The sequence below is a fragment of the Streptomyces durhamensis genome, assembly GCF_000725475.1.
In the GTDB taxonomy this organism is placed as follows: Bacteria; Actinomycetota; Actinomycetes; order Streptomycetales; family Streptomycetaceae; genus Streptomyces; species Streptomyces filipinensis.
In genome coordinates, this window is record NZ_JNXR01000018.1 from 1 (window position 1) to 112,791 (window position 112,791).

Genomic DNA, 112,791 nt, shown 5'->3' on the forward strand with positions numbered 1-112,791 from the left:
AGCGGCGGGCCGAGCTGCGCAGCCTCGGGGTGGCCCGGCTGCCGCTCGCCGACGCCGTCGACCGGCTCGCCGGACTGGAGAAGGACCCCGGCTGGTGGTGGCGGCTCTACGACAGCCTCGCCGGCGTCGACCCCGACCGGCTGTCCGGGCTGCCGGTGCCGCTCGCCGGGGGCCCCTCGCAGGCCTTCGGCACGGCGCCGGGACGGACCACCATCGGGCCCCGGCAGGTACTGCTGCCCACCCCGGACGGCCCCCCGATCGACGCGGACGTCCTCGGCCGGCTCGGGCTGAAGATCGCCCACGAGGACGCCGCGCACCCGCTGCTGGAGAAGCTGGGCGCGCTGCCCGCCACCCCGCGCGCGGTCCTCACCACCCCGCAGGTCCGGGCCGCCGTCGCCGCCTCGCTGGACGAGGACGGCGGGATCGGGGGCTGGGAGGAGGACGCCCCGGACGCCGAGGAACTGGCCGACGCCGTGCTCTCGCTGGTCCGGGACGCGGGCCTGGAGCCCGGTGACGAGCCCTGGCTGGGCGCGCTGGCACTGCCCGACGAGGACGGGGAACTCGCCCCCGCAGGTGAACTCGTCCTCCCCGGCAGCCCCTTCGCCCAGGTGATCCGTGCGGGTGAACTGGCCGCCGTCGACCACGACCTGGCCGAGCGGTGGGGCGCACAGCCGCTCACCGCCTGCGGGGTGCTCGCGGACTTCGCGCTCGTCCGGGCCACCGACGTCGTCCTCGACCCGGACGAACTGGAGCCCCGCGAGGGCGACTTCGCCGAGCCCGACGACGCCGGGCTGCTGGACGCGGTCGACGTGTGGTGCGAGGACATCCTCGACCGCTTCCCGGACAGCCCGGTGCCCCCGGTCGCCACCGAGCTGGTCGCGGTACGCGATCTGGACCTGGTGGACGACGAGCACTGGCCCCAGGCCCTCGCGCTGCTCGCGCAGCCGCCGCTGCGCGACGCCCTCACCCAGCCGGTCCGCGTCCTGCTGCACGACGGCACCCACGAGGTCGTACGGCCGTACACCGCGTGGTGGCTGCGCGGGCACCCCGTGCTGGACGGCCGCCGCCCGGCCGGTCTCCTCGCCGCCGGCGGGGACCCCCTGCTGCGCGGGCTGTACGACGAGGCCGACGCCACCGGGTTCGAGGACGAGCAGGTGCTGCGAGCCCTGGGCGTGCGGACCTCCGTGGCGGCCCTGCTGGACGAGCCGGGCGGCGCCGCCGAGCTGCTCGACCGGCTCGCCGACCCGGATCGCTCGGTCACGTCGGCCCAACTGCACGGGCTGTACGGAGCGTTGGCCGAGCTGGACCCGGAGCAGGTGACCCTGCCGGACGAGCTGCGGGCCGTGGTCGACGGGCGGGTGGCGGTCGTGGACGCCGCCGAGGCCGTCGTGGTCGACTCGCCGGACCTGCTGCCCTTCACCTCCTCGGTGCCGCTGCTGCCGGTCCCGCCGGCCCGGGCCGCGGAGCTGGCGGAGCTGTTCCAGGTGCGGCGGCTGAGCGAGTCCGTCACCGGCGAGGTGCACTCCGAGGGCGCCGAGCACGACGTGCCGGAGCCGGTGCGGGTGCTGCTCGGGGGGCGTACGCCCCGGACGTACGTCGAGCACGAAGAGCTGGTCGTGGACGGCGTGGAGATCGACTGGCGGCTCACCGACGACGGGGTGCTGCACGCGGCCACGCTGGAGGGCGTCGCGGCGGGCCTGGCCTGGGCGGCGGGGCAGTGGCCGCGGCGCTTCGAGGTGGCGGCCCTGCTGGAGGACCCGTCCCGGACGGAGGAACTGGCCAGGGACCGCTGGTTCGACTAGCTCCACACATCTCTCACGACATTCTCGATCTCCTTACAACCGTTCCCCCGCGTGCCGAGTCTGACCCCCTGTGACAACAGGCTCACCGATCACCACGCACGCGGGGGAACACATGCGTATGCGCGTCTCTGTCACCGTCGACGCCGCCCCTGCGCGGACGTGCGGTAGCCCGCGGAACTTGTCGCGTCACCCGTACAACCACCTGGTCACCTCGCGGGTCTGATCCCCCGAGTCGACTGACTCCATGATCACTTGGACCTCGTGTCCACTTTCTCCACACAGGGGAACGCATGCGCATTCGTGCCACCGTGGCCGCCGTCTCCGGCGCCCTGGCCCTCTCCGCCTTCGTCGTGCCGGCCGCCCAGGCCGCCGACAGCGGTGCGTCTCACCGCATCGACTACGTGAAGTACTTCGCCCAGCACGCGTCTTCCGGCAAGACCGCGCTCGCCGCCGCCTCGGCGCCGGTCGGCGACCTCGATGCGTCCTTCTCCAACTTCAAGATCGCCAAGGCGATCAAGGTCGGCACCACCAACAAGGTGTCCACCACCGTCACCTACACGATGACCTACGGCGCCGACGTGGACATCGCCTCCGACAACTTCGTCACCATCCCGATGATCTACCACGGCTCCGAGGACACCCCGGACAGCGTCCAGGGCTCCGACCTGCCGGCGGTCTGCAAGGTGGTCTCGGCGGGCACCGCCAGCTGCAAGGGCAGCATCGACATCTACCCGAAGACCAGCGACGCGGACCTGAAGCTGCGCAACTCCTACGCCGGTACCTGGCACGGCGCGGCCATCGCCGTGGACTTCGACAGCGAGCACAGCTCCCTGCAGACGGGCTTCGCCGCCACCCTGGTCCAGCGCAACTCCACGCTGACGGTCAACGCCGCCCCGGAGCCGGTGAAGAAGGGCGCCACCGTCACGGTGACGGGCAAGCTCGCCCGCGCCAACTGGGAGGACCACCTGTACCACGGCTACACCGGCCAGTCGGTGCAGCTGCAGTTCCGCAAGAAGGACTCCAGCACCTACACCACGCTGAAGACCCTCAAGACGGACTCCACGGGCAACCTGAAGACGACGACCAAGGCCACGGTCGACGGCTACTACCGCTTCTCCTTCGCGGGCACCTCGACCACCCCGGCGGTCAACGCCGCGGGTGACTTCGTCGACGTGCAGTAGGACGTGACGTAGGCAGCAGGACCCGTCCGGCCCCGGAAGCGCATGCCGCCCCCGGGGCCGGAACGTTTCTTCTCACTTGTGCCACGACCTGGCAATGCGGTCCTCAAATCTGGCCGGAAACCGCTCCTGCCGTACAACCAGCCCCCGGGGCCACGGATCTGATCGCGTGAGTCAACCGACTCCACGATCACTCCTCCCTCAGGGGACCCACATGCGCATTCGTGCCACCGTGGCCGCCGTCTCCGGCGCCCTGGCCCTCACCGCCCTCGCAGTCCCGGCCGCGCAGGCCGTCACCGACTCGGGCACGCCCTACACGCTGAACGCGAGCTTCGCCGACCTCTCGATCGCCAAGGCGACCAAGGTCGGAACCACCAACGAGGTCAGCGTCGCGTACTCGTACACGCTGACGCACGGGGCCGACGTGGACATCGCCGCGAAGGACTTCGTCACGGACGCCTTCCTCTACCACGGCACCTACAGCGACTCGTCCCCCGAGCTGTACGGCGACGACCCGGCGACCTGCACCGCCACCTCGTCGACGACGGCCACCTGCAAGGGGAACGTCACCATCTACCCCGCCGACGGCGACCTGCAGAACGCCTGGGCCGGCAGCTGGAGCGTGGCCGCCGAGGCCATCGCCTTCAACGGCCAGGACCAGCAGAACCCCGACATGAGCAAGGTCGGCTACAAGGACCAGAGCGGCCTCGCCACCACCCTGGTGCAGCGCTACTCCAAGCTGACGGTGGACGCCGGCCCGGAGCCGGTCGCCAAGGGCAAGACCCTCACGGTCACGGGCAAGCTCTCCCGGGCCAACTGGGAGGACCACCAGTACCACGGCTACACCGGCCAGCCGGTCCAGCTGCAGTTCCGCAAGGCGGGCAGCAGCACGTACACCACCGTCAAGACGGTGACCACGGACGCGTACGGCAACCTGAAGACCACCACCACCGCCGCCTACGACGGCTACTGGCGCTTCAGCTTCGCCGGCACCTCCACCACCCCGGCGGTCAGCGCCACGGGTGACTACGTGGACGTGCAGTGAGGTAGCGCCCCCGCGGGGGCGGGGAACCGCGCGGCCCACGGCCTTGCGGTTCCCCACCGGCCTCAGCCGGGAAACCGCCGGGCCACCCCCTTCCACAGGAACTCCAGCGCGGCCGAGGCCACCACCGCGATGCCCACGGCGGTCCATGGCATCTCCACGCCGACCAGCTTCAGCGCGAAGAACGCCTGCAGCGACGGCACGACCAGGACCAGCAGGAAGGCCACACCCATCGCGGCCACCAGGGTCACCCGCCACCAGGTGTAGGGCCGGGCGACGATCGCCAGGATCCACATGGAGACGAGGAAGAGGGTCAGGGTGGCCGCGCTGGTCTCCGCGTCCAGCTGGCCGGGCCCGGTGTAGTGGTGCCGGGCGATCAGGTACGTCACGAAGGTCGCCGCTCCGGCCACCACGCCACCCGGGACCGAGTACCGCATCACCCGGCGCACGAAGTGCGGTTTCGCCCGCTCCTTGTTGGGCGCCAGCGCCAGGAAGAACGCCGGCACGCCGATCGTGAGGGTGGACAGCAGGGTCAGGTGCCGTGGCAGGAACGGGTACTCGACCCGCCAGCACACCACCAGGACCGCCAGCAGCACCGAGTACACGGTCTTCACCAGGAACAGCGTCGCCACCCGCGTGATGTTGCCGATCACCCGGCGGCCCTCGCCCACCACCGACGGCAGACTCGCGAAGCTGTTGTCCAGCAGCACGATCTGCGCCACCGCACGCGTCGCCTCCGAGCCGGAGCCCATGGCGACCCCGATGTCGGCGTCCTTCAGCGCGAGCACGTCGTTCACCCCGTCACCGGTCATCGCGACGGTGTGCCCGTGCGACTGCAGCGCCCCCACCATGTCCCGTTTCTGCTGCGGCGTGACCCGCCCGAAGACCGTCCCCCCGTCCAGCGCCCGAGCCATCCGGGGCCGGTCGCCCGGCAGGTGCCGCGCGTCCACCGCCGTGCCCTCCAGGCCCAGCTTGGCGGCGACCGCGCCGACCGACACCGCGTTGTCCCCGGAGATGACCTTGGCGCGGACGTCCTGGTCCGCGAAGTAGCGCAGGGTGTCGGCCGCGTCGGGGCGCAGCCGCTGCTCCAGGACGACCAGGGCGGTGGGGCGGGCGCCGTGGGCCGGCTCGGGGTCGTCCAGGTCGCGGCTCGCGCGGGCCAGCAGCAGCACCCGCAGCCCCTGCTCGTTCAGGCGCGCGGTGTCGGCCAGGGCCGGGTCGCCCTCGGCGAGCAGGACGTCCGGGGCGCCGAGCAGCCAGGTGCTGGTCTCGCCGTCGGCCTCGCTGAACGCGGCCCCGCTGTACTTGCGGGCCGAGGAGAAGGGCAGCGACTCCACGCAGCGCCAGTCCTCGCTGTCCGGGTAGGCGTCGATGATCGCCTGGAGGGAGGCGTTGGGGCGCGGGTCGGACTCGCCGAGCGCGCCGAGCACCCTGCGGACGTACCCCTCGTCGGCCCCGTCGAGCGGACGCAGCTCGGTGACGTCCATGCCGCCCTCGGTGAGCGTGCCGGTCTTGTCCAGGCAGACGGTGTCGACGCGGGCCAGGCCCTCGATCGCCGGCAGCTCCTGCACCAGGCACTGTTTGCGCCCGAGCCGGATGACACCGATCGCGAAGGCGACGGAGGTGAGCAGCACCAGCCCCTCGGGGACCATCGGGACGATGCCGCCGATCGTGCGGGCCACGGCGTCCTTGAAGCCGTAGCTCTTGACCACGAGCTGGGTGATCACCAGGCCGATCGCGGCCGGGACCATCATCCAGGTGACGTACTTGAGGATGGTGGAGATACCGGTGCGCAGCTCGGAGTGGACGAGGGTGAAGCGGGAGGCCTCCTCGGCGAGCTGGGCGGCGTAGGCCTCGCGGCCCACTTTGGCGGCCTTGAACGCCCCGCCGCCCGCGACGACGAAGCTGCCGGACAGGACGGCAGCGCCGGGGCGTTTGACGACGGGATCGGCCTCGCCGGTGAGCAGCGACTCGTCGATCTCCAGCCCGTCGGCCTCCGCGCAGACCCCGTCGACCACGATCTTGTCGCCCGGCCCGATCTCGATCAGGTCGTCCAGGACGATCTCGGCGGTGGCGACCTCGGTGGCTCTGCCCTCCCGGCGTACGGTCGGCCGGGCCTCCCCGATCACCGCGAGCGAGTCGAGGGTCTGCTTGGCCCGCCACTCCTGGACGATGCCGATGCCGGTGTTGGCGAGGATCACGAAGCCGAACAGGCTGTCCTGGATCGGCGCGACGAACAGCGTGATCAGCCACAGCAGGCCGATGATCGCGTTGAACCGGGTGAAGACGTTGGCCCGGACGATCTCCCCGAGCGACCGGCTGCTGCGCACGGGCACGTCGTTGACCAGGCCGCGCGCGACGCGCTCCGCCACTTCGGCGGCGCTCAGTCCGGTCACGGGGCTCTTCGGCAGGGCCACGGGGTGCACGGGGTCGAGTTCGGCGCCCGCGTCTATATGGCTCATGCATTCGACGGTACGGGGGGATGTGTCCACCCGCCCGCTTTCCGGCCGGCCGGGGCGGGAGCGCCCCGCGGTCAGGTCCGGCGGGCGGAACTATTCAGCCGACGCTTCCGGCAGCGCCGCGGCCCGCTTCAGCGCGGCGTCCCGCCTGCGCACGTACCAGACGCCGACCAGCCCCAGCCCGCCACCGGCCAGGCAGGTCCACAGCCACCACAGGTGCCCGTGGTCGTCGAACCAGCCGTAGAACGGCAGCTGGACCAGGAAGAGCACGAACCACACGATCGTGCCGCCGGTGATGGTGGCGACCACGGGCCCCTCCAGGGGCTCCGGCGCCTCGTGCTTGGGGGTCCACTTGGCCATGCGCACAGCTTAAGCGCCGTCCTCCGCCCGGCCCGGTCTACGCGCGGAGATAGCGATCTCGCACTCATACGTTCATACTGAAACCGTTTATCTTTGACCGCTTCTGATCGTATGAAACTCCAACAGGGCTCGGGGGAACCCCGTCGGAGATGAGGTCTCGCATGTCCACCTCGGCACCTGCCAAGGCGCCCACCCCCGAGAAGCCGGGCGGCGCGCCCGCCTTCGGCGCCCTCGACCGCTACTTCAGGATCTCCGAGCGCGGCAGCTCCGTCGCCCGTGAGATCCGCGGCGGCTTCGCCACCTTCTTCGCGATGGCGTACATCATCGTGCTGAACCCGATCATCCTCGGCAGCGCGAAGGACATGTACGGGCATCACCTGGACAACGGTCAGCTGGTGACGGCGACCGCGCTGACCGCCGCGTTCACCACGCTCCTCATGGGCGTCATCGGCAACGTGCCGATCGCGCTGGCCGCGGGCCTCGGCGTGAACTCGGTCGTCGCCCTCCAGCTGGCGCCGCGGATGTCCTGGCCGGACGCCATGGGCATGGTCGTCCTCGCGGGCATCGTGGTCATGCTGCTGGTCGCCACGGGCCTGCGCGAGCGCGTGATGAACGCCGTGCCGTTCGGCCTGCGCAAGGCGATCTCGATCGGTATCGGCCTGTTCATCATGCTGATCGGCCTGGTCGACTCCGGCTTCGTCACCCGTATGCCGGACGCCGCCCAGACCACCGTCCCGCTGCAGCTCGGCACGGGCGGCCATCTGCACGGCTGGCCGGTGCTGGTCTTCATCCTGGGCGCGCTGCTGACCTTCGCGCTGATCGTCCGCAAGACGCCGGGCGCGATCCTGATCTCCATCGTCGGCATGACCGTCCTCGCGGTGGTCCTCAACGCGGTCACCACGATCCCGTCCTGGGGGCTGACGGTCCCGAAGTGGCCGGGCAACCCGGTCTCCACCCCCGACTTCGGCCTGGTCGGTCAGGTCAGCCTGTTCGGCGGTTTCTCCAAGGTCGGCCTGCTGACCGGCATCCTGTTCGTCTTCACGGTCCTGCTGTCGTGCTTCTTCGACGCGATGGGCACGATCATGGGCGTCAGTGACGAGGCCAAGCTGACCGACGCCGAGGGCTATATGCCGGGCATCAACAAGGTCCTCTTCGTCGACGGCCTCGCGGTCGCGGCGGGCGGTGCCAGCTCCTCCTCGGCCACCACCGCGTTCGTGGAGTCCACGGCCGGGGTCGGCGAGGGCGCCCGTACGGGCTTCGCGAACGTCGTCACGGGCGGCCTGTTCGCCATCGCGCTGTTCCTCACCCCGATCGCCACGATGGTCCCGTCCCAGGCGGCCACCCCGGCGCTGGTCGCGGTCGGCTTCCTGATCCTGTCGAACTCCATCAAGGAGATCGACTGGGCGGACTACACCATCGCGATCCCGGCCTTCGTGACGATGCTGATGATGCCGTTCACCTACTCGATCACCAACGGCATCGGCATGGGCTTCATCACCTTCACCGTCCTGCGCCTGGCCGCCGGCCGGTTCCGGGAGGTCCCGGTGGCGATGTACGTCGTCTCGGCCGTGTTCGCCTTCTACTACCTGATGCCGGCCCTGGGCCTCACCTGAGCCCTGCCCCTGCGCGGCGCCTCGGCCCTCCACGGCCTCAGGTGACGCCGTAGAACCTCTCCGTCTCCTCGACGGCGGCCTGGAACCGCTCGTCGAAGTCGTCCCGGATGAGCGTGCGGACCACATAGTCCTGCACGCTCATTCCTCTTTTCGCGGCGTGCCGGCGGAGCCTTTCGAGCAGCTCCCCGTCTATCCGCACGCTGAGCACAGTGGTCCCCATGGGTACGAGGGTCGCCATATCCGGCCACCCCGCGCGTCACTTTCCGGAGCTGACTCACTCATATGGGTGATCGTCCGGTTCAGTGGCCAGGGTCACGGGCATCAGGGGTGTGTCGCGGTGGTCTTTAGCGAGAGTAATGAGTTACTCTAAAGAACATGCCGGACCTCACCCATGGCGACGACGCAGCCGCCGTGAACTCCCTCCGCTCCGCCGTGATGCGGTTGTCCCGTCGGCTCAAGCACCAGCGGGTCGACGAATCGCTGAGCCCCACCGAGATGTCGGTGCTCGGCACCCTGTTCCGCTGCGGCTCGGCCACGCCGGGCGAGCTGGCCCGCAAGGAGCACGTCCAGCCGCCGTCGATGACCCGCATCGTCGCGCTGCTCGAAGCCAAGGGGCTGGTCCGGCTGGAGCCGCACCCCGAGGACCGGCGCCAGAAGGTCGTCACCCAGACCGAGCAGGCCGAGGCGATGTTGGAGGAGAGCCGCCGCAAGCGCAACGCGTTCCTGGCCGGTCTGGCCGAGGGTCTCGACGAGGACGAGTGGGCCGCCCTGCGCGCCGCCGCCCCCGTGCTGGAAAAGCTCGCGCACCTGTAAGCAAGCCATCAGAGGAGGCGAACCCTTTTGAGTACGGGATCCGGAATACCTTCCGCCCCCGCACCGACCGCCACTACTATCCCCACCCCCCGCAAGTCCTCGATGTTCAGCTCGCTGAAGATCAGGAACTACCGCCTCTTCTTCATCGGCCAGGTCGTCTCCAACACCGGCACCTGGATGCAGCGCATCGCCCAGGACTGGCTCGTCCTCAGCCTCACCGGCTCCTCCGCGGCCGTGGGCATCACGACGGCCCTGCAGTTCCTGCCGATGCTCCTGTTCGGCCTCTACGGCGGCGTCCTGGTCGACCGCCTGCCCAAGCGCCCCACGCTGCTGGTCACCCAGGCCGCCATGGCCGTGACGGGCCTGGCGCTCGCCTTCCTCACCCTCTCCGGCCACGTCCAGGTCTGGCACGTCTACGTCGCCGCGTTCGCCGTCGGCCTCGCCACGGTCGTGGACAACCCGGCCCGGCAGTCCTTCGTCTCCGAGATGGTCGGCCCCGGGCAGCTGCAGAACGCGGTCAGCCTGAACTCCGCGAACTTCCAGTCCGCCCGCCTGGTCGGCCCCGCCGTCGCCGGCCTCCTGATCACCGGGGTGGGCACCGGCTGGGCGTTCCTCGCCAACGGCCTGTCGTTCGCCGCCCCCATCGCCGGCCTGCTGCTGATGCGCGCCCGCGACCTGCACGTGGTCGAGCGCGCGCCGAGGGGGAAGGGCCAGCTGCGCGAGGGCCTGCAGTACGTGGCCGGCCGGCCGGAGCTGATCTGGCCGATCGTCCTGGTCGGCTTCATCGGCACCTTCGGCTTCAACTTCCCGGTGTGGCTGTCGGCCTACGCGGACGACGTGTTCCACTCCGGCGCCGGCTCCTACAGCCTCTTCAACACGCTGATGGCCGTCGGCTCCCTGGGCGGCGCCCTGCTGGCCGCCCGGCGCGGCACGGCCCGGCTGCGCATCCTGATCGCCGCCGCGCTGGCCTTCGGCGCGCTGGAGACCGCGGCCGCGCTGGTCCCGTCGTACTGGCTGTTCGCGCTGCTCATGGTCCCGATCGGGGTCTTCGGCCTGACGGTCAACGTCACGGCCAACACCGCGGTCCAGATGGCCACCGACCCGGCCATGCGCGGCCGGGTGATGGCCCTGTTCATGATGGTGTTCATGGGCGGCACGCCGCTGGGCGCGCCCGTCGTCGGCTGGATCACCGACACCTACGGCGCAAGGGTCGGGTTCGCCCTGGGCGGCGTCATCTCCGCCGCCGCGGCCGGGGTGATCGGCCTGGTGCTGGCCCGCATCGGCGGACTGCGGCTCGCGGTGCGCTGGCACCACGGCCATCCGCGGGTCCGCTTCGTGCCGAGGGAGCGCGAGGAGCTGGCGACGGCGGCGTAGGCCCCCGGCCGGGGGCCGTCCCCGCACCCCTTCGGGGCGCTACAGGACCCGCCGGGCCAGCACCTGGCCCGGCCAGTCGTCCTCGCCGACCGTGAAGGGCTCGGTACGGGTGAAGCCGTTGTTCTCGTAGTACGCGACCAGCTTGCCGTCGTCGCCCGCGTAGCAGTCCACGCGCAGCAGCGAGATCCCGGCCCGCCGGGTCTCCTCGGCCGCGTGCGCGAGCAGCGCCGCACCGGCACCGAGGCCCCTGAAGCGGCTGTCGGTGGCGAAGAGGTGGATGTACCGCTCGGGCTCGTCGGCGGGCTCCAGGTACGAGCCGGGGGCCTTGCTGAGCGTGAGCGTGGCCGCCGGGGCGCCGTCCACCTCGGCTATGTACGGCGTTCCCGCGGCGGTGATCTGGTGCACCAGCTCCACGGCCCGCTCGTTCGTCGACCAGGGCTCGGTGCCCCACTGGCGGGTACGGCCCTGTGAGACCAGCCACTCCACAGCGCTGTCGAGCATGCCGAGGATCAGGGGGGCGTCGGCGGAGCCGCCTGTGCGCAGGGTGATCGTCATCGGCCCATCATGCCGACTGCCGTCTGCGAAGGTGAAGGAATGAGACTCTTCGCCGCGGTGCTCCCGCCGGAGCGCGTCATCCATGAACTCGCCGCCGAAGTGGCCCGGTTGAAGCGACTGCCCGGAGCGGATCGGCTGCGCTGGACCGGGCAGCCGGGCTGGCACTTCACCCTCGCCTTCTACGGCGAGGCCGCCGACGACCTCGTACCGGACCTGTCGGACCGGCTGGCCCGTGCGGCCCACCGCACGGCCCCCTTCACCCTGGCCCTGTCCGGCGGCGGCCAGTTCGGGCACGGCAAGGCCCTGTGGACGGGCGCCTCGGGCGAGGTGGAGGCGCTGCGGCTGCTGGCCGACCGGGCGGAGTCGGCGGCGCGCAAGGCGGGCGTGCCGATGGGGGAGCACCGGCGGTACAAGGCCCACCTGACGGTGGCACGCAGCCGGGACTCGGTGGACGTACGGCCGTACGTGGAGGTGCTGCGTGCCTTCGGCGGACGTCCCTGGACCGTGGACGAGCTGGTCCTGGTCCGCAGCCACCTGCCGCGGTCCGGGGTGGCGGGGGAGCAGCCGCGGTACGAGGCGGTTGCCCGCTGGGAGCTCGGCGGGGTTGGTTAGGCTCGGTGGCGTGGACCCGAAAACCCGGAACCGGATCATGGCCGGTGTGCTTGTGCTGATGTTCGTCGTGGTGGCCGTGGCGGCGGCCGTCAAGTAGCGGTGTGGCGATGGCGCGGCGGGGAACTGCGGCCGGTTCGCCGGGTGCGGCCCGTCGTGGCCGGTCCCGCAGTTCCCCGTGCCCCTCGGGGGCGGCGCCCTCACACGGCTGTGAACCGCGTCACCAGGCGAAGGCCTCCGGAGACGGGCCAGGGCCAGGGAAGACCTCGTCCAGGCCGGCCAGCAGCTCGTCGCCCAGCTCCAGCTCGACGGCCCTGAGCGCCGACTCCAGCTGCGCGGCGGTGCGCGGGCCGACGATCGGGCCGGTCACGCCGGGGCGGGTCAGCAGCCAGGCCAGGGCCACCTCGCCGGGCTCCAGGCCGTGCTTGCCGACCAGGTCCTCGTACGCCTGGACCTGGGCGCGGGCGGCGGGGTCCTTGAGGGTGTCGGCGGCCCGGCCGGAGGCGCGGCGACCGCCCTCGACCTCCTTCTTGATGATCCCGCCGAGCAGTCCGCCGTGCAGCGGCGACCAGGGGATGACCCCGAGGCCGTAGTCCTGCGCGGCCGGGACGACCTCCATCTCGGCGCGCCGCTCGGCGAGGTTGTAGAGGCACTGCTCGCTGACGAGACCGAGGGTGCCGCGGCGGGCGGCGGTCTCGTTCGCCTGGGCGATCTTGTAGCCGGGGAAGTTGGACGAACCGGCGTAGAGGATCTTGCCCTGCTGGACCAGGGTGTCGATCGCCTGCCAGATCTCCTCGAACGGCGTGTTCCGGTCGATGTGGTGGAACTGGTAGAGGTCGATGTGGTCGGTCTGCAGCCGCTTCAGGCTGGCGTCCACGGCCCGGCGGATGTTCAGCGCGGAGAGCCTGTCGTGGTTGGGCCAGGCCGGCTGACCGGGCTGGGCGTCGGTGGCCATGTTCCCGTAGACCTTGGTGGCGAGGACGACCTTGTCGCGGCGCTCGCCGCCCTTGGCGAACCAGTTGCCGATGATGGCCTCGGTCCGGCCCTTGTTCTCACCCCACCCGTACACGTTGGCGGTGTCGAAGAAGTTGATGCCCGCGTCCAGCGCCGCGTCCATGATGGCGTGGCTGTCGGCCTCGTCGGTCTGCGGCCCGAAGTTCATCGTCCCGAGAACGAGTCGGCTGACCTTGAGTCCCGTGCGTCCTAGCTGCGTGTACTCCATGGTCCTCTAGCCAACGGCTTGAAGTGCGCTCGAAGCAAGGGGCCCCAGCGGTCAGTCGCGGGGGAACTCGTCGGTCTTGAGGGTGAGGCCGAGGGGGGTCGTGGTCATGTCGACATCCGCTCCGAAGGCGACCGTCAGTTCGCTGACGTACTCGCCGTCCTTCGGCTGGCTGTAGAGGTGGCACTTGCCCTGGTAGGGATCGGCGACGAGGTAGACGGCCACCTCGGCGGTGGCGTAGGCCGTCTTCTTGGGGCCGTAGTCGTTGTGTCCCGTGCCCTTGGAGATGACCTCCGCGACGAACTCGACGTCCTTGCACTGCCACAGGCCGTTGGGTGTCTTCTCGGCACCATCGGTCACGAGCGTGACGTCGGAGCAGAAGCCGTTGAGGTGGCCCGGGTAGTCGATCCGGACGTCCGACTTGACGCGCCTGCGCGGGTACTTGGTGCGCAACTGGTCGTAGATGTTGGCGATGATCTCCCAGTGGGTGTCCCGCTGCGGCGACATGAAGATGGCCCCCTCGACGATGTCGACCTTGTATCCCTCGGGGGTGGTCCGCTCAAGCGACTCGAACAGGTCGTCCAGAGTCAGCTCGCCGCTCTCCTCGGCCATCTCGATCCTGTCTTCGAGGACGGTCATCGTGGCGCTCCTCCCCGGCTGCCCCACGCACGAGTGCAGCCGCGCGGTTCAACGATACGCACGGTGACCGGGGCATGCCGGAATCAGGTCAACCTGTTCCAGCCACGTACGCCCGTCCGACCCCCCACGCCTCCCACATCGCCCCCGCGAACGCCCCCGCGATCCGGTGCTCCCCGCTGGCGTTCGGATGCGTCCCGTCGTACGTGTCGGTGTGGATGTCGTACCCCTCCGGCCGCGAGGCCAGCAGGATCGGTGAGCGGGGTTCGTCCAGGTCGGCGACCGTCTTGGCGAGCAGGACGTTGAAGAGGTCCACCTGCTCGGCGAAGGCGGCGTCCGCCTCGGCCCGGATGTTCGGGATGACCGGGAGCAGGACCATGCGGATGCGCGGGGCGGCCTCGCGGGCGCCGGTGACGAAGGCGCGCACGTTCTGCGCCGTCTGTTCGGCGTTGGTGTAGAAGCCCAGGTCGATCAGGCCGAGGGAGACCAGCAGCACGTCCGCCCGGTGCCGTCGTACCGCGTCGCCGATCAGCGGTGCCATGTGCAGCCAGCCCTCGCCCCAGCCCGCCAGGTGGTGGCGTGGGAAGCCGGGATCGGCGTAGGCGTACGACGTGGGGGCGTCGGCCGACTTGTCGTACAGCTCCTCGCGGGGGCCGACGAAGGTGAACGGGCCGTCGTACGTGTCGCGCAGGTGCTGCCACAGTCGGTGACGCCATGTGTGCTCGCCGGCGCTCCCGATCGTCATGGAGTCACCTACGGGCATGAACCTGAGCATCCGCTCATGATGGACGATCACGCGGGGCGGTGGGGTGTGAGGCCCACCACGTCCGACGGGCGCGGAGCGCGCCGGGTGAACCCCCGGAGGGAATGGCAGGCTTGGGGCATGCGTCGATCGTCCGCCGTTCTCGCCGGGGTGCTGCTCACCGGTGCCTGCGCGCTGCCCGCCTCCGCCGCCGACGGGCCCGGCGACCAGGGGTTCACCCTCAAGGATCCGAGGATCACCGAGTCCAGCGGGCTCGCCGCCTCGCATCTCCACCCCGGCGTCTACTGGACGCACAACGACAGCAGCGACGGGCCGTACATCTACGCCGTGGACAGCCGGACCGGGAAGACCGTCGCCCGGATCACCCTGCGCGGCATCGGGTCCCCGCGGGACGTCGAGGCGATCTCGATCGGGCCCCACGACGAGATCTACGTCGGCGACATCGGCGACAACCTGGGCGGCAAGTGGCCGTACGTGTGGATCTACCGGTTGCCCGAGCCGAAGGAGCTGAGGGACCAGACGGTCACCGCCACGCAGTACGTCGTGAAGTACGCGAACGGGCCGCGGGACGCCGAGTCGCTGATCGTCCACCCGAAGACCGGGCGGGTCTACATCATCGACAAGAAGGAGGACGGCGGGCACCTGTACGAGGGCCCGGCCACCCTCTCCACCTCCGGCGCGAACGTCTTCCGGCCCGTCGCCCCGGTCGACCTGTGGGCCACCGACGCGGCCTTCTCGCCGGACGGACGGCAGCTCGCCGTGCGCGGGTACCTCGGCGGGATCCTCTACGACTGGGACGGCGGGAGGATCAGGCGCAAGGGTCAGCTGGACGTGCCGCTGCAGGGGCAGGGCGAGGGCGTCTCCTACTCCGCCGACGGGACCAGGCTGCTGTACAGCAGCGAGGGGGCGGACAGTGAGGTCGTGGCGAAGGACGCGCCGGACCGGCCTGCCGCCAACTCGCCCTCTTCCCGTGCCGGTTCGCAGAGCGGGAGCGGCTACGGCGGCAGCGGCGGCGACGGCCTGAAGATCGGTGCCGTCGTCGGCGCCGTCGCTCTGGCCGCCCTGTTCGGGTTGCGGCGGCTGCGGCGCGGGAGCTGAACCACGCGAAGGGGCGCCCGGTGTCCACCGGGCGCCCCTTGTCGTCTTGTGCGGGAGGTCGTCCTCCGCGGGAGGTCAGAGCCTCTCGATCACGTGGTCGACGCACTTCGTCAGCGCCTCGACGTCCGCCGGGTCGATCGCCGGGAACATGGCGATGCGCAGCTGGTTGCGGCCGAGCTTGCGGTACGGCTCGGTGTCCACGATGCCATTGGCGCGCAGCACCTTGGCGACCGCGGCCGCGTCGATCTCGTCCGAGAAGTCGATCGTGCCGATGACCTGCGAGCGCTTGGCCGGGTCGGTGACGAAGGGGGTGGCGTACTTGGACTCCTCCGCCCAGGAGTACAGGCGGGTCGAGGAGTCCTTGGTGCGGGCCGTGGACCAGGCGAGGCCGCCCTGGCCGTTGAGCCACTTCAGCTGCTCGTTGAGCAGGAACAGGGTGGCGAGCGCCGGGGTGTTGTACGTCTGGTTCTTGCGGGAGTTGTCGATCGCCGTGGGGAGGCTGAAGAACTCCGGGACGTGGCGGCCGGAGGCGTGGATCCGCTCGGCGCGCTCGATCGCGGCCGGGGAGAAGACGCCGATCCACAGGCCGCCGTCGGAGGCGAAGGACTTCTGCGGGGCGAAGTAGTAGACGTCGGTCTCGGCGACGTCGACCGGGAGGCCGCCCGCGCCGGAGGTGGCGTCCACCAGGACGAGCGCGCCCTCGTCGGCGCCGGCCACGCGCTTGATCGGCATGGCGACACCGGTGGAGGTCTCGTTGTGGGTGAAGGCGTACACGTCCACGCCCGCCTCGGCCCGGGCCTCGGGGTGGGTGCCGGGGTCGGCGGCGACGACGGTCGGCTCGGCCAGCCAGGGCGCCAGCTTGGCGGCCTTGGCGAACTTGGACGAGAACTCGCCGAAGCTCAGGTGCTGGGACTTGTTCTCGATCAGACCGTGGGTGGCGATGTCCCAGAAGGCGGTCGAGCCGCCGTTGCCGAGGATCACCTCGTAGCCCTCGGGGAGCGAGAACAGGGAGCCGATGCCTTCGCGGACCTCGCCCACCAGGTTCTTGACCGGGGCCTGGCGGTGGGAGGTGCCGAGCAGGGAGCTGCCGGTGGCGGCGAGCGCCTCAAGTGCCTCGGTACGCACCTTGGAGGGGCCCGCGCCGAAGCGTCCGTCGGCGGGCTTGATGTCAGCGGGAATCTGGATGTCGGCCACGGTTCGGAGGGTATCCCGCGGGGCGAAACCGGGCGTAGCCGTGTCCGTCGGATGAGACAAGATCGTCAAAGCCTGGACTTGTGAAGTAGTACGACGATATGGGCGGGGCTGTGGAAAACTTTCGGTGACTGTCCGTGAGCGGATGCATCCTGGACGCATGACGGATCGCTCGGGTCTGCAGGCGGAGCTGCGCGGGGTCGTCCGGGGCGAGGTCGGTTTCGACGTCACCTCCCGGGCGCTGGTCACCATGGACGCGTCCAACTACCGGCGGGTCCCGCTGGGCGTCGTGGCGCCGAGAGACGCCGACGACGTGGCCGCCGTGCTGGAGGTCTGCCGGGCGCGCGGGGTGCCGGTGGTGGCGCGCGGCGGCGGCACGTCCATCGCGGGGCAGGCGACCGGTGCGGGCGTGGTGCTCGACTTCACCCGGCACATGAACGGCCTGCTGGAGCTGGACCCGGTCACCCGTACGGCCGTCGTCCAGCCGGGGCTCGTCCTGGACCGCCTCCAGGAGGCCGCGGCCCCGCACGGCCTGCGCTTCGGCCCCGACCCGTCCACGCACAGCCGGTGCACGCTCGGCGGGATGATCGGCAACAACTCCTGCGGCGCGCACTCGGTCGCCTGGGGGACCACCGCGGACAGCGTGCGCGAGCTGTCCGTCCTCACCGCGCGCGGGCAGCGGCTGCGGCTCGGGCGGGACTGGGCCGGCGCGCCCGAGGGGCTGCGGGAGCTGGCGCAGGGCGAACTGGCCCGCCTGCGCACCGGCTTCCCGGACCTGCCCCGCCGCATCTCCGGGTACGCGCTGGACGCGCTGCTGCCCGAGAAGGGTGCCGATGTCGCCCGCTCCTTCTGCGGTTCGGAGGGCACCCTCGGGATCCTCACCGAAGCGGTCGTGCGGCTGGTGGCGGCCCCCCGCGCGCGTGCCCTCGCGGTGCTGGGGTACGGCGACGAGAGCGCCGCCGCCGAAGCCGCCGCCGGCCTGCTGCGGTACGGCCCGCTGACCGTGGAGGGCATGGCGGCCGACCTGGTGCGCGCGCCGGCCGGACTGCCCGAAGGGGGCGCCTGGCTGTTCGTGGAGACCGGCGGGGAGTCGGCGGCCGAGGCACGCGCGCGTGCGCGGGAGATCGTCCGCGCGGCCGACGTGTCCGACTCCTTGGTGGTGACGGAGCCCGCCGCCCAGCGTGCCTTGTGGCGCATCCGCGAGGACGCGAGCGGCACGGCCACCCGCATGCCGGACGGCAGCGAGGCCTGGCCCGGCTGGGAGGACTGCGCGGTGCCGCCCGCCCGGCTCGGCGGCTATCTGCGCGACTTCCGCGCCCTGCTCACCGCCCACGGCCTGCGCGGCACGCCGTACGGCCACTTCGGCGACGGCTGCATCCACGTCCGTATCGACTTCGACCTGCTCACCGAGGCCGGCATCGGCCGCTTCCGCCGCTTCTCCGAGGACCTGGCCGACCTGGTGGTGGAGCACGGCGGCTCGCTGTCCGGGGAGCACGGGGACGGACAGGCCCGCGCGGAGCTGCTGCCGCGCATGTACGGCGCCGAGACGGTGCGGCTGTTCGAACGGGCCAAGGCGGTCTGGGACCCCGACGACCTGCTCAACCCCGGCATGCTGGTCCGCCCCGCCCCGCTCGATGCGGGCCTGCGCTTCTCCGTGCTGCCGCGCGGGCCCGTCGACGTGGCCTTCGGCTACCCCGCCGACGACGGCGACTTCCGCGCCGCCGTCCGCCGCTGCGTCGGCGTCGCCAAGTGCCGTACGACCACGGCGGCCGGCCCCGCCGTGATGTGCCCGTCCTTCCGGGTGACCGGCGAGGAGGAGCACTCCACCCGCGGCCGGGCCCGGCTGCTGCACGAGATGCTGGCCGGCGAGCTGGTCACCGACGGCTGGCGGTCCACAGAGGTCCGCGACGCCCTGGACCTGTGCCTGTCCTGCAAGGGCTGCCGCTCCGACTGCCCGGTCGGCGTCGACATGGCCACCTACAAGGCCGAGTTCCTGCACCACCACTACGCCGGCCGTCGCCGGCCCGCCGCCCACCTCAGCATGGGCCGGCTGCCGCAGTGGCTGCGCTGGGTGGCCCGCACGCGCACGGCCCCGCTGCTCAACGCCCTTGCCGCGGTGGGGCCGTTGGCCGCTGCCGGCAAGCGCCTGGCCGGGATCGCCCCCGAGCGGCGGATTCCCCGGCTGGCGAGGCGGACCTTCACCGGCTGGTGGCGCACGAGGAAGCCGGCCCCGGGCCCCGGGGAGCCGGCATCGGGCGGCCCGGGCCCGGGCGACCTGGTCGTGCTGTGGCCGGACACCTTCACCGAGCATCTGTCCCCCTCCGTCGGCCGGGCCGCCGTCCGGGTGCTGGAGGCCGCCGGGCTGCGCGTCGCCCTGCCGCCGACGCTGCTGCCACGCGGGGGACGGATCGGCGGTGGCCGGGCCGGACCGGCCACCGCGCTGCTCGCCGCCCGCCGGGCCCGGGTCTGCTGCGGCCTCACCTACCTCTCCACCGGCCAGCTCGACCGCGCCCGCACGGTCCTGCGCCGCACGCTGGACCTGATGGAACCGGTGCTGCGGGCCGGAGCCCCGGTCGTCGTCCTGGAACCGAGCTGCGCGGCGGCCCTGCGCACCGACCTGCCAGAGCTGCTGCACGACGACCCGCGTGCCGCCCGGCTGGCCTCGGCCGTCACCACCTTCGCCGAGGCCCTGGAGCGGCACGCCCCGCACTGGACTCCGCCGGCCGTGGACCGCCCGGTCGCCGGCCAGACCCACTGCCACCAGCACGCGGTGCTCGGCGACACCCCCGACCGGCGGCTGCGCGAGGCCGCGGGCCTCACCGGCGAGCTGAGCGGCGGCTGCTGCGGCCTCGCCGGCAACTTCGGCTTCGAGAAAGGCCACTTCGAGGTGTCGAAGGCCTGCGCGGAGGAACAGCTCCTCCCCGCGGTCCGCGAAGCACCCGAGCGGACGGTGGTCCTGGCCGACGGCTTCTCCTGCCGCACCCAGCTGGAACAGCTGGCCGGGGTGCGGGGCAGGCATCTGGCGGAGGTGCTGGCGCAGGCGTTGGACGAGGCGGAGCGCGAGGAGGGGGAGGGGGAAGAGGGGGAGGGGGAAGAGGGGGAAGAGGGGAGTTGAGGGGAAATCGGATACGCACAAGGGCAGTTGACAGCGGATCCGTAGACTCGGAAGGGACCAGTCGTCTCGCATCTCGGAGGAACTCCCCATGACGAAGGCCCCGTTCGCTTCTCTCTCCGCCGCGATCGCGGCGCTCGGCACGGCTCTCGCATTCCTCGCGGTCCAGCTCCGCACGGACGGATACGAGCCGTACGTCGAATCCGTGGCCACCGCCAGCGTGGTCATGTTCGTCACCGCGGCGCTCGTGGTGGTGACGTGGGTCCGTGCCGGCCGACGGCACTCGAACTGAGCACCGCGGAACCGGCGGTGGAGCACGCCCGCCTGGCGGTCCTCTCCGACATCCACGGAGTACTGCCCGCCCTGGAGGCAGTCCTCGCCGAGCCGGAGGTGGCCGCCGCCGACCGCATCGTCGTCACCGGCGACATCGCGGCGGGGCCCCAGCCGGTGGAGGTACTGGACCTGCTGCGGGAGCAGGGCGACCGGGTGCTGTGGCTCGCGGGGAACGCCGACCGGGAGCTCGTGGAGTACCGGCGCGGGCAGCGCACGGAGATCCCCGACCCCATCGGCCCCTTCGCGGCCCAGGCGCTCCGTGACGACCAGGTCGGTTTCCTGGAGGCCCTCCCGAAGACCCTCACCTTGCGCGTCCGCGGTCTCGGCACGGTCCTGTTCTGCCATGCCACCCCGCGCGACGACGAGGAACTGGTCCTGGTGGACTCCCGGCCGGCCCGCTGGTCGGAGATCCTCGGCGGCCTGGCGTCCGGCATCGGCACGGTCGTCTGCGGCCACACCCACATGCCCTACGTCCGCCTGGCCCACGGCCGCCTGGTCGTCAACCCGGGCAGCGTCGGCATGCCCTACGGCCGCCCCGGCGCCCACTGGTGCCTCCTCGGCCCCGGCACCGACCTGCGTGTGACGTCGTACGACATCCCGGCGGCCGTCGCCCGGCTCACCGCCGCGTGCGCCTACCCGGACATCGCCGCGTGGGCGGACTACCACCTCCACGCCCGCGCGACGGACACGGAGGTGCTGGCCGCGTGGGGGCCGAAGGCGGGGAGCTCATAAGGCTGCTCCCAGGTTCGCAGGGGTTCGTAAGGGAATTCTCAGCTTCGAGCGGGTCTCTCAGGAACCGCAAAGGTATTCCAAGGTACTCACAGCCCCCCTTTGCCAATTTTGCCGTTCCGACTCCCAAGCGGTGTGTAAGTTCTTCGGTGTCGGGTTCCGGACGCGGAATTCAGCACCACACGTACAGTGCGAAGTTAGGAGTCGGAATGAGCCTCAGGAAGCTGGCCCCGCTGCCCCCGAAGTCGAAGAAGCAGCTCCCGCCGCCGCCCCCGCCGAAGTCCAAGAAGAAGCACGCGCCGAAGCCGCTGCCCAAGCCGCTGCCCGGCCAGGACCGCTGAACCGGCTGAACGCGCAGTGAATTAAAAGGGGGCCGATGGTGCACCGTCGGCCCTCTTTTCTTTTTCGTTCGGGATGGTGATTCGAAAGGGGAATCCGATGGGCGACGAGGATGACGAGTTCAAGTACGAGACCCCCACCATTCCCGCCCGGACGGCATTCCGCCGTTTCTGGCCGCTGACGAAGGGGCTCAGAAGATGGCTGCTCCTCGTCTGGCTGTGCACGGTGCTCGCCGCGCTCGCCGAGACCGAGGCCGTCCTGCTGTTCGGTGACCTCACCGACCACGCCCTGCAGAAGGGATCGCCGGCCGCGTTCTGGAGCCCGGCGGTGAAGTGGCTGGGCATCGCGGTGCTCGGCGCGCTCGTCGCGTACGCCGGCAACTCCCTCGCCGCCTGGGCGACCGAGCGGTTCGTGATGCGGCTGCGCGAGCACGTCTTCGACCACGTCCAGCAGCTGCCCCCGCACTTCTTCCAGCGCCACCGCCAGGGCGATCTGCTCTCCCGGCTGACCAGTGACGTGGAAGCGATCGAGGCGATGGTCGTGTCCGGCCTGGTGGGCGCCGCATCGGCGGCCTTCTCCGCCCTCTTCTACGCGGCCGCCGCGTCCTGGCTGCGCTGGGACCTGGCCGCCGCCACCTTCGTCCTCGCGCCCCTGTTCTGGCTGGCCGCCCGCCGCTTCTCCGGTTCCATCAAGGACGTCTCCCGCGAGGGCCGGGTCGCCGACGGCGCGATCACCTCCGTCGTGGAGGAGTCCCTCGGCACCATCGTGCTCACCCAGGCCTACGACCGCCGGGACGCCGAACGCCGCCGGCTGCACGAGGAGGCCACCGCCTGGTTCCGCGCCTCGGTCCGCTCCACCCGCCTGAACGAGGCCTACGAGCAGCTCGTCCAGGTCATCGAGACGGTGTGCGTGCTCACCGTGATCGGCATCGGCGCCTGGGAGATCTCCACCGGCCGGATGACCCTCGGTCAGCTCCTCGCCTTCGCCGCGTTCCTCGGCTACCTCTATCCGCCGCTGCGCGGCCTCGCCCAGCTGGGCCTCACCGTCACCGCCGCCACGGCGGGCGCCGAGCGGCTCATCGAGATCCTGGACGCCGGACCGTCGGTCACCGACCCCCGGCACCCGGCCGACACCGGCCGCCCGGACGGAACCGTCGAGGTCCGGGACGTGACCTTCCGCTACCCGGGCGCCGACGACACCGCCCTCGAAGGCCTGTCCTTCGCGGTGCGCCCCGGCGAGCTGGTGATCGTCACCGGCCCGAGCGGCGCCGGCAAGTCCACGGTGTCCAAGCTGCTGCTGCGCTTCTACGACCCGGACGCGGGCGACGTCCTGCTGGACGGCACACCGCTGCGGGACCTCCCGCTGGCCCGCCTGCGGGAGTACGTCACCCTGCTCCCCCAGGAGACCCTGGTGCTGCACGACACGGTGCGCGCCAACATCGCCTGCGGCCGGCCCGGCGCCAGCGACCAGGCCATCGAGGAGGCGGCGAGGGCGGCGGACGCCCACGACTTCATCGTCCGGTTGCCCGACGGCTACGACACGCCGGTGGACTCCCACTCGGCCCGCCTGTCCGGCGGTCAGCTCCAGCGTCTGGCCATCGCCCGCGCCATCCTCCGCGACGCCCCGGTCCTGGTCCTGGACGAGCCCACGACCGGCCTGGACGCGATGGCCGCCCGCCGCGTTGTCAAGCCCCTGCGCCGCCTGATGGCCGGCCGTACGACGATCATGATCACGCACGACCTCAACCTCGCCCCCGACGCCGACCGCATCCTCGTCGTCGACCGGGGCCGGGTCGTGGAGACCGGCCGTCATGACGAACTGCTCGCCCGGGGCGGGGCGTACGCGCGGCTGCACCGCTCGCAGAACAGCGCGGTGACGGACACCGGTGAACTGCGCATGCCGCTGTGGGAGGACCAGCAGGCAGGGCAGCCGGAGCCCGCCCCTGGGTACGGGCCGTCGGAGTCCGCCCCTGGGTACGGGCCATCGGAGCACGTTCCTCGGTACGGGCAGCCGGAGTCCGCCCCTGGGTACGGGCAGCCGGCCCCGACGTACCCGCACGGGCAGGCGGCCCCCGCGTCCCCGTACGGGCCGGGATACGAGGCGTACGCCCCCGCCGGGACCTGGGCCCAGCCCGGCTGCGAGCCGTACGGAAGCATGCCGGCGTGCCTGCCCGACGGCCGCCCCCTCTTCCGCGAGGAGCAGGCCTGGCCGGGCAGTTGACGGGGCGTCCGGACGCCGACGGGATCCCACCATCCGGGACAGTGCCGTGAAGGGTTCACGCTCCTGTCGAAGTCCACTACCCTGGACCTGGTAGTACATCGCGATGAACGAACTCGATCAAGCACCAGGACCGCCCGTGACCGCCACCTCCAGCACCGCCACGCAGACCCCGGTCGCCCCCGTCCAGGGGCCGCGCCGCCTCGGCTCGCTGGGCCCGGTGGGCCTCGTCCTGGCCGGCGGTGTCTCGGTCCAGTTCGGTGGCGCCCTCGCGGTGACGCTGATGCCCCGGGCCGGTGCGCCCGGCGTCGTCACCCTGCGCCTCCTCGCGGCGGCGCTGGTCCTCCTCCTGGTCTGCCGCCCCCGGCTGCGCGGCCACTCCCGCACCGACTGGGGCACGGTGGTCGCCTTCGGTATCGCCATGGGCGCGATGAACGGCCTCTTCTACGAGGCGGTCGCCCGTATCCCGCTGGGCCCGGCGGTCACCCTGGAGGTCCTCGGCCCGCTGGCCCTGTCCGTCCTGGCCTCCCGCCGCGCCATCAACGCCGTGTGGGCGGGCCTGGCCCTGCTCGGTGTGTTCCTGCTGGGCGGCGGAGGCTTCGACACCCTCGACCCCATAGGTGTCGCTTTTGCCCTGGGGGCCGGCGCCATGTGGGCGATCTATATCCTCTTCAGCGCCCGTACGGGCCGCCGCTTCCCGCAGGCGGACGGTCTGGCCCTCGCCATGGCCGTAGCGGCTGTTCTCTTCCTCCCGATCGGCGTGGCCTCGGCGGGCACCCGTCTGCTGAACCCCGTCACGATCGCCCTGGGCGCGGCCGTGGCCCTGCTGTCCTCGGTCCTGCCCTACACCCTGGAACTGCTCGCTCTGCGCCGCCTGCCCGCCTCCACGTTCGCCATCCTGATGAGTCTCGAACCGGCGATCGCGGCAACGGCCGGTTTCCTCATCCTCGGTCAGTCCCTGTCCCTGCGGGAGGCGGGCGCGATCGCCCTGGTCATCGCGGCAAGCATCGGCGCGGTACGCACCCAGGTCGGCCGGTCGAAGAGTCAGGCGGCGAGCGATGCGGAAGGCCGCGCGGAGAGCCACGCAGGGAGCCAGGCGAAGAGCCAGGCGGGGAGCCAGGCGGGGAGTCAGGCGGGGAACAGCGCGGAGAGTCGGGCGGCGAGTCCGGCAGAGAGCTCCGCTCGCGGGGCGTAGTCGCCGGGCGGGCGCAGTGGAGCCGGTCCTGCGGCCGGTGGCAAATTCATGCAAGCACGCTTGATTGTTTCTCGCGCCGCTGCCATGCTCCCCTCATGGCCGACCCGACGCCCGTCATCGACGACCTGCGCGCGGAGAGCGAGGAACTCGACCGGCTCATCGCCGAGTTGACCCCCGCCCGGTGGGCGCTCCCCACTCCCGCGCCCGGGTGGACCCTCGCCCACCAGATCGCCCACCTCGCCTGGACCGACCGCTCGGCGCTACTGGCCGTCACCGATGCGGAAGCCTTCCAGACGCTGGTCGAGAAGGCGCTCACCGCCCCCGACTCGTTCGTGGACCAGGGCGCGGAGGAAGGCGCCCGTCTGGCGCCCGCCGCGCTGCTGGCGGGATGGTGGGAAGGGCGTGACGCGCTCGACCGGGCGCTGCGTGCGGCCCCACCCGGCTCCCGTTTCCCCTGGTACGGCCCGCCCATGTCGGCCGCCTCGATGGCCACGGCCCGTCTTATGGAGACCTGGGCCCATGGGCTGGACATCGCCGAGGCGCTGGGCGTGGTCCGCCCACCCGGCGATCGGCTCAGGCATGTGGCCCGGCTCGGGGTGCGGACCCGCGACTTCGCCCACACCGTCCACGGGCTCACCCCGCCCGCCGACGAGTTCCGTGTGGAACTGACCGCGCCCTCCGGCGAGGTGTGGGCATACGGCCCCGAAGACGCCCCGCAACGCGTCACCGGCCCCGCCCTCGACTTCTGCCTCCTCGTCACCCAGCGCGCCCACCGCACCGACCTCGCCCTGACCGCCGTGGGCCCGGACGCCGACCGCTGGCTGGACATCGCGCAGGCCTTCGCGGGCCCGCCCGGCACCGGCCGTCCGCCGAAGGGGGCTCCGGAGTGACCGTGCTGCGCGTCGGCAACTTCTCCGGCTTCTACGGCGACCGCGCGGCCGCCCTGCGCGAGATGCTCACCGGCGGCGAGGTGGACGTCCTCACCGGCGACTACCTCGCCGAACTCACCATGCTGATCCTCGCCCGCGACCGGCTGAAGGACCCGTCCGCCGGATACGCCCGCACCTTCCTGCGCCAGCTGGAGGACTGCCTCGGCCTCGCCCGGGAGCGCGGGGTGAAGATCGTCGTCAACGCGGGCGGCCTCAACCCGGCCGGACTCGCCGAGGCGACCCGGGAGCTGGCCGGCCGGCTCGGCGTCCCGGCCGCCGTCGCGCACGTCGAGGGCGACGGCCTGACCGCCCGCCACCCCGGCGCCCTCGCCGCCCACGCCTACCTCGGCGGTTTCGGCATCGCCGAGTGCCTGCGGGCCGGCGCGGACATCGTCGTCACCGGGCGGGTGACCGACGCGGCCCTCGTCACCGGGCCCGCCGCCGCCCACTTCGGCTGGCGGCCGGGGGAGTACGACCGGCTCGCGGGCGCCGTCGCCGCCGGGCACGTGCTGGAGTGCGGGACGCAGGCCACCGGCGGAAACTACGCGTTCTTCCGGGAGGGGGACGTACGCCGGCCCGGCTTCCCGCTCGCCGAGATCCACGCCGACGGCAGCAGCGTCATCACCAAGCACCCCGGCACCGGCGGCCTGGTCGACGTCGGCACGGTCACCGCCCAGCTGCTGTACGAGACCGGGGGCGGCCGGTACGCCGGGCCCGATGTCACCGCCCGGCTGGACACCGCCCGGCTGAGCCAGGACGGCCCGGACCGGGTGCGGATCGAGGGCGTGCGCGGGGAGGCGCCGCCGCCGACGCTCAAGGCCGGGCTCAACCGGCTCGGCGGCTTCCGCAACGAGGTCACCTTCGTCCTCACCGGACTCGACATCGAGGCCAAGGCGGACCTGGTGCGCGAGCAGCTCACCGACGCGCTCGCCAAGTCCCCTCCGGCCGAGGCCCGTTGGGAGCTGGTCCGCACCGACCGGGCGGACGCCGGCACCGAGGAGACGGCGAGCGCCCTGCTGCGGCTCGTCGTACGGGATCCGGACGAGCGGGTCGTCGGGCGGGCGCTGACCGGGGCCGCCGTGGAGCTGGCGCTGGCCAGCTACCCCGGCTTCCATGTGCTGTCCCCACCCGAGAAGGGCACCCCGTATGGGGTCTTCGAGGATGTGGCCGTCGCCCACGGCGCCGTAGACCATACGGCCGTTCTCCCCGACGGACGCCGTGTTCCCGTGCCGCCGCCCCGGGACACCCGGCCGCTGAGCGACGTACCGACCCCACCCCTGCCCGCGCCGCTGCCGGCCGGTCCGACCCGGCGTGCGCCGCTCGGCCTGGTCGCCGGCGCCCGCAGCGGCGACAAGGGCGGGAACGCCAACGTCGGCGTCTGGGCCCGCACCGACGACGCCTGGCGGTGGCTCGCGCACGAGCTGACCGCCGAAAGGTTCCGGCAACTGATCCCCGAGAGCCGCGACCTGCCCGTCACCCGGCACGTGCTGCCGAACCTCCGCGCGGTCAACTTCGTCGTCGAGGGCATCCTCGGCGCGGGTGTCGCCGCCCGCCACCGCTTCGACCCGCAGGCCAAGGCCCTCGGCGAATGGCTGCGCTCCCGCCACCTGGACATCCCGGAGACCCTCCTGTGACGGTTCTCAAGACAGCCCTGGACCCCGCCGGCCCCGACCACCGGGCCCACCGCGAGGCCATGCTCGCCAAGCTCGCCGACCTCGACGCCGAGCACGCCAGGGCGCTCGCGGGCGGCGGCGAGAAGTACGTCGCCCGGCACCGGGGGCGCGGCAAGCTGCTCGCCCGCGAACGCATCGAACTGCTCCTCGACCCCGACACCCCGTTCCTGGAGCTGTCCCCGCTCGCCGCCTGGGGCAGCGACTACACCGTCGGCGCCTCCCTGGTCACCGGCATCGGGGTGGTGGAGGGCGTGGAGTGCCTGATCACCGCCAACGACCCGACCGTGCGCGGCGGCGCGAGCAACCCGTGGAGCCTGAAGAAGGCCCTGCGCGCCAACGACATCGCCCTCGCCAACCGGCTGCCCTGCATCAGCCTGGTGGAGTCGGGCGGTGCGGACCTGCCGTCGCAGAAGGAGATCTTCATTCCCGGCGGCGCGATCTTCCGCGACCTCACCCGGCTGTCGGCGGCCGGGATCCCCACGATCGCGGTCGTCTTCGGCAACTCCACGGCCGGGGGCGCCTACGTCCCCGGCATGTCCGACCACGTGATCATGGTCAAGGAGCGGGCGAAGGTCTTCCTCGGCGGGCCGCCGCTGGTGAAGATGGCCACCGGCGAGGAGAGCGACGACGAGTCCCTCGGCGGCGCCGAGATGCACGCGCGCGTGTCCGGCCTCGCCGACCACTTCGCCGTCGACGAGCCGGACGCGCTGCGCCGGGCCCGCCGGGTGGTCGCCCGCCTCAACCACCGCAAGGCGTACCCGGACCCCGGACCCGCGGAGCCGCCCCGGTACGACCCGGAGGAGCTGCTGGGCATCGTCCCCGGTGACCTCAGGACGCCCTTCGACCCGCGCGAGGTCATCGCCCGGATCGTGGACGCCTCCGACTTCGACGAGTTCAAGCCGCTGTACGGCACGAGCCTGGTGACCGGGTGGGCGAGCCTGCACGGCTACCCGGTCGGGATCCTGGCCAACGCCCAGGGTGTCCTGTTCAGCGCCGAGTCGCAGAAGGCCGCCCAGTTCATCCAGCTCGCCAACCAGCGCGACATCCCCCTGCTCTTCCTGCACAACACCACCGGCTACATGGTCGGCAAGGAGTACGAGCAGGGCGGGATCATCAAACACGGCGCGATGATGATCAACGCGGTGAGCAACAGCAAGGTCCCGCACCTGTCCGTGCTCATGGGGGCGTCGTACGGCGCGGGGCACTACGGCATGTGCGGACGGGCGTACGACCCCCGGTTCCTGTTCGCCTGGCCCAGCGCCAAGTCCGCCGTCATGGGCCCGCAGCAGCTCGCCGGCGTGCTGTCGATCGTCGCCCGCCAGTCGGCCGAGGCGAAGGGGCAGCCGTACGACGAGGACGCGGACGCCGCCCTGCGCGCCATGGTGGAGCAGCAGATCGAGTCCGAGTCGCTGCCGATGTTCCTGTCCGGGCGGCTGTACGACGACGGTGTCATCGACCCGCGCGACACCCGCACCGTCCTCGGCCTGTGCCTGTCCGCCGTGCACACCGCGCCCTACGAGGGCGCGCGCGGTGGCTTCGGCGTCTTCCGGATGTGAGGGACCACGTGATTTCGACTCTGCTCGTCGCCAACCGGGGCGAGATCGCCTGCCGGATCTTCCGCAGCTGCCGCGACATGGGCATCCGGACGGTCGCCGTGCACTCGGACGCCGACGCGCACGCACTGCACACGCGTGTGGCCGACACCGCCGTACGGCTGCCGGGCGCGGCGCCCGCCGAGACGTATCTGCGCGGCGACCTGATCGTGAAGGCGGCCCTGGCCGCCGGGGCCGACGCCGTGCACCCCGGCTACGGCTTCCTCTCCGAGAACGCCGGCTTCGCCCGCGCCGTCCTCGACGCCGGACTGACCTGGATCGGCCCCCCTCCGGAGGCGATCGAGGCGATGGCGTCCAAGACCCGCGCGAAGGAGCTGATGGGCATCGCCTCCCTCGCCGAAGCCGACATCGCCGAGACCGACCTGCCGGTGCTGGTCAAGGCGGCCGCCGGCGGCGGGGGACGCGGGATGCGGATCGTGCGCCGCCTGGACGAGCTGGGCGCCGCCCTGGAGGGCGCACGCGCCGAGGCCGCGAGCGCCTTCGGGGACGGCGAGGTCTTCGTGGAGCCGTACCTGGAGCACGGCCGCCACGTCGAGGTGCAGATCCTCGCCGACACCCACGGCACGGTCTGGCCGCTCGGCACCCGCGACTGCTCCCTCCAGCGCCGCCACCAGAAGGTCATCGAGGAGGCCCCGGCGCCCGGCCTCTCCGAGGCGCTCACCGAGGACCTGTACGCGCTGGCCGTGCAGGCCGCCTGCGCCGTCGCCTACGTCGGCGCCGGCACCGTCGAGTTCCTGGTCGCCGGCGGACGCGCCCACTTCCTGGAGATGAACACCCGCCTCCAGGTCGAACACCCGGTGACGGAGGAGGTGTTCGGCGTCGACCTGGTGGCGGAACAGATCCGCGTCGCCGAGGGCCACGCCCTCGAAAAGGACCCGCCACGCGCGCGTGGCCACGCCATCGAGGCCCGCCTGTACGCCGAGGACCCCGCCCGCGACTGGGCCCCGCAGACCGGCACCCTGCACCGCCTCGCCGTACCGGCCGGCGTCCGCCTGGACACCGGCTACACCGACGGCGACACCATCGGCGTCCACTACGACCCCATGCTGGCCAAGGTCGTAGCCCACGCCCCCACCCGCGCGGAGGCGATCCGCCGGCTCGCCGGCGCACTGGAGCGCACGGTGATCCACGGCCCGGTCACCAACCGGGACCTGCTGGTGCGCTCGCTGCGCCACGAGGAGTTCACCGGCGGCCGCGCCGACACCGGCTTCTACGACCGCCACCTCACCGGACTCACCGAGCCCGCCCCGGACCCGTACGCCCCCCTGGCCGCCGCCCTCGCCGACGCCCACGGCCGCTCCCGCTTCGGCGGCTGGCGCAACGTGCCCTCGCAGCCGCAGGTCAAGCGGTACGAGATGGCGGGCGAGGAGCACGAGGTCCGCTACCGCCACGGCAGACAGGGGCTCGCGGCGGACGGGGTGCGGGTCGTGCACGCCGGGCAGGGCCTGGTCGTCCTCGAAGCCGGCGGTGTGGAGCGCCGGTTCGAGGTGTGCGCCTACGGCGACGAGGTGTACGTCAACGGCACCCGCCTGACCGCCCTGCCCCGCTTCCCCGACCCCACCGCCCAGCTCGCACCGGGCTCCCTGCTCGCCCCCATGCCGGGCACGGTCGTACGCGTCGCCGAGGGCCTGGCGGAAGGGGCGACGGTGCAGGCCGGCCAGGGACTCATATGGCTGGAGGCGATGAAGATGCAGCACCAGATCACCGCGCCGGTCACCGGCACGCTCAGCGCCCTGCACGCCAGACCCGGGCAGCAGGTGGAGCCCGGCCTGTTGCTGGCAGTGGTGCAACCCGCCTGAAGGGGCGCGGGGAACCGCGCGAGCGACCACCCACTCGCCGCACTCGGAGGACTCGCATGACCACGCACATCGAATCCGAAGAACACACAGCCCTGCGGTCCGCGGTGTCGGCCCTGGGCCGACGTTACGGCCGCGACTACCTCGTACAGACCGTCGCCGCGGGCAAACCCCCCACCGAACTCTGGTCCGAGGCGGGCAAATTCGGCTACCTGGGCGTCAGCCTCCCGGAGGAGTACGGCGGAGGCGGCGGTGGCATCACCGAACTCTCCATCGTGCTGGAAGAGTTGGGCGCCGCAGGCTCCCCCCTCCTCATGCTGGTGGTCTCACCGGCCATCTGCGGCACCGTGATCGCCCGCTTCGGCACGGACGCCCAGAAGCGGCAGTGGCTCCCCGGTATCGCCGACGGCACCCGCCTCATGGCCTTCGGCATCACCGAACCCGACGCCGGCTCCAACAGCCACCGCATCACCACCACGGCCCGCCGCGACGGCACCGACTGGCTCCTGACCGGGCGCAAGGTCTTCATCTCCGGTGTCGACATCGCGGACGCCGTCCTCATCGTCGGCCGCACGGAGGACGCGCGCACCGGACGCCTCAAGCCCTGCCTGTTCATCGTCCCGACCGACGCCGAGGGCTTCCACAGGCACCCGATCGACATGGAACTGAGCGCCGCCGAGAAGCAGTTCGAGCTGGTCCTGGACGACGTACGGCTGCCCTCCGACGCCCTCGTCGGCGACGAGGACGCAGGCCTGCTGCAGCTGTTCGCCGGCCTCAACCCCGAGCGCATCATGACGGCGGCCTTCGCCATCGGGATGGGCCGCTACGCACTCGCCAAGGCCGTCGAGTACGCCCGCGACCGCAGCGTCTGGAAGACACCCATCGGAGCCCACCAGGCCATCGCCCACCCCCTGGCGCAGGCGCACATCGACCTGGAACTGGCCCGGCTGATGACGCAGAAGGCGGCCCACCTCTACGACGCCGGCGACGACACCGGCGCGGGCGAAGCCGCCAACATGGCCAAGTACGCGGCCGGGGAGGCCTGTGTGAAGGCCGTCGACCAGGCCGTGCACACCCTCGGCGGCAACGGCCTCACCCGGGAATTCGGACTCGCCTCGTTGATAACGGCCGCACGCGTGGCTCGTATCGCCCCGGTGAGCCGGGAGATGATTCTCAACTACGTCTCCCATCAGACCCTGGGCCTGCCCAAGTCGTACTAGGCGAGCCGCAGACCGTCCTGGAGGAACCGTGTTCCGCAGCGAGTACGCAGACGTTCCGCCCGTAGCACTGCCCATCCACGACGCCGTCCTGGGCCACGCCGCCGACTTCGGCGAGCGCCCCGCCCTCATCGACGGCACGGACGGCACCACCCTCTCGTACGCGCAGGTGAACCGGTTCCACCGGCGCCTCGCCGCCTCCCTCGCCGACGCGGGCGTCCGCAAGGGCGACGTCCTCGCCCTGCACAGCCCCAACAGCATCGCCTTCCCGACCGCCTTCTACGGGGCCACCCGCGCGGGCGCGTCCGTCACCACCGTGCACCCGCTCGCCACACCCGAGGAGTTCGCGGGGCAGCTCGGCGACAGCGGCGCCCGCTGGATCATCACCGTCTCCCCCCTGCTGGAGACGGCCCGCCGCGCCGCCGAACTCGCGGGCGGCGTACGGGAGATCTTCGTGTGCGACAGCGCGCCCGGGCACCGCTCCCTGGCCGACATGCTCGCCACCACCGCCCCCGAGCCGCACCCCGCCATCGACCCGGACGAGGACATCGCCGCGCTGCCCTACTCCTCCGGCACCACCGGCCTCCCCAAGGGCGTGATGCTCACCCACCGGCAGATCGCCACCAACCTGGCCCAGCTGGAGTCCGCCGTCCCCACCGGACCGGACGAACGCATCCTCGCCGTGCTGCCGTTCTTCCACATCTACGGCCTCACCGCCCTGATGAACGCCCCCCTGAGGAAGGGCGCCACGGTCGTCGTACTCCCTCGCTTCGACCTGGAGACCTTCCTCGCCGCGATCGAGAAACACCGCATCACCGGCCTGTACGTCGCCCCGCCGATCGTCCTCGCCCTCGCCAAGCACCCGGCGGTCACCCGCTACGACCTCTCCTCACTGACGTACGTCATGAGCGCCGCCGCCCCGCTCGACGCCGCCCTCGCCCGTGCCTGCTCCGACCGCCTCGGCCTGCCCCCCATCGGCCAGGCCTACGGCATGACGGAACTGTCACCCGGCACCCACGTCGTCCCCCTCGACCGCCTGCACGACGCCCCCGCCGGCACCGTCGGCAGGCTCATCGCCGGCACCGAGATGCGGATCGTCTCCCTCGGCGACCCCGGCAAGGACCTCGGCACCGGCGAACCCGGCGAGATCCTGATCCGCGGCCCCCAGGTGATGAAGGGCTACCTCGGCCGTCCCGACGCCACCGCCGCGATGATCGACGCCGACGGCTGGCTGCACACCGGGGACGTCGGCCACATCGACGCCGACGGCTGGCTGTTCGTCGTGGACCGGGTGAAGGAACTCATCAAGTACAAGGGCTTCCAGGTGGCCCCCGCCGAACTGGAGGCCCTGCTGCTCACCCACCCCGGCATCGCCGACGCCGCCGTCATCGGCTCCCGCAACGACGACGGCAACGAGATCCCGCACGCCTTCGTCGTCCGCGCCGGCACCGCCCCGGACCTGACCGAGAACGAGATCATGCTGCACGTCGCCGAACGCGTCGCCCCCTACAAGCGGGTCCGCCGGGTCACCTTCGTCGACACCGTGCCCCGCGCCGCCTCCGGAAAGATCCTGCGCCGACAGCTCAGGGAGCACCCGTGACCGCACTGATCGGCCGCACGCGCGCCCGTGCCGTCGAAACCCTCAGCCTGGACGCCACCGACACCCGCAACGCGCTCTCGGCGGACCTCGTGCGCGACCTCGCGGGCGCCCTCACCGACTGCGCCGGGGACCCCGAGGTCCGGGCCGTCGTCCTCACCCACACCGGCACCACCTTCTGCGCCGGCGCCGACCTGCGCGACCCACCCCACCCCGACGCCCTGCTCGCCCTGCTCCGGCAGATCGTCGAACTGCCCAGGCCCGTCGTCGCCCGGGTCACCGGACACGTCCGCGCCGGCGGCCTCGGCCTCCTGGCGGCCTGCGACATCGCCGCCGCCGGCCCCCGGGCCACCTTCGCCTTCACCGAGGTCCGCATCGGCGTGGCCCCCGCGGTGATCTCCCTGCCGGTCATCCCGCGCACCGACCCCCGCGCACTGGCCCGCTACTACCTCACCGGCGAACGCTTCGACCCCGCCGAAGCCGTACGCCTCGGCCTGCTCACCGTCACCGGCGACGACGTGGACGAAGCCCTCGCACCCGTACTGGACGGCCTGCGCCGCTCCTCCCCCGAGGCCCTGGACGAGACGAAACAGCTGCTCACGGCTAGGGTGCTGGAAACGTTCGACCGGGACGCGGCGGAGCTGACCGCGCTCTCGGCCCGGCTGTTCTCCACCGCCCAGGCCCGGGAGGGGATGACGGCCTTCCTGGAAAGACGGGATGCGGCATGGGTGGTGTGACCACATGAGCGCAACGGTGGAACGCGACCGCGTACCCAAGCAGGACCGCAGCCGGGCCACCCGGCAGCGGCTCCTGGAGGCCGCCGTGGCCTGCCTGGCCGAACACGGCTGGGCGGGCTCCACCGTCTCCGTCGTCGCCGAACGCGCCGGTGTCTCCCGCGGCGCCGCCCAGCACCACTTCCCGACCCGCGAGGACCTCTTCACGGCCGCCGTCGAGTACGTCGCCGAGGAACGCTCCACCGCCCTGCGGGCGCTCTTCCCGGGCGGCCCCGCCGACCGCCGCGCCGTCGTCGCCGCCCTCGTCGACCTCTACACCGGCCCCCTCTTCCGCGCCGCCCTGCACCTGTGGGTCGCCGCCTCCAACGAGGACCAGCTGCGCTCACGCGTGACCGAGCTGGAGGCCCGCGTCGGCCGCGAGACCCACCGCATCGCCGTCGACCTCCTCGGCGCCGACGAGTCCCGCCCCGGCGTCCGCGAGAGCGTCCAGGGCCTGCTCGACATGGCCCGCGGCCTCGGCCTCGCCAACCTCCTCACCGACGACACCGCCCGCCGGGACCGCGTCGTCGCCCAGTGGGCCGAGCTGCTCGACCACGCCCTGGGCTGAGCGGCCACCGGGGCCCGGCCCCGGCCACAGGGACCTTCCGAACCACCGAGGGCGCACGCTCCGAGCGTGAGGTGGGCCACACCCCTATCCGGCGGCGAGCAGTACCCTTGCCGCATGCTTCCGATGCTCGTTCGACGCCGCCACGTGGACTACGTGCGCGTCACGAGCATGGGCTGTCGCCATTCGGCCTGATTCAGCCCCCTTTTTCTCCCTCTTCTTACGGCATCCTGGGCGCCGCCCTACCCTCGGCGGCCTGCCCGTGGCCCACACACCCCTGTGGACGCATCCATGACGACGCACACCGCGACGACGACCTCGTCGTACGACCAGCTCCCCATCATCGACCTCTCGGCGGCCGAACACGGCCCCCAGGCCCGCGCACTGCTCCACGCCCAACTGCACAGCGCCGCACACGACGTCGGTTTCTTCCAGCTCGTCGGACACGGCGTCACCCCGGCCGAGACCGACGCGCTGCTCACCGCCATGCGCGCCTTCTTCACCCTCCCCGAGGCCGACCGGCTCGCCCTCGACAACGTCAACTCGCCCCATTTCCGCGGCTACACCCGCACCGGCGACGAACGCACCGCCGGTGCCCGCGACTGGCGCGACCAGCTCGACATAGGCGCCGAACGCCCCGCCCGCGTCCCCGCCGCCGGCGAACCCGCGTACTGGTGGCTGCAGGGCCCCAACCAGTGGCCCGCCGCCCTCCCCGAGCTGCGCACCGCGGCCCTCGCCTGGATCGACAAGCTCAGCGGGGTCGCCGAACGCCTCCTGCGTGAACTCCTCACCGCGATAGGCGCTCCCGCCGACTTCTACGACCCCGTCTTCGGCGACCGCGCCCACCCCCACCTCAAGCTCGTCCGCTACCCCGGCAGCGCGGGCGACGGCACCGACCAGGGCGTGGGCGCCCACAAGGACTACGGCTTCCTGACCCTGCTCCTCCAGGACACCGTCGGCGGCCTCCAGGTCCAGCGCGAGGACGGCCGCTTCCACGACGTCCCGCCCATCGACGGCGCCTTCGTCGTCAACCTCGGCGAACTCCTGGAGGTCGCCACCAACGGCTACCTGCTGGCCACCAACCACCGTGTGGTCAGCCCTCCCGGGGCCACCGAACGCTTCTCCGTGCCGTTCTTCTACAACCCCCGCCTGGACGCGCGGGTCGAGCCGCTGCCCTTCCCGCACGCGTCGAAGGCCCCCGGCATCACGACGGACCCGACGAACCCCCTGTACGCCGAGTACGGCTACAACGAACTCAAGGGCAAGCTCAGGGCCCACCCGCTGGTGGCGGAAAGGCACCACGCCCAGCTGCTGGCGCCCGCGTGAGAAGCCGCCCCGACGGGGCGCGTCCCAGCCGGGCGCGTCTCAGCGGAGGCGTCTCAGGGGCGCGAAGCGGTACCGACAGGCGGCTCCGACCGCGGGCGGGCGCGACCGGCCACCATCGGCCCGCAGCCGTCCGCGCCCCTGAGCCGCCCCTTCTCAGCGGGCGATCTCCCCGTACCCCTCGATGTCCTCCGGCCGCCGCGGCCCCGGCCCCACATACCGAGCGGAAGGCCGCACCAGACGACCGGTTCGCTTCTGCTCCAGAATGTGCGCCGACCACCCCGCCGTACGGGCGCACGTGAACATCGAGGTGAACATGTTCGCCGGAACCTCGGCGAAGTCCAGCATGATCGCCGCCCAGAACTCCACGTTCGTGGCCAGCACCCGGTCCGGCCGCCGGTTGTGCAGCTCCTCCAGCGCCGCCTTCTCCAGCGCCTCCGCGACCTCGAACCGCGGAGCCCCCAGCTCCCGCGCCGTACGCCGCAGCACCCGCGCCCGCGGATCCTCCGCCCGGTACACCCGGTGCCCGAACCCCATCAGCCGCTCACCCCGGTCCAGGGCCTGTCGGACATACGCCTCCGCGTCCCCCGTCCGCTCGATCTCCTCGATCATCCCGAGCACCCGCGACGGCGCACCCCCGTGCAGCGGCCCGGACATCGCCCCGACCGCCCCGGACAGCGCCGCGGCGACATCCGCACCCGTCGACGCGATCACCCGCGCCGTGAACGTCGACGCGTTCATCCCGTGCTCGGCGGCGGACGTCCAGTACGCGTCCACGGCCGCGACATGCCGGGGATCAGGCTCACCCCGCCAGCGGATCATGAACCGCTCCACCACCGACTTCGCCTTGTCGATCTCCCGCTGCGGCACCATCGGCAGCATCTGCCCCCGCGCGGACTGGGCGACGTACGACAGCGCCATGACGGCCGCCCGCGCCAGGTCGTCCCGGGCCCGCCGCTCATCGATGTCCAGCAGCGGCTTCAGCCCCCACACCGGCGCCAGCATGGCCAGCGCCGACTGCACGTCCACCCGGATGTCCCCGGAGTGCACCGGGATCGGGAACGGCTCCGCAGGCGGCAGACCGGGATTGAAGGCACCGTCGACCAGCAGCCCCCACACGTTCCCGAACGAGACGTGCCCCACCAGATCCTCGATGTCGACGCCCCGGTAGCGCAGGGCACCGCCCTCCTTGTCCGGTTCGGCGATCTCCGTCTCGAACGCGACGACTCCCTCGAGTCCGGGTACGAAATCGGACATCAGGCGGCTCCTCGTGATGTGGTCGGCGGCGGTCACCCCCGTGATGCCCCGATCGGCCGGTGGTCACCCAAACCGCAAGGGAACCAGCACGATAACCCCCAGTGTCACACTTGGGGAGCCCACGCGACACTCAGTGCCAGAGCCTTCGGAGGCCTCCTGGACGCACACAGCGCACGTCGGCAAGATGACCGCGTGACCGACCGCGAACCCCTCCCGGACCCCGTCCTCGACCCTGCGGCCATGCGCAAGCAGTACCGGGCCGAGGGCCTCGCCGAACAGGACCTCGCCACCCACCCCATGGACCAGTTCGCCCGCTGGTTCGAGGACGCCGCCCGGGCGGCCCTGCACGGCACGGTCTACGAACCCAACGCGATGGTCGTCTCCACGGCGGACGCGACAGGCCGCCCCAGCTCACGCACCGTCCTCATGAAGCAGTTCGACACCGAGGGATTCGTCTTCTACACCAACTACGACTCCCGCAAGGCCCGCGACCTCGCCGAGAACCCGCACACCTGCCTGCTCTTCCCCTGGCACCCGCTCGCCCGCCAGGTCATCGTCACCGGCACCGCCCACCGCACCGCCCGCGACGAGACCACCGCCTACTTCCGCAGCCGCCCGCACGGCTCCCAGCTGGGCGCCTGGGCCAGCGCCCAGTCCGCACCCATCGCCTCCCGCGCCGAACTGGACACCGCCTACGCCGACCTGGAGGCCCGCTACCCCGAAGGCGAACAGGTCCCGGTCCCCCCGCACTGGGGCGGCTACCGCATCACCCCGGAGACGATCGAGTTCTGGCAGGGCCGCGAGAACCGCCTCCACGACCGCCTCCGGTACACCCTGCGGCCCGACGGCCGCTGGCAGGTGGAACGCCTCAGCCCCTGACCACCCGAGGCCTACGCGTCCCGCACCGCCCCCGCCAGATCCAGCGCCGCCGCGACCCGCGCCGCCACGTCCTCCGCATAGGCCGCGTCCGACCGCTCGAAACGACTGCGGCCCGCACCGCGCAGGAACGTCACCACGCCCAGCGTCCGCCCCCGGCTGCGCAGCACCACACACAGGGCGTGCACCGCGTCCCCGGGCCACTGCCGGGCCAGCGCCCACTCCCGCGCCCGCTCCGCCGGGACCGACCCGGCGTCCGCGCGAACCGCCCCGGACCGCTCCACACACTGCAGCGCCGGATGACCCGCCTCATAGCGCACCGGCAGCCCGGCCGCGCCCGTGAGCAGGCTCGGCCCCGGCGCCCCGGCGGGCGTCGCCGCCAGCCGCACCAGCCGTACGGCCCCCTCCTCGCCCGCCGAACGCGGGGGCGGCAGCACACGGTCGATCAACGCGTGATCCGCGAACCCCGCCAGGGCGAAGTCCAGATGGACGGTGGCCGCCTCGGCCGGATCCTCGCACTCGGCGGCGGCACGCGCGGCCCGGTGCAGCTGGTTGGTACGGAACCGCAGCAGGGCCGCCTCCTGCTCACCCTGCTTGGCCTCCGTGACGTCCTGGAACAGCCAGCCGACCCCCAGCGGCACCGGCTCCTCCGCCAGCGGCGAGGCCAGCCGCACGAACCCGTTCCGCCAGCAGCGCCGCTTCTCGCCCTCCGAGGCTCGCACCGCCACCCACATCTCGGCCGGCGCGGGCGGCGCACCCTCGGCCAGCACATGCGTGAGCGCGGCCTCCAGCTCCTCCACACCCTGCGCGAGCAGCTCACCGAGCGGCCTGCCCAGCGCCGACGTACGCCCGATCCCGAGGACCCGGGCCGCGTACGCGTTGACCACGGCGGGCCGCAGATCGGCGTCGATCAGCACGACCCCCCAGGCCGCGTCCTCGAACAGCGCCTCGCTCAACGCGATCGACCGCTCCAGATCGATCTGCGCGTGCACCTCGCTGAACGCGCAGTACAGCCCGGCCGGCTTCCCCTCCGGCCCGCGCACGGCGGCGGACTGCGTGCGCACCAGCACCCGCCCGCCGTCCTTCGTGACCAGCGCGAACTCATGCACCTGCCGCCCGGGCGCATGCATCGCCGACATCAGCCGGGCCTGCACCTCCTCGGCGTCGGCGCTGCGCACCGCCCACCCGGCGAACCCGTGCCGCCCCACCGCCTCGGCGGCCGTCCACCCCAGGATCCGCTCGGCCTCACGGTTCCAGTGCGTGACGACCCCGTCGGCGTCGAAGGCGCACAGCGCCGCGTCCATGCCGTCGAGCAGCGCGGCGAGCAGGTCGGACCCCCCGGACTCACCGGGCTCGTCCGGCCCCAGCTCATCGGTGGTCCCACTCCGCCGGGAAGCACTCACCTGGACCCCCTGGAGGCTGCGTCGGCGCGCATCCGGCGCGCGGTTCGCTCACTGCCCTTCATTCAACTCGAACGTGACCCAGCCCACATCCTGTTCCCGCAAGATTGAGGGAATCGATGCGCACCAAAAACGCGCGCCGAAAAAAAGAGGTTGAGCGCCTCCCGGCGGCTTCCTAGGCTGTGGGGTACACGAGAAGGGAGGTGGTTCGGCAGATGTATGAGAACCGGACGCGTGAGGTGGCTGCGGGCTAGCGGTCCGCCACCACATCCAGTGCGGTGCCGGACCAGCGCGTAAAGGCGTGCAGCCGGCCCAATCCCAGCAGTCACCCGACCCGCGAGCTCGCCGGTACGTCCGGCCGGCTTCTTCGCCGAGAGGCTAAGGACCCGAGCTCGCGGGTCGTCTGCGTTTGCGGGGGCCGCGGTTCAGCGGCGGTAGAAGATCCGGTCCCCGTACTCCTCCAGGACGCGGGCGTTCCACTCGTGGCCGCCGTCGACGTTGCCGGAGCGCAGGAGCGGGGGTTCGATGCCGCGGTCGGCGAGGGTGGCGGCGGTGGTGGCCAGGACGGCCTGCATCAGGGCGGTGGTGACGACCGTGGAGGCGGGGGCGAAGGGTGCCGGGATGGTGTCCAGGGTGAGTTCCGCGTCGCCGACGGCGATCTTGGAGTCGAGGACGATGTCGCAGTGGTCCTTGAGGAAGGTGCCGGAGCTGTGCCGGGACGTGGTCTGTGCGGCGTAGGCGACCGAGGTGACGCCGATGACCCGGACGCCGTGGGCGCGGGCGTTGAGGGCCATCTCCACGGGCAGTGCGTTGCGGCCGGAGAGGGAGATGATCACCAGGGCGTCGCCCGGGCGGACGGGTGAGGTGTCGAGGACGGCGCTCGCGAGTCCGTCGACGCGTTCGAGGGCGGAGCCGAGGGTGGCGGGGGTGACGTCGACGCCGACGACGCCGGGGACGGCGAGCAGGTTCATCAGGGCGAGGCCGCCGGCCCGGTAGACGACGTCCTGGGCGGCCAGCGAGGAGTGCCCGGCTCCGAAGGCGAACAGGCGGCCGCCGGCGGCGACGGTGTCGGCGAGCAGGGTGGCGGCCGCGGTGATCGGCTCGGCCTCCTCCTCGCGGACCCGTCGCAGCAGGGTGACGGCGGCGTCGAAGAACAGGTCGGCAGGCGTGCCGTCGCTCATGCGGTGCCCCTTCGCAGCGTCTGTGTCGCGGATCACCGTGCGGTCTGGACCAGTGCGGTGTCAATACGGCGCGGCGCGGCCGGCGGCTCCCCGGTGGACGTCCGTTTTCGCCGCGGCCCCCAGATGTCAGTGGGATCCGGCAGAATTGATGCCAGGGCCAGCGCACGCGCCGGGCTGCCGGCAGAGGTAATCGAGGGGCACGTATGTCCGGACTGATCGACACCACGGAGATGTATCTCCGCACCATCCTCGAACTCGAAGAGGAAGGCGTCGTCCCCATGCGCGCCCGCATCGCGGAGCGGCTGGACCAGAGCGGGCCGACGGTCAGCCAGACGGTGGCGCGCATGGAGCGCGACGGTCTGGTGTCCGTGGCCAGCGACCGGCACCTGGAGCTGACGGACGAGGGCCGTCGGCTGGCGACGCGCGTGATGCGCAAGCACCGGCTGGCCGAGTGTCTTCTCGTCGATGTGATCGGCCTGGAGTGGGAGCAGGTGCACGCGGAGGCCTGCCGCTGGGAGCACGTGATGAGCGAGGCCGTCGAGCGGCGCGTGCTGGAGCTGCTGCGGCACCCCACCGAGTCGCCGTACGGCAACCCGATCCCGGGGCTTGAGGAGCTGGGCGAGAAGGACGGGGCCGACCCGTTCCTGGACGAGAGCATGGTCTCGCTGGCCGACCTGGATCCGGGCACGGACGGCAAGACGGTCGTGGTCCGCCGGATCGGCGAGCCGATCCAGACGGACGCGCAGCTGATGTACACGCTGCGGCGTGCGGGTGTGCAGCCCGGCTCCGTGGTGAGTGTGACGGAGTCGGCCGGCGGTGTGCTGGTGGGCAGTGGCGGCGAGGCGGCCGAGCTGGAGGCGGATGTCGCCTCGCATGTGTTCGTCGCCAAGCGCTGAGCATGAGAGGGCCCCGGCGCCTTGTGGCGCCGGGGCCTGTCCTCCCCTGTGCTGACCCGGAGCCCCGAGCTCTCAGGGTCATCCCCCTCGGACCGTTTTTCCCCGAGCGGTCCGCCTCCCGCCAGAAAAGATCCCCTGGGCGGCGGCGATCATTCCTGGAGGGGTGTCACTCGAATGAGGGGTGTTGTCCGCAGAGACAGATCTTTCGAATGGGTATTCGATAGTCTGCGGCGGCAGTACGACAGCGACAGCAGCGAGTACGAGTACGAGTACGGCAGTACACCGGTACGAGGCAGGCGGAGCTGGGGGGTGCCAGGCCGATGGCGCGGCGTATGGACGTGACGGGAGCGGGCGGTGTGCGCCTGGCCGCCTGGGAGTTCGCCGATCCGCCCAAGACGGGGTTCGACGGCCCGGACGGCAGGGCGGACCCCGGGCCCGGCGGTCCGGGCGTGCTGTTACTCCACGGTCTGATGGGCCGGGCCTCCCACTGGGCCTCGACCGCCCGCTGGCTCGCCGCACGCCACCGCGCGGTCGCCCTCGACCAGCGCGGCCACGGGCAGAGCGAGAAGCCCCCGCAGGCGGCCTGGACCCGTGAGGCCTATGTCGACGACGCCGAGGCCGCGGTGGAGCAGCTCGGTCTCGCCCCCGTGGTGCTCATCGGCCACGCGATGGGCGCGCTGACCGCCTGGCAGCTCGCCGCGAGGCGCCCGGAACTGGTGCGGGGCCTCATCATCTGTGACATGCGGGCCTCCGCGCTGGGGGCCGCCTCGCAGCGGGAGTGGGCGGACTGGTTCAGGGCGTGGCCCCTTCCCTTCGCGACGCTCGCCGACGTCCGCAAGTGGTTCGGTGAGGACGATCCGTGGGTGGAGCGGCCGAACCCGGCGCGCGGGGAGTACTACGCCGAGGTGATGCACGAGTGCGCCGACGGCTGGCGCCCCGTCTTCGAGCCGGAGCAGATGCTCAGGTCCCGGGAGACCTGGGTGTACGACGCGCACTGGGAGGAGCTGGCCCAGGTGCGGTGCCCGGCGCTGGTCGTGCGGGGGCTGGACGGGGAGCTGGGGCGGGCGGAGGCGCAGGAGATGGTGCGGGTGCTGCCGGCGGGGCAGTACGCGGAGGTTCCTGATGCCGGTCACCTCGCGCATTACGACATGCCGGGGGCTTGGCGGGAGGCCGTGCAGCCGTTTCTTGACCGGGTGCTCGGGGACTGAGGGCGTCTTCCCCGCGCCCTGGGGGCCGCGCTCACCCCTTGCTGACGGCGGTCAGGATCTCCGGGAGACGGGCCGCCGTTCGCGGAGCGGCCAGGCGCAGGCCCGCCAGGGTCAGCCCCGTGCCGTACGCTGCCCCGGCCGGCAGCAGCAGCCATCTCCACCCCGCCCCGTCCGCGCTCATGTGGAGCCAGACGGTGAGGGCGATGACGGGGGAGCAGAGCAGGGCCGCTGCGATCATGCCGCCGAAGATGGAGATCCAGGCGAGGCCGGCCTGGCCCGGGGCGACGTTCTTGTGGCCCTCCTGGGGGATGGAGTAGGGGAAGCGGGCCGACGTCCAGGCGCCGGTCGCGAGCATCGCCCCGAGCAGCGCCAAGGACAGCCCGAGGACCTCCGGCAGCCGCTCCCAGGTGCCCAGCAGCGCCGTCGTCAGCACCGTCACGAGTGCCGCGTAGGGCAGGGTGACCAGGAGCAGGGCCAGGGCCCGGCCGCGCAGCTCGGCGTAGGCGTCCCGGGGCGCGGAGATGGTCGTGGCCACCATCCAGAACGCGGAGGTGTCCTGCCCGAACTGGTTGTACATCTGGATGCCGAGCATCCCGGCCGCGAAGCACGCGAAGTAGACCGACCCGGTGCCCTGTACCGCGTTGAACACCGGCACGATCAGCCCGATCGCCAGCGCGGCGACCCAGGCGGCCTTGGTCTTCGGGTCCCGCCAGATGTAGCGCAGGCTCCGTTCCATGACCGTGCCCGTGCGGCCTCGCGGCAGCAGCCGGCCGAGACCGGCGGCCGGGCGGCCGCGGCTTGCGGTGTCGGCCGGCGGCAGTGTGGACGCGTCGGGCGCGGTCATCAGCCGGGTGAGGCTCCGCGCCCAGAGGGTGATCAGTGCCGCCAGCCCGGCGGCGGTCACGGCGAGTTGGGCGGCGGCGACGCCGTACGATCCCTCGCTCGCCGCGCGTACCGCCGCCACCGCGGACGCCGGCGGCACCCAGGCCAGCACGTCCGCGACCGGCTGCAGGGGCCGCAGGCCGGCCGAACCCAGCCGCTGCGCGCCGAAGTTGACCAGCTGTGCCCCGACGGCGATCACCAGCCCGCTCAGGACGGCCAGATCGCGGCCCTTCCTGCTGCTCAGCAGCCGTACGTTGGCCGTGGCGACGGCCCGTGCCAGTGCCACGCAGACCAGCAGGGCGAGGACGACGGCGGCGACGGCGCACAGGTACCCGGCGGGGCCGTGCGCCAGGGACAGTGCGCAGCCCGCGAGGACGAGCAGCGTGAACAGCGGGCCGGTGCCGACCAGGGAGGCCGCGAGCAGCGCCCGGACCAGCGGCCGGGGGCGCAGCGGAAGCATCACCAGCCGGGTCGGGTCCAGCGTCTCGTCGCCGGTCGGGAAGAACAGCGGCAGCACCGCCCAGCCCAGCGCCAGCAGGGCCGTCCCCGGTACGGCGACGGCCTCGGCGTGCGGATGCCCGTGCAGCGCGAGCAGTCCGAGCAGTTGCAGCAGGGCGAACAGGACCGTGACGACCGCCGAGGCGACGAACGCGGCCCGCCGGCCCCCGGACTGCCGCAGTCCGTTGTGCAGCAGGGACAGTTTCAGCCGTACGAGGGTGGCGGTGAGGTTCGTCATCGGGCCGCCCCGCCGCCCAGCCAGTCCAGATCGGACCCGGTGTCCCGGCCGCTCGCCCCGACCAGTTCCAGGAACGCCCCCTGGAGGGTCGGATGCGCGCCGCGGACCTCGGCCAGCGGGCCGGTGGCGCGGATCCGCCCGGCCGCCATCACCGCGACCCAGTCGCACAGCGACTCGACCAGCTCCATGACGTGGGAGGAGAAGACGACGGTGGCGCCGGAGGCCGTGTACCGCTCCAGGACGCCCCGGATGGTCTGCGCGGACACCGGGTCGACACCCTCGAAGGGCTCGTCGAGGAAGAGGACGTCGGGGTTGTGCAGGAGGGCGGCGGCGAGTCCGATCTTCTTGCGCATGCCGGTCGAGTAGTCGACGACGAGTTTGTGCTGGGCGCCGGCCAGGCCGAGGACGTCCAGCAGCTGGGTGGCCCGTTTGTCGACCTCGGCTCCCGGCAGCCCGCGCAGCCGCCCCGCGTATCCGAGCAACTCCCGCCCCGACAGCCGCTCGAACAGCCTCAGCCCCTCCGGCAGCACCCCGATCCGTGCCTTGACGGCCACCGGGTCCCGCCACACGTCGTGCCCGACGACCTCCACGGTCCCGTCATCGGGCCGCAGCAGCCCGGTCACCATGGAGAGGGTGGTGGTCTTCCCGGCCCCGTTCGGGCCGACCAGCCCGATGAACTTCCCGGCGGGCAGGGCGAGATCGATGCCGCCGACGGCGACCTGCTGCCCGAACCGCTTCCAGAGCCCCCGCACCCGTACTGCCACATCGGTCATGCATGAAGGCTACGGCGCGGGCGGCGGACCGGGTTCACGCGGCGGAAACGGCTACCGGTCCCGGCCGCACGCGTACGCGAGCGGCGAGATCAACTCCTCCGCGTCCGGCAGCCACCGGTTCGCCGGCGTGGGCCGGCAGGCCCACTGGACAGCCCCACGAGAGCCGAACCGCGTGGGGGGAGCGGCCACATACGCTCCCTCGCCGAGGGCGACCAGATCCAGGGACGAGAGCGTCCACCCCAGCTTCCGTACCCGATCGGGCACCTTCGCGGACGCCCCCGGCAGGACGAAGAAGTTCATCCGCCGGTCCGGGCTCAGCGTGACCGGGCCCAGGGTCAACTGCATCCGCTCCATCCGGGCGAGAGCCAGGAACCCCGCGCTCTCCGGGACGGACAGCGCGTCGAACGTCCGCCCCGTCGGCAGCAGGATCGACGCCGTCGGCTGCTTCTGCCACATCCGGCGGGCGACGGTCGCGCTGCCGGTCGCCTGCGTGGCCCAGTCGGGGCGCGCGGGGTGCGCACCCGGCGCAGGGCAGGAGGCATCGCCGCACGAGCAGCGCTGCTGGCCGGCGACCGCTTCCAGGCAGGTGCCCGGGAACACGTCCCAGTGGCGTTCCTCGGCGTAGCGTACGGCGGTCTCCAGCAGCGATTCCCTGCGCTGCTGCGGAATCTGGCCGGCAATCTGAGTGTTTCGGGCGCCCGCGATCGTCTCTTCCACGTCCCTCTCAACTCCCGCGTCCACCTGGAGTTACGGCTGCGGTGCGCGCGGGGGCGGAGCATCGGTTCCGCAGTCGGGGCGCATGGGTGCACGGGTGGGGGCGCGCGGGAGGAGGCACGGCCTGGGCTGGGTAGCCAGGGAGGGGGTTGGCAGCCGTCGTTACCCCGGCAAACGGCACATGTCGCGCATTGACGGTATGTCAGCTGGGCAGTGATCTTTCCGGAACGGTCACGTCCAGGGGATCGCAACGCAGGGGGTAGCACATGGCCGCAAGGCCTCTCGTGGCGAGGCAGCCGAACGAACGGCTGCAGGCACTCATCCAGGAAGCGGGGTGCTCGAACGCCGGGCTGGCCCGGCGGGTCAACATGTGCGGCGCCGAGCACGGCCTCGACCTGCGCTACGACAAGACGTCCGTGGCCCGCTGGCTGCGCGGCCAGCAGCCCCGGGGCCGGGCCCCGGCGATCATCGCGGAGGCGCTCGGGCGCAAGCTCGGCCGTACGGTCACGATCGACGAGATCGGCATGGCCAACGGCAAGAACCTGGCCTCGGGGGTCGGTCTCCAGTTCTCGCCGACGGTACTGGGGGCCATCGAGCAGGTCTGCGAGCTGTGGCGCAGCGACGTGGGCCGGCGGGACTTCCTGTCCGGCTCCTCCGTCGCCGCCTCCGCGCTGGTCGAGCCCAGCCGCGACTGGCTGATCTCGGTGCCGGACGCCCAGGTGAGCCGGCAGGCCGGTCCGCGCGTGGGGCAGGCCGACGTGGCGGCCGTACGGTCCATGACGCAGGCGCTGACCGATCTCGACCACCAGTACGGCAGCGGGCACGTCCGCCCGGTCGTCGTGCACTACCTCAACAGCGTCGTGTCCGGGCTGCTCGCGGGCTCGTACCGGGAGACGGTCGGGCGGGACCTCTTCGCGGCCGTGTCCCGGCTGACCGAGCTGGCGGGCTACATGGCGGTGGACACCGGGCAACCGGGGCTGGCCCAGCGGTACTACATCCAGTCGCTGCGGCTGGCGCAGGCCGCCGGGGACCGCGGGTACGGCGGTTACGTCCTGGCCGCGTCCATGAGCCACCTCGCCGCGCAGCTCGGGAACCCGCGTGAGATCTCCCAGCTGGCGCGGGCCGCGCAGGAGGGGGCGCGGGGGCAGGTGACCCCGCGTGCGGAGGCGATGTTCCACGCGGCCGAGGCGCGCGGGCACGCCCTGCTCGGCGACACCCGCGCGGCCCAGGCGTCCGTCGGGCGGGCGGTGACGGCGATGGAGCAGGCCGACGGCTCCCGTGACGACGACCCGGTGTGGATCCGGCACTTCGACGAGGCGTATCTCGCCGACGAGCTGGCGCACTGTCACCGCGACCTCGGGCAGGCCGAGCAGGCGGCCCGGTACGCCGAGCAGTCGCTGGCCGGGCATCCGGAGACCCGGACCCGCCGGCGCGCCATCGGCTATGTGCTGCTGGCCACGGCCCAGGTGCAGCAGCGGGAGATCGAACAGGCCTGCAGCACGGGTGTGAAGGCGGTGGAGCTGCTGGAGTCGCTGCGCTCCCACCGGGGAGCGGAGTACCTGGAGGATCTGCAGCAGCGCCTGGAACCCTTCCGGGAGGAGGCGGTGGTACGGGAGTTCGGGGCGCGCCTCGATCTCCAGCAGGCGGCGTGAACACCGGTCCCGCGGTCGCGTGAACGCATGGCGAACGGCACCCGGCGGCGGGGAGGGACGCCCTGTACGTGCCATGCAGCGCTCCGCGGGACGGCTGTGTTACCGGTGTCACAGGGAAGAAGATCGCGCCCTGAGCTGCGTGGCACCCGGCTCGGGGGACCCGGTAGCGTGAGCCCGATTCACAAGGTCCCCCATTAGTAGGAGTCCCGGTGACGCAGAGTGGACGGGGCGAGGAGCCCTCGGCGCGGCCCGCGCACGAAGGCATCGTGCTGCCCTCCGACGGAGGCGAGCCCTTGCTGCCCGGCATGACCGGCCCGCCCGCCCCCGCCGCGCCGGCCGGCGGTCAGGCCTGGGGCGGTTCCTGGGGGCCCGGACAGCAGGCGCCCCAGCAGGACCAGGGCTGGCCCCCGGCGGCGGCCCAGCAGTGGCACACCCCCGACGCCCCGCACCAGCAGCTCCCCGCCGCGAACCCCGGCCCGCTGCCCCCGGAGGGCGCACCGGCTCAGGCGTACGCCGGCCAGCCGTCGTACGACCACCAGGGCGGCTACGGCGCCGGCCCGCAGCCCGGCTACGGCACCCCCGATCCGTACCAGCAGCCGCACCACCCGCAGCCGCCGGCGGCCGCGCCGCTTCCGCCGGCCGTGCCGGACGCCTACCCGGCGGCCCCCGCCCCGCTGCCCCCGACGGCCGACGGTGCCACGCAGTACATACCGCCGGTCCCGGCCGCCCCCGCCGACGAGGGTGCGACGCAGTACATCCCGCCCGTCCAGGCGGCCGGCGCCGAGGGCGCCACCCAGTACCTGCCGCCGGTGCCGGCCGCGGCGGACGAGGGCGCGACCCAGTACATCCCCCCGGTGGCCCCCGGCGCGCTGCCGCCCGAGTCGGGCGCCGAGGAGACGCGGTACCTCGGCCAGGTGCCCCGGCAGCAGACGCCGCCCGCGCCGTCCGACGCGGAGGCCACCCAGTACATCCCGCCGTACGCCGCGCAGGCGCAGGGCGCGGACCGGCAGCCGCCGTCCGAGTTCGACAACCTCTTCCGCGGCGGCCCGGCGGGCGGTGACGGCCCGGCCGGCTCCACCCAGCAGATGCCGCGCGTCCAGCAGCCGGACGCCTACCCGGGCCCGGCGCAGGCGTCGTACAGCCCGCAGCAGCCCTCCTACGGCGCGAACCAGCCGTCGTACGACCCCGGGTACGACGACGACCGGCCCCGCGGCCGGTCGCGGGTGCCGATGATCGCCGCCATCGGTGTCGGCCTCGTCGTCGTCGGCGTGGGGGCCGGCGTGCTGCTCAGCGGCGGGGGCGACAAGAGCCAGGGCAACGACGGCAAGACGGTCGCGGCCACCTCCCCGGCTCCCGGCCAGGGCTCCTCCGCGCCCGCCGCCGACCCGGCCCGGCAGCAGGCGGTCGCGCTGGACAAGCTGCTCGCCGACAGCGGCAGCAGCCGCGCCTCGGTGATCAACGCGGTGGGCGACGTCAGGCGCTGCGACAACCTGGACCAGGCCGCCTCCGACCTGCGCGACGCGGCCAAGCAGCGCAACGGGCTGGTCACCCGGCTCGGCGGGCTGAGCGTCGACAAGCTGCCGGCCAACGGTGATCTCACCGCCGCGCTCACCAAGGCCTGGCAGGCGTCCGCCGCGGCGGACGACCACTACGCGGCCTGGGCCGACCAGGCCAAGGGCCGCAAGGTCTGCCGCAAGGGCCACGCCCGCGTCACGGGCGAGACCCAGGCCGCCAACCGGGAGAGCAACACCGCCAGCGCGCAGAAGGTGAAGGCGGCGGCGCTGTGGAACGCGATCGCCCGGAAGTACGGCCTGACCCTGCGCCAGCCCACCCAGCTGTGACCGGGGCGTGAGGGACGCGCCGGCGGGGGTCACACCACGTCGGCGCTCTCCAGCGTGCGCGTCATGTCGGTGATGCCGTCGAGGCCGCCGCGGCCCCTGCGGGCCGCGACCAGCTTGCCGTCCTGGACCACCTGGAGGGTGACGTCGGCGTTGACCATCCGCGGGAAGCCGACCGCGGCCAGCTTGCCCTCGTAGGGCCAGTGCAGGGTCGGGGTGAGACCGCCGGTGGAGACGCGCAGGCCGTCGTCGAGGGTGTGCCGCACGCTGTCGGCGCTCACCTCGCCGGTGCCTATCTTCTCCACGGCGGCCCTCAGCACGGTGTAGGCGATCCAGGTGGTCTGCACTCCGGCGTCCGCGGGGTCGATGCGGTTGTCGCCGAAGGCCTCCTCGTTGATCACCTTCTTCATCGGGTCCCACCGGGCGTCGGACGCCGGCGGGTACCAGCCGGTGATGTACGCCCCTTCGTACGGTCCGGACGCACCGCCGGTGGCGTTGATCACGGTCTGGTCGACGCTGCCGAGCACGGTCCCGAGCCGTACCCCGGGGAAGGTCTCGCGAGCCCGCCGGAAGGAGTCCATGAAGGTGTCGGTGCGGTCGCCGAGCGCGGGCACGACACAGCCCTTCTTCAGCACGTCCTTGGTGGCGTAGCGCAGCGCCTGGTCGGCCTGGTCGCCGTACTCGGTGGCGTCCTCGGCGGCCAGGTGGTCGCCCGCCTGCGCGTGTCTGCCCGCCTTCAGGCCGGAGTCGAGCAGGGCGGGCAGTTCGTCGCCGGCGATGCTGTCCGGGCGGATCAGGGCGACGTTGCCGCAGGTGGCGGCGAGAGCCTGGCCGAGACCGGCGAGCAGGGCCGGCTGGCCGCCGTTGACCGGGTACGACATCTGGCCGGTGAACTCGTCGTTGGTGACCCCGTAGCCGCCGATGTAGGGGATGCCGGCGCCTTCGAGCGGGGCGAGGTAGGAGTCGCCGAACTGGCTGTAGGAGCCGACGACCGCGACCACCTTCTCGGCGGCCGCGCGCCGCGCGCACTTCGCGGCGCCCACGCTGTCGTTGTTGTCGTTGCAGGTCAGGACCTGGAGCTTGTGGCCGTCGAGGCCGCCGTGCGTGTTGATCCACTTGGCGTAGGCGAGGGCCATCGCGGGCATGCCCGGCTTGTTGGTCGCGTCGGTGTCCTGCGGGGCCCAGGTCATGACCTTGACCGTGTCGTCCCCGGTGCCCCCCGTGACACCGGGGACGACCCCGCACCCGGCGGTGAGCGACGCACACAGGGCCACGGCGCCGGCGGACAGCGCGGTGGCTCTGCCGGGGCGGAAGGTCGGGTGGAGGAAGGTACTAGCGGTGCGTCGCCTGCCGGTCATGCACATGCACGATTCCCTCACACCGCTAACCGGGGAGTGACCTCGGGTCAACGAAGAGTGACATCCAGGTGAATTACAGGGGGTGGTGAGGCTGGTGTGACAGGGAACGTACGATCGATGACCGTGCAAGGTTCGGAGAACTCTTCCCGTCGCGGCCGTCGCTCCTTCACCATGGGCGGCATGCCCCTAAGCGACATGCCATGGTGGCGCTGGCGCAGCAATGTGCGCTCGGCGCTGCACATGCTCTCCGATCCGGTGTTCCAGCGGGACGTCTGGCTGGCGGGCGTGGACGGGTACGGCGACGTCACCGACGCCGTGTACCGGCTGGTGGAGGACACCTGGCTGGACAACTGGTCCGCGGAGAAGTACGTCGGCACGATCTTCCGGGACTCCCAGGAGGCGGCGCTGGTGGACACCGCCGTCCTGCGGGTGCTGCGGATCATGCACCAGGTCGGCCCGGACGCGCCGGTCTCCGCGTACCTCGACCACGAGGGGTGGCCGGAAGCGGTGCGGGCGGCGCGGGACGCGCACACACGCCTCGCGGCGAGTGACGGCGACGATCCGGACACGCCGCCGAAGAGTCTGGAAGTGCTGCGGATTCTGACGCGAACCGCGTAGGCGCGGCGCCGATGCGGTGTGCGAACCTGTAGGGCATGAACGAGCAGCCTGCGCCCGCCGCCGCACCGGCCGACCAGTACGTCCTCACCCTTTCCTGCCCGGACAAGCAGGGCATCGTGCACGCCGTGTCGAGCTACCTGTTCATGACCGGCTGCAACATCGAGGACAGCCAGCAGTTCGGCGACCACGACACGGGTCTGTTCTTCATGCGGGTCCACTTCACGGCCGACGCGCCGCTGACGGTGGAAAAGCTGCGGGCGAGCTTCGCGGCGATCGGCGACTCCTTCCACATGGACTGGCAGATCAACCGGGCCGACGCGAAGATGCCCATCGTGCTGATGGTCAGCAAGTTCGGGCACTGCCTGAACGACCTGCTGTTCCGGGCCCGGATCGGTGCGCTGCCGGTGGACATCGTCGGCGTGGTCTCCAACCACACCGATTTCGAAGAGCTAGTGGGCTCTTACAACATCCCCTTCCACCACATTCCGGTCACCAAGGAGTCGAAGGCGGAGGCCGAGGGGAAGCTGCTGGAGATCGTCCGCGAGCAGGGCGTCGAACTGGTCGTCCTCGCCCGCTACATGCAGGTCCTCTCGGACGACCTGTGCAAGCAGCTCAGCGGCCGGATCATCAACATCCACCACTCCTTCCTGCCGAGCTTCAAGGGCGCGAAGCCGTACCACCAGGCCCACGCCAGGGGCGTCAAGCTCATCGGGGCGACCGCGCACTACGTGACCGCCGACCTCGACGAGGGGCCGATCATCGAGCAGGAGGTCGAGCGGGTGGGCCATGAGGTCACGCCGGACCAGCTGGTCGCGATCGGACGGGACGTGGAGTGCCAGGCGCTGGCGCGGGCCGTCAAGTGGCACGCGGAGCGCAGGATCCTGCTCAACGGACGCCGTACGGTCGTGTTCGCCTAGCGGCCCGGCGGCCGCGGGTGTGCGGCCACGTACGACTCACCCGCGGCCACCCGTGAAACGGCGACCAGCCCCTACATCCGGCTCAGGCTCGCCACGGCGAACAGCACGTCCCTGATCGCCTCCCGGTCGCCTGCCTGCCCCGCTGCCGCCTCCGAGGGAGACACATGACCCGCGGCCAGCTGACAGAACTCCGAGCCGTCCAGCGCGACATGGGCCACCTCGAAGTCGGCGGAGCCCCGTGCCGCCGGTGAGTCCAGGGGGATCAGCCACTCGCCTCCGCCCGAGCCCTCGATCTCCAGGCGCAGGCTGCGGCCGGGCTCGCCGGCGAGGCCGAGGTGCCGTCCCCGGCCGGGCGCGGCCAGCCCTCTTCGCCGGCGGTCCGCCAGCACGGAGGGCAGCATGCGGGCCGCGAGGTCGATCATCCGGTTCATGTGACGCGGCGCGGGCGGCTGGTAGGGGTAGTCCACCGCCTCCGCGATGTCCTCGGCGTGCACCCAGCACTCGAAGGCCCGGTCCAGCATCGCGTCGTGCAGCGGCAGATCGAAGTCGCCGTACGACACGGCGAGTCCGCCCGCGTGGCCGCCGGTGAAGGACGTCGTCCGCACCAGGCTGTGGCTCTGCTCCCGCCAGGGGCCCCGCACCGAGCGGGTCGGCGGGAAGCGGGACGTCCGCCAGTACGCCTCGGTGCGTCCGGCCGGGCCCGCGGCGTGCTGCTCCGCCTTACCGGTGACCTCGGCCAGCGGGTCCTCCAGGCCGAGCGCGACGGCGATCAGGCCGTCCACGGACAGCAGGTGCGCGATCACCCCGGCCACGGTCGTACGCCGGTTCCGCGCCGTGTCGGCCGCGAACCACCGCAGCCGCACCGGCGCATGCCACTCCGCGTCCCCGAAGTCCTGCAGCAGGGCGTCCAGACGGGCGGTCTCGGCGTCGTACGGCGCCGCCCACCCCGGCACGGGGATGCGCGGCGGCCGGCGCTCCAGGCAGCTCTCCAGGACGCGGGCCCGCAGGCCGGGGTCCAGGTCGAGGCTCTCGTGCTGGTGCAGCAGGCCGACCGCCTCGCGCAGCCGGCGGGCCTCGTCGGCGCAACCGCCGCACGAGCCGAGGTGATCCTCGACGGCCTCGGTCTCCGCCGCCGAGCAGGCGGCCAGCGCCCAGGCGCCGAGGAGTGATTTCAGCACGTCGTGCGGCAGGTCGAGCGGCACGGGGGCGAGACCGGCGAGGTCGGGCAGCGCAAGCCCGTCGTCCTCGACGGAGGCGCGGGGCGTCGGTATGCGCGGCGGCATGTCCGGCCCGGGGGTGTCGGCGCCGGGCGGCGTGTGCCCCGTGCCGTCGCCGGCGCTCCCGCCGCCGGGGTGGCCCTCGCCTCGCCGGGCACCGGAGGCGCCGTGCCCCTCGGGGCCCCGCCGCGGGGATCCCTCGCGCCCCACTCCTCCTCCGTTCCCCTCATCTCCCTCGGGCCCGTCGGACGCCTCGAACCGTCCCGCCCCGCTCACACCGCACCTCCGTGTCCCGGTGGTGTCCCGGCGTCGTGGGCGGTGGAGAGCAGCTGCAGCCCGAGGCGGAGCCGGCGGCGGGCCTCGTCCTCGGTGACGCCGAGGTCGACGGCGGTCTGGCGGTAGTCGCGGCGCTGGAAGTAGGCCAGGTCGAGGGCGCGCCGCAGCGGGGCGGGCATGGAGTGGACGATGTAGTCGGCGCGGGCGGCGACCGAGGCGCGGCGCACCTTGCGCTCCAGGTCCGCCAGGGAGCCGCCGCCCTCCGGCAGCGCCGCGGTCTCGCTGTCGCGCAGCCGCTGCACGGCGAGCCGGTGGGTCACCCCGGCGACCCAGGTGCGCAGCGGGCCCTTCCCGGGGTCGTAGGTCTCGGGGTGTTCCCAGAGGTGCGTGAAGACCTCGCGGGTGAGGGTGTCGGCGGCCTTCTCGTCGCCGAGGACGCGGTGGGCGAGGCCGTGCACGAGCGAGGCGAACCGGTCGTACATCTCGCCCAGGGCGGCGGCCTCACCGCGGGCGAGCCGCTGCTGCATCTTGCGGTCCCCGCGGGGCGGTACGTCCTTCGTGGCCATGCGGTCCCCTCCCCTCACCCTTGTCCGGCCCGTCCAGCGTGTCTGCACCGTGTTCTCGAATGTAGTCGGCACCTCTGACGGTGCACGCCCCTTTGTGTCAATGTGCGCCCCCCGAAGCGCCGCTGGTGATAGTGCCCTCTTCACATAAGCTTCACACGGGGCGTGAGTTTCTCTGATCAAACGGGATCGATAGTGACCGAAACAAGCCCTCTGTTGATCACGGCTGGTTTGCTGCTCGACGTTTCAGGGAACGGCCGCTGGGCAGCCGCTGCGGAAGCAAGCGAAGGAACTGCTTCCGTTTCCGGGCGGTTCCGGGATCCGGCGAGCGGAGGGGCATGGCCGTGGCATTCAACGTGACCGGCGTCGAACAGGGCGAGTGGGCCGTGCTCCGGGTGTCCGGGGAACTGGACCTGATGACGTCGCCGGTTCTGCGGCAACGTGTGCACGACGTCGTCGCCGAGGGGCACCACAGTCTCGTCGTGGACCTCTCCGACGTGTTCTTCTGCGATTCCAGCGGGGTCGGCGTCCTCATCGCCGCCCGCCGGCTCATCCGCTCCTGTCAGGGCCGGCTGCGGCTCATCCTGCCCGACCGGGGCGCCGACGACGGCTCGCACGTCAACCGGGTGCTCGGCGCGCTCGGCGTCCGCCGTCTGTTCGACGTCCACCCCGATCTGGGGTCGGCGACGAGCGACGAGGCGGACCCGCTCTCCGCGTGACGGCCGCCGGAGTCTTCGCGACAAGGCCACACTGTTGTCGCAGAATTCCCCCGGTCTTGGCACAACCGCCGGATTCCCGCCGTCCGGCGGCCGTCCGCGTCATACGCTCGCTCCTGCCAGGCCGGTCACGCACCCGCCCGACGCACCACCCTTGGACGTACTCGTACGACGCACACGTAAGGCGGTCCGAACAGACATGGTCAGCACCGAGTACGAGCGCAGGATCGCCGCCCGGTTCGCCACCTTCGACCAGGACGGCAACGGCTGGATCGACCGTGCGGACTTCAACGCGGCGGCCAAGGCGCTCCTCGCCGAGTTCACGGTGACCGCCCGCTCCGACAAGGGGCAGGCGCTGTACGCCGGTGCGGAGGCGTTCTGGCAGGGCATGGCCGGGATCGCGGACCGGGACGGCGACCAGCGCATCACCCGCGAGGAGTTCGTCACCGGCGCGGTCAAGCGCCTGCGCGACAACCCCGAACGCTTCGCCGAGATCGCCCGCCCGTTCCTGCACGCCGCCCTCGCGGTGGCGGACCCGGACGCCGACGGCCGGCTCACGGTCGCCGACACCGCGCGTGTCCTGCGCGTCCTGCACGTCCCCGCGGACATCGCCGAGGCCACCGCCGCGGCCCTCGACTCCGACGCCGACGGCACCATCACCGAACCGGACGTCATCCCGGCCTTCGCCCGCTACTTCACGGTCGCGGAGTAGCGACCCCCGCCGGGACGCCGACAGGGCGGGCCCCCAGGGGTGCCCGACCTGCAGGGAAGCCCCCCGGGGGGCGGTGCGGTCCTCGCGGACCGCGTTCCCCCTCAGTACCAGTTCGTGCACGCGCGGAGCTTGCCGCCCTTGAGGTCCGCACAGGCCCTGGCCCGGTATCCGGGCCCGTCGTGGGCCGCCCCGTCCCACCCCATCGACACGGCGCCTTCGCCCAGCGAGGTCTTGCGGCCCAGCGTCTGCGTGTGCCCGGCATGCTGCCGCTCGACCCACACATGCCCGCCCTTGCCGACCCAGGCCGCGCCGAACACCCAGTCGTGGCCGTGCTTCTTCTGCGCGTGGAGATCGACCGTCACCCGCCGGCCGTCGACCTGCTTCCCGCGCACGGCCATGAGACACGCGTGGTCGTCCGGCAGTTGGTAGCTGCCGCACGCGGGCCGGTGCACGGGGTCCGACGAGGCGGACGCCGCCGTGGCGCCGGGCAGGACGACGGCGCCCGCGAGCGCCGCACCGAGCATCAGGGTCTCGAAAAGCGTTCCCGCAGCTGGTACTTCAGCACCTTGCGCAGGGTGTCGTTACGGGGCAGCGCCCGTACCACCTCCAGCCGCTCCGGGAGCTTGTGCACGGACAGGCCCGCCTCGCGCAGGTACGCGACGACCGCCGGCAGGGTCAGCCGGCCGGCTCCCGGCGGCTGTTCCACCACCGCGCAGACCAGCTCGCCCCGTTCGGTGTCCGGCAGGCCGATCACGGCCGCGTCCGCGACCGCGGGATGCGCGGCGAGCAGGTCCTCGATCTCCTTGGCCGAGATGTTCTCGCCCTTGCGGATGATCACGTCCTTCAGGCGGCCGGTGAGCACCAGATGGCCGGACTCCGTCAGCCGGCCCAGGTCGCCGGTGCGCAGGAAGCCGTCGGCGTCGAAGGCGGCGGCCGTCTGCGCGGGGTCCAGATAGCCCTGGCAGACGGCTTCGCCGCGCAGCCGTATCTCACCGTCCACGATCCGGATCTCCATGCCGGCCGGCGGGCGGCCCTCGGTGGTGGCCAGGTGCTCCGGGGTGTCCCGCGGGTCGCCCATGGTGATCATCGGGACCTCGGTCATGCCGTAGCCGTGGGTGAGCTGGACGCCCATCTCGCGGACCACCGCATGGTAGACCTCCGGCGGCTTGGGCGCGCCGCCGCCCGCGAGCAGGCGCAGGGACGGGATCACCTTCTCCTCGGGCCGTCTGCGCTGCTCGGCCAGGAACATGGAGTAGAAGGCCGTGGAGCCGCCGGCCACCGTCACCTTGTGCCGCCGGTACTCCGGGAGCGCGTCCGGCAGCGCGAAGTGCTCGAACATCACCGCCGGGAAGCCGTACAGCAGCAGCATCACCGTGTAGTCGGGGCCGGCTATGTGGGCGTAGGGGAAGGCCATCGAGCCGACGTCGTCCGGGGTCAGGCGCAGGGCGTGGGCGAGGCAGGAGCCGCCGGCGATCAGGGAGCGGTCGGTGTGCAGCACGCCCTTGGGGTCGGAGGTGGTGCCCGAGGTCCAGTAGATCCAGCGGACGGAGGTGCCCTCGGCGGGCGGGGCGGGCAGCACGGACGGGTCGCCGTCGGGAAGGGTGTCGTACGCCTCGAACACGCCCTTCGCGCCCAGCCGGCGGGCCATCTCCGTGTGGTCGTGGCCCCGCCACACGCCCGGGACCGCGAAGAACTCCGCCTTCGACTCCCTGAGCGCGAAGCCGACCTCCCGGTCCCGGTGGAAGGGGATCACCGGGGACTGCACGGCGCCCAGGCGGGCCAGCGCGAAGGACAGCAGGGCGGTCTCGATACGGGTGGGCAGCTGCCAGGCGACCACCGTGCCGGGACGCACGCCCATGCCGTACAGGCCGGCCGCCACCCGCTCGGCCCGTGTGCGCAGCTCGCCGAAGGTGAGGGTGCGGTCCTGCTGGAGCAGCACCGGGCGGTCGGGGGTGCGGCCGGCGCGGCGGACGACCAGGTCCCACAGCGTGCGGGCGGAGCCCAGGGAGTGCGGGGTCTCGTTCACGGATGCCCCTGACTGTCTTGGCTGACGAACCGTCAGGTGTCATGCTATCTGACGGGTCATCAGATAAGTACCCGTCCGGGTGCTGTCCGACGGAGGGGAACGCGAGGGGAACCATGACCGAACTGCCCCGCATCATCAGCGTCGACGACCATGTGATCGAGCCCGCCCACCTCTTCGAGACCTGGCTGCCGGCCAGGTACCGGGACCGGGGGCCCAAACCGCTGACCGCCGGCATCGGGGAGCTCGCCTACGTCGGCGGCAAATACCAGATCACCATGGACCCGGAGGGCCAGCCGACGGACTGGTGGATCTACGAGGACCTGAAGTTCCCGTACAAGCGCAACATCGCCGCCGTCGGCTTCGACCGGGACGAGATGACGCTGGAGGGGATCACGAGGGAGCAGATGCGCCCGGGGTGCTGGGACCCCGCCGAGCGTCTGAAGGACATGGACCTCAACCACGTCGAGGCCAGCCTCTGCTTCCCGACCTTCCCCCGCTTCTGCGGGCAGACCTTCGCCGAGGCGCACGACAAGGAGGTCGCCCTCGCCTGCGTACGCGCCTACAACGACTGGATGGTGGAGGAGTGGTGCGGGGACAGCGGCGGCCGGCTGATCCCGCTGTGCCTGATCCCGCTGTGGGACGTGCGGCTGGCGGTCGCCGAGATCCGGCGCAACGCCGCGCGCGGGGTGCGGGCGGTGACCTTCTCCGAGATCCCCACCCACCTCGGGCTGCCGTCCATCCACTCCGGCTACTGGGACCCCTTCTTCGCCGCCTGCCAGGAGACCGGCACGGTCGTCAACATGCACATCGGCAGCAGCTCCCAGATGCCCGCCGCCTCCCCGGACGCCCCGCCCGCCGTCCAGGCCTCGCTCAGCTTCAACAACGCGATGGCCTCGATGACGGACTACCTCTTCAGCGGGGTCCTGGTGAGGTTCCCCCGGCTCAAACTCGCCTACTCGGAAGGCCAGATGGGCTGGATCCCGTACGCCCTGGAGCGCGCCGACGACGTGTGGGAGGAACACCGCGCCTGGGGCGGTGTGCGCGACCTGATCCCGGAGCCGCCGTCGACGTACTACTACCGGCAGATCTTCTGCTGCTTCTTCCGCGACAAGCACGGTGTCGCCTCGCTCGACGTCGTCGGCCGCGACAACGCCACCTTCGAGACCGACTACCCGCACGTCGACTCGACCTTCCCGCACACCAAGGAGGTCGCCCTCGACCATGTGAAGGGCCTCGACGACGAGACGGTCCACAAGCTGATGCGCGGCAACGCCATCCGCATGCTGGACCTGGACCTCGACAGGTGATGGACCTCTCCCACACGCCCGAGGAGGAGGAGTTCCGGGCCCGGCTGCGCGAGTGGCTCACCAAGGTGCTGCCCACCCTGCCGGCCGGTCCGTCCCCCGCCGACTGGCCCGCGCGCAGGGCCTACGACCTGGGCTGGCAGCGGATGCTGTACGACGCCGGGTACGCCGACGTCCACTGGGACGCCTCGCCGACCACCCGGCTGATCTTCCTGGAGGAGACCGAGAAGGCGGGCGCGCCCTATGTGGGGGCGAACTTCGTGGGGCTGCTGCACGCGGGCCCCACCATCGCCGCCGAAGGCACTCCCGGACAGCGGGCGCGCTGGCTGCCGCCGATCCTGCGCGGTGAGGAGGTGTGGTGCCAGGGATTCAGCGAACCGGACGCCGGCTCCGACCTCGCCGCCCTGCGCACGCGCGCGTGGCGCGACGGCGACGACTACGTGGTCAACGGGTCCAAGATCTGGACCTCCCACGCCGAGGTCGCCGACTGGTGCGAACTGCTGGTCCGCACCGACCCCGAGGCGCCCCGGCACAGGGGCATCACCTGGCTCGCGATGCCCATGGACGCGCCGGGCGTCACGGTACGGCCCCTGCGCACGCTCGCCGGGTCGGCGGAGTTCGCCGAGGTGTTCCTGGACGAGGTCCGGGTGCCGGTGGCCCACAGGGTGGGCGCGGAGAACGACGGCTGGCGCGTGACCATGGTGACCCTGTCGTTCGAGCGCGGCACGGCCTTCGTCGGCGAGGTCGTCGCCTGCCGCCGGGTGCTGCGCGAGCTCGCCCGCACGGCTCGGGAGAACGGCCGCTGGGACGATCCCGTGCTGCGGCGCCGGCTCGGACGGCTGGAGGCGGAGTTCCGGGCGCTGTGGCGGCTGACCCAGTGGAACGTGAGCGAGGCGGAGGCGAACGGGGGAGTGCCGGGTGCCGGAGGCTCGGTCTTCAAGCTCCGCTACTCGCACGCCCGCCAGGAGCTGTACGACACCGCGGCCGACGTACTCGGCCCGGACGGCCTCGACCTGGACCGTCCCTGGGTCCTGGACCGCCTGTCCTCCCTCTCGTACACGATCGCCGCCGGCACCTCGCAGATCCAGCGCAACATCGTGGCGGAGCGGATCCTCGGTCTGCCGAAGGGGAGATGAGTGTGCGTTTCCAACTCAGCGAGGAACAACGGGCGTTGCGGGCCGGCGTGCGGGAGGTGCTGGACCGGCGGTTCGGGCGGGAGGCGCTGCGTGCGGCCGTCGACGCGCCGGGGCGGCTCGACCGGGAGCTGTGGCGGGCGCTCGGGGACGCGGGGTTCTTCGCCCTGCGGCTGCCCGAGGCGGAGGGCGGGGTCGGACTGGGCCTGCCGGACGCGGTACTGGCCTTCGAGGAGGCGGGCCGGGCACTCCTGACCGGGCCGCTCGTGGCCACCCACCTGGCGGCCGGCACCGTCCCGGGCGCGTCCACCGGCCAGACGGTCGTGACCGCGGTGGACGGGGAGCTGGTGGAATGGCTGGACGCGGCGGACGTGGTGTGCGGCGACGCGACCGGCTCCACCCCGATCCGTTCCCTGGACCCCCTCACGCCCCTGCACCGCCTCCCGGCCGGCACGGACTCCGGCGCGCCCGACGGCACCGGCACCCGGACTCCCGTGGCCGCCCTCCTCACCGCCGCGGAACAGCTCGGCACGGCCGCGCGCGTGACCGAGCTGGCCGTCCAACACGCCCGCACACGCGAACAGTTCGGCCGCCCCATCGGCGCCTTCCAGGCGGTCAAGCACCTGTGCGCCGACCTCCTGACCCGAACGGAGACCGCTCGCGTCGCCGTGTACGCGGCCGCCCTCACCGCCGACCCGGCGGACGTCGCCGCCGCCCGGCTGCTCGCCGACGAGGCCGCCGTACGCGGTGCCCGCGACTGCCTCCAGGTGCACGGCGGGATGGGGTTCACCTGGGAAGCCGATGTGCATCTGCACCTGAAGCGGGCATGGGTGCGGGCCCACCGTGGCGGCGGGAACACGGAGAGTGAGGAGCTTCTCGCTGCTCAACTGGTGACCTGAAGAGCCGACAGTGCCCTGGGCTGCGACGCGGCAAAAGCCTTGGCCCATGATGTCGCGGAACGTGGCACACCGGTATCACGGAGCGTCGATACCTGGTTGTGTCCAAAGCGCGACTCGTCACGGCCCGGAGTCGGGACCCCTCTCCGGTACCTTGTGTGGGATGCGAGTGGCTGCGAGCACGAGCCGGGCCGGCTACGCCCCTGGGGTGATGCCGGGTCGCGCCGCTGCTCGCGGGGCGGTTGAGGCTTCGGCCGCCGCCTGTTCGACTCCCCGGGACGAGCGTCGCACAGTATGCCTCGCGCGTACTCCTTCGCGCTGGAATATGCCCGAAGCGCTTGTTGGGGTGACTGTACGTCAACCATGCTGTCGCGTAAGGGATTCACGGTCCGTGACCCTTGCTCTGGCCGTTGTTCTGGCCATGCAGAAAATGGCTACGATCGTGGCCCTCGTGATCGTCGCCGCGGCCTCGGCCGTGGCGGCCGGTCGGCGTGGGTTCATGTGTCCGCCGGTTCGGATGGTGTGAGCGGTGCAGGTGCTTCAAGTGCAGCTGGAGATCCGGCCCGACCCCTCGGAGGTGGGACGGGCGCGGAGGTGGGCCCGCTCGCGGCTCGCGGGGCTGGGGATAGCGGCCGACGAGCCACTGGCCGAGACCCTGATCCTGCTCGTGTCCGAGCTGGTGACCAACGCCGTGGTGCACACCGGCCACACGGCCGTCCTGCGGCTCTCCCTGCCCGGCGCGGCGCCCGAGACCACCGATGCGCCACGGGTGACGGACACCGCCGGGGCGACCGGCACCGCCGAGCCGGCCGGCGCCGCCGAGGCGTCCGCGGTGGACACGGTGCGCGTCGAGGTGGCCGACAGCTCCTCCTGCGCTCCCGTGCCGCGCTGCGCCGGCAGTGACGCCACCGGGGGTCGGGGCCTCGCCCTCGTGGACTGCCTGGCCGATCGCTGGGGCTGGAGCCCCGAGGGCGTCGGCAAGAGCATCTGGTGCGAACTGGACCGCTGTTCGAAGCCCGGGAAGAGCGCGGCGATGGCGTACGGGGGCGGACTGTCCGCGTACGGGGGTCTCGCCTTCGAGGCGGTGTAGCACCCGGCGCGGTGTGCGCCGGGGATGCTTCCGTGCGCGGGTGCCGTGAACAGGGCGTACGTAACAAAGCCCCGTACCGGCGTTGACGAGCCGTGGCCATCTGATCACGCTTGTGGGCGACGATTCGCCGCGAGGGGACGGCGAGGGCCTGGGTGACGGCGGCCCTCGCCGAGTGTGGGTCGCACCCGGTGGGCGGCGCGTGCGCGTGACCGTGGGGGGAGGCGCGCCGCCGGCCGGTCCAGTGGTCCGCGGAGCTCTCAGAGGACGGCCACGGGTGCCACGGGGGTCCCCGTCGCACCGACGAACGGCTCGGGCATCGCCGACAGCAGGAACGCGTACCGCCCCTCTTCTCCACAGGCTGTGGACAACTCTTCGAGATTCCAGTTCTGCCCCTGCAGCATCCCCATCTCCACCAGGTCCAGGGCGTGCACGGGCAGCCACAGATTCTCCGTCTCGGGCGGAAATATCTCAAAAGTGAGCGTGTCGTTCGCGACCGCCGCCACATCGCGCGCGTGGAACCACTCCGGTGTACGGATCGACAACCCCGGCGACGGATAGCCGTACCCGTGCCGGTCCCCGGACAGATACACCCGCACCTGCCCGGTGCGGACGAGCACGACGTCTCCGGCCCGCACGCGCACCCCGCCGAACTCCTCCGCCGCCTCCAGGTCCTCCGGTGTGACCGCGTGGGTCCCCGCCAGCCGGTCCACGCCGCGCGCCCGTGCCACATCCAGCAGCACCCCACGCGAGACGATGTGCCGCGCCTTGTCGATCCCGCCGAACTCGGCGCCGCCGTGCGCGGTGACCGTGTGCGCCGGGCGGCCGTTGTAGAGCTTCCCCGAGTGCGAGACATGGGTGAGGGCGTCCCAGTGGGTGCCCGCCTGCAGGCCCATGGTCACCGCGTCGTCGCTGCACGCCACCGTGCCCGGCCCGAACAGCTCCTGGTTGATCTGGACCATGGCGTGCAGCGGGTTGACGCGGCCGGGGATCACGCCCGTCTGCACCCCGTCCGGCCGGAGCGGCAGCGCGAGCGGGACACGGCGGCCGGTGCGGACCCCGGCGGCCGCCCGGCGCACCACCTCGTCCGTGATCAGGTTCAGGGTTCCGATCTCGTCGTCGGCCCCCCAGCGCCCCCAGTTGTTGACGCGCTCGGCGATCTCGTGGAACTCCTCCGGCAGTGCCATCCGGTGCCTCCCCGGGGCTTGTGTCCGCGCAACCGACGCGCCATAAAATCTAACGGTCCGTCAGAAAACACGGGAAGGGGCCGGGCGTGGGGAACTTCTTGGCAGGAAAGGTCGTCGCCGTGACGGGCGCCGGACGTGGCATCGGCCGGGCGGTCGCGCGGGCGGCCGCCGCCGAGGGGGCGAAGGTCGTCGTCAACGACTACGGCGTCTCCGTGGACGGCGCCTCGCCCACGAGCGAGGTCGCCGCGGCCGTCGTCAAGGAGATCGAGGCGGCGGGCGGCGAGGCGGTCGCGGTCGCCGACGACGTCTCCACGATGGCGGGCGGGCAGCGGGTGGTGGACACCGCGCTGTCGGCGTACGGCCGGCTGGACGGGGCCGTGTGCGTCGCCGGGATCCTGCGCGAACGCATGCTGTTCAACATGACCGAGGAGGAGTGGGACCCCGTGGTCGCCACGCACCTCAAGGGCACGTTCACCGTCTTCCGGGCGGCGTCGGCCGTGATGCGGCGCCAGCGCTCGGGCACGCTGATCGGCTTCACCAGCGGCAACCATCAGGGCTCGGTGTCGCAGGCCAACTACAGCGCGGCGAAGGGCGGGATCATCTCGCTCGTGCGCAGCGCGGCGCTCGGTCTGCACAAGTACGGGGTGAGCGCGAACGCGGTGGCGCCGGTGGCCCGTACGCGGATGTCGGCGAACGTCCCCATGGAGCTGGCGGAGATCGGCGAGCCGGAGGACGTGGCCGCGCTGGTGGTGTACCTGCTCTCCGAGGGGGCCGCCGCGCAGGGCGTCACCGGGCAGGTGTACACCGTCGCGGGGCCGAAGATCGCGGTGTGGGCGCAGCCGCGTGAACTCCGTGCGATGTACGGGCAGGGGCGCTGGACGCCGGAGCGGATCGCCGAGCTCCTGCCGGGGTCGGTGGGGGTGGACCCGATGCCGATGCTGTCCCAGCTGCCGGCGATGGAAGAGGCTGCCCGGGACGGCGGGCGGCCGAACGCCCGTTAGCCCGGGGCGCGTTGTCGATGGGCGACTGCGGGTCGTATACGGCTGGCCGCGCAGTTCCCCGCGCCCCTTGCGGGGCGCTCTAGCCGAGGGAGCTTCATGGATTTCGGGTTCGGTCGAGAGGACGAGGAGTTCCGCGCGCAAGCCCGTGCCTGGCTGGCCGCCGGCGCCAGGCCGGGGACGGACCGCCGCACCTGGGAACGCACCCTCGGCGCGGACGGCTGGATCGGGCTCGGCTGGGCGGAGTCGGGGTACGGCAACCGTACGGCGACCCTCACACAGCAGGTCGTCTGGGCCGAGGAGTACGCCCGCTCGGCCGCGCCGCCCCGCTCGGGGCACATCGGCGAGAACCTGCTCGCCCCCACCCTCCTCGCCCACGGCACGGCCGAGCAGAAGTCCCGCTTCCTGCCCCCGGTCGCGGCAGGCGAGGAACTGTGGTGCCAGGGTTACAGCGAACCCGGCGCCGGGTCGGACCTGGCGGCTGTGCGCACGGCGGCGGTGCGGGAGGGGGACCGGTACCGGATCAGCGGGCAGAAGATCTGGACCTCGCTCGCCCGCGAGGCCGACTGGTGCTTCGTGCTGGCCCGTACCGACCCGCAGTCCAGGCGCCACCACGGCCTCGGCTTCCTCCTCGTCCCCATGGACCAGCCCGGCCGCATCGAGATCCGCCCCATCCGGCAGATGACCGGCACCAGCGACTTCAACGAGGTCTTCTTCGACGGGGCGTACGCGCGCGTGGAGCACCTCGTCGGGGGAGAAGGGCAGGGGTGGGAGGTGGCCATGAGCCTGCTCGGCTTCGAGCGGGGGGTCGCCACACTCGCGCAACAGATCGGCTTCGCCGCCGAGTTGGACGCCGTCGTGCGCGCGGCGGTGGAGAGCGGAGCGGTCCGCGACCCCGTCGTACGGGCGCGGCTCGTGCGGCAGTGGGCCGAGCTGCGGACCATGCGCCGGCACGCCCTGCGCACCCTCGGCGGTTCGGCCGGACCCGGCGCCCCCAGCGTGGCCAAGCTGCTGTGGGGCACCTGGCACCAGCGCCTCGGCGAGCTCGCCGTCCAGGTGCGCGGGGCGCGGGCCGCCGTCGGCCCCGCGGACTGGTCGCCCTCGGCGCCGTACGAACTCGGCGCGGACCAACACCTGTTCCTCTTCTCCCGGGCCGACACGATCTACGGCGGCTCGGACCAGGTCCAGCGCACGATCATCGCCGAGCGCGTGCTCGGTCTGCCCAGAGAGCCCAAGGGGGCCGTGTGATGCGTGGTGTGGTGTTCGACGGCAGCCAGGTGCGGGTCGTGGACGATCTGGTGGTGCGCGAGCCGGGCCCCGGTGAGGTGCGGGTGGCCGTCGCGGCGGCGGGACTGTGCCACAGCGATCTGTCCGTGGTGGACGGCACCATCCCCTTCCCGGTACCGGTGGTGCTGGGGCACGAGGGCGCGGGGGTGGTGGAGGCGGTCGGCGCCGGCGTCACCCATGTCGAGCCCGGCGACCATGTGGCGCTGTCCACGCTCGCCAGCTGCGGCACGTGCGCGGACTGCGACCGGGGCCGGCCGACGATGTGCCGGCGGGCGATCGGCCGGCCCGGGAAGCCGTTCACCCGCGGGAGCTCGTCCGTCCACCAGTTCGCCGCCAACTCGGCCTTCGCCGAGCGCACGGTCGTCAAGGCCGTGCAGGCGGTGCGGATCCCCGGGGACATCCCCCTGCGGTCCGCCGCGCTGATCGGGTGCGCGGTGCTCACGGGCGTGGGGGCGGTGCTGAACCGGGCTCGGGTGGACCGCGGGGACAGCGTCGTCGTCATCGGGACGGGCGGCATCGGGCTGAACGTGCTGCAGGGCGCGCGGCTCGCCGGGGCGCTCAGGATCGTCGCCGTGGACGCCGATCCGGCCAAGGAGGAGGCGGCCCGGCTGTTCGGCGCCACCGACTTCCTGACCTCGGCGCGGGGCGTGCGGGACCTGCTGCCCACGGGCGCCGACCACGTCTTCGAGTGCGTCGGCCGGGTGGAGCTGATCCGGCAGGCGATCGACCTCCTTGACCGGCACGGCCAGGCGATCCTGCTGGGGGTGCCCCCGGCGACCGCCGAGGCGTCCTTCGTCGTCTCCTCGCTGTACCTGGACAAGTCCGTCCTCGGCTGCCGCTACGGCTCCGCGCGCCCCCAGCGGGACATCGCCCTGTACGCCGAGCTGTACCGGCAGGGCCGCCTGCTGCTCGACGAGCTGGTGACGGCCGTCTACCCGGTGGAGGACTTCGCCAAGGCCCGCGCGGACGCGGAGGCGGGGCGGGTGGCCCGCGCGGTGCTCACGTTCTGACGCCGTTCCTTGAACGTCCGGCGGTAGGCGGTCGGTGTCACCCCGAGCGCCTGCTGCAGGTGCTGGCGCATCGACTGGGCCGTGCCGAAGCCCGCCTCGCGGGCCACCTGGTCGATGGACAGGTCGGTGGTCTCCAGCAGGTGCCGGGCGCGCTCGACGCGCTGCTGGGTGAGCCACTGGCCGGGGCTGACCCCGGCCTCCTCGCGGAACCGGCGGGTGAAGGTGCGTACCGACATGGCCTCCTGCTCGGCCATGTCCCGCAGCTGGATCGGCTCGTGCAGCCGGTCCAGCGCCCAGGCGCGGGCGGCCGTGGTCGTGGCCCACTGCGGGTCGGGCACCGGGCGTTCGATGTACTGGGCCTGGCCGCCGTCGCGGTGCGGCGGTACGACCGTGCGCCGGGCGACCTCGTTGGCGACCGCCGTACCGAAGTCGCGGCGCACCATGTGCAGACACAGGTCGATCCCGGCGGCCACCCCGGCCGAGGTCAGCACATCGCCGTCGTCGATGAACAGCACGTCCGCGTCCACCGTGATCTTCGGGAACATCCGCTGGAAGCGCTCGGCGTCGGCCCAGTGCGTGGTCGCCGGGCGGCCGTCCAGGTATCCGGCGGCGGCGAGGACGTAGACGCCGGTGCAGATGGAGGCGAGCCGGGTGCCGGGGCGGACGCGGGCGAGCGCGGCGGCCAGCTCGTCGGTGAGCCGCCCCTCCTCGAAGACGGGGCCCAGCTCGTACGACGCCGGGACGATGACCGTGTCGGCCCCGGCGAGCGCCTCCGGGCCGTGGGCCACGTGGATGGCGAAGTCGGCGTCCGTCTCGACCGGGCCGGGCGGCCGTACCGAGCAGGTCACCACCTCGTACAGGGCCCGGCCCCGCTCGTCCTTCGGGCGGCCGAAGATCCGGTGCGGGATGCCCAGCTCGAAGGGAAGCAGGCCGTCGAGGGCGAGGACGACGACCCGGTGCGGACGGAACTCCTCGGAACCACGCATGGCCCGATCCTACCGAATGCTGTCCGCCGGGCCACTCGATGCACGCTCATCGAGGAAGGACGCTCTATGACGTGACTCAGACAAGCCCCGCCGCAGCCCCCGTCCAGGCCCCGCCCGACCGGCGCCGCCGTGTGCACCGCGCCTGGTTCGTCGCCGCCGTCACCTTCGTCACGATCATCGGCGCGGCCGCCTTCCGTTCCCTGCCCGGTCTGCTCATCGACCCGCTGCACCAGGAGTTCGGCTGGTCCCGCGGCACGATCGGCGCGGCCGTCTCCCTCAACCTCGCGCTCTACGGCCTCACCGCGCCCTTCGCCGCCGCGCTGATGGACCGTTTCGGCATCCGCCGGGTGGTCGCCGTCGCGCTGACCGTGATCGCCGTCGGCTCCGGCCTCACCGTGTGGATGACGGCGGCCTGGCAGCTGTGGCTGTGCTGGGGCCTGCTGGTCGGCCTCGGCAGCGGCTCGATGGCCCTGGCCTTCGCCGCCACGGTCACCAACCGCTGGTTCACCGAGCGGCGCGGCCTGGTCAGCGGCATCCTCACCGCCGCGTCCGCCTCCGGCCAGCTGATCTTCCTGCCGGTGCTGTCCTGGCTGACCGAGCACCGCGGCTGGCGCCCGGCCGCCGTGACCGTGGCCCTGGCCGCCCTCGCCGTCGTCCCCTTCGTCTGGATCCTGCTGCGCGACCACCCCGCCGACATCGGCCAGAAGCCGTACGGGGCCCGGGAGTTCGTGCCCAAGCCGGCGCCGGTGACCGGTGCCGCCCGCCGCACGCTGAAGGTCCTCTCGTCCTCCGTCCGCACCGGCACCTTCTGGCTGCTCGCCGGCACCTTCGCGATCTGCGGCGCCTCCACCAACGGCCTGATCCAGACCCACTTCGTGCCCGCCGAGCACGACCACGGCATGCCCGTCACGACGGCGGCCTCGCTGCTCGCGGTCGTCGGCGTGTTCGACGTGGTCGGCACCGTCGCCTCCGGCTGGTTCACCGACCGCTTCGAACCGCGCCGCCTGCTGGCGGTCTACTACGCCCTGCGCGGCATCTCGCTCGTCTTCCTCCCGATGCTGCTGGGCCCGGCGGTCCACCCGCCGATGCTGTTCTTCATCGTCTTCTACGGCCTCGACTGGGTGGCGACCGTCCCGCCGACCCTGGCCCTGTGCCGCGAGCAGTACGGCGAGGACAGTGCCATCGTCTTCGGCTGGGTGCTCGCCTCCCACCAGGTCGGCGCGGCCCTCGTCGCCTACCTCGGCGGCCTCGCCCGGGACGTCTTCGGCTCCTACGACGTCGTCTGGTACGCCTCCGGCACGCTGTGCGCGGCGGCGGCCCTGATGTCCCTGGTGATCCGCCGCCGCCCGGCCGCCCTCGTGCCGGCCGCATCCTGAAGAGAGCTGAGGAACCGTCAGAAGCGGCCCGCGAGCTCACCGGTGAGGCTGGTGAGGAGGCCGTCGTCCTCCTCGTCGTCGTCCGGGCGCGCGGCCTCGCCGTGCGTGTGGCCGCGGGTGAGGTCGCGGGTGAGGTCGCCGTGCGTCCGGCCGTGGGCGGGCTCGGGCCGGGCGCCCGGCCGCGTGACGGCGGACCACTTCGGAACGGACGCGGCCGCGTCCGTCACGCCGATGGCGGCGAGCAGGACGGGGGTGGTGAGCACGACGGCCAGGGCTCTACGGGCAAGCATGACTTTCTCCTCGTTCGGGACGATTTGTCGCCGCCTAGCTACCCCGACGTCCCTTCCGAAAAAACCGCTCATCGAACTAATCGCTCGTACGGCCGGGCGCCTTCCCTCCCTGGCCGAGCCGGGCGAAGCCGCCCCGGTGGAAGAGCAGCGGGTCGGCCGGTACCTCGGCGCCGAGGGCGTTCACCCGGCCCACCACGATGAGGTGGTCGCCCCCGGTGTGCACGGCGTGGACGGTGCAGTCGATCCAGGCGGCGGCACCGGCCAGGCGCGGTGAGCCGGACGCGGGCGCCGGGTCGTACGCCACGCCCGCGAACTTGTCCGCCCCGCTCACCGCGAAGGCCCGGCACAGCTCGTCCTGGCCGGCGCTGAGCACGTTGACGCAGAAGACGCCCGCGCGGGCGATGCGCGGCCAGGTGGTCGACGTACGGCCCACCATGAAGCAGACCAGGGGCGGTTCGAGGGAGAGGGAGGCGAAGGACTGGCAGGCGAAGCCGGCGGGGGATCCCCGGGGATCCTCCGGCGGTGCTGTGATCACGGTCACACCGCTCGCGAAGCTCCCCAGTACCCGCCGGAACTCCCCCGGCTCCACCGGCGCCCGCTCGTCCTCCCGTACGCACCGCAACTCCGGGCGCGGCAACGGCTCCACGGGCCTGCGCCCCAGATACCGGACGGCGGCGGCCGCCGCCCCTGCGTGTCCCATCACGCCGTCCATTGAAGCTGACGGCTCGTCAGATAGGAAGCCTGGTGACGGGGCCCCGTACCGGCACTTCGTAGGGTGCGGCCATGGGGTGGGAGACGACGCGTGAACGGCTCCGGGCGGTCCGGAGCGATCTGGCCGCGGCGATCCCGGTGAACGCGGCGCAACTGCCGGCCGCCGGGTTGCTGTGGTGGATCTGGAACACCAGCCAGGACCGGTACGACAGCGGCTACGACGGTGCCTGGGGGATCTTCTGCCTGCTGGTGTTCGCCCCGCTGCTGCTGCCGGTCCTCGGCCTGCTGCTCTCCGTCGTGCTGACGCTGCCCGCCGTCGTGCTCGCCCGGCCCATGACGCGGCGGTCCGGCGGGCCGGAGTGGGCCTGCCGCACGGTCGCGGCGGCGGTCGTGGCCGTCGGCTGGGGCGCGGTGGCGACGGTGCTGTGGCACCGGCCGTTCGTCACCACGGCCTCGGTCTTCACCGCCCTCGGCCTGCTGCCCGCCCTCGGCATCGCCTACGTCCGCACGCGCTCCTGGTCGGGGTGGGGCCTGTGGTGGCGCTCCGCACTCGCCTGCGCCGTCCTCTTCGCCCTGGCCCTCGGCGGCGGGCTCGCGGCCTCCCTGAGCGGCCCGGTCCCCCCGTACGAGCCGCCCAGACCGACCGGCGCCCAGCTCACCGGAACCTGGCGCGGCGACGACGGCACCGGGCTGCGCCTGGAGCGTGCGGGCCGGGCCGAGGCCCGCGAACTCCCCGTCGAACCCACCGACCGAGACCCGGCGACCGGTGGCCACAGGGACTACGTCGTCTGCGCGGGCTCCGGCATCTGGAAGCCGGACGCGGGCGCGCTGCGTACCCTCGACCGCGCCGACGGCTGACCCTCACCGCCCCCGGAACTCCGGGCCGCGCCGCTTTGCGAACGCCCTGAGCCCCTCTTGGGCGTCCTCGGTGGTCATGTTGATCTCCTGGGCCCAGGCCTCCGCCGCGAAGGCGGTCGCGCGGTCGCTGTCGAGGGAGGTGTTCACGAGGTGCTTGGTCAGGGCCAGGGCGCGGGTGGGGCCGGAGGCCAGACGTGCCGCCCACGCGCCGGCCGTCTTCTCCAGGTCGGCGTCGGGGACGACCCGGTTGACCAGGCCCAGACGCTCCGCGTCCGGTGCCGGGAGCGCGTCGCCGAGGAACATCAGCTCCTTCGCCCGCTGGGGGCCCAGCAGCCGGGGGAGCAGATAGGCGCCGCCGCCGTCCGGCACCAGCCCCCGGCGCACGAACACCTCGATGAAGCGGGCCGACTCGGCGGCCAGGACCAGGTCGCACGCGAACGCCAGATGCGCGCCCAGCCCCGCCGCCGTCCCGTTCACCGCGGCGATCACCGGCTTCTCGCAGTCCAGGACCGCCCCGATCAGGCGCTGGGCGCCCAGGCGGAGCACACGCGCCACATCGCCCGGCAGCCGGTCACCGTCCCCGCCCGCGCTCCTCAGGTCCGCTCCGGCGCAGAAGCCCCGGCCGGTGCCGGTCAGCACCACCGCGCGTACCCCCGGGTCCGCCGACGCCTCGGCCAGCAGGCCGGTCAACCGGTCCCGCAGCCCGGGGGTCAGCGCGTTGAGGGCCTCGGGGCGGTTCAGGGTGAGGTACGCGACCTGTGCGCGGACCTCGTGCGTGATCCCGGCGGTCATCGGCACACCACCAGCGCGTCCAGCGCGACCGCGCCCTGGCCCCGGGGCAGCACCAGCAGCGGGTTGATGTCCAGCTCCGCGATGTGGTCGCCGAGTTCCAGGGCCATGCGCTGCACCCGCAGGACCACCTCCACCAGCGCGTCCCGGTCGGCCGGCGGCCGGCCCCGGACGCCGTCCAGCAGCGCCCGGCCCCGGAGCTCCCCGAGCATGGCGCGGGCCTGGTCCTCGCCGAACGGGGGGACGCGTACGGCGGCGTCGTGCAGGACCTCCACCAGCACCCCGCCGAGTCCGGCCGTCACGGTCGGCCCGAACAGGTCGTCGTGGGTCACCCCGACGACCATCTCCACGCCCTGCCCGACCATCTGGCACACCAGGATCCCGTCCAGCTCGACCCCCTCGTAGCGGGCGATGTCGGTCAGTTCGCGGTAGGCGTCCCGGACCTGACTGGCCGAGGTCAGGCCGATCTTCACCAGGCCGAGTTCGGTCTTGTGGGCGATCCGGGCGCCGGACGCCTTCATCACCACCGGGTAGCCGACCTGCGCGGCGGCGCGTACGGCCGCCGCCGCGCTGGTCACCAGCTGTTCGCGCGGCACCCGGATGCCGTAGGCGCGCAGCAGCTGCTTGGCCGCGTGCTCGCTGAGCTGCTGGCCGGGGCGCATCAGGGCCTCGGCCTTGCGGAAGGAGGGGGACGGGGTGCGCGGGGCCTCGTCGAAGGGGGAGCGGTAGTCGCCGACGAAGGCGTGGTGGTCCAGCCAGGCGCGGACGGCGCGCAGACAGTTGCCCACCGTGCGGAAGGTGGCCACCCGGGAGGAGCCGAGCAGGACCTCGCGGTACGCGGCCTCGGTGCCGACCGGCGAGCCCCACACCACGCACACCAGCTTGTCCGTCTCCTCCGCCGCCTCGACCAGATCCGCCACGAGCCTGTCGCTCAGTGGCGGGAAGGGGCCGGTGATCGGGCAGATCAGCGCCCCGACCGACGGGTCGGCGAGAAGCGCGTCGATGATCTTCCGGCCGCGGTGGTCGCCGACCGGGTGCCCGCCGTTGTCCACCGGGTTGGCGACGCTCAGGTACTGCGGTATCCACTGGTGCAGCTCGGCCTGCTTGGCATCGGACAGCCGGGGGAGCCGCAGCCCGGCCGCCGTGGCCAGGTCGGCGGCGTGGGCGCCGGTGCCGCCGGAGATCGAGTAGACGGCGACCCCGTCCGCCAGCGGGGCCCGGGCCCGCGCCAACAGGGCGGCGGTGTCCTGGAGTTCGTCGAGGCCGTCGACCCGGACGACCCCGAACTGGCGCATCGCCGCGTCCACCACGTCGTCGGCGCCCGTGAGCTTGCCGGTGTGCGAGGCGGCCGTACGCGCGCCGGTCTCGGTGCGGCCGACCTTCACCGCGACGACCGGCACCTTGCGGCGGGCGGCGCGGTCGGCGGCCAGCAGGAAGGCACGGCCGTCCCTCAGCCCCTCCACGTAACAGGCGATGGCGCCGACCTCGGGCTGCTCGGCGAACCAGGAGAGGAAGTCGGCGGTCTCCAGGTCGGCCTCGTTGCCGGTGGGCGCCCAGTGGGAGAGCCGGATGCCCAGCTCCTGGAGGGCGAAGACGGGGCGGCCCTGGTGTCCGGACTGGGTGATGAGCGCGATCGCCGGGCCCGTCAGGTCGTCCCGGAAGTGCTCGAAGGCGTTGAGGTTGGTGTTGGGGCCGAGCAGCCGCAGGCCCGAGCGCCGCACGGCGTCCGCGAGCCGCCGCTGTGCCTCGGCGCCCGCCTCGCCGGTCTCGGCGAACCCGGAGGCGAAGGCGACCGCGAACTTCGCTTTGGCGTCCGCCAGTTCGCCGATCACCGGCAGCGGGTCGGCCACCAGCAGCACCGCCAGGTCGACCGGTCCGGGCAGGGCGGCGACGGAGGCGGCGCAGGGGATGCCGAAGACGGAGGGGCGGGTCGGGTGCACCGGATGCACCCGCGCGCCGACCCGCTCGGCCCACGCCAGCAGCTGCCGGGTGATCCCGGTGTTCGGCCGCCCCTCCGCGTCCGAGGCGCCGACCACGGCCACCGACTCGGGCCGGAAGAAGCGGGTGAGGTCGGGTACGTCGGTGTACAGCGGGCGTCCGCTGACGTCGAGGTCGTCGACCCGGTCGTGGACGGCGGGGCCGGGCCGCTGCTCGCCGCACGCGATGACCCGGGCCCGGCGGGAGTCGGTGGTGAGGGTGCCGTGGGTTGATCCAAGCATCGGTCCGCCCCGCTCCTGTGAGACAGCACAAGTAAACTGACGCTCTGTCAGATTACTGAACTGACGCATTGTCAGGAACGGGTCGGACCCGCAAAGTTACCGTCGGGTGCGGCACGCCGGCATCACCGCCGGCTGCGGTACGCGGGCATCACCGCCGGCTGCGCAGATGCCCGGCCGCCGCCTTCGCTATCTTCCCGGCGTCGAGCGCCATCTCGCGGAACATCCCGCTGATCGGGTTGGTGTACCCGGTGAAGTACAGGCCCGGCGCCTGCGCGGGCGTGCGGCCGCCGTGCACGACCGGCTTCCCGCGGTCGTCCAGCACCCCGAGATGGCCCACCAGGCCCTCCAGCGCCCGGGTGTACCCGGTCGCCGCGATCACCGCGTCCGGCTCGACGCGGCTGCCGTCGGCCAGGACGACCTTCCCCGGGCTCCCGCCCTCGAAGGACTCCACGGCGGCCACGATCTCCACCCTGCCCTTGCGCACGGCGTCGATCAGGCCGACGTCCTGCACCGGGATGGCACCCTGGCGCACCCTGCTGTACAGCCCGGTGTCCGGCCGGGGCAGCCCGTGGGCGGACAGGTCCGGCACGCCCACCTTCGCCTGGAGCCGGCACAGCCGGTCCACGAGCCCCACCGGCAGCCGCCGCACCAGCACGCCCGAGTACTGCGCGGGCCAGCCGAGGGTCGAGCGGCGCACCAGGTGCGGGACGGTGCGGACGGCCAGCCGCACCCGTGCCGCCCCGCCCTCCACCAGGTCCACGGCGATCTCGGCGCCGGTGTTGCCGACGCCGACGACCAGGACGTCCCGGCCGGCGTACGGCGCGGCGTTGCGGTAGTCGCCGGCGTGCAGGAACTCCCCGCCGTAGTCCGCCCGGCCCGGCCAGTCGGGCACGCGCGGGGTGTGGTTGTAGCCGGTGGCGACGACCACCGCGCTGCCGGTCAGCTCGCGTCCGCCGGAGGCGTGCAGCAGCCAGCCGGTGCCGTCCCCGGTCCGCTCGACGCGGAAGACCTCCACGCCGGTGACGATCTCCAGCTCATGGTGCTCGGCGTACTTCTCCAGGTAGCGCACCACGTCGTCCCGGGACACCCAGCGTCCGAACCTGCGGGGGATCTTCAGGCCCGGCAGGGCGGACAGCCGGCGGGTGGTGTGCAGGTGCAGACGGTCGTAGTGGCCGCGCCAGGAGGCGCCCAGCCGGTCGGCCTTGTCCAGGACCACGGCCCGTATGCCCCGGGCCCGCAGCGCGTGGGCGGCGGCCAGGCCGCCCGGACCGGCGCCGATGACATAGACCGGGCGGTCGGCGGGGGTGACGGAGAGCGGTACGGAAGCGGAACGGGAGTCGGCCATGCTCGGAGCGTAATCACGCACTCCGTTGATGGGTCTCGGTCAAGACCGGAATTGGTTGCGGATTGATCACGGGTGTAGGAGGAGTGGGTGGGGCCGGTGACGTAGAAGACCTGGTTGTGGAGGTGGGCATCGACCAGGAACTGACGTACCGTCAGATTCATGGACTCCCTATGGCTGGACGGCGCCCAGTGGCTGGCGGTGCTGCGGATCGGTCTCGGGCTGTGGTGGCTGGAGAGCTGGCGGCACAAGGACAAGAAGGCCTGGTTCGAACGGGGCAGCGGCATCGCATGGGCGGCGGACGTGGCGGCCGGACACCGCTGGACGGTGGTGCGGACGGGCTTCGAGGCGGTGGTGAAGCCACGCCCGAAGCTGATGGCGTACGTCGTCGCCTACGCCGAACTCTCCCTCGGCCTCGGCCTGGTCCTGGGCTTCCTGACCCCGGTGGCGCTGCTCGGCGGGCTGGTGCTGAACGCGGTCTACTTCGTCCTGATGATCCACGACTGGGCCGAGCAGGGCCAGAACTCGATGATGGCGCTGATCTCGCTGGCCGGCTTCTTCGGGATGGCGTGGCAGACCTGGTCGCTGGACGCCTGGCTGGGGTGGTTCGGATGAGCGCGGCGCGCCACGACATCCCGGAGCCCGACGCCTTCACCCGGCCCTACTGGGAGGCGGCCGCGCGGGGCCGGCTGCTGATCCGGCGTTGCGGGTCCTGCGGCCGGGCCCACCACTATCCCCGCGAGTTCTGCCCGTACTGCTGGAGCGAGGCGGTGACCTGGGAGGAGGCGAGCGGCCGGGCCGTGCTCTACACCTGGTCCACGGTCCACCGCAACGACCTTCCGCCCTTCGGCGACCGTACGCCCTACGTGGCCGCCGTGGTCGACCTGGCGGAGGGCCCGCGGATGATGACGCAGGTGGTGGACTGCGCGGGACAGGACCTGCGGGCCGGGCTGCCGCTGCGCGTGACCTTCGCGGACAGCAGGCCGGTGTTCCGGCCGGAGGGCTGAGCCCCCAAGGGCTGAGCTCCCGGAGGCAAAACCGGTGTTCCGCCCGGACGTTCCCGTCGATCATGGGCCGTATGCGCCCTGACAACTGGCATCTCACCGAAGACCTCGACGAGTTCCTCGCCCGCGCGGGCGACTTCCTGCGCTCCCGCCCCGCGCTGCACACGGTGCCGCTGACCGTGGCGGATGCGCTGCGCCGCCGCGGGCTGCACCTGTACGGCGAGGAGGCCCCACTCTTCGGCCTGCTGGAAGCGGACGACGGCACGGTACGGGCCGCCCTGCTCCACACCCCGCCGTTCCCCGTCCACGTCACCGCGCTCACCCCGCAGGAGGCCGACGCGCTGGCGGCCCGGTACGCGGAGCTGGGCCGCCAGCTCCCCGGAGTCTCCGCGCCGCAGGAGACGGCGGAGCACTTCGCGGCGGCCTGGCGGCGGCACACCGGAACGGCGGTCACCGCCGACAAGAGGCAACGGCTGTACCGGCTCGGCGAGTTGACCGAACCGGAGCCCCGGCCGCAGGGACGGGCGCGGACCGCCGCTCCGGCCGACCGGGATCTGCTGATCCGGTGGTTCGAGGAGTTCCAGGAGATCACCGGCGGAGTCGGCCAGGACGCGGGCAACTGGGCCGACGCCCGCATCTCCCACGGTGGCGTCACCTTCTGGGAAACCCACGACGGCAAGCCGCTCGCCATGGCCGGAGCCACCCCCGAGACGGCCGGCCAGGTCCGCATCGCCCCCGTCTACACCCCGGCGGCCCTGCGCGGGCGCGGATACGCGGGCGCGGCCACGGCCGAGGTGAGCCGGGCCGCGCGGGAGGCGGGCGTGGCGGAGGTCCTGCTCTTCACCGACCTCGCCAACCCGACGAGCAACGGCCTGTACCGGCGGATCGGGTACCGGCCGGTGGCGGACTTCTCGGTGTGGCGGTTCGCCGGCCCCGCCCTGGGCGGCTGAGCCGAGCGGGCCGGGGCTGGGGGCTGGGTGGGCGGCCTCCGGGCCACCGTCCCGCGGCCTGGCCCCCGCAACGCCCGCCATAATGATCGGCATGGCGGTGCCCCTGAACACGGGTGCCGCAAACGGGGAGTTGACATGCAGAACACGAACGGCGGGGCCGGCCTCGTCCTGGCGGTGGTGGTCGTCGGCCTGGTGGTCCGCCGGCAGCTGCGCACCCGTCCGGTACGGCACAACGGCTCGCTGATCGCACCGGCGGTCCTCGCCGTCCTGGGCGCCGTGGGGATCGCCTTCGGTGTCGCCTCGGTCGTCAAGGACCGCCCGCTGACCACGCTGCCCGTGGTGCTCCTGGTGGCCAGCCTGGCCGTCGCGGCGGTGTCGGGCGCGGTCAGGGCCCGGACCGTACGGGTCTGGCGCGGGCCCCGGGACGAGGTGCTGCGCAAGGGGACCGTGGCGACCACCGGGCTGTGGCTCGCCTCGGTGGCCGTGCACATCGGGCTGGCCCTGTGGATCGACCACGCGACGGGGACCGGGCTGCTGGGGACCGCGTCGCTGTACGCCTACCTGGCGATCGGCCTGGGCACGCAGAACCTCCTGGTCCGGGGGCGCGCCGCCGCGCTGCGTCCCCGGGGCTGAGGCCGGGCCCCGGCCCGCGGCGCGCCGGCGGTGACCACCGGCGCCGCGGCCGGTCCGGGTGAGCGGCCCGGCCTCACGGCCACAGCAGCCCCCTGCTCCAGCCGAACTCCGTCCTGCGGTACTCCAGGCGTACGTGCCGCCGCTCGGCGTCCCCCTGGAAGAACTCCACCGTCCGGGGGTGCAGCCGGTACAGGGTCCAGGTCGGGGACGGCTCGGCCGGGTTCTCGCGGGCCCGGTCCCAGGCCGTCCGCGACGCCCGCCGCAGCTCCTCCAGCGAGGACAGATCCTCGCTCTGCCGGCCGGTGAGCGCCGCGGCCAGCGCCCCCGTCGAGCGGGCGTGCAGATCCGCCTGGCTCTCCTGGACCGGAGCGGCCGTCACCGGCCCGCGCACCCGCACCTGGCGTCCCAGCACCGGCCAGTAGAAGGCCAGTGCCGCGTACGGGTGGGTGCCCAGGGCCCGGCCCTTGCGGCTGGAGCGGTGCGTGGCGAAGGACCAGCCGTCCGCGTCGGCGCCGTGCAGCATCACGATCCGTACGTCCGGCTCCCCCTGCCCGTCCACCGTGGCCAGCGACATCGTGTGCGGCTCCGGCTGTCCCGCCGCCACCGCGTCCGCGAACCAGCTGGTGAACAGGGGCAGCGGGGTCGGCGGGGCGGTGTCCGGGTCGAACGGGCGCAGGTCCGTGACGTCCGGGTCCCATACCCGCAGCGACCTCAGCAGTGCGTGGAGATCCGTTTCCATGTGCCGAGTATCTCCGCCCGGCCGCCCGCCGGTGCGGGCGCGCCCGGCCGGGCGAGGTCGTCCGTTCGGCGGCCGTCCCGCGACGCGCACGAGTGCCTCCGGATGCGCGGACCCCGGGGCGCGGGGAGGCTCGAAGCCACGGGCTTCGGGAGTGACGGTGAGGGGCGATGATCGTAACGGTGGTGTCGATGCCGGAAGGGACCATCACCCGCACGGATGTCTCGGAGGCGCGGGAGCGGCTGGCCGTCGACCACTTTCTGCTCGTCGACGTCGAGCTGCCGGCGCAGGCACCGGCACGGGAAACGCCGCTCGCCGATCAGCTGGGCCTGGACGCCGCGGACCTGGACTGGTTCGGCAGGCCGGGCGAGCCCGCGCGGGCGGAGTTCCTGGGGGACCGGGCCTCCTTCGTCGTGCCGGTGGTCCACGAGGACGACATCGCCCACCTCCACGTGGTGGTGACGGAGCGGTTCCTGGCCACCGCGCACCGGGGCCAGGCCGGGCTGGCGAAGAGCTTCGCCGCGGTGTTGCGGCACGAGCGGCCCGACGACACCGTGGCCGTGCTCTTCCTGCTGCTCCAGGAGGCCTTGACCACCTTCCGCCGGGCCGCCGTGCGGGCCCTGCTGCAGACGGAGGAACTGGAGGACGACATGTTCGAGTACCGGCGCCCCGAGCAGGTCTACCGGCTGGCGCGGCTGCGGCGGCGTTCCGCCCTCCTGCACCACGCTCTGCTGCCCTATCTCCAGGTGACCGACGAGATCATCACCCGGCGGATGATGAGCTCCACCTTCCCCGAGGAGCGGCAACGGCGTGCCCAGGAGTTCCAGGCCGCCGGAAGGCTGGTGCTCGCCGACATCGAGTCTCTCCAGGACGCCACCCGACGGGCCTTCAGCAGTTACTCCTCGCTCGTCGCGGGCGAGCAGAACGGCGTGATCAACCGGCTGGCGATCGTGTCGGTGATCTTCCTGCCGCTGTCGTTCCTGACCGGGTTCTTCGGCATGAACTTCACGTTCCTGACGAACAGACTGGAGACGAAGGACGAATTCTGGCTGCTCGCCGTGGGGCTGCAGGCGGTCGCCCTGATCGGCTCCGCCTACCTCCTGCACCGCACCCGTATCTGGCGCAGACTGCGGGACGACGACTGAAACGCGCCCGTCACCGGCCCAGCACCACCGTCCCCGAGGAGCAGAACCACCCGCCCGTCCCCGAGGCCACCCCCAGTCTCGGCAGCTGTCCGTCCCGGGCCCGCACCTGCCGCTCCCCGCCCTCGCCGCGCAGCTGCCGTACCGCCTCCACCAGCAGGAACAGCCCGCGCATACCGGGATGCTGGGCGGACAGCCCGCCCCCGTCGGTGTTCACCGGCAGGTCCCCGCCCCGCACCAGCAGCCGGCCCTTCTCCACGAACGCCCCGCCCTCGCCCTTCGCGCAGAAGCCCAGGTCCTCCAGGGTCACCAGGGTCATGTAGGTGAAGGCGTCGTAGATCTGCGCGAAGTCGATCTCGGCGGGGCGCACCCCGGCCCGGGCGAAGGCGAGGCGGCCGCTGACCGCCGCCGGGGACACCGTGAAGTCCCGCCACTCGGACATCGCCGCGTGCGAGACGTGCTCGCCGGTCCCGAGGATCCAGACCGGTGCCGTGCGGCAGTCCCGTACGTACTCCTCGGCCGCCAGCAGGACCGCCGCGCCGCCGTCCGAGCGCAGGCAGCAGTGCAGCCTGGTGAACGGATCGGCGATCACCGGGCCGGCGAGGACGTCGTCGACCGTGATCGGGTCGCGGAACATCGCCTCCGGGTTCAGTGCCGCGTTGGCCCTGGCCTGGACCGCCACCTGTGCCAGCTGCTCGACGGTCGTACCGTGCTCGATCATGTGGCGGCGGGCGGCCATCGCGTACTTGGCGATCAGGGTGTGGCCGTAGGGGACCTCGAACTGCAGGGGGCCGCGGGCGCCGAAGGAGAGGTCGCCCGTCCTGCGGCCCGCCCTGATGTCCGCCCGTGCCGTCGAGCCGTAGACGAGGAGGACGGCGTTCGCGTGGCCCGCCGCTATCGCGTCCGCCGCGTGCGCCGCCATGACCTCCCAGGTCGAGCCGCCGACCGAGGTGGAGTCCACCCAGGTGGGACGCAGGCCCAGATACTCGGCCACCTCGACCGGGGCCAGCGTGCCGAGGCCCGCGGAGGCGAATCCGTCCACCACCTCACGGCCGAGACCGGCGTCGGCCAGGGCACGGCGGGCCGCCTGCGCGTGCAGCGAGTACGGGGTGGCGTCGTCCACGCGTCCGCAGTCGGAGAGCGAGACACCCACCACGGCGACTTTCCGGCTTCCCGGAGTCATCACAGCCCACCTTCCCCTGTGCATATCGTTCCCGGACTCCTAATATGACGGCCCGTCAGATGCGGAGGGAAGAGCCATGGACACGCGCCTCACCGCCGAGCAGGTCGAGATCCGCCGCACCCTGCGCGAGCTGCTGCACAAGCGGTGCGGCCCGGCGGAGCTGCGGGCCGCCGTCGACAGCCCGGCCGGACACGACCCCCTGCTGTGGTCCGCCCTCGCCGACCAGCTCGGCCTGCCGGGACTCGCCCTGCCCGAGCGATACGGCGGTGTCGGCTGCTCGGTCACCGAACTGGCCCTGGCCTGCGAGGAGACCGGCCGCTGCCTCGCCCCCTGCCCGCTGCTCGCCACCGCCGTCCTCACCGCCCCGCTGCTCCTCGCGCTGGGCACACCGGCCCAGCGCGCCGAACTGCTGCCGGGCCTGGCCGCCGGCACCCGCACCGCCGCACTCGCCGTCCCCGGCCCCACGCTCACCACCGCCCTCGCCCTGACCGGCGACAACGGCGGCTTCGCCGCCGGCGGCGGACGGGCCGGCGGGGTCCAGGCCCGGCGCGCCGACGGCGACTGGCGGCTGTACGGGCAGGTCGACCAGGTGCTGGACGGGCACAGCGCGGATCTGCTGCTCGTCGCCGCGCACACCGGCGGCTTCGCCCGGTCCCGCACCCTGCTGTTCCTGGTGGCGGGGGACGCGTCCGGAGTCGTACGGATCCGGCAGACCGCGCTCGACGCCACCCGGCCGCAGGCGCGTGTGCAACTCCGCGACGTGCGGGCGGAGCTGCTCGGAGAAGAGGACGCGGACGTGCTGCCCGCCCTCGCCGCCCTGGGGGACTCGGCCGCCGCCGTGCTCGCCTGCGAGGCCGTCGGGGCGGCCGACCGGGTGCTGGAGCGGACCGTGGAGTACGTGCGGCAGCGCGAGCAGTTCGGGCGGCCCGTCGGGTCCTTCCAGGCGGTGAAGCACCGGTTGGCCGATGTGTACGTGGGGGTGCAGGCGGCGCGGTCGGCGGCCTATCACGCCGCGTGGGCCGCCGCCTGTGCCCCGGTCTCGCCGTCGGCGGCCTGCGGGTCGCCGGCCGGTGGCGGGCTCGCGCTCGCCCAGGCGCTGGAGGCGTTGCGGCTGGCCGCCGGCGAGGGGATCCAGCTGCACGGCGGGATCGGGTTCACCTGGGAGCACGACGCGCAGCTGTACTTCAAGCGGGCGGCCGGGGACGAGCTGCTGTTCGGGCCCGTGCACCGGCTGCGGGACCGGGCGGCCGAGGCCACCGGACTCTTCGCGGGCGGGGAGGTGGCGGTGTGACGGCCGGGCCCGGTGCGCGCCTCGTGCAGCGGGTGTCGTCCACCCGGACCTTCGCGCGGGTCGCCCCGCATGTGGTGCCGGCGCTCGACCGGGCCGTGCACCGGCTCACCGGGGGCCGGTTCCTGCTCAGTGCCCGGATGCTGCCCGGGGTGGTCCTCATCTCCACCGGCGCCCGCAGCGGACTGCCCCGCCGGACGCCGCTGGCCTGTGTGCCGCAGGAGGACGGCAGGAGCTGGATCCTGGTCGGCTCCAACTTCGGGCGGACCGGGCATCCCGCCTGGACCCACAACCTCCTGGCCCACCCCGAGGCGTCGATCAGCTGGAAGGGGCGGGACATCCCGGTCACCGCCCGGCTGCTGGCGGGGCAGGAGCGGGCGGCCGCCTGGCGGGCGGTCCTCGCGTTCTGGCCGCCGTACGCCGCGTACCAGGCCCGGGTGAGCAGGCAGATCCGGCTGTTCCGGATCACTGCGGCTCCCTGAGGGGCGCGGGGCTGTGTCGATCGGGCTCCGCCGTGCGGGCGCGACCGGCCGGGACGATGCCGCAGCCGCCCGACGTCACGTCGCGTCACCTGCTGCGGCTAGAGCGTGGCCAACCGCTCCACCAGCAAGAACGCCCCGATCCCCAGCATCGCCGCCCCCGATGTCCGCGTCACCGCACGAGCCGCGGCCGGCCTCGCGGAGAGCAGCGCACGCGCCAGCGTGCCGACCGTGAGGTAGACCACCGCGCAGCAGGCCATGTGGAGCAGGCCCATGGCCGCCGTCTGGGCGGCGACCGGCAGGTGGGTGCCGTGCAGGGTGAGGAACTGCGGGAGGACGGACAGGTACAGCAGCAGGCCCTTGGGGTTCAGGCCGCTGATCGTGGCGCCGCGCAGGAAGAGACCCCGGTCGTCGGCGGACCGCTCCGCCGCGCCCGGCACCGCCGGCCGGCGCAGCACCCCCCACCCCAGCCACAGCAGATACCCGGCACCCGCCACCGTCAGGGCCGTCAGCAGCCGGGGCGAGCCCGCCACCAGGACCGCGAGGCCCGCCGTCGCGAGGGCCGTGTGCAGGGCGTAACCGGAGACCAGGCCGGCGACCGCGCGCATGACGGGGCGCCCGCGCAGGGCCGCCGCGATGACATACCCCCAGTCGGCGCCCGGTACGCACACCAGCAGCAAGTCCACGGCGAGGAAGGAGAAGAGCAGTCCCGAGTCCATGTCGGCGACATTAGGCGTGAATGGCCCGAAAGTGTTCCCGAAGTTTGCCCACAGCCCGTCTGTCTGAGGGAAGATCTGCCTCATGGACGACGTAGACCGGAAAATCCTTGCCGAGCTGCAGCAGGATGGGCGGCTGACCGTGACCGAGCTGGCCGCGCGGGTGCGGCTCAGCGTCTCGCCCTGCCACCGGCGGCTGCGCGAGCTGGAGCGCTCCGGCGCCATCCAGGGCTACCGCGCGATCGTGGACGCGACCGCGCTCGGCCTGAACTTCGAGGCGCTGGTCTTCGTCTCCATGCGGCAGGAGGACCGGGACACGGTCGTCGAGTTCGAGCGGGCGGTCGGAGAGCTGGAGCACGTCCTCGACGCCCAGCGACTGTTCGGTGAGCCCGACTATCTGCTCCGGGTCGCGACCGCCGACCTCGCGGCCTTCCAGCGGCTGTACGACGAGCGGCTCGCGACCCTGCCCGGAGTGCAGCGGCTGACCTCGACCCTCGTGATGAAGCATGTCGTACAGGACCGTCCGCTGCCCGCGTGAAGGCGGCGCACAGCAGAGCGGGCGGCGGCTCACCACAGGTGAACCACCGCCCGCCAGACAGGACTTGGGGACCGGTAAAAGGGGTGCGCCGGGGCCGTGTTACCTGCTCGGCTTCTTCCCGGTCACGCCCAGGTGGACCAACAGGGCCAGGTTCGGCTTGAGTTCCGCCTGCTTCACGCCCCAGGACGAGAAGCCCTTCTGGTGCGCCGCCACCGCCGCGAGCATCGCGACCAGCGAACCGGCCACCGCCGCCGGATTCACGTCCTTGTCGACCCTGCCCTTGGACTGCAGCTCGGCGATGGCGTCGGAGAGGGAGTTGTTCACCGAGTTCAGAATCTTCATGCGGAGCTTGTAGAACCGTTTGTCCCCCTCGGCCGCGCCGAGGTCGACCACCCGCAGGATCGCGTCGTTCTTCCGCCAGAACTCCAGGAAGCCGTCCACGAGTTCCTGCGCGGTCTGCCATCCCGACTTCCCGGCCCAGGACCGGCCCTCGAGCAGTTCGGTCAATCCGGCGCCCTCGGCCGCCATTTGCTCGGCGATCTCCAGGACGGCGCCTTCGACGTCCGGGAAGTACTGGTAGAAGGTCGCGGGTGAAGTGCCCGCCTTCCGGGCGACATCGATGACCTTGACGTCCCGGTAGGGGGAGGAGCTGAGCATCTCGCTGAGGCAGTCGAGCAGCTTCTGCCGGGTCGCCTGCCCACGCCGGCCGGCCACGCGGCCGTCGACGGTACGCACTTGTCCTGTCATGCCGTCAGCTTACCGACGGGTGATCGGAGCGCGATTCGGCCGACTGCAAATGGGGTGCACGGGTGCGCTGAGGGTGGTGTGCCTGGTCTGCGGGGTGCCCGTGGCCCGGTTACTTTGACGACATGGCCGAAAACAGGGCATCCGGGAACGAAGAGGCGCAAGAGACCGGAGAGGTCTACGGGGAGGGCGTGCCGTGCTGGGTGGACGCCCAGCTCGCCGACGTCGAGGCCGGCAAGCGGTTCTACGGTGAGCTCTTCGGGTGGACCTTCGCGGACGCCTACGGCTCCTCGGTGTGGGCCCGGCTGACGGGGGAGCCCGTCGCCTCGCTGGCTCCCAAGATCGACGGCCGTATGCCCACCGTCTGGACGGTCTCCTTCGCCACCCCCGACGCCCGGGCGCTCGGCCGGCGGATCACCGAGGCCGGCGGGCAGGTGGTCATGGCCCCCTTCCCGGTGGGCGACCTGGGTGTCGCCGCCCTCGCCGCCGACCCCGAGGGCGCGGTCTTCGGGCTGTGGCAGGCGGGCAGCCACCACGGCTTCGGGCGGCGGCACGAGCCCGGCACCTTCGTCTGGGCCGAGCTCTACACCCGGGACACCGCCGGCGCCAACGCCTTCTACGGCGGCCTCTTCCACGACGCCCTCTTCGGCGAGGGGGCGGAGCCCGACTTCGGCCGCGCCCACGTCACCGAGGTCTTCCCGGCCGAGATGCCCCCGCACTTCCTCGCCCACTTCCGGGTGACGGACCTCGACGACGCCCTCGGGGCCGTACAGCGGCTCGGGGGCCGGGTGCAGGCGCCACCCTTTGAGACGTCGTACGGACGAGTGGCCGTCGTCACCGACAATCAGGGGGCGTCGTTCGCACTGCTGCAGCGCTGATCCGTCCGCTTTGGTCGGATTGATGGCGAGACACCCCTATTCTCACCGGGTTCGCAACCAGCCGCCCGGCCAGGAAGAATCGGGGTGCGTGCCGCCATGGCGGTGCGGTGGTGAGACGCTGCACTTCGGTCGCGTACATATGTGGATGGCGCGGCTCGTACGGGGAGGTGGCAGGCAAGTGGTGGATCAGCTGACACAGCACGATCCGCGGCGGATCGGGCCGTTCGAGGTGCTGGGCCGGCTGGGCGCCGGCGGCATGGGGCTGGTCTATCTCGCGCGCTCGGCGTCCGGCCGGCGCGTGGCGATCAAGACGGTGCGCACCGAGCTGGCCGAGGACCAGCTGTTCCGGGTCCGCTTCACCCGTGAGGTGGAGGCGGCCCGCGCGGTCTCCGGCTTCTACACGGCGGCCGTCGTCGACGCCGACCCGCGCGCCGCCGTGCCCTGGCTCGCGACCGCGTACGTCCCGGCGCCCTCCCTCGAAGAGATAGTGAACGACTGCGGGCCGCTCCCGGCCCAGGCCGTGCGCTGGCTGGCGGCGGGGGTGGCGGAGGCCCTGCAGTCCATCCACGGCGCGGGGCTGGTGCACCGCGACCTCAAGCCGTCCAACGTGCTCGTGGTCGAGGACGGCCCCCGGGTGATCGACTTCGGTATCGCCTCCGGAGTCTCGAACACCCGCCTGACCATGACGAACGTCGCCGTCGGTACCCCCGCCTACATGTCCCCCGAGCAGGCCAAGGACTCCCGCAGCGTCACCGGCGCCAGCGACGTCTTCTCGCTCGGCTCGATGCTGGTCTTCGCGGCCACCGGGCATCCGCCCTTCCACGGCGCCAACCCGGTCGAGACGGTGTTCATGCTGCTGCGCGAGGGCCCGGACCTCACCGGCCTGCCCGACGAGCTGCGCCCGCTCATCGAGGTCTGCATGCAGATGGAGGCCTCCGCCCGCCCCAGCCCCGCCGACCTGCAGGCCCAGCTGGCGCCGCATCTCTTCGGGTCCGGCTCCGACGACAGCGGCACCGCCTCCGCCTGGCTGCCCGAGAAGGCCGTCGCCCTCATCGAGGCCCGCCGCGGCGGCCGCCCCGCCGCCAAGGCCTCCCTGGCCCCGACCGGCGGGCCCAGGAGCGGCGGCCGCTCGGCCGTACCCCCGCCGCCCCCGTACGACCCGACACCGGCCCGGTCCGGCTGGCCGGCGCCCAGGTGCCCATCGGCCCCGGCCCGCGCGTCGCCGACGCCCGCGCCGCCGCCGTCAAGGCGCCGCCACCGGAGGCCGGCCTGGTCGCCAGCTGGTCCCGCCCGCGCACCGGTGTCGCCGGTGTCGCCGGCCCAGACCCTGCCGTAGGCCCTGCCGTACCGCCCGCCCCGGCCCAGCCCCCGGAGACGGCGAACGGCTGGCGGCCCTGGCGGTTCCGTATGTCCAACGAGGTCTGGGGCACCCCCGCCGTCGACGGCGACCTGGTCTACGTCACCTCCTTCGAGGTGCACGCCCTGGACGTGGGCACCGGCCGCCGCCGCTTCAAGACGCGGGACGTGGCCTGGTCGATGGCGGTGGCGGACGGCCGTATCCACGCCTCGGACGGCCCGACCCTGTTCGCCCTGGACGCCCGCGAGGGCACCGACCTGTGGCGGCTGTCCACGGACGCCTGGGTGTACTCCCTCAAGGCCGACCACGGCACGGTCGTCACCGGTACCCGCGGCGGCGGCGTGCAGGCCTGGGAGGCCGCGAACGGGCAGAAGCTGTGGGAGATCACCGGCTGTCAGACCGACTTCGAGTCCCCCGAGGCCGGCCCGCTCGTCCACGACGGCACGGTCTACGTCTGGCAGGACGCCCGGCTGCGCGCCCTGGAGGCCCGCACCGGTGAGGAACGCTGGTCGTACCCGGTCGGCGACGCCGCCTCCTGCGGCGGTGTGCCCGTCCGTCTCACGCCGGCGCCCGACGGCTACGTCTACGTCTCGGCGGGCACCCGCGTCCTCGCCGTCGAGGCGGCGAGCGGCATGGTCCGCTGGCACTTCGAGGCCCCCGCGGTCTTCCTCTGCCCGCCCGCCTTCACGCCCGGCCCGGCGGTGACCGGCGGCGGGGTGTACCTCGCCGACTACCTCGGCACGGTCTACGCCCTCGACGCCACCGACGGCCGGGACCGCTGGCGCATCGCCACCGAGGCCCGCTCCTCCGTGGAACCGGTGCTCGTGGCGGCCGGGCACGTCCATGTCGGCAGCGGCAAGGGCCTGTACACCCTGGACGCGGTCACCGGCACGCCCAAGTGGCGCTTCCAGGCGGGCGGTGACGTCGTGGGCGCGCCCGCGGTGGCCGAGGGCCGTATCCACTTCGGCTCGACGGACCATCTTCTGTACACGCTGAAGGCCGACGACGGCCGGCTCAGGTGGAAGCTGGCCACGGGGGGCGAGATCACCGGCTCCCCGGTCGTCAAGGACGGCGTGGTGTACGCGTGCAGCAAGGACCGGTGCGTGTACGCGCTGGACGCGGAGAAGGGGACGGGAACGGCACGCACCGCGTGAGGGGGTGTGCGACGGCCGTCGTACCGGTGTGTCACGGAAGGGCTCCAGACGGCGGCCGTCCAGGGCTGACGCTACCCCCGGCGCACCGCGGCCGCCACGCGGTGTCACCCACCCGGCACCCGCCCGGCCACCTTCGAGGCCGAGGCCGGTGCGGATCCCAGGGCCAGGCTCGCCGGCTAGCGCAGCCGGAACTCCCGCCGTCTCCCGGTGAACAGTTCCGTCTGCCGCGCGGGCGGCAGATTGCCGAGGGCGACCAGGTGCGGGGCCTGGGCGAACGCCTGCGCCAGGGCCGCCTCCCGGGCCGCCCACAGCGCCCGTACGGTCCCCTGCACCCCCTCCGGCGGGCAAGCGGCGACGGCGGTGGCGCAGCGCACGGCGGCCGCCACCGCCCCGCCCGGCTCGGTGACCTCCGTGACCAGGCCGATCTCGTGGGCCCGCCGGGCGGAGATCCGCTCGGCGGTGCCCATGAGCATCATCCGGGCCACCTCCCCGTACGGCATCCGCGCGGCCATCAGCATGGACTCGTAGGCGCTGACCATGCCGTACGTGGTGTGCGGATCGAAGAACTCGGCAGTCGGGTCGGCGACGACGAACTCGCTCTCGCCCAGCAGATAGAAGGCGCCCCCGCAGGCCATCCCGCGCACGGCGGCCACCACCGGCTTCCACAGGCCGTTCGCCTTGGGCCCGATCCGCAGCAGCGGATCGTCCTGCATGTACGGCGACGAGGGCTGCGGTACGACGGCGTCCCGGTCGATCCCGGTGCAGAACGCCCGCTCCCCGCTCCCGGTGAGCACGACGGCCCGCACGAAGTCGTCGAACCGCAACTCCCCCCACACCCGGACGAGTTCGCGCACCATCTCCAGATCGACGGCGTTGAGCCGCTCGGGCCGGTCCAGCGTGACGACGGCGACACCGCTGTCCCGGTCGGTGTCCACCCGCACGGTGCTCACGCCGGCACCCAGCGCGGCAGCCCGTCGTCGCCGAACACCACCCGCACCCGGGCGCCGATCCTGATGCGCCCCGGATCGACGGAGTCGAGGGGCGCCCCGGCGTGGCTGATCAGATTCCCGACCAGCCGGATGCGCGGATGCTCCTCCAGCTCCACCACGACGACGTTGTACGGCGCCTGCGCGGCGTAGTCGGGCAGCAGCGGCGGATGCGGCACGACGTAGGACCACACGCGCCCGCGCCCCGACACCGGCCGCCACTCGGCCGCGAAGGACTGGCAGTGCGGGCAGCAGGGCCGGGGCGGGAACCGCGGCTCACCGCAGTCCCCGCAGGCCTGGACGCGCAGTTCACCGCGGGCCGCGTACTCCCAGAAGGGCGCGCCGTCGGTGTCGGTGACGGGGGTCAGCATGATCGGCTCCTCAGTTCCGCAGCAGCAGGGCGGAGGTGGGCACGCCTTCCCCGGCGGTGACCAGGCAGGTGGCGGCGCCGGGTACCTGGGCGGTGCTGGTCCCGCGCAGTTGCCTCACGCCCTCGGTGATGAGGTTGAAGCCGTGCACATAGGCCTCGCTGAGCCCGCCGCCGCTGGTGTTGAGGGGCAGCCGGCCCCCGATCTCCAGGGCCCCCTGTTCGGTGAACGCCCCGCCCTCCCCTCGCCCGCAGAAGCCGTATCCCTCCAGGGAGAGCGGGATGAGCGCGGTGAAGGCGTCGTAGATCTGGGCCACGTCCACGTCGTCCGGGGTGAGGTCGGCGTGCTTCCACAGGTGGCGGGCGGCGGTCCAGGCCGGGCCGGTGAGGGGGTCGTCGTTCCAGTAGTTGACCATGCCGTGGTGCTGGGCGGGCAGTCCCTGGGCGGCGGAGTGGACGTAGACGGGTCTGTGGCGGCAGTCCCGGGCCCGTTCCCGGCCGACGACCACGCACGCGAGGGCCCCGTCCGTCTCCAGGCAGTTGTCGAAGAGGCAGAGCGGCTCGCTGATCCACCGGGAGGTCATGTACATCTCGCGGGTCAGCGGCCGTTCGTACATGACGGCGGCCGGATTCTGGTTGGCCCGGTTCCGGCAGGCGAGGGCGACGTTGAAGAGGTGGTCGCGGGTGGCGCCGTACTCGTGCAGGTAGCGGCGGGTGAGCATGGCGATCTCGTCGGCGGGCCGGAGCAGCCCGAAGGGCCGGGTCCACTGGGCGGGGGTGGGCAGCTGCACGGCGGTGTTCGTCCACGGCCGGGGCCCGCTGCCCCGTTTGCGGGACCGCCAGGCGACGCCGACGCTCGCCTGCCCGCAGGCGATGGCGGCGGCGAGGTGGGCGACGGTGGCGCAGGAGCCGCCCCCGCCGTACCCCGCCTTGCTGAAGAAGGTCAGGTCACCGAACCCGACGGCCTTCGCCAGCTCCACCTCGTCGGTCTCCTCCATGGTGTAGGAGGCGAGCCCGTCGACCTCGCCGGGTGCTATCCCCGCGTCGTCGAGCGCGGCCAGCACGGCCTGGCAGGCGAGCGTCTTCTCGTCCTGCGGAAGGTGCTTGGCGAACGCGGTCTGCCCGATCCCGACGATGGCGGTGGCGTCCTTGAGCCCGGTTCCTGCCATGGCTGTCACGGCATCCCCCCTCTCCTGACAGTACGTCAGATTACCGCTAATCTGACGGTCAGTCAGCTCTTTGGTTCCCGGCTGGGAGGCGGTCGTGGTCGAGTGGGACACCATCCCGGAACTGGTCCGCTGGTCGGCCGCGCGGTACGCGGACACCGAGGCCGTGGTCGACGGCCGCACGAGGATCACCTACGCCGAGCTGGGCACCCGCGTCGAACGCGCGGCGGCGGCCTGCCTGGCGAGCGGGGTGGAGGCCGGTGACCGGGTGGCGGTGTGGGCGCCCAACTCCCTGGACTGGATGGTGGCGGCCCTCGGGGCGGTGACGGCGGGCGCGGTCCTGGTCCCGCTCAACACCCGCTTCAAGGGGGCGGAGGCGGCGGACGTACTGCGCCGCAGCGGGACCAGGCTGCTCTTCGTCACGGGCACGTTCCTGGGCACGTCGTACGTGGCGAGCCTGCGCCGGGCGGCGGGGGAGGGGGCGCCGGGGGCGGCGGACGGCCGGGGCCCGCTGCCCGGCCTGCCCGCGCTGGAGGAGGTGGTGGTCCTGGCGGAGGACGCGCCGTGCGACTTCCGGACGTGGAAGGACTTCCTGGCGGGCGGCGAGGGGGTGGACGGTGCCGGGGTGCGGCGGCGCGCGGGGGAGCTGACGGGCGGGGCCGTGTCGGACATCGTCTACACGTCCGGTACGACGGGCCGTCCCAAGGGCGCGGTGATCACCCACGCGCAGACCCTGCGGGCGTACGCGATCTGGGCGGACCTGGCGGGCCTGCGCCCCACGGACCGCTACCTCATCGTCAACCCCTTCTTCCACACCTTCGGCTACAAGGCCGGGGTGATCGCCTGCCTGATGCGCGGGGCGACGATGGTCCCGCAGCCGGTGTTCAGCGTGGAGACGGCGCTGGCGAACATAGCGGCGGAACGGATCTCGGTCCTGCCGGGCCCCCCGACCCTGCACCAGTCGCTGCTGGACCACCCGGCGCGGGACGCCCACGATCTGTCGGCGCTGCGGCTGGTGGTGACGGGGGCGGCGGTGGTGCCGTTGCGGCTGGTGGAACGCCTGTGCGGCGAACTCGGGGTGGGCACGGTCCTGACGGCGTACGGCCTGTCCGAGGCGAGCGGCATCGTCACGATGTGCCGGCGCGGCGACGACCCGTCGCTGATCGCGTCCTCCTCCGGCCGTGCCATCCCGGGCACGCAGGTGAGGGTCGTGGACGCCTCCGGGGCCCCGGTACCGGCCGGCACCCCGGGCGAGGTCCTGGTCCGCGGGTTCAACGTGATGCGCGGCTACTTCCAGGACGACGCGGCGACCTCCCAGGTGATCTCCGCGGACGGCTGGCTGAGCACGGGCGACGTGGGCGTCCTGGACCCCTCGGGGAACCTGCGCATCACCGACCGCATCAAGGACATGTTCATCGTCGGCGGCTTCAACGCCTACCCGGCGGAGATAGAGCAGCTGCTGGGCCTTCACCCGGATGTCCGGGAGGCGGCCGTGATCGGCGTCCCCGACCCCCGCCTCGGCGAGGTCGCCAAGGCCTTCGTCGTCCGCCGCCCCGGTTCGCCCCTCACCGCCGACGACCTGATCGCCTGGTCCCGGCGCGAGATGGCGAACTACAAGGTGCCCAGGGCGGTGGAGTTCGTGCGCGAGCTGCCGCGCAACGCGAGCGGGAAGGTGGTGAAGGGGGTTCTGCGCGGGAGGGGGTGAGGTCCGCACACGCCTCGGCCGCGGCGGCTCCCCCTCGGTGCCGCCGCGGCCGGTCCCCCGTCGGAGGGTGGGCTACTTCCCGTTCAGGTCCAGCGCCGGCGGTGCCGGCATGTGGCTGTCCATCGTGGTGATCGTCTCGTCCTTCGGCGGAGCCGGCATGTGGCTGTCGAGGGTCGTGACGGCGCCGTCCTTCGGCGGAGCCGGCATGTGGCTGTCGAGGGTGGTGACCTCGGCCGCGATCTCGGGCTCTTCGGTGTTGCTCATGAAAACTCCCCTGTGCCAGAGCTGAGGGGAACGCCCGTTCGGCAACTCCCCCGCGAGCTGTCGAACGGGCGTTCCGGGGCGCTCACCTTATCCGTGAGTCCCACGCGATCCACCGGCTCCCCCCGGTTGCGGCGGATCGATGCCTTGAGGATGGCAAGCGGTGATAAACGTTCGATGAACGCGGTGTCCGGCGAGGTCAGAGCAGCGCGACCGAGGGAAGCAGGCGCCGCAGCTCGTCGGCCTCGGGCGAGCCCGCGCCCTCATAGACGGCGAGTGCCTCGCGCCAGCACGCCCTCGCCCGGTCCGTCTGCTCCAGCCTCTCCAGCGAGTGCCCCAGGAGCGTCAGGATGTTGGCGCGCATCCAGTCGCCCCCAATGTAACCGGTCGTCAGGGCCTGCTCGGCATGCTGCGCGGCCCGGGCGGGGCGCCCCACGGCCAGGTGGACCTGGGCGATGCGGAACTGGGTGGTGCCCTCCCACAGGCGCTGCCGGTTCACGGTGAACGTCGCCAGCGCCGCGCCGAGCTCCTCCAGCGCCTCGTTGTGGTGCCCGCTGTGTCCGAGCGCGATGCCCAGCGCGTACCGCGCGTTGGCCAGCCGGAAGGTCAGCCCGAGTTCGTCGTAGATGGCGATGCCCTGACGCACCAGTTCGATGGCGGTCGAGGCGCGGTCCAGCGAGACCAGCACACGGGAGAGGTTGCACAGGGCGCTGGCCTCGCCGGGGCGGTTGCCGTCGGCGCGGAACGCCTTGATCGCCTCACGCAGGTGGGTCTCGCTGACGGAGCGCTGGTTCAGGCAGTTGGCGATGATGCCCTGCTCGTTGTGGGCGTTGCCGTAGGTCCAGGGGTCACCCGTGACCAGGCCGAGTGCGATGGCGCGCTCGGTCTCGGCGCCGGCCTCCTCGAACCGGCCGGCATGGCTGAGCACCTGCGCGAGCGTGGTCCGGGCCCTGCCCTCCGCGTAGGCGTCGCCGAGGACGGCCGCGGCGTCGCGGGCGGCCTGGGTCGCCGCCCCGTAGCGCAGCGCGCTGGCTCCGGACTCGGCCAGGTCCTTCGACGCGAGCAGCAGGTCGACGGCCTTGCGCAGCGTGGCGGCGGCGAGCGACTGCTGGACGCAGGCGAGGATGCAGGCGGCTTCGGCGTGCAGCCAGTCCAGGGCCCCGGCGTCGTCCGCGAACTCCCGGCCGGGGCGCTCCGTCTTCTCCAGGTGGTCCACGGTGCGGTCCCCGGGGCGCTCTATGGCGTACACCCGCGTCGCCGTGGCCAGGTAGAAGTCCAGCAACCGCGACATGGCGGCCGCCCGCTCACCGGGCGGCTGCTCGTCCCGCTCCGCACAGGCCCGCGCGTACAGCCGGACCAGGTCGTGGAAGCGGTAGCGCCCCGGCGCCGCCGACTCCAGGAGGGAGGTGTCGACCAGGGACTCCAGCAGGTCCTCCGTCTCCTCCTGCGGGAGGTCCAGGACCGCGGCCGCCGCCGCCAGCGAGATGTCCGGACCGTCCGCCAGGCCCAGCAGACGAAAGGCCCGGGCCTGGGCCGGCTCCAGCTGGCCGTAGCCGAGCTCGAAGGTGGCCTTCACCGCCAGGTCGCCGGCCTGGAGTTCGTCCAGGCGGCGGCGCTCGTCCGCCAGCTTGGCCGCCAGCACCGAGACGGTCCACGTGCGGCGGGCCGCCAGGCGGGAGGCCGCGATGCGGATCGCCAGCGGGAGGAACTCGCACGCGGCGACCACGTCCAGCGCCGCGTCCCGTTCCGCGGCCACCCGCTCCTCGCCCACGATCTTCGTGAAGAGGGCGAGCGCCTCGTCGGGGGACATGACGTCCAGGTCCACCAGGTGCGCCCCGGCCAGGTCCAGCATCCGCACCCGCGAGGTCACGAGGGCGGCGCAGCCCTCCGTCCCCGGCAGCAGCGGCCGCACCTGTGCCGCGTCCTTCGCGTTGTCCAGCAGGACCAGCACCCGGCGGCCGTCCAGGACCGAGCGGTACAGGGCCGCCCGTTCCTCCAGCGAGTCGGGGATCGCCGAGTCCGCCGTGCCCAGCGCGCGCAGGAAGGTGCCGAGGACCGTCTCCGGCTCCGCGGGGCGCGGCCCGGCTCCCTGCAGGTCCACGTACAGCTGTCCGTCCGGGAACGCGTGGCGGGCCTTGTGGGCGACGTGCACCGCGAGCGTCGTCTTGCCCACGCCGCCGATCCCGGCCAGCGCGGAGACCGCCATCACCCGGCCCTCCGCCTCGGACGCCGACGCCAGCACCTCGCTCAGCTCGCCGACGAAGGCGGCCCGGCCGGTGAAGTCCGGGACCGAGGCGGGCAGCTGGGCCGGGCGCACGGGCACCGCCGCCGGCTCCGCGGCCGGCGTGGCGGGCTCGGCCAGGGCCGGGTCGGCCTGGAGGATGCGCTGCTGCAGTTCGCGCAGACCCGGCCGCGGGTCCACGCCCAGCTCCTCCGCCAGCAGGCGCCGGGTGTCCGCGTACACGGCGAGGGCCTCGGCCTGCCGCCCGCTGCGGTACAGCGCCAGCATCAGCAGCTCGCGCAGGCGCTCCCGCAGCGGATGCGCCGCCGTCAGGGCCGTCAGCTCCGAGACCGCCTCGGCATGGCAGCCCTGCTCCAGGTCCATGTCCAGGCGGGTTTCGAGCAGCTGGAGGCGCCATTCCTCCAGGCGGACCCGCTGGGCGTCCGCGTACGGGCCGGGGACGCCGGCCAGCGGCTCGCCGTCCCACAGGGCCAGGGCCCGGTTCAGCACCTCCCGCGCCTGGCCCAGATCCCCCGTGCCGCGCGCCTTCTCGGCCTCCGTCGCGAGGTCCTGGGCCACCGCCACGTCCAGGGCGCCGTCGCGCAGGCCCCGTACCGCGTAGCCCCCGGACTCGCTGACCAGGACCCCGGGGTCCAGCACCTTGCGCAGCCGGGACGCGTAGGTGCGCAGGGCCGCCAGCGCCTGGGACGGCGGCTCGGCGCCCCAGAGCGCGTCGATCAGCTCCGCCGCCGTCGCCGTACGGCCTTCGCGCAGCAGCAGGGCGGCCAGCAGGGCCCGCTGCTGCGGGGAGCCGGTGTTCAGCGTCTCTCCGCCGCGCCAGGCCCGCACCGGACCGAGTACGCCGAAGCGCAACGCCGCCGGTTCCGCGACGGCCGCGGAGCCGGGACGCCGCTGCTCAGGCACTCGCGGCCCACCGTCCATGCGTTCGCCCCCTCAGGCATCACGAACAACCCCGTCAGTTTGCCTTGTTCGGGGCGGTTCCGTCAGCCGCGGGAGACGCCGATCACAGACCGGTGCACCGGAGTCCACAAGGCCCTCACACGGCCTTCGCACAGAGTCGCCCGGCCACACTAGCTGACGGACCGTCAGATCGACGCTACCGTGAGCGCCATGGACACCCAGAGCCCCTTCCCCCGGATCATCTCGGTCGACGACCACACGGTGGAGCCCGCGCACGTCTGGCAGGACCGGCTCCCGAAGAAGTACCTGGACGTCGGGCCCCGGATCGTGCGCGCCCCGCTGAAGGAGATGACCTTCCTGGGCGGCCGCTTCAAGCCCGTCATGGGCGAGCCCGGCAGCACCGAGGGCCCCCTCGGCGACTGGTGGGTCTACGAGGACCTGCGCCGGCCCCTCACCCGCCTCGACACCGCCGTCGGGTGCGCCAGGGACGAGGTCCGGCTGGAGGTCATCACCTACGAGCAGATGCGGGCGGGCTCCTACGACGTCCCCGCCCGGCTCGCCGACATGGACGTCAACCACGTCCAGTCCGGCCTCTGCTTCCCCACCTTCCCGCGCTTCTGCGGGCAGACGTTCACGGAGGCGGCGGACAAGGAGCTCGCGCTGCTCTGCGTGCGCGCCTACAACGACTGGATGGTGGAGGAGTGGTGCGGGCCGGACGCCCGCGGCCGGCTCATACCGCTCACCCTCATTCCGCTGTGGGACGCCCGGCTGGCGGCCGCGGAGGTCCGGCGCAACGCCGAGCGGGGCGTGCGGGCCGTCGCCTTCTCCGAGATACCCCCGCACCTCGGCCTGCCCTCGGTCCACACCGACGACTGGGACCCGTTCCTCGCGGCCTGCGACGAGACCGGCACGGTCGTCGCCATGCACATCGGCTCCAGCAGCCGTATGCCCTCCACGTCCGCCGACGCCCCGCCCGCCGTCGGCTCCACCATCACCTTCGCCAACTGCTGCTTCTCGATGGTCGACTGGCTGATGAGCGGCAAGTTCGAGCGCTTCCCGAACCTCAGGGTCATGTACGCCGAGGGGCAGATCGGGTGGATTCCGTACATCCTCGAACGCGCCGACGTGGTGTGGGAGGAGAACCGGGGGTGGGGCGGGGTCGCCGACAAGGTCACCCGGCCGCCGTCCGAGCTGTTCGCCGGGCATGTGTACGGCTGCTTCTTCGACGACGCCTTCGGGCTGAGGAACCTGGACGCCATCGGGGTCGGCAACGTCCTGTACGAGACCGACTACCCGCACTCCGACTCCACCTGGCCGAAGTCCCGCGAGGTCGGCGAGGCGCAGATGGGGCACCTGCCGGCGGACGTGGTCGAGCGGATCGTCCGCGGGAACGCCATCGAGCTGCTGGGTCTCACCCCCGGGGGGCTCTGGCGGTGAGTGCCCTGGCGTACGGCGTCCAGCTGCCCGTGCAGGCGCAGAGCACCCTGTTCGCGGAGTCCTGGGAGGCCGGGGCCGGACCGGAGGACCTGGTGGCGGTGGCGCGGGCCGCGGAGCGTGCCGGGTTCGGCTACCTCGCCTGCTGCGACCACGTGGCCGTCCCGCGCCGGCTCGCCCCGGCGATGAGCACGGTCTGGTACGACCCCGTCGCCACCCTCGCCCACCTCGCCGCCGTGACCGGGCGGGTCCGGCTGCTCAGCCATGTGGCCGTCGTCGGGCTGCGGCACCCGCTGCTCACCGCCAAGCAGTACGCCACCCTCGACCACCTCTCCGGCGGCCGGCTGATCCTCGGGGTGGGGGCCGGACATGTGCGCGAGGAGTTCGAGGCGCTGGGCGTGGACTTCGAGCGGCGCGGGGCCCTGCTGGACGAGGCGGTCGACGCGCTGCGCGCCGCGCTCGGGCCGCAGGAGTATCCCGAGCACCACGGGAAGTTCTACGACTTCGAGGGGCTGGGGCAGCGGCCCCGGCCCGCGCAGCCGGCCGTACCGCTGTGGGTCGGCGGCTCCTCGCCCGCCGCCGTACGCCGGGCCGCGCTGAAGGGCGACGGCTGGCTGCCGCAGGGGGACGCGCGGGAGCGGCTGCCCGCGCAGATCGCCCGGCTGCGGCGGCTGCGCGACGAGGCGGGGGCCGAGGGGCCGTTCACCGTCGGGGCGATCGCCGAGCCGCTGTACGTCGGGCGGCCCGGCTGGGACACCGGACGCTGGACCCTGACCGGCGCGCCGGAGGAGATCGCCGGGTCGCTGCGGGCGTACCCGGCGATGGGCGTGGACCAGATCCAGGTGCGGTTCCGCAGCCGGAGCCGGGCCGAACTCATCGAGCAGATCGAGCTGTTCGGGGCGGAGGTCGCACCCCGGCTGCAGTGAGGAGGGCACCATGGGCAAGCTGGACGGGCGGGTCGTGATCGTCACCGGCGCGGCGCGCGGACAGGGCGAGCAGGAGGCGCGGCTGTTCCGGGCGGAGGGCGCGCGGGTGGCCGTCGCCGACGTGCTGGACGGACCGGGGAAGGCCCTGGCCGAGGAGATAGGCGCGCTGTACGTCCACCTCGACGTGGGCACGGAGGACGGCTGGCGGGAGGCCGTCGGCGCCGTCAAGGAGGCGTACGGGCGCGTCGACGGGCTGGTGAACAACGCGGGCATCCTGCGCTTCAACGCCCTCGTGGACACCCCGCTGGACGAGTTCATGCAGGTCGTGCAGGTCAACCAGGTCGGCTGCTTCCTGGGGATGAAGGCCGTGGCGCCCGAGATGGCCGACGGGGGCACGATCGTGAACACCGCTTCCTACACGGCCCTGACCGGCATGGCGGCCGTGGGCACGTACGCCGCCACCAAGCACGCCGTGCTCGGGCTGACCCGGGTGGCCGCGCTGGAGCTGGCGGGCCGGGGCATCCGGGTCAACGCGATCTGCCCGGGCGCCATCGACACCCCGATGTCCAACCCGGCGCGCCTCGACCCGGACGCCGACCCGGAGGAGATGAGCCGGGCGCTGGACGAGCTGTACCGCAAGCTCGTGCCGCTCGGCCGGGTCGGACAGTCCGAGGAGGTCGCCCGGCTGGCCCTCTTCCTCACCTCGCAGGACTCCTCGTACATCACCGGGCAGCCGTTCGTGATCGACGGCGGGTGGCTGGCCGGGGTCACCGTTATCTGACTAACCGTCAGCTATTGACGGTCGCGTCGGCCGGTGCGACAGTCGGCCGACGAACGCAGTCTGACGGAACGTCAGAAACGACTGGGGACGGTGACCCGCCTTGGAATTCGGGCTCTTTGTACAGGGATACGTGGGCAAGCGCGCCGAGACCGACCCGCTGGCCGAGCACAAGGCGCTGATGGAGGAGACCGAGTACGTCATCCAGGCGGACCAGTCCGGCTTCAAGTACGCCTGGGCCTCCGAGCACCACTTCCTGGAGGAGTACTCGCACCTGTCGGCCAACGACGTGTTCCTCGGGTACCTGGCGCACGCGACGGAGCGCATCCACCTCGGCTCCGGGATCTTCAACCCCCTGGCCCAGGTCAACCACCCCGTGAAGGTCGCCGAGAAGGTCGCCATGCTGGACCACCTCAGCGAGGGGCGCTTCGAGTTCGGCAGCGGCCGGGGGGCCGGGTCGCACGAGATCCTCGGGTTCATACCGGGGGTGACCGACATGAACCACACCAAGGAGATCTGGGAGGAGACGATCGCCGAGTTCCCGAAGATGTGGCTCCAGGACGAGTACGCCGGCTTCCAGGGCAAGCACTGGCAGCTGCCGCCGCGCAAGGTCCTGCCGAAGCCGTACGGGAGCTCGCACCCGGCGATGTGGTACGCGGCCGGATCCCCGCCGTCGTACGCCATGGCCGCGAAGAAGGGGCTCGGCGTGCTCGGCTTCAGCATCCAGAAGGTCTCCGACATGGAGTGGGTGCTGGAGCAGTACAAGACGGCGATCGTGAACGCGGAGCCGGTGGGGGACTTCGTCAACGACAACGTGATGGTGACGACGACGGCGATCTGCGCGCCGACGCACGCGGAGGCGATCGAGATCGCGGTCAGCGGGGGGCTGCACTATCTGCCCTCGCTGGTCTTCCGCTACCACGACACGTTCCCGCGACCCGAGGGGTTCCCCGTCTGGCCGGAGACGCTGCCCCCCTACACCCCGGAGTTCGTGGAGCTGCTCATCGAGGAGGAGCTGCTGATCTGCGGTGATCCGGACGAGGTGCTGCGGCAGTGCAAGCGGTGGGAGCAGGCCGGGGCGGACCAGCTGAGCTTCGGGCTGCCGGTGGGTGTGCCGAAGGAGGAGACGCTGCAGACGATCCGGCTCATCGGTGAGCAGGTGATCCCGAAGATCGACACGGATCCGGTGCACCGGACGTCCCGGTTCCGCCAGGCCGTCTGAGGGGGTTCCCGGCATGTTGGACCACCTGATCAAGGGCGCCACCGTCGTCGACGGGACGGGCGCGCCCGCCCGCACCGCCGACGTCGGCGTACGGGACGGACGTATCGCCGCCGTGGGCAAGGTCACCGAGGAAGCCCGCAGCACCGAGGACGCCGCCGGACTCGTCCTCACCCCCGGCTTCGTCGACCCGCACACCCACTACGACGCCCAGCTCTTCTGGGACCCGTACGCCACGCCGTCCCTCAACCACGGGGTGACCACCGTCGCCGCCGGCAACTGCGGTTTCACCCTCGCGCCCCTGAACCCCGCCCGCCCCGAGGACGCCGACTACACCCGCCGCATGATGTCCAAGGTGGAGGGGATGTCCCTGGTGGCGCTGGAGGAGGGGGCGCCCTGGAGCTGGCATTCCTTCGGGGAGTACCTGGACGCCCTCGACGGACGGATCGCCGTCAACGCCGGGTTCATGGTCGGGCACTGCGCCCTGCGCCGGTACGTGATGGGCCCGGACGCGATCGGCGGGCAGCCCGGTGACGGGCAACTCGCCGAAATGCTCCGGCTGTTCCACGCGGCCATGGACGCCGGGGCCTGGGGGCTCTCCACCACCCAGTCGTCCACGCACTCCGACGGGGACGGACAGCCCGTCGCCTCCCGGCACGCGCGGCCCGCGGAGCTGCTGGCCCTCTCCCGCGCCGTCGGGGAGCACGAGGGCACCCAGATCGAGGCGATCGTCGCCGGGTGCCTGGACGAGTTCAGCGACGACGAGATCGACCTGCTGGTGGAGATGAGCGCGGCGGCCGGGCGGCCGCTCAACTGGAACGTGCTCACCATCGACGCGGCCGTACCGGAGCGGGTGCCCCGCCAGCTCGGCGCGAGCGAGCGGGCCCGCAAGGCCGGCGGGCGGGTGGTGGCGCTCACCATGCCGATCCTCACCCCCATGAACATGTCCCTCGGCACCTTCTGCGCCCTGAACCTGATCCCCGGCTGGGGGCAGATCCTCGGGCTGCCCGTCCCCGAGCGGATCGCGCGGCTGCGGGACCCCGCCGTCCGGGAGGAGATGCTGCGCCGGGCCCGGTCGAAGGAGGCGGGTGTCTTCCGGCGGCTGGCGAACTTCGGCCGGTACGTCATCGGGGACACCTACAGCGCGGCCAACCAGGGCCTGACCGGCCGGGTCGTGCGGGACATCGCCGAGGAGCGGGGGCTGGACCCCTTCGCCTGCCTGGTGGAGATCTGCGCCGCCGACGAACTCCGTACGGTCCTGTGGCCCATGCCCACCGACAACGACCCCGCCTCCTGGGCACTGCGCGCCGAGACCTGGCAGCACGAGGACGTGCTGCTCGGCGGTTCCGACGCGGGCGCGCACCTGGACCGGATGTGCGGGGCGCCGTACACCACCCGGTTCCTCGGGGACTGCCTGCGCGGCCGGAAGCTGGTCGGGCTGGAGCGCGCCGTGCAGATGCTGACCGACGAGCCGGCGCGGCTGTTCGGGTTGCGGGAGCGCGGCCGGATCCGGGAGGGCTGGCATGCGGACCTCGTCCTCTTCGACCCGGAGCGGATCGAGGCCGGGCAGGCCCGGCTGGTGCACGACCTGCCGGGCGACAGCCCCCGTCTGGACTCCCGGGCGATCGGGGTGCGGGCCGTGTGGGTCAACGGCGTCGAGGCGATCCGGGACGACGTGGTGACCGGCGCGGTGCCCGGGAAGGTGCTGCGCTCCGGCACGGACACGCGGACGGTGAGCACCCGGTGAGCCCGGCCGGCGAGGGACAGCGGCTGTTCGTCGGCGGGCGGTGGCTGGAACCGGACGGCGGGCACTACCCGGTGACCGACCCGGCCACCCAGGAGAGGGTCGGCTGGGCGCCGGAGGCCTCGCCGGAGCAGGCCCGGGCGGCCTGCGCGGCGGCCCGGGAGGCGTTCGGCGCGTGGTCGCGGACCCGGCCCGAGGAGCGGGCGGCGGTGCTGGGCCGGGCGGCCGACCTGATCCGGGGGCGGACGGAGCCGTACACCGAGCTGGCGCGCGCCGAGACCGGGGCCACCACCGGGACGGCCCGGGCGATGCAGGTCGGGGTGGCCGCCGCCCGGTTCCGCCGGTACGCGCGTGTGGAGCCCGCCGAGTGGGCCGTCGCGCCGCAGGTCAACGAGGCCGGGCCGATGGGGCGGGCCGCGGTGCTGGGGGCCCTGGCGCTGCGGCAGCCCGTCGGGGTCGTCAGCTGCATCACCTCCTACAACAACCCCTGGGCCAACGCGGCCGGCAAGGTCGCACCGGCTCTGGCCATGGGCAACACGGTGGTCGTGAAGCCCGCCCCGCAGGATCCGCTGTCCGTCTACCGGATGGCCGAGGCGCTTGAGGAGGCCGGGGCGCCGCCCGGCGTGGTGAACGTCGTCTCCGGGCGTCAGGTGTCCGTGGGGGAGGCGGTGGTCGCCTCCGGCGACGTCGACATGGTCAGCTTCACCGGGTCCACGGCGGTCGGCCGGCGGATCGCCGAGGCGTGCGGGCGGGACATGAAACGCCAGCTGATGGAGCTGGGCGGGAAGGGCGCGGCGCTGGTGTTCGACGACGCCGACCTCGGCTCGGCCGTCGCCGGGATCGGCACCACCTTCTCCTTCTACAGCGGGCAGATCTGCACGGCCCCGACGCGGGTGCTGGCCCAGCGCGGGGTGTACGAACGGCTGGTCGGCCAACTCGCTCGATACGCGCGGGGGTTGCCGGTGGGTGATCCGCGCGGGCCGGGCACGGTCGTCGGGCCGGTGATCTCGGCCGAGCACCGGGCGCGGGTGGAGTCGTACGTCGAACTCGGGCGGAAGGAGGGCGCGTCCGTGGTCGTGGGCGGTGAACGGCCACCGCTGGAGCACGGCTTCTATGTGGCGCCGACCCTGCTCGCCGACTGCGCCAACGACATGCGGGTGGCCCGGGAGGAGATCTTCGGACCGGTGGTCGTGGTGATCCCCTTCGACGAGGAGGACGAGGGCGTGGCCCTCGCCAACGACTCCGACTACGGCCTCATCGACTACGTCTGGTCCGCTGACGTGGCCCGCGCCTTCCGGGTGGCCCGGCGGCTGCGCGCCGGCGGCGTCGGGGTCAACACCGTCGGCCGCAACATGGAGGCCCCGTTCGGCGGCTTCAAGAAGAGCGGAGTGGGCCGCGACGTGGGCTCCTACGCCCTGCACGCGTACAGCGAGGTGCAGGCGATCGTGTGGCCGGGCTGAGGATCCGGCACCGTGGGTTCACTGGGTGAAGAACGACGCCGGGTGGCGGGGGTCGGCCGAGCAGGTGAAGAGGCCTCCGTGGCTGTACCGGCCGACGACCATGTCCACCGGTTCGCGCAGCGGGTCGCCGACCGCGTCACCCGGCTCGGCGTCGCGCTCCTCCAGTGGCCGGAAGCGGTGCGGCGCACCGTCGGGGCCGAAGGTGCCGAGTCCGTACTCGGTCGTGTCGAACTGGAGGAACAGCTCCAGCGGGGCCCCGCAGTCGCCGCAGTCCAGGGGGTCCGGGCGGTCCGTCGTACCCCACCCCATGAAGCCGCCGAGCTTGTAGCCGGGGACGGTGGTGAGGTCGTCGGCCAGGTCGCGTTCCTCCAGCCAGGCCCCGAAGCGCTCGGCGAGGCCGGCCGGGAGCTCCTCGCCGCCGGGGTAGTCCGTGATCCGCTCGGGGCGCAGGACGCAAGGGCGCGGGATCATGTCCTCGCCGTACTCCCAATGTTCCGCGGGGTCCGGCTGCTCGCCGGGCGGGCCGGTGAGCTCGGCGGCCCGGCGCCAGAACAGCCGGCAGGCCTGGCCCCAGCCCTGCGGGTGCGGCTGGTCGTGCCAGTCGGGGCACCACAGCAGCTGGACCAGGTCCGTGCCGTCCGGGAAGCGGATCTCCGGGAAGCCGGCCGCGGTGAACTGGGCCACGGCCACCATCGGCAGCGCGTACGCCCGGCCGCCCGTGTCCCTGTGGTCGGTGCACTGCGGCCACTGCTCGGCGGCCGGCCACCACACTTGCCCGCCGATGTGGCTGTCGCGCACGCCGGGCGTACCGCGGCGCGGGTGCAGCCGGACGGCCGGGCGGGCGTGGGGCAGCAGTTCAGGGACGTCGCGCGCGGGGTCGATGAGGGAGGGGGCGGTGGTGAGCTTCACGCGGGCAGTGTTCCCGCGGTCAGTCCTCCAGGTCCACCCGGACGGTCAGCAGGTCCGTGCCGAACGCCTTCACCGCGGCGCTGTTGAAGCGGGGCAGGGAGCGCAGCCGGGCCACCGGGTCGTCGTCGGGCAGGAGGTGGGCGGTGCCCCGGTGCCAGTGGCCGGCGATGCGGACGCGGACCCTCGGGTCGGCCTGGATGTTGCGCACGTACTGCGACCGGTGGCCGAACTCGGAGACGAGCCAGAAGGACGAGCCGACCCTGCGTCCGCCGACCGGCGTCTGCCGGGGCAGGCCGGACGTGCGGCCGGTGGTCTCCAGGAGGACCTGGAACGGCAGCCGCCGGTTGAGCGGGTTGGCCAGGTGCCGCTGGAAGCGGGTGACCAGGCGGTGCTTGAGATCGGTGCGGCCTGCCATCTCTCCTGCTCTCGATCGTCGTTGCCGTGCCGGGCGCTGGTGGCGTGGATGCCGTGGCAGCAGTGTAGGAGGACGGGCGCGGCGGGCGGACGGCGGCGCCGGCCCTCTCAGTGGAGCGGCTGGTCCGCCAGCCAGTTGCCGTGGAAGCCGAACGGCACCCGGGCCGGCAGGTGGATCGCGGCGACCGGGGGCGCGGTGAGGTCGTCGGCGTCCAGGACGACCAGGTCGCTGCGGCCGGCGGCGGCGTCGTACACGTACGTCAGGAGCCAGCCGGGGCCGCCGGGCGTGCCGTCGGCGGGGGCGAAGGCGGCCTCCCCGGGGGTGCGGCCGGGCCCGAAGTCGTGCGCGGTGACGGCCCCGGAGGACAGTTCGTAGCGGACCAGGGAGGTGCCACTCGTCATGTGGCCGTGTCCGGCGGCGAGACCGGTCAGCCGGTCGTCGACGCGCGGGAACTCGCCCGGCCGGTCGTCGCACTGCACCTCGCGGACCGTGCCGGCCGCCGGGTCGAGGGTCCACTTCCACAGCACCGCCTGCTGCGGCCGTGTGCCGCCGTCCGCGTCGCGGCGCCACAGCTGCGGGTAGCGCATCACATGCAGCACGACGGTGCCGTCCGGCGCGTCGTGGGCGTTGAGGACGTGGAAGACGTAGCAGGGGTCCACGGGGAACCAGCGGACCCGGCCGTGCGGGTCGTCTCGGCGCAGCAGGCCGAGCCGGGCGCCGTAGCCGTCGTCCCAGCTGTAGGGCATCGCGCCGCCGGCCAGGGCGAGTTCGACGTCGAAGACGACCGGCAGGTCCATGAGGACGACGTGCCCGGCGGTGAGTGCGAAGTCGTGCACCATCGTCGGTCCGGGCACCTCGACGGGCCTGCTGAGCACCAACTCGCCGCCGGCGTCGGCGCGGTGGTAGGTGAGGTGGGTGGGCTCCAGCATGCCGTAGCCGAAGAAGTGCAGTTCGCCGGTGGCCGGGCAGGTCTTCGGGTGGGCGGTCATCGCGGTGTGCAGCCGGCCGCCGAAGTCGTACGGTCCCTTGGTGTCCAGGTCGCGGGTCAGCTCGTAGGGCAGGGCGGTCTCGACCAGGGCGAGGGTGCGGCCCGCGTGCCGGACGACGTGGGTGTTGGCGGGGCCGGCGGTGAGGTCGCGCCGGCCGTCGCCGTCGTACATCCGCGCCCCGTCGGTGAGCCGGCTGGTGCGCACCCAGCGGTTGCGGTAGGAGACGGCCCGGCCGCCCTCCAGGCGCACCCCGTGGACCATGCCGTCGCCGAAGAACCAGTGGCCGGAGGCGGCGTCGGCCGGGTTCGGGCCGTTGCGCAGGTACCAGCCGGCCAGCTCGGGCGGGATCGTGCCGGTCACCGGCAGGTCGTGCGCGGTGAGTTCCTCGGTGACCGGCGCGTAGTTGCCGGTCAGGTGCCTGGGCGCCGCGGTCATCGGGTCACCTGCCCGGCGGCCTTCGCCTGGGCGTGGGCGACATAGCGGATGGTGAAGACCATCGGGACGGCGAAGCCGGCGATCTGGACGAGGGTCGCGGGCGTGGAGTGGGCGTGTCCGGAGCGGTCGAGCAGCGCCAGGACGACCGCGGTGACGGCGAACGCGGCGGTCCATACGGCGGTGATGACCACGTTGATCCGGATGAACGGTTTCAGGGTCCACAGCTCGCGCGGGGTGGTGCGCTTGGCGATGCCCAGGGTGAAGGGCCGGCCGGCGGCCAGCGACACCCCGGCGATCACGGCGAGGGTGCCGGAGGAGAGGGCGGCGGAGTACTCGTGCACGCCCGAGTGCGGGTCGGCGAAGGCGACGGCCGCGAGCGCCGCGAAGAAGACCGCGGAGCCGCACTCGATGACGAGGGCGTCGAGACCGGCGCCGCCCCTCTTCTGCTGGGCGATGAGCGCCACGGACACCACCAGGGCGGCCAGGGCGCCCCACTGCCAGTTCCCCGAGGGGATGACGGCGAAGACGATCCACGGCAAGAACGTGCGCAGGTACGACATGGAGTTCCCCCTGAGGTCCGAGTGGTCCGGGTGCCGGGCTGGTTCCTGTTCCGACATGTCAAAACTAGAAGGTCGGTTCTCGACATGTCAATAGTGGAAGGTAAGCTGGGCGGTATGAGCCTCAGACACGCACTCCTCGGCCTGTTCTCGGAGCGCCCCGCCAGCGGCTACGACCTGCTGAAGACGTTCGAGACCTCGCTGGCCAACGTCTGGCCGGCGACCCAGAGCCAGATCTACACCGAGCTGACCAAACTGGCGGGCTCCGGACTGATCACGGTGGCCGCCGAGGGCCCGCGCGGCCGCAAGGAGTACGCGATCACCGACGAGGGCATGGCGGAGCTGCGCCACTGGCTGACCGGGGTCGCCCCCCAGCGCAACACCCGCAGCGACATCTTGCTGCGCGTCTTCTTCCTCGGTGTGCTGCCGCCCGAGCAGGCGCACACCTACCTGACCGGCCTGATCGAGATGTCCCGGGAGGGGCACGAGCGGCTGCGGCAGCTCGCCGACTCCGTCGACTGGGACGACGACAACCTCTCCGTCTACGGCCGCATCGCGCTGGAGTACGGCCTGCGCTTCAACGCGATGCGGCGGGAGTGGGCCGAGTGGGCGGCCGAGCAGATCAAGCAGCCGTGAGGAAGACCGGGTTGGTGAGGGCGGCCGGCGGCCCCGGCACCGGCCCCGCGGCCGCCTCGTGCCGCAGCTCGGCGCGTACGTACGCCGCGTAGGCGGGGGTCGTACGCCACTCGACCGTGCCCGTGCCCGACACCGGCAGCGGATCGCTGGTGAACAGCACACCCTGGTCGGTGACGAAGCGGACCGAGCAGCGCGGGGCGCCCGAGACCTCCAGCCGGACGGTCACGGGGGTGTCGGCGGCCAGGGTGAGCCGCTCGCCGATGCCCGCCTGCTGCCCGCGCCCGCCCGTCACCGAGAAGGCGAGGGTCACGTTCTTCGACTCGGCCACGTACGAGCGTCCCGCGCGGATGCCTTCCTGGATCGCCTCCCGGGTCAGGTCGTCGGCGAGGACGACCGTCTGGGGCATGCCGACCGTGTCCGGGTCGCGGTGGGCGTCGCTGTTGCCCATCGCCGGGAGCCAGCCCCGCCCCTGCCGCACGGAGGCGACCAGCAGGTTGTCCCAGTCGGCCAGCGTCACCTCGTCGTCCGGGGTGAAGGGGCCGTTCCACACCTCCACGGCGTCCGCCTCGGCGAAGCCGAACTTCCAGCCGCAGCCGACGCAGGTGGCGTGCGGGTGGGCCGGGACGACCAGGCCGCCGGCGCGGCGGATGTCCCGCGCGAAGCGGGCCCAGCGGTTGTCCCGGGCCCGGTAGCGCCAGTCCACGAAGGTGCCCGGGGTGGTGCCGAGGGCCAGCACATGGCCGTTGCGGGTGGTGACCTCCTCGCCGAGCATGATCAGCAGGTGGTCGCTCGCCTGGTCCGCCCAGTGCGGGTGCGAGGAGTTGGTGTTGTGGTCCGAGGAGTGGATGAAGTCCAGGCCCGCCGCCCGTGCCAGGGCGGCGATCTCCGCCGGGGTGCGCCGGCCGTCGGAGTGCCAGGAGTGCAGATGGCAGTCGCCCCGGTACCAGGCCCGGCCCCGGCCCTTCGCCCGGGACGGCGGATACACCGGCCTCGGGGTCTCGCCCGCCTCGCCGTAGGTCAGCGTGATCGTCAGCTCGTAGGCCAGCCCCTGCGGCGCCACCGTGTAGGGGCCCAGCGCGACATGCCAGGTGCCCTCCCGCACCGGGCCGGGGAGGTAGCCCGGAGTGGCGTCGTCGGCGCGGACGAAGAACTCCGTGCGCGCGCCGCCCGACCAGCCCCGGAAGCCCCGGCCGCCCAGTTCGGTGCCGCGCTCGTCGAAGAGTCCGATGTCGAGTGCGTTGCCCTGGGTGCCGGCGGGGACCGGGGGCTTGTCGTAGGTGTAGGAGACCTTGATCTCGCGTACGCCGGCGGGGACTTCGACCGGTACGTACACGAAGTCGGGGGAGCCGGGTGGCAGGGTGCCGTGTGCCGTCCGGGTCTCCTGGCGCTGACCGTCCGCCGCTGCGAAGCTCACGCTCCCCAACGTAAGGGCAGCGGCGGCGCCCGTCACGAACAGTGCGCGTCTGCCGATGCCGTGAGCCTGATCGTGCGTGTCTTCACCCATGGTGTCACTCTCCCGTTTGAGCGTGAACTCCCGTGAAAGGGAGGGGAATTGTCACACGACCATGTGTCATGCACGCGACCTTCAGGCCACCGGAGAGCGGTGCCGACCAGTTGGTATGGACAGTGGGGGCCCGGCCCGCTACGGATGGGCCATGCGTATCGCCGTCACCATCTTCCTCACCGACGAGACCATCGCGCCGGTACGACTCGCCCGCGCACTCGAACAGCGCGGATACGCCGGCCTCTACCTGCCCGAACACACCCACACCCCGGTGGAGCGGACGACCCCGTACCCCGCCGGCGGCGACCTGCCCCGCGAGTACGGCCGCACCCTCGACCCCTTCGTCGCCCTCGGCCAGGCGGCGGCCGTCACCGAGCGCCTCGGCCTCGGCACCGGCGTCACGCTGCCCGCCCAGCACGACCCCATCGCTCTGGCCAAGCAGATCGCCACCCTCGACCACCTGTCCGGCGGCCGTTTCACCCTCGGCCTCGGCTACGGCTGGAACGTCGAGGAGGCCGCCGACCACGGCGTGACCTGGCGGACCCGTCGGGACCTGGTCCGGGACCGGGTGCGGCTCATGCAGGCCCTGTGGTCCGGGGGTCCGACGGCGTACGAGGGCGGGTTCGGCGGTGTCCGGGCCAGCCACGCGTACCCCAAGCCCGCACGCGCACCGCGCGGCCCGGTGACCGGCCCCCGCACGCTCGTCGGCGGCACCGCCGGGCCGAAGCTGTTCGCGCACCCGGGAGAGACCGAGGTGCTGCGGGCGCTGGACGCCCACAAGGGGCATCTGCCGTGCGCGTGAGGCGGCCTGACGGAGCGTCGGGCGGCCCGGGACCGGCTCATGTGATGGCCATCGGTAAACTGTCGGTGACGAAGCGAGTCGGGTGAACAGCGGCAGACGATCGACCCGTTCGGTTCCCTCGTCCGATCCGGCGAAGAGAGCGTCATGAGGATTGCCTGGCTCACGCGGCTCGCACTGCACTTCGATGAATTCGACTACAGCAAGGGGCCGTTGCCCGCCACCGTCGGCACGGTCTCCGTCCTGCTCACCGCCCTGCTGGTCGGCCACGCGCTGCGCCGCCGCCGGGCCGTCGCCCTGACGGCCGCCGCCCTCACCTCCGCCGCCGGCATCGGATGGCTGGCCCTGCACTGAACAGGGCCGGGCGGCTGCTCTCCGGCCTGATCGAGCCGAACGTATGCTCAAAGAATGACGACACCCGCGACCCCCGGAACCGGCCCGACCGAGAACTCCATGCGTCGCGCCCTCAAACGAGCCCGGGACGGCGTCGCCCTCGACGTCTTCGAGGCGGCGGTGCTGCTCCAGGCCCGCGGCGAGGCCCTGACCGACCTCGCGGCGTCCGCCGCCCGGGTGCGGGACGCGGGTCTCGAACAGGCGGGCCGCCCGGGCGTCATCACCTACTCGAAGAGCGTCTTCATCCCCCTCACCCGGCTGTGCCGGGACAAGTGCCACTACTGCACCTTCGTCACCGTCCCCGGCAAGCTGCGCCGCGCGGGCCACGGGATGTTCATGTCCCCGGACGAGGTGCTGGACATCGCCCGCAAGGGCGCCGCCCTCGGCTGCAAGGAAGCCCTGATCACCCTGGGTGACAAGCCGGAGGACCGCTGGCCCGAGGCGCGCGAGTGGCTCGACGCGCACGGCTACGACGACACCATCGCCTACGTCCGCGCCATCTCCATCCGCATCCTGGAGGAGACGGGCCTGCTGCCCCACCTCAACCCGGGTGTGATGACCTGGACGGACTTCCAGCGGCTGAAGCCGGTGGCCCCGTCCATGGGCATGATGCTGGAGACGACCGCCACCCGGCTGTGGTCCGAGCCCGGCGGCCCGCACCACGGCTCCCCGGACAAGGAACCGGCCGTACGGCTGCGGGTGCTGGAGGACGCCGGCCGCTCCTCGGTGCCCTTCACCTCCGGCCTGCTCATCGGCATCGGCGAGACCCACGAGGAGCGGGCCGAGTCTCTCTTCGCGCTCCGCAAGGTCTCCCGTGCCTACCACGGCATCCAGGAACTGATCATCCAGAACTTCCGCGCCAAGCCGGACACGGCGATGCGCGGCATGCCGGACGCCGAACTGGACGAGCTGGTCGCCACGGTGGCCGTGGCCCGGCACATCCTGGGCCCGTCCGCCTGCCTGCAGGCCCCGCCCAACCTGGTCGACTCCGAGTACGAGCGGCTGATCGGCGCCGGCATCGACGACTGGGGCGGGGTGTCGCCCCTCACCATCGACCACGTCAACCCCGAACGCCCCTGGCCGCAGATCGAGGAGCTCACCGAGCGCTCCCGCGCGGCCGGCTTCGAGCTGCGCGAACGCCTCTGCGTCTACCCCGAGTTCGTGGTGCGGGGCGAACCCTGGCTGGACCCGCGGCTGCGCCCGCACGTGGACGCGCTGGCCGACCCGGCGACGGGGCTGGCCCGCCCGGACGCGCCGGTCGAGGGCCGCCCGTGGCAGGAGCCGGAGGAGGCCTTCGTACCGGCCGGCCGGACGGACCTGCACCGCACCATCGACACCGAGGGCCGCACCGCCGACCGGCGGGACGACTTCGACGAGGTGTACGGCGACTGGGCGGCGCTGCGCGAGGCCGCCGCCCCGGGCATGGCGCCGGAGCGCATCGACACGGACGTACGGCAGGCGCTGCGCACCGCGGCCGACGACCCCACGAAGCTGACCGACGCCGAGGCCCTGGCCCTCCTGCACGCGGACGGCCCGGCGCTGGACGCGCTGTGCCGGGTGGCCGACGACGTCCGGAAGACGGCGGTCGGCGACGACGTGACGTACATCGTCACCCGCAACATCAACTTCACCAACGTCTGCTACACGGGCTGCCGCTTCTGCGCCTTCGCGCAGCGCAGGACGGACGCGGACGCGTACACCCTCTCCCTCGCACAGGTCGCGGACCGCGCCCAGCAGGCCTGGGAGGTGGGCGCGGTCGAGGTGTGCATGCAGGGCGGCATCCACCCCGACCTGCCGGGCACGGCGTACTTCGACATCGCGAAGGCGGTGAAGGAGCGGGTCCCCGGTATGCATGTGCACGCCTTCTCGCCGATGGAGGTGGTGAACGGCGCGACCCGCACCGGCATGTCCGTGCGCGAGTGGCTCACGGCGGCCAAGGAGTCCGGTCTGGACACCATCCCGGGCACGGCGGCGGAGATCCTGGACGACGAGGTCCGCTGGGTGCTGACCAAGGGCAAGCTGCCGGCGGCCACCTGGATCGAGGTGGTCAGGACGGCTCACGAGCTGGGCATCCGCTCGTCCTCGACGATGATGTACGGCCATGTCGACCAGCCCCGCCACTGGCTCGGCCACCTGCGCACGCTGGCCCGGATCCAGGGCGAGACGGGCGGCTTCACCGAGTTCGTGACGCTCCCGTTCATCCACACCAACGCCCCGGTGTACCTGGCGGGCATCGCCCGGCCCGGCCCGACGACGCGGGACAACCGGGCGGTGACGGCGATGGCCCGGCTGCTCCTGCACCCCTGGATCCCGAACATCCAGACAAGCTGGGTCAAACTGGGCACCGAGGGGGCGGCGGAGATGCTGCGCTCCGGCGCGAACGACCTGGGCGGCACCCTGATGGAGGAGACGATCTCGCGGATGGCGGGCTCGTCGTACGGCTCGTACAAGTCGGTGCGCGACCTGGTGGCCGTGGCCGAAGCGGCCGGCCGCCCGGCGAAGCCGCGCACCACGCTCTACGGCGAGGTCGGCGAGGAACGGCGGCGGGCGGCGGAGGCCTCCGACGGCCACCTGCCGGAGCTGCTGCCGGTCCTGGACTGAGTACGATGATCCGACCCCCGACCTGACGCGGGGCCCCGTAGCGGAGGAGATGCACCCGTGGCTGCCCGACTGCCCTCCTGGGCCTGGGTCACCGGTCTGACGGCAGGCGCGACCGCGGCGGTCGTGGCCCTCGCCGTACAGGCGGACCACG

100 protein-coding genes and 3 pseudogenes (1 of these 103 only partly in view) are annotated in these 112,791 nt (G+C 72.7%); 63 read left to right on the forward strand and 40 right to left on the reverse strand.

Annotated elements, in window-relative coordinates:
• From IO33_RS0126180 to IO33_RS0126190, 3 genes and pseudogenes are all read left to right on the forward strand, one after another.
• Positions 1 to 1,802 (forward strand): annotated as a pseudogene (locus IO33_RS0126180) (sacsin N-terminal ATP-binding-like domain-containing protein); the annotation flags it as partial.
• 290 nt (positions 1,803 to 2,092) lie between these two features.
• Positions 2,093 to 2,983 (forward strand): hypothetical protein, encoded by an 891-nt coding sequence (locus tag IO33_RS0126185; RefSeq protein ID WP_031169255.1) that lies wholly within the window; start codon positions 2,093 to 2,095, stop codon positions 2,981 to 2,983.
• A gap of 211 nt (positions 2,984 to 3,194) precedes the next feature.
• Positions 3,195 to 4,025, forward strand: coding sequence for a hypothetical protein (locus IO33_RS0126190; RefSeq protein ID WP_031169256.1), 831 nt, complete (start codon positions 3,195 to 3,197; stop codon positions 4,023 to 4,025).
• Positions 4,026 to 4,087: 62 nt separating this feature from the next.
• Here the strand turns inward: IO33_RS0126190 and IO33_RS0126195 are convergent, their stop codons facing one another.
• Positions 4,088 to 6,484 carry an HAD-IC family P-type ATPase gene (locus IO33_RS0126195; protein ID WP_031169258.1) on the reverse strand — a complete coding sequence of 799 codons (2,397 nt, stop codon included), beginning with the start codon at positions 6,482 to 6,484 and terminating at the stop codon, positions 4,088 to 4,090.
• 90 nt (positions 6,485 to 6,574) lie between these two features.
• Positions 6,575 to 6,841: a DUF2530 domain-containing protein gene (locus IO33_RS0126200; RefSeq protein WP_031169260.1), complete on the reverse strand. Its 267-nt coding sequence runs from the start codon at positions 6,839 to 6,841 to the stop codon at positions 6,575 to 6,577.
• Between the two features lie 161 nt (positions 6,842 to 7,002).
• Here IO33_RS0126200 and IO33_RS0126205 point away from each other — a divergent pair, with 161 nt between their 5' ends.
• Positions 7,003 to 8,454, forward strand: coding sequence for an NCS2 family permease (locus IO33_RS0126205; protein ID WP_031169262.1), 1,452 nt, complete (start codon positions 7,003 to 7,005; stop codon positions 8,452 to 8,454).
• Between the two features lie 37 nt (positions 8,455 to 8,491).
• Here IO33_RS0126205 and IO33_RS0126210 read toward each other — a convergent pair whose 3' ends face one another.
• Positions 8,492 to 8,692, reverse strand: coding sequence for a ribbon-helix-helix protein, CopG family (locus IO33_RS0126210; protein WP_031169264.1), 201 nt, complete (start codon positions 8,690 to 8,692; stop codon positions 8,492 to 8,494).
• Positions 8,693 to 8,829: 137 nt separating this feature from the next.
• Between IO33_RS0126210 and IO33_RS0126215 the strand changes: the two genes are divergently transcribed.
• A complete protein-coding gene (locus IO33_RS0126215; RefSeq protein ID WP_031169266.1) occupies positions 8,830 to 9,267 on the forward strand; it encodes a MarR family winged helix-turn-helix transcriptional regulator in 438 nt (145 codons plus the stop codon).
• A gap of 27 nt (positions 9,268 to 9,294) precedes the next feature.
• Positions 9,295 to 10,641 carry an MFS transporter gene (locus tag IO33_RS0126220; RefSeq protein ID WP_390986665.1) on the forward strand — a complete coding sequence of 449 codons (1,347 nt, stop codon included), beginning with the start codon at positions 9,295 to 9,297 and terminating at the stop codon, positions 10,639 to 10,641.
• A gap of 39 nt (positions 10,642 to 10,680) precedes the next feature.
• Here IO33_RS0126220 and IO33_RS0126225 read toward each other — a convergent pair whose 3' ends face one another.
• The gene (locus IO33_RS0126225; RefSeq protein WP_031169270.1) at positions 10,681 to 11,196 is read right to left on the reverse strand and encodes a GNAT family N-acetyltransferase; all 516 of its coding nucleotides are present in this window, start codon (positions 11,194 to 11,196) and stop codon (positions 10,681 to 10,683) included.
• A gap of 39 nt (positions 11,197 to 11,235) precedes the next feature.
• Between IO33_RS0126225 and thpR the strand changes: the two genes are divergently transcribed.
• Positions 11,236 to 11,808, forward strand: a complete 573-nt coding sequence (gene thpR, locus IO33_RS0126230; protein ID WP_031169272.1) for an RNA 2',3'-cyclic phosphodiesterase — start codon at positions 11,236 to 11,238, stop codon at positions 11,806 to 11,808.
• A gap of 217 nt (positions 11,809 to 12,025) precedes the next feature.
• Here the strand turns inward: thpR and IO33_RS0126240 are convergent, their stop codons facing one another.
• From IO33_RS0126240 to IO33_RS0126250, 3 genes are all read right to left on the reverse strand, one after another.
• Positions 12,026 to 13,027 (reverse strand): aldo/keto reductase, encoded by a 1,002-nt coding sequence (locus IO33_RS0126240; protein ID WP_031169274.1) that lies wholly within the window; start codon positions 13,025 to 13,027, stop codon positions 12,026 to 12,028.
• Positions 13,028 to 13,078: 51 nt separating this feature from the next.
• Entirely contained in the window at positions 13,079 to 13,663 is a 585-nt protein-coding gene (locus IO33_RS0126245) for a Uma2 family endonuclease (RefSeq protein WP_031169277.1), read from the reverse strand.
• Positions 13,664 to 13,751: 88 nt separating this feature from the next.
• The gene (locus IO33_RS0126250) at positions 13,752 to 14,435 is read right to left on the reverse strand and encodes a GDSL-type esterase/lipase family protein (protein ID WP_031169279.1); all 684 of its coding nucleotides are present in this window, start codon (positions 14,433 to 14,435) and stop codon (positions 13,752 to 13,754) included.
• Positions 14,436 to 14,543: 108 nt separating this feature from the next.
• Between IO33_RS0126250 and IO33_RS0126255 the strand changes: the two genes are divergently transcribed.
• Positions 14,544 to 15,521: a PD40 domain-containing protein gene (locus tag IO33_RS0126255; protein WP_031169280.1), complete on the forward strand. Its 978-nt coding sequence runs from the start codon at positions 14,544 to 14,546 to the stop codon at positions 15,519 to 15,521.
• Between the two features lie 75 nt (positions 15,522 to 15,596).
• On the opposite strand, the gene serC is transcribed toward IO33_RS0126255, so the two are convergent.
• Entirely contained in the window at positions 15,597 to 16,715 is a 1,119-nt protein-coding gene (gene serC, locus IO33_RS0126260; protein ID WP_031169282.1) for a phosphoserine transaminase, read from the reverse strand.
• A 157-nt stretch (positions 16,716 to 16,872) separates the two neighbouring features.
• Here serC and IO33_RS0126265 point away from each other — a divergent pair, with 157 nt between their 5' ends.
• From IO33_RS0126265 to IO33_RS0126335, 15 genes are all read left to right on the forward strand, one after another.
• A complete protein-coding gene (locus IO33_RS0126265; protein WP_051926975.1) occupies positions 16,873 to 19,827 on the forward strand; it encodes an FAD-binding and (Fe-S)-binding domain-containing protein in 2,955 nt (984 codons plus the stop codon).
• Positions 19,828 to 19,915: 88 nt separating this feature from the next.
• Positions 19,916 to 20,116, forward strand: a complete 201-nt coding sequence (locus tag IO33_RS0126270; RefSeq protein ID WP_031169284.1) for an SCO3870 family protein — start codon at positions 19,916 to 19,918, stop codon at positions 20,114 to 20,116.
• Positions 20,117 to 20,133: 17 nt separating this feature from the next.
• A complete protein-coding gene (locus IO33_RS0126275; protein ID WP_031169285.1) occupies positions 20,134 to 20,889 on the forward strand; it encodes a metallophosphoesterase family protein in 756 nt (251 codons plus the stop codon).
• Between the two features lie 206 nt (positions 20,890 to 21,095).
• Positions 21,096 to 21,227 (forward strand): hypothetical protein, encoded by a 132-nt coding sequence (locus IO33_RS53590; protein WP_280921814.1) that lies wholly within the window; start codon positions 21,096 to 21,098, stop codon positions 21,225 to 21,227.
• 97 nt (positions 21,228 to 21,324) lie between these two features.
• On the forward strand, positions 21,325 to 23,445 hold the full coding sequence (locus IO33_RS0126285) for an ABC transporter ATP-binding protein (protein WP_031169287.1): 2,121 nt from the start codon (positions 21,325 to 21,327) through the stop codon (positions 23,443 to 23,445).
• Positions 23,446 to 23,581: 136 nt separating this feature from the next.
• A complete protein-coding gene (locus tag IO33_RS0126290; RefSeq protein WP_245235893.1) occupies positions 23,582 to 24,637 on the forward strand; it encodes an EamA family transporter in 1,056 nt (351 codons plus the stop codon).
• A 95-nt stretch (positions 24,638 to 24,732) separates the two neighbouring features.
• Positions 24,733 to 25,527 (forward strand): TIGR03084 family metal-binding protein, encoded by a 795-nt coding sequence (locus tag IO33_RS0126295; protein WP_031169291.1) that lies wholly within the window; start codon positions 24,733 to 24,735, stop codon positions 25,525 to 25,527.
• Positions 25,524 to 27,200 carry an acyclic terpene utilization AtuA family protein gene (locus IO33_RS0126300; RefSeq protein ID WP_031169293.1) on the forward strand — a complete coding sequence of 559 codons (1,677 nt, stop codon included), beginning with the start codon at positions 25,524 to 25,526 and terminating at the stop codon, positions 27,198 to 27,200. Before IO33_RS0126295 ends, IO33_RS0126300 begins: the two co-directional genes overlap by 4 nt.
• Positions 27,197 to 28,795, forward strand: coding sequence for an acyl-CoA carboxylase subunit beta (locus IO33_RS0126305; RefSeq protein ID WP_031169295.1), 1,599 nt, complete (start codon positions 27,197 to 27,199; stop codon positions 28,793 to 28,795). The genes IO33_RS0126300 and IO33_RS0126305 overlap by 4 nt, the downstream gene beginning before the upstream one ends.
• Before the next feature lie 8 nt (positions 28,796 to 28,803).
• The gene (locus tag IO33_RS0126310) at positions 28,804 to 30,651 is read left to right on the forward strand and encodes an acetyl/propionyl/methylcrotonyl-CoA carboxylase subunit alpha (RefSeq protein WP_031169298.1); all 1,848 of its coding nucleotides are present in this window, start codon (positions 28,804 to 28,806) and stop codon (positions 30,649 to 30,651) included.
• A gap of 56 nt (positions 30,652 to 30,707) precedes the next feature.
• Positions 30,708 to 31,868 carry an acyl-CoA dehydrogenase family protein gene (locus tag IO33_RS0126315; RefSeq protein ID WP_031169300.1) on the forward strand — a complete coding sequence of 387 codons (1,161 nt, stop codon included), beginning with the start codon at positions 30,708 to 30,710 and terminating at the stop codon, positions 31,866 to 31,868.
• 28 nt (positions 31,869 to 31,896) lie between these two features.
• Positions 31,897 to 33,465 (forward strand): 4-coumarate--CoA ligase family protein, encoded by a 1,569-nt coding sequence (locus tag IO33_RS0126320; protein ID WP_031169301.1) that lies wholly within the window; start codon positions 31,897 to 31,899, stop codon positions 33,463 to 33,465.
• Entirely contained in the window at positions 33,462 to 34,199 is a 738-nt protein-coding gene (locus tag IO33_RS0126325) for an enoyl-CoA hydratase family protein (protein ID WP_031169304.1), read from the forward strand. The genes IO33_RS0126320 and IO33_RS0126325 overlap by 4 nt, the downstream gene beginning before the upstream one ends.
• A 4-nt stretch (positions 34,200 to 34,203) precedes the next feature.
• Positions 34,204 to 34,803: a TetR/AcrR family transcriptional regulator gene (locus tag IO33_RS0126330; protein WP_031169305.1), complete on the forward strand. Its 600-nt coding sequence runs from the start codon at positions 34,204 to 34,206 to the stop codon at positions 34,801 to 34,803.
• 288 nt (positions 34,804 to 35,091) lie between these two features.
• Positions 35,092 to 36,126, forward strand: coding sequence for an isopenicillin N synthase family dioxygenase (locus IO33_RS0126335; protein ID WP_031169307.1), 1,035 nt, complete (start codon positions 35,092 to 35,094; stop codon positions 36,124 to 36,126).
• 153 nt (positions 36,127 to 36,279) lie between these two features.
• Here IO33_RS0126335 and IO33_RS0126340 read toward each other — a convergent pair whose 3' ends face one another.
• On the reverse strand, positions 36,280 to 37,380 hold the full coding sequence (locus IO33_RS0126340; protein WP_031169308.1) for a citrate synthase 2: 1,101 nt from the start codon (positions 37,378 to 37,380) through the stop codon (positions 36,280 to 36,282).
• A 192-nt stretch (positions 37,381 to 37,572) separates the two neighbouring features.
• Here IO33_RS0126340 and pdxH point away from each other — a divergent pair, with 192 nt between their 5' ends.
• Positions 37,573 to 38,259 carry a pyridoxamine 5'-phosphate oxidase gene (gene pdxH, locus IO33_RS0126345; protein ID WP_031169310.1) on the forward strand — a complete coding sequence of 229 codons (687 nt, stop codon included), beginning with the start codon at positions 37,573 to 37,575 and terminating at the stop codon, positions 38,257 to 38,259.
• Between the two features lie 11 nt (positions 38,260 to 38,270).
• Here the strand turns inward: pdxH and IO33_RS0126350 are convergent, their stop codons facing one another.
• Both IO33_RS0126350 and IO33_RS0126355 read right to left on the reverse strand, forming a co-directional pair.
• The gene (locus IO33_RS0126350) at positions 38,271 to 39,659 is read right to left on the reverse strand and encodes a PAS domain-containing protein (RefSeq protein WP_031169312.1); all 1,389 of its coding nucleotides are present in this window, start codon (positions 39,657 to 39,659) and stop codon (positions 38,271 to 38,273) included.
• A gap of 422 nt (positions 39,660 to 40,081) precedes the next feature.
• Complete coding sequence (locus IO33_RS0126355; protein ID WP_031169314.1) at positions 40,082 to 40,837, reverse strand: SIS domain-containing protein; 756 nt, start codon at positions 40,835 to 40,837, stop codon at positions 40,082 to 40,084.
• Positions 40,838 to 41,040: 203 nt separating this feature from the next.
• Here IO33_RS0126355 and IO33_RS0126360 point away from each other — a divergent pair, with 203 nt between their 5' ends.
• Together IO33_RS0126360 and IO33_RS0126365 are read left to right on the forward strand one after the other, a co-directional pair.
• A complete protein-coding gene (locus tag IO33_RS0126360; protein WP_031169316.1) occupies positions 41,041 to 41,733 on the forward strand; it encodes an iron-dependent transcriptional repressor DtxR in 693 nt (230 codons plus the stop codon).
• Positions 41,734 to 42,053: 320 nt separating this feature from the next.
• Positions 42,054 to 42,941 carry an alpha/beta fold hydrolase gene (locus IO33_RS0126365; RefSeq protein ID WP_031169317.1) on the forward strand — a complete coding sequence of 296 codons (888 nt, stop codon included), beginning with the start codon at positions 42,054 to 42,056 and terminating at the stop codon, positions 42,939 to 42,941.
• Between the two features lie 31 nt (positions 42,942 to 42,972).
• Here IO33_RS0126365 and IO33_RS0126370 read toward each other — a convergent pair whose 3' ends face one another.
• From IO33_RS0126370 to IO33_RS0126380, 3 genes are read right to left on the reverse strand one after another with little or no spacing between them, the layout of a single operon-like run.
• Complete coding sequence (locus tag IO33_RS0126370; protein WP_031169319.1) at positions 42,973 to 44,559, reverse strand: hypothetical protein; 1,587 nt, start codon at positions 44,557 to 44,559, stop codon at positions 42,973 to 42,975.
• Positions 44,556 to 45,332, reverse strand: a complete 777-nt coding sequence (locus IO33_RS0126375) for an ABC transporter ATP-binding protein (protein ID WP_031169321.1) — start codon at positions 45,330 to 45,332, stop codon at positions 44,556 to 44,558. The genes IO33_RS0126370 and IO33_RS0126375 overlap by 4 nt, the downstream gene beginning before the upstream one ends.
• 51 nt (positions 45,333 to 45,383) lie before the next feature.
• The gene (locus tag IO33_RS0126380; protein WP_031169323.1) at positions 45,384 to 46,049 is read right to left on the reverse strand and encodes a bifunctional DNA primase/polymerase; all 666 of its coding nucleotides are present in this window, start codon (positions 46,047 to 46,049) and stop codon (positions 45,384 to 45,386) included.
• Positions 46,050 to 46,312: 263 nt separating this feature from the next.
• Here IO33_RS0126380 and IO33_RS0126385 point away from each other — a divergent pair, with 263 nt between their 5' ends.
• Both IO33_RS0126385 and IO33_RS0126395 read left to right on the forward strand, forming a co-directional pair.
• Positions 46,313 to 47,698 carry an NsdA family TPR-like regulatory protein gene (locus IO33_RS0126385; RefSeq protein WP_031169325.1) on the forward strand — a complete coding sequence of 462 codons (1,386 nt, stop codon included), beginning with the start codon at positions 46,313 to 46,315 and terminating at the stop codon, positions 47,696 to 47,698.
• Between the two features lie 209 nt (positions 47,699 to 47,907).
• Positions 47,908 to 49,539, forward strand: coding sequence for a hypothetical protein (locus IO33_RS0126395; RefSeq protein WP_031169327.1), 1,632 nt, complete (start codon positions 47,908 to 47,910; stop codon positions 49,537 to 49,539).
• A gap of 29 nt (positions 49,540 to 49,568) precedes the next feature.
• Here IO33_RS0126395 and IO33_RS0126400 read toward each other — a convergent pair whose 3' ends face one another.
• The gene (locus tag IO33_RS0126400; RefSeq protein ID WP_031169329.1) at positions 49,569 to 50,894 is read right to left on the reverse strand and encodes an ABC transporter substrate-binding protein; all 1,326 of its coding nucleotides are present in this window, start codon (positions 50,892 to 50,894) and stop codon (positions 49,569 to 49,571) included.
• A gap of 117 nt (positions 50,895 to 51,011) precedes the next feature.
• On the opposite strand from IO33_RS0126400, the gene IO33_RS0126405 reads away from it, so the two are divergent.
• Positions 51,012 to 51,512 carry an SCO4402 family protein gene (locus tag IO33_RS0126405; RefSeq protein ID WP_078963901.1) on the forward strand — a complete coding sequence of 167 codons (501 nt, stop codon included), beginning with the start codon at positions 51,012 to 51,014 and terminating at the stop codon, positions 51,510 to 51,512.
• A gap of 35 nt (positions 51,513 to 51,547) precedes the next feature.
• Positions 51,548 to 52,429, forward strand: coding sequence for a formyltetrahydrofolate deformylase (gene purU / locus IO33_RS0126410; protein ID WP_031169333.1), 882 nt, complete (start codon positions 51,548 to 51,550; stop codon positions 52,427 to 52,429).
• Between the two features lie 71 nt (positions 52,430 to 52,500).
• On the opposite strand, the gene IO33_RS0126415 is transcribed toward purU, so the two are convergent.
• Together IO33_RS0126415 and IO33_RS0126420 are read right to left on the reverse strand one after the other, a co-directional pair.
• Entirely contained in the window at positions 52,501 to 53,856 is a 1,356-nt protein-coding gene (locus tag IO33_RS0126415; protein ID WP_425347977.1) for a maleylpyruvate isomerase mycothiol-dependent enzyme family protein, read from the reverse strand.
• Positions 53,857 to 53,918: 62 nt separating this feature from the next.
• Positions 53,919 to 54,488, reverse strand: a complete 570-nt coding sequence (locus IO33_RS0126420) for a sigma-70 family RNA polymerase sigma factor (protein WP_031169338.1) — start codon at positions 54,486 to 54,488, stop codon at positions 53,919 to 53,921.
• A gap of 335 nt (positions 54,489 to 54,823) precedes the next feature.
• On the opposite strand from IO33_RS0126420, the gene IO33_RS0126425 reads away from it, so the two are divergent.
• Positions 54,824 to 55,204 carry an STAS domain-containing protein gene (locus tag IO33_RS0126425; protein WP_031169340.1) on the forward strand — a complete coding sequence of 127 codons (381 nt, stop codon included), beginning with the start codon at positions 54,824 to 54,826 and terminating at the stop codon, positions 55,202 to 55,204.
• Positions 55,205 to 55,400: 196 nt separating this feature from the next.
• Positions 55,401 to 55,913, forward strand: coding sequence for an EF-hand domain-containing protein (locus IO33_RS0126430; RefSeq protein WP_031169342.1), 513 nt, complete (start codon positions 55,401 to 55,403; stop codon positions 55,911 to 55,913).
• A gap of 101 nt (positions 55,914 to 56,014) precedes the next feature.
• Here IO33_RS0126430 and IO33_RS0126435 read toward each other — a convergent pair whose 3' ends face one another.
• Both IO33_RS0126435 and IO33_RS0126440 read right to left on the reverse strand, forming a co-directional pair.
• Entirely contained in the window at positions 56,015 to 56,437 is a 423-nt protein-coding gene (locus tag IO33_RS0126435) for a hypothetical protein (RefSeq protein WP_031169344.1), read from the reverse strand.
• Positions 56,437 to 57,939, reverse strand: coding sequence for a class I adenylate-forming enzyme family protein (locus IO33_RS0126440; RefSeq protein ID WP_031169346.1), 1,503 nt, complete (start codon positions 57,937 to 57,939; stop codon positions 56,437 to 56,439). The genes IO33_RS0126435 and IO33_RS0126440 overlap by 1 nt, the downstream gene beginning before the upstream one ends.
• 113 nt (positions 57,940 to 58,052) lie before the next feature.
• Here IO33_RS0126440 and IO33_RS0126445 point away from each other — a divergent pair, with 113 nt between their 5' ends.
• From IO33_RS0126445 to IO33_RS0126465, 4 genes are all read left to right on the forward strand, one after another.
• Entirely contained in the window at positions 58,053 to 59,246 is a 1,194-nt protein-coding gene (locus IO33_RS0126445; RefSeq protein ID WP_031169348.1) for an amidohydrolase family protein, read from the forward strand.
• Complete coding sequence (locus IO33_RS0126450) at positions 59,246 to 60,379, forward strand: acyl-CoA dehydrogenase (RefSeq protein WP_031169350.1); 1,134 nt, start codon at positions 59,246 to 59,248, stop codon at positions 60,377 to 60,379. The genes IO33_RS0126445 and IO33_RS0126450 overlap by 1 nt, the downstream gene beginning before the upstream one ends.
• A gap of 2 nt (positions 60,380 to 60,381) precedes the next feature.
• Positions 60,382 to 61,275: an acyl-CoA dehydrogenase family protein gene (locus IO33_RS0126455; RefSeq protein WP_031169352.1), complete on the forward strand. Its 894-nt coding sequence runs from the start codon at positions 60,382 to 60,384 to the stop codon at positions 61,273 to 61,275.
• A gap of 541 nt (positions 61,276 to 61,816) precedes the next feature.
• Entirely contained in the window at positions 61,817 to 62,362 is a 546-nt protein-coding gene (locus tag IO33_RS0126465; protein WP_031169354.1) for an ATP-binding protein, read from the forward strand.
• 257 nt (positions 62,363 to 62,619) lie between these two features.
• On the opposite strand, the gene IO33_RS0126470 is transcribed toward IO33_RS0126465, so the two are convergent.
• Positions 62,620 to 63,546, reverse strand: a complete 927-nt coding sequence (locus tag IO33_RS0126470) for a cyclase family protein (RefSeq protein WP_031169356.1) — start codon at positions 63,544 to 63,546, stop codon at positions 62,620 to 62,622.
• Positions 63,547 to 63,632: 86 nt separating this feature from the next.
• On the opposite strand from IO33_RS0126470, the gene IO33_RS0126475 reads away from it, so the two are divergent.
• The 3 genes from IO33_RS0126475 (at position 63,633) to IO33_RS0126485 (ending at position 66,841) form a co-directional block, all read left to right on the forward strand.
• The gene (locus tag IO33_RS0126475) at positions 63,633 to 64,547 is read left to right on the forward strand and encodes an SDR family NAD(P)-dependent oxidoreductase (RefSeq protein WP_031169358.1); all 915 of its coding nucleotides are present in this window, start codon (positions 63,633 to 63,635) and stop codon (positions 64,545 to 64,547) included.
• A gap of 96 nt (positions 64,548 to 64,643) precedes the next feature.
• The gene (locus IO33_RS0126480) at positions 64,644 to 65,792 is read left to right on the forward strand and encodes an acyl-CoA dehydrogenase family protein (RefSeq protein WP_031169360.1); all 1,149 of its coding nucleotides are present in this window, start codon (positions 64,644 to 64,646) and stop codon (positions 65,790 to 65,792) included.
• Positions 65,792 to 66,841 carry a Zn-dependent alcohol dehydrogenase gene (locus tag IO33_RS0126485; protein WP_031169363.1) on the forward strand — a complete coding sequence of 350 codons (1,050 nt, stop codon included), beginning with the start codon at positions 65,792 to 65,794 and terminating at the stop codon, positions 66,839 to 66,841. The genes IO33_RS0126480 and IO33_RS0126485 overlap by 1 nt, the downstream gene beginning before the upstream one ends.
• Here the strand turns inward: IO33_RS0126485 and IO33_RS0126490 are convergent.
• Positions 66,763 to 67,827: a GlxA family transcriptional regulator gene (locus IO33_RS0126490; protein ID WP_031169365.1), complete on the reverse strand. Its 1,065-nt coding sequence runs from the start codon at positions 67,825 to 67,827 to the stop codon at positions 66,763 to 66,765. The genes IO33_RS0126485 and IO33_RS0126490 overlap by 79 nt on opposite strands.
• Positions 67,828 to 67,898: 71 nt before the next feature.
• Here IO33_RS0126490 and IO33_RS0126495 point away from each other — a divergent pair, with 71 nt between their 5' ends.
• Positions 67,899 to 69,203: an MFS transporter gene (locus IO33_RS0126495; RefSeq protein ID WP_078963902.1), complete on the forward strand. Its 1,305-nt coding sequence runs from the start codon at positions 67,899 to 67,901 to the stop codon at positions 69,201 to 69,203.
• A 17-nt stretch (positions 69,204 to 69,220) separates the two neighbouring features.
• On the opposite strand, the gene IO33_RS0126500 is transcribed toward IO33_RS0126495, so the two are convergent.
• Positions 69,221 to 69,493: a hypothetical protein gene (locus IO33_RS0126500; RefSeq protein ID WP_157857906.1), complete on the reverse strand. Its 273-nt coding sequence runs from the start codon at positions 69,491 to 69,493 to the stop codon at positions 69,221 to 69,223.
• Between the two features lie 76 nt (positions 69,494 to 69,569).
• On the reverse strand, positions 69,570 to 70,193 hold the full coding sequence (locus tag IO33_RS0126505; RefSeq protein ID WP_051926992.1) for a flavin reductase family protein: 624 nt from the start codon (positions 70,191 to 70,193) through the stop codon (positions 69,570 to 69,572).
• Between the two features lie 83 nt (positions 70,194 to 70,276).
• Between IO33_RS0126505 and IO33_RS0126510 the strand changes: the two genes are divergently transcribed.
• Positions 70,277 to 71,062, forward strand: coding sequence for a hypothetical protein (locus IO33_RS0126510; RefSeq protein ID WP_051926976.1), 786 nt, complete (start codon positions 70,277 to 70,279; stop codon positions 71,060 to 71,062).
• Between the two features lie 3 nt (positions 71,063 to 71,065).
• Here IO33_RS0126510 and IO33_RS0126515 read toward each other — a convergent pair whose 3' ends face one another.
• The 3 genes from IO33_RS0126515 to IO33_RS0126525 form a co-directional block, all read right to left on the reverse strand.
• The gene (locus tag IO33_RS0126515; protein ID WP_209438924.1) at positions 71,066 to 71,854 is read right to left on the reverse strand and encodes an enoyl-CoA hydratase/isomerase family protein; all 789 of its coding nucleotides are present in this window, start codon (positions 71,852 to 71,854) and stop codon (positions 71,066 to 71,068) included.
• Complete coding sequence (locus IO33_RS0126520) at positions 71,851 to 74,070, reverse strand: acetate--CoA ligase family protein (RefSeq protein WP_031169376.1); 2,220 nt, start codon at positions 74,068 to 74,070, stop codon at positions 71,851 to 71,853. Before IO33_RS0126520 ends, IO33_RS0126515 begins: the two co-directional genes overlap by 4 nt.
• A gap of 148 nt (positions 74,071 to 74,218) precedes the next feature.
• On the reverse strand, positions 74,219 to 75,415 hold the full coding sequence (locus tag IO33_RS0126525; RefSeq protein WP_031169378.1) for a flavin-containing monooxygenase: 1,197 nt from the start codon (positions 75,413 to 75,415) through the stop codon (positions 74,219 to 74,221).
• A gap of 159 nt (positions 75,416 to 75,574) precedes the next feature.
• On the opposite strand from IO33_RS0126525, the gene IO33_RS0126530 reads away from it, so the two are divergent.
• The 4 genes from IO33_RS0126530 to IO33_RS0126545 all read left to right on the forward strand — a co-directional run bounded on the left by IO33_RS0126530 (position 75,575) and on the right by IO33_RS0126545 (position 77,999).
• Positions 75,575 to 76,027, forward strand: coding sequence for a DoxX family membrane protein (locus IO33_RS0126530; RefSeq protein ID WP_031169380.1), 453 nt, complete (start codon positions 75,575 to 75,577; stop codon positions 76,025 to 76,027).
• Entirely contained in the window at positions 76,024 to 76,419 is a 396-nt protein-coding gene (locus IO33_RS0126535) for a Zn-ribbon domain-containing OB-fold protein (protein WP_031169381.1), read from the forward strand. Before IO33_RS0126530 ends, IO33_RS0126535 begins: the two co-directional genes overlap by 4 nt.
• Before the next feature lie 71 nt (positions 76,420 to 76,490).
• Complete coding sequence (locus tag IO33_RS0126540) at positions 76,491 to 77,366, forward strand: GNAT family N-acetyltransferase (protein ID WP_031169383.1); 876 nt, start codon at positions 76,491 to 76,493, stop codon at positions 77,364 to 77,366.
• A 135-nt stretch (positions 77,367 to 77,501) separates the two neighbouring features.
• Positions 77,502 to 77,999: a DUF1453 family protein gene (locus IO33_RS0126545; protein WP_031169385.1), complete on the forward strand. Its 498-nt coding sequence runs from the start codon at positions 77,502 to 77,504 to the stop codon at positions 77,997 to 77,999.
• A 73-nt stretch (positions 78,000 to 78,072) separates the two neighbouring features.
• Here the strand turns inward: IO33_RS0126545 and IO33_RS0126550 are convergent, their stop codons facing one another.
• Positions 78,073 to 78,738, reverse strand: coding sequence for a pyridoxine/pyridoxamine 5'-phosphate oxidase (locus tag IO33_RS0126550; RefSeq protein ID WP_031169387.1), 666 nt, complete (start codon positions 78,736 to 78,738; stop codon positions 78,073 to 78,075).
• 167 nt (positions 78,739 to 78,905) lie between these two features.
• Here IO33_RS0126550 and IO33_RS0126555 point away from each other — a divergent pair, with 167 nt between their 5' ends.
• Positions 78,906 to 79,880, forward strand: coding sequence for a CorA family divalent cation transporter (locus IO33_RS0126555; RefSeq protein ID WP_245235894.1), 975 nt, complete (start codon positions 78,906 to 78,908; stop codon positions 79,878 to 79,880).
• Positions 79,881 to 79,890: 10 nt separating this feature from the next.
• Here IO33_RS0126555 and IO33_RS0126560 read toward each other — a convergent pair whose 3' ends face one another.
• On the reverse strand, positions 79,891 to 81,060 hold the full coding sequence (locus tag IO33_RS0126560) for a thiolase C-terminal domain-containing protein (protein WP_031169391.1): 1,170 nt from the start codon (positions 81,058 to 81,060) through the stop codon (positions 79,891 to 79,893).
• Positions 81,061 to 81,136: 76 nt separating this feature from the next.
• Between IO33_RS0126560 and IO33_RS0126565 the strand changes: the two genes are divergently transcribed.
• A complete protein-coding gene (locus tag IO33_RS0126565) occupies positions 81,137 to 82,351 on the forward strand; it encodes an acyl-CoA dehydrogenase family protein (protein WP_031169393.1) in 1,215 nt (404 codons plus the stop codon).
• The gene (locus IO33_RS0126570; RefSeq protein WP_031169395.1) at positions 82,348 to 82,830 is read left to right on the forward strand and encodes a nitroreductase family deazaflavin-dependent oxidoreductase; all 483 of its coding nucleotides are present in this window, start codon (positions 82,348 to 82,350) and stop codon (positions 82,828 to 82,830) included. The genes IO33_RS0126565 and IO33_RS0126570 overlap by 4 nt, the downstream gene beginning before the upstream one ends.
• 98 nt (positions 82,831 to 82,928) lie before the next feature.
• Here the strand turns inward: IO33_RS0126570 and IO33_RS0126575 are convergent, their stop codons facing one another.
• Positions 82,929 to 83,546 carry a LysE family translocator gene (locus IO33_RS0126575; RefSeq protein WP_031169397.1) on the reverse strand — a complete coding sequence of 206 codons (618 nt, stop codon included), beginning with the start codon at positions 83,544 to 83,546 and terminating at the stop codon, positions 82,929 to 82,931.
• 82 nt (positions 83,547 to 83,628) lie between these two features.
• Here IO33_RS0126575 and IO33_RS0126580 point away from each other — a divergent pair, with 82 nt between their 5' ends.
• Positions 83,629 to 84,081 carry an Lrp/AsnC family transcriptional regulator gene (locus IO33_RS0126580; RefSeq protein WP_031169399.1) on the forward strand — a complete coding sequence of 151 codons (453 nt, stop codon included), beginning with the start codon at positions 83,629 to 83,631 and terminating at the stop codon, positions 84,079 to 84,081.
• Between the two features lie 99 nt (positions 84,082 to 84,180).
• On the opposite strand, the gene IO33_RS0126585 is transcribed toward IO33_RS0126580, so the two are convergent.
• A complete protein-coding gene (locus tag IO33_RS0126585) occupies positions 84,181 to 84,816 on the reverse strand; it encodes a TetR family transcriptional regulator (RefSeq protein WP_031169401.1) in 636 nt (211 codons plus the stop codon).
• Between the two features lie 134 nt (positions 84,817 to 84,950).
• Between IO33_RS0126585 and kbpA the strand changes: the two genes are divergently transcribed.
• Both kbpA and IO33_RS44515 read left to right on the forward strand, forming a co-directional pair.
• Positions 84,951 to 85,703, forward strand: a complete 753-nt coding sequence (gene kbpA / locus IO33_RS0126590) for an AfsK-binding protein KbpA (RefSeq protein WP_167349473.1) — start codon at positions 84,951 to 84,953, stop codon at positions 85,701 to 85,703.
• 178 nt (positions 85,704 to 85,881) lie between these two features.
• Positions 85,882 to 88,214, forward strand: a pseudogene (locus IO33_RS44515) (outer membrane protein assembly factor BamB family protein).
• A gap of 176 nt (positions 88,215 to 88,390) precedes the next feature.
• On the opposite strand, the gene IO33_RS0126600 reads toward IO33_RS44515, so the two are convergent.
• From IO33_RS0126600 to IO33_RS0126610, 3 genes are read right to left on the reverse strand one after another with little or no spacing between them, the layout of a single operon-like run.
• The gene (locus IO33_RS0126600; RefSeq protein WP_031169404.1) at positions 88,391 to 89,176 is read right to left on the reverse strand and encodes an enoyl-CoA hydratase/isomerase family protein; all 786 of its coding nucleotides are present in this window, start codon (positions 89,174 to 89,176) and stop codon (positions 88,391 to 88,393) included.
• Positions 89,161 to 89,571, reverse strand: coding sequence for a Zn-ribbon domain-containing OB-fold protein (locus tag IO33_RS0126605; RefSeq protein ID WP_031169405.1), 411 nt, complete (start codon positions 89,569 to 89,571; stop codon positions 89,161 to 89,163). Before IO33_RS0126605 ends, IO33_RS0126600 begins: the two co-directional genes overlap by 16 nt.
• A 10-nt stretch (positions 89,572 to 89,581) precedes the next feature.
• Positions 89,582 to 90,736: a lipid-transfer protein gene (locus IO33_RS0126610; protein ID WP_031169406.1), complete on the reverse strand. Its 1,155-nt coding sequence runs from the start codon at positions 90,734 to 90,736 to the stop codon at positions 89,582 to 89,584.
• A gap of 94 nt (positions 90,737 to 90,830) precedes the next feature.
• Between IO33_RS0126610 and IO33_RS0126615 the strand changes: the two genes are divergently transcribed.
• Entirely contained in the window at positions 90,831 to 92,438 is a 1,608-nt protein-coding gene (locus IO33_RS0126615) for a FadD3 family acyl-CoA ligase (protein WP_209438925.1), read from the forward strand.
• Between the two features lie 72 nt (positions 92,439 to 92,510).
• On the opposite strand, the gene afsS is transcribed toward IO33_RS0126615, so the two are convergent.
• Together afsS and afsR are read right to left on the reverse strand one after the other, a co-directional pair.
• On the reverse strand, positions 92,511 to 92,702 hold the full coding sequence (afsS, locus tag IO33_RS0126620) for a regulatory protein AfsS (protein ID WP_031169409.1): 192 nt from the start codon (positions 92,700 to 92,702) through the stop codon (positions 92,511 to 92,513).
• A 196-nt stretch (positions 92,703 to 92,898) separates the two neighbouring features.
• A complete protein-coding gene (gene afsR, locus IO33_RS0126625) occupies positions 92,899 to 95,862 on the reverse strand; it encodes an SARP-family global regulator AfsR (protein ID WP_031169411.1) in 2,964 nt (987 codons plus the stop codon).
• A gap of 189 nt (positions 95,863 to 96,051) precedes the next feature.
• Between afsR and IO33_RS0126630 the strand changes: the two genes are divergently transcribed.
• The 6 genes from IO33_RS0126630 to IO33_RS0126655 all read left to right on the forward strand — a co-directional run bounded on the left by IO33_RS0126630 (position 96,052) and on the right by IO33_RS0126655 (position 103,402).
• Positions 96,052 to 97,278 carry an amidohydrolase family protein gene (locus tag IO33_RS0126630; RefSeq protein WP_051926977.1) on the forward strand — a complete coding sequence of 409 codons (1,227 nt, stop codon included), beginning with the start codon at positions 96,052 to 96,054 and terminating at the stop codon, positions 97,276 to 97,278.
• Positions 97,279 to 97,283: 5 nt separating this feature from the next.
• On the forward strand, positions 97,284 to 98,201 hold the full coding sequence (locus IO33_RS0126635) for a TIGR03619 family F420-dependent LLM class oxidoreductase (protein WP_078963920.1): 918 nt from the start codon (positions 97,284 to 97,286) through the stop codon (positions 98,199 to 98,201).
• A 10-nt stretch (positions 98,202 to 98,211) separates the two neighbouring features.
• Entirely contained in the window at positions 98,212 to 98,982 is a 771-nt protein-coding gene (locus IO33_RS0126640; protein ID WP_031169417.1) for an SDR family NAD(P)-dependent oxidoreductase, read from the forward strand.
• 100 nt (positions 98,983 to 99,082) lie between these two features.
• The gene (locus tag IO33_RS0126645) at positions 99,083 to 100,201 is read left to right on the forward strand and encodes an LLM class flavin-dependent oxidoreductase (protein WP_078963904.1); all 1,119 of its coding nucleotides are present in this window, start codon (positions 99,083 to 99,085) and stop codon (positions 100,199 to 100,201) included.
• A 13-nt stretch (positions 100,202 to 100,214) separates the two neighbouring features.
• Positions 100,215 to 101,945 (forward strand): N-acyl-D-amino-acid deacylase family protein, encoded by a 1,731-nt coding sequence (locus IO33_RS0126650; protein ID WP_031169421.1) that lies wholly within the window; start codon positions 100,215 to 100,217, stop codon positions 101,943 to 101,945.
• Positions 101,942 to 103,402, forward strand: coding sequence for an aldehyde dehydrogenase family protein (locus IO33_RS0126655; RefSeq protein ID WP_031169423.1), 1,461 nt, complete (start codon positions 101,942 to 101,944; stop codon positions 103,400 to 103,402). The genes IO33_RS0126650 and IO33_RS0126655 overlap by 4 nt, the downstream gene beginning before the upstream one ends.
• Before the next feature lie 18 nt (positions 103,403 to 103,420).
• Here IO33_RS0126655 and IO33_RS0126660 read toward each other — a convergent pair whose 3' ends face one another.
• The 4 genes from IO33_RS0126660 to IO33_RS0126675 form a co-directional block, all read right to left on the reverse strand.
• Complete coding sequence (locus IO33_RS0126660) at positions 103,421 to 104,311, reverse strand: hypothetical protein (protein ID WP_051926978.1); 891 nt, start codon at positions 104,309 to 104,311, stop codon at positions 103,421 to 103,423.
• A 19-nt stretch (positions 104,312 to 104,330) separates the two neighbouring features.
• Positions 104,331 to 104,726 (reverse strand): nitroreductase/quinone reductase family protein, encoded by a 396-nt coding sequence (locus IO33_RS0126665; protein ID WP_031169427.1) that lies wholly within the window; start codon positions 104,724 to 104,726, stop codon positions 104,331 to 104,333.
• A gap of 107 nt (positions 104,727 to 104,833) precedes the next feature.
• Complete coding sequence (locus IO33_RS0126670) at positions 104,834 to 106,150, reverse strand: carotenoid oxygenase family protein (protein ID WP_031169429.1); 1,317 nt, start codon at positions 106,148 to 106,150, stop codon at positions 104,834 to 104,836.
• Positions 106,147 to 106,767 (reverse strand): hypothetical protein, encoded by a 621-nt coding sequence (locus IO33_RS0126675; protein ID WP_245235895.1) that lies wholly within the window; start codon positions 106,765 to 106,767, stop codon positions 106,147 to 106,149. Before IO33_RS0126675 ends, IO33_RS0126670 begins: the two co-directional genes overlap by 4 nt.
• A 57-nt stretch (positions 106,768 to 106,824) precedes the next feature.
• On the opposite strand from IO33_RS0126675, the gene IO33_RS0126680 reads away from it, so the two are divergent.
• Complete coding sequence (locus IO33_RS0126680; protein WP_031169433.1) at positions 106,825 to 107,343, forward strand: PadR family transcriptional regulator; 519 nt, start codon at positions 106,825 to 106,827, stop codon at positions 107,341 to 107,343.
• On the opposite strand, the gene IO33_RS0126685 is transcribed toward IO33_RS0126680, so the two are convergent.
• The gene (locus tag IO33_RS0126685; protein ID WP_031169435.1) at positions 107,330 to 108,847 is read right to left on the reverse strand and encodes a CehA/McbA family metallohydrolase; all 1,518 of its coding nucleotides are present in this window, start codon (positions 108,845 to 108,847) and stop codon (positions 107,330 to 107,332) included. The genes IO33_RS0126680 and IO33_RS0126685 overlap by 14 nt on opposite strands.
• A gap of 151 nt (positions 108,848 to 108,998) precedes the next feature.
• On the opposite strand from IO33_RS0126685, the pseudogene IO33_RS0126690 reads away from it, so the two are divergent.
• From IO33_RS0126690 to IO33_RS0126705, 4 genes and pseudogenes are all read left to right on the forward strand, one after another.
• A pseudogene (locus IO33_RS0126690) lies at positions 108,999 to 109,595 on the forward strand (TIGR03619 family F420-dependent LLM class oxidoreductase); the annotation flags it as partial.
• A 198-nt stretch (positions 109,596 to 109,793) separates the two neighbouring features.
• A complete protein-coding gene (locus IO33_RS0126695) occupies positions 109,794 to 110,000 on the forward strand; it encodes a hypothetical protein (RefSeq protein ID WP_031169439.1) in 207 nt (68 codons plus the stop codon).
• Between the two features lie 54 nt (positions 110,001 to 110,054).
• Positions 110,055 to 112,640 (forward strand): bifunctional FO biosynthesis protein CofGH, encoded by a 2,586-nt coding sequence (locus IO33_RS0126700; RefSeq protein ID WP_031169441.1) that lies wholly within the window; start codon positions 110,055 to 110,057, stop codon positions 112,638 to 112,640.
• Positions 112,641 to 112,697: 57 nt separating this feature from the next.
• Positions 112,698 to 112,791: the 5' portion of a hypothetical protein gene (locus IO33_RS0126705; RefSeq protein ID WP_031169443.1), read on the forward strand. The gene runs 473 nt beyond the window's last position; only the first 94 of its 567 coding nucleotides appear in the window; it begins with the start codon at positions 112,698 to 112,700; its stop codon lies beyond the right edge, outside the window.

Bases quoted from the DNA above. Each gene is read 5' to 3' on its own strand.
- IO33_RS0126185 (WP_031169255.1), top strand. From the start codon at position 2,093: ATGCGCATTCGTGCCACCGTGGCCGCCGTCTCCGGCGCCCTGGCCCTC.
- IO33_RS0126190 (WP_031169256.1), top strand. From the start codon at position 3,195: ATGCGCATTCGTGCCACCGTGGCCGCCGTCTCCGGCGCCCTGGCCCTC.
- IO33_RS0126195 (WP_031169258.1), bottom strand. From the start codon at position 6,484: ATGAGCCATATAGACGCGGGCGCCGAACTCGACCCCGTGCACCCCGTG.
- IO33_RS0126200 (WP_031169260.1), bottom strand. From the start codon at position 6,841: ATGGCCAAGTGGACCCCCAAGCACGAGGCGCCGGAGCCCCTGGAGGGG.
- IO33_RS0126205 (WP_031169262.1), top strand. From the start codon at position 7,003: ATGTCCACCTCGGCACCTGCCAAGGCGCCCACCCCCGAGAAGCCGGGC.
- IO33_RS0126210 (WP_031169264.1), bottom strand. From the start codon at position 8,692: ATGGCGACCCTCGTACCCATGGGGACCACTGTGCTCAGCGTGCGGATA.
- IO33_RS0126215 (WP_031169266.1), top strand. From the start codon at position 8,830: ATGCCGGACCTCACCCATGGCGACGACGCAGCCGCCGTGAACTCCCTC.
- IO33_RS0126225 (WP_031169270.1), bottom strand. From the start codon at position 11,196: ATGACGATCACCCTGCGCACAGGCGGCTCCGCCGACGCCCCCCTGATC.
- thpR (WP_031169272.1), top strand. From the start codon at position 11,236: ATGAGACTCTTCGCCGCGGTGCTCCCGCCGGAGCGCGTCATCCATGAA.
- IO33_RS0126240 (WP_031169274.1), bottom strand. From the start codon at position 13,027: ATGGAGTACACGCAGCTAGGACGCACGGGACTCAAGGTCAGCCGACTC.
- IO33_RS0126245 (WP_031169277.1), bottom strand. From the start codon at position 13,663: ATGACCGTCCTCGAAGACAGGATCGAGATGGCCGAGGAGAGCGGCGAG.
- IO33_RS0126250 (WP_031169279.1), bottom strand. From the start codon at position 14,435: ATGCTCAGGTTCATGCCCGTAGGTGACTCCATGACGATCGGGAGCGCC.
- IO33_RS0126255 (WP_031169280.1), top strand. From the start codon at position 14,544: ATGCGTCGATCGTCCGCCGTTCTCGCCGGGGTGCTGCTCACCGGTGCC.
- IO33_RS0126265 (WP_051926975.1), top strand. From the start codon at position 16,873: ATGACGGATCGCTCGGGTCTGCAGGCGGAGCTGCGCGGGGTCGTCCGG.
- IO33_RS0126270 (WP_031169284.1), top strand. From the start codon at position 19,916: ATGACGAAGGCCCCGTTCGCTTCTCTCTCCGCCGCGATCGCGGCGCTC.
- IO33_RS53590 (WP_280921814.1), top strand. From the start codon at position 21,096: ATGAGCCTCAGGAAGCTGGCCCCGCTGCCCCCGAAGTCGAAGAAGCAG.
- IO33_RS0126285 (WP_031169287.1), top strand. From the start codon at position 21,325: ATGGGCGACGAGGATGACGAGTTCAAGTACGAGACCCCCACCATTCCC.
- IO33_RS0126295 (WP_031169291.1), top strand. From the start codon at position 24,733: ATGGCCGACCCGACGCCCGTCATCGACGACCTGCGCGCGGAGAGCGAG.
- IO33_RS0126315 (WP_031169300.1), top strand. From the start codon at position 30,708: ATGACCACGCACATCGAATCCGAAGAACACACAGCCCTGCGGTCCGCG.
- IO33_RS0126330 (WP_031169305.1), top strand. From the start codon at position 34,204: ATGAGCGCAACGGTGGAACGCGACCGCGTACCCAAGCAGGACCGCAGC.
- IO33_RS0126335 (WP_031169307.1), top strand. From the start codon at position 35,092: ATGACGACGCACACCGCGACGACGACCTCGTCGTACGACCAGCTCCCC.
- IO33_RS0126340 (WP_031169308.1), bottom strand. From the start codon at position 37,380: ATGTCCGATTTCGTACCCGGACTCGAGGGAGTCGTCGCGTTCGAGACG.
- IO33_RS0126355 (WP_031169314.1), bottom strand. From the start codon at position 40,837: ATGAGCGACGGCACGCCTGCCGACCTGTTCTTCGACGCCGCCGTCACC.
- IO33_RS0126360 (WP_031169316.1), top strand. From the start codon at position 41,041: ATGTCCGGACTGATCGACACCACGGAGATGTATCTCCGCACCATCCTC.
- IO33_RS0126365 (WP_031169317.1), top strand. From the start codon at position 42,054: ATGGCGCGGCGTATGGACGTGACGGGAGCGGGCGGTGTGCGCCTGGCC.
- IO33_RS0126370 (WP_031169319.1), bottom strand. From the start codon at position 44,559: ATGACGAACCTCACCGCCACCCTCGTACGGCTGAAACTGTCCCTGCTG.
- IO33_RS0126375 (WP_031169321.1), bottom strand. From the start codon at position 45,332: ATGACCGATGTGGCAGTACGGGTGCGGGGGCTCTGGAAGCGGTTCGGG.
- IO33_RS0126385 (WP_031169325.1), top strand. From the start codon at position 46,313: ATGGCCGCAAGGCCTCTCGTGGCGAGGCAGCCGAACGAACGGCTGCAG.
- IO33_RS0126400 (WP_031169329.1), bottom strand. From the start codon at position 50,894: ATGACCGGCAGGCGACGCACCGCTAGTACCTTCCTCCACCCGACCTTC.
- IO33_RS0126405 (WP_078963901.1), top strand. From the start codon at position 51,012: ATGACCGTGCAAGGTTCGGAGAACTCTTCCCGTCGCGGCCGTCGCTCC.
- purU (WP_031169333.1), top strand. From the start codon at position 51,548: ATGAACGAGCAGCCTGCGCCCGCCGCCGCACCGGCCGACCAGTACGTC.
- IO33_RS0126420 (WP_031169338.1), bottom strand. From the start codon at position 54,488: ATGGCCACGAAGGACGTACCGCCCCGCGGGGACCGCAAGATGCAGCAG.
- IO33_RS0126425 (WP_031169340.1), top strand. From the start codon at position 54,824: ATGGCCGTGGCATTCAACGTGACCGGCGTCGAACAGGGCGAGTGGGCC.
- IO33_RS0126430 (WP_031169342.1), top strand. From the start codon at position 55,401: ATGGTCAGCACCGAGTACGAGCGCAGGATCGCCGCCCGGTTCGCCACC.
- IO33_RS0126435 (WP_031169344.1), bottom strand. From the start codon at position 56,437: ATGCTCGGTGCGGCGCTCGCGGGCGCCGTCGTCCTGCCCGGCGCCACG.
- IO33_RS0126445 (WP_031169348.1), top strand. From the start codon at position 58,053: ATGACCGAACTGCCCCGCATCATCAGCGTCGACGACCATGTGATCGAG.
- IO33_RS0126450 (WP_031169350.1), top strand. From the start codon at position 59,246: ATGGACCTCTCCCACACGCCCGAGGAGGAGGAGTTCCGGGCCCGGCTG.
- IO33_RS0126470 (WP_031169356.1), bottom strand. From the start codon at position 63,546: ATGGCACTGCCGGAGGAGTTCCACGAGATCGCCGAGCGCGTCAACAAC.
- IO33_RS0126480 (WP_031169360.1), top strand. From the start codon at position 64,644: ATGGATTTCGGGTTCGGTCGAGAGGACGAGGAGTTCCGCGCGCAAGCC.
- IO33_RS0126485 (WP_031169363.1), top strand. From the start codon at position 65,792: ATGCGTGGTGTGGTGTTCGACGGCAGCCAGGTGCGGGTCGTGGACGAT.
- IO33_RS0126490 (WP_031169365.1), bottom strand. From the start codon at position 67,827: ATGCGTGGTTCCGAGGAGTTCCGTCCGCACCGGGTCGTCGTCCTCGCC.
- IO33_RS0126500 (WP_157857906.1), bottom strand. From the start codon at position 69,493: ATGCTTGCCCGTAGAGCCCTGGCCGTCGTGCTCACCACCCCCGTCCTG.
- IO33_RS0126505 (WP_051926992.1), bottom strand. From the start codon at position 70,193: ATGGGACACGCAGGGGCGGCGGCCGCCGCCGTCCGGTATCTGGGGCGC.
- IO33_RS0126510 (WP_051926976.1), top strand. From the start codon at position 70,277: ATGGGGTGGGAGACGACGCGTGAACGGCTCCGGGCGGTCCGGAGCGAT.
- IO33_RS0126515 (WP_209438924.1), bottom strand. From the start codon at position 71,854: ATGACCGCCGGGATCACGCACGAGGTCCGCGCACAGGTCGCGTACCTC.
- IO33_RS0126520 (WP_031169376.1), bottom strand. From the start codon at position 74,070: ATGCTTGGATCAACCCACGGCACCCTCACCACCGACTCCCGCCGGGCC.
- IO33_RS0126525 (WP_031169378.1), bottom strand. From the start codon at position 75,415: ATGGCCGACTCCCGTTCCGCTTCCGTACCGCTCTCCGTCACCCCCGCC.
- IO33_RS0126530 (WP_031169380.1), top strand. From the start codon at position 75,575: ATGGACTCCCTATGGCTGGACGGCGCCCAGTGGCTGGCGGTGCTGCGG.
- IO33_RS0126535 (WP_031169381.1), top strand. From the start codon at position 76,024: ATGAGCGCGGCGCGCCACGACATCCCGGAGCCCGACGCCTTCACCCGG.
- IO33_RS0126540 (WP_031169383.1), top strand. From the start codon at position 76,491: ATGCGCCCTGACAACTGGCATCTCACCGAAGACCTCGACGAGTTCCTC.
- IO33_RS0126545 (WP_031169385.1), top strand. From the start codon at position 77,502: ATGCAGAACACGAACGGCGGGGCCGGCCTCGTCCTGGCGGTGGTGGTC.
- IO33_RS0126550 (WP_031169387.1), bottom strand. From the start codon at position 78,738: ATGGAAACGGATCTCCACGCACTGCTGAGGTCGCTGCGGGTATGGGAC.
- IO33_RS0126555 (WP_245235894.1), top strand. From the start codon at position 78,906: ATGATCGTAACGGTGGTGTCGATGCCGGAAGGGACCATCACCCGCACG.
- IO33_RS0126560 (WP_031169391.1), bottom strand. From the start codon at position 81,060: ATGACTCCGGGAAGCCGGAAAGTCGCCGTGGTGGGTGTCTCGCTCTCC.
- IO33_RS0126565 (WP_031169393.1), top strand. From the start codon at position 81,137: ATGGACACGCGCCTCACCGCCGAGCAGGTCGAGATCCGCCGCACCCTG.
- IO33_RS0126575 (WP_031169397.1), bottom strand. From the start codon at position 83,546: ATGGACTCGGGACTGCTCTTCTCCTTCCTCGCCGTGGACTTGCTGCTG.
- IO33_RS0126580 (WP_031169399.1), top strand. From the start codon at position 83,629: ATGGACGACGTAGACCGGAAAATCCTTGCCGAGCTGCAGCAGGATGGG.
- kbpA (WP_167349473.1), top strand. From the start codon at position 84,951: ATGGCCGAAAACAGGGCATCCGGGAACGAAGAGGCGCAAGAGACCGGA.
- IO33_RS0126605 (WP_031169405.1), bottom strand. From the start codon at position 89,571: ATGCTGACCCCCGTCACCGACACCGACGGCGCGCCCTTCTGGGAGTAC.
- IO33_RS0126610 (WP_031169406.1), bottom strand. From the start codon at position 90,736: ATGGCAGGAACCGGGCTCAAGGACGCCACCGCCATCGTCGGGATCGGG.
- afsS (WP_031169409.1), bottom strand. From the start codon at position 92,702: ATGAGCAACACCGAAGAGCCCGAGATCGCGGCCGAGGTCACCACCCTC.
- afsR (WP_031169411.1), bottom strand. From the start codon at position 95,862: ATGGACGGTGGGCCGCGAGTGCCTGAGCAGCGGCGTCCCGGCTCCGCG.
- IO33_RS0126630 (WP_051926977.1), top strand. From the start codon at position 96,052: ATGGACACCCAGAGCCCCTTCCCCCGGATCATCTCGGTCGACGACCAC.
- IO33_RS0126640 (WP_031169417.1), top strand. From the start codon at position 98,212: ATGGGCAAGCTGGACGGGCGGGTCGTGATCGTCACCGGCGCGGCGCGC.
- IO33_RS0126650 (WP_031169421.1), top strand. From the start codon at position 100,215: ATGTTGGACCACCTGATCAAGGGCGCCACCGTCGTCGACGGGACGGGC.
- IO33_RS0126665 (WP_031169427.1), bottom strand. From the start codon at position 104,726: ATGGCAGGCCGCACCGATCTCAAGCACCGCCTGGTCACCCGCTTCCAG.
- IO33_RS0126670 (WP_031169429.1), bottom strand. From the start codon at position 106,150: ATGACCGCGGCGCCCAGGCACCTGACCGGCAACTACGCGCCGGTCACC.
- IO33_RS0126675 (WP_245235895.1), bottom strand. From the start codon at position 106,767: ATGTCGGAACAGGAACCAGCCCGGCACCCGGACCACTCGGACCTCAGG.
- IO33_RS0126680 (WP_031169433.1), top strand. From the start codon at position 106,825: ATGAGCCTCAGACACGCACTCCTCGGCCTGTTCTCGGAGCGCCCCGCC.
- IO33_RS0126685 (WP_031169435.1), bottom strand. From the start codon at position 108,847: ATGGGTGAAGACACGCACGATCAGGCTCACGGCATCGGCAGACGCGCA.
- IO33_RS0126695 (WP_031169439.1), top strand. From the start codon at position 109,794: ATGAGGATTGCCTGGCTCACGCGGCTCGCACTGCACTTCGATGAATTC.
- IO33_RS0126700 (WP_031169441.1), top strand. From the start codon at position 110,055: ATGACGACACCCGCGACCCCCGGAACCGGCCCGACCGAGAACTCCATG.